The sequence below is a fragment of the Novosphingobium sp. APW14 genome (assembly GCF_032337075.1).
Lineage (GTDB): Bacteria > Pseudomonadota > Alphaproteobacteria > Sphingomonadales > Sphingomonadaceae > Novosphingobium.
The window spans coordinates 393,294-505,090 of record NZ_JAVYAB010000001.1 but is presented as its reverse complement, the minus strand read 5'-3'; the positions used below and the strand labels follow the sequence as shown (position 1 = coordinate 505,090).

The following is a 111,797-nucleotide window of genomic DNA, read 5'->3' as shown; positions in this document are numbered from 1 at the left end:
CTTGGGGATCTGATAATAATCCGGATGGATTTCGCTGAAGGCCAGGAAGCCGTGGCGGTTGCCACCGAAATCGACGAACGCCGCCTGCAGCGACGGTTCGACCCTGGTTACCTTGGCGAGATAGATGTTGCCCTTGATCTGCTTGTGTTCGGCAGATTCAAAGTCGAATTCCTCAATCCGGTTGCCCTTGAGCACCGCCACCCGGGTTTCTTCCTGGTGGCGCGCATCGATTAGCATGCGCATTGTCATTTATAACTCTCCGTGCGCGCCGGGCCTGGTCCGCCCGATAAGGGCCCGAACCGGCATGATCGGCGCGTTCTTGTACGAAACAACTGTTCACACGGGAGCGGATCCCGGCAAAGCGAACAGCAGTATGGGAATAGCCAGGGGCAATAATCCGCCCGGCGGCGTGTTGTGTGTCTGCGGTAACAAGATGGCGCAGTGACATTTCATGCGCCGGTTGTTGCACCGCAACGGCCACAGCCCGGGAGGGCAGGGTTTCGGCAGGCAACGAACCACTTCTCATTTCGGCATCAACCTGTGCATCCGGGCTTGGCCCGGGATTCATGGCAAGAACTGCCCGCGATTGGTTAACAAGCAGTGCCTGGTAGCATTACGAGTGAACCGCGCAGGGTCTCGCGCCGCATTCGCCTAGCACCAAGGATGGCTGGCGGCAAGGGCGGTGGCAGCAACCGTGATTGAGCAACTGGCCCATTGCCCTTGAACTTTACCTTAGTTAGCTAGGCCCCATTATGCGGCGGGGCGCAGTGATCTTTGGCCTATTTATCGGTCCTTTAGCGGTTTTCTCTGCAATGGTGGCGGCTGATCGCACCTTTGGTGCTCCTGGCCGAGGCTGGGGCTATGTCGTCCAGCTCAACTTGCCTGGCGAAGATGCGCGTGCGGGGTTGCCCGTTGTTTTGGGGCCAGAAGATGCCAGCCGCCCATTGGTCGTTATCGATGCCGGGCACGGCGGCAAGGATCCCGGGGCCGGGATCGGCCAGCTTCGAGAGAAGGACCTGGTCCTGCGCCTTGCCCTGGCGCTTCGTGATGAACTGCTGCGTCAAGGCGGGGTTCGTGTGGCCCTGACGCGGGATGATGATCGTTACATTCTTTTGCCGGTCCGCCCCGACATTGCGCGGCGGCTGCAGGCAGATCTGTTCATCTCGATCCACGCTGACAGTACGGAGGTTGGCACCATCGCTCGGGGAGCTACGGTCTATGTCCTTTCCGACCGGGGCAGCAACGAGGCGGCAGAGCGGATAGCAAAGCGCGAAAACGCCGCGGACGAAATCAATGGCATCCGCATCGCCGAGCAAAGTGACAATGTCGGGGCGATCCTGGTTGATCTGTCCCAGCGCGAAATGCAGGCCAAGTCAGAGGCGTTTGGTAGCCTGATCCTGCGCGAGGGGCGGGGGCGGCTGCCATTCCGCGAAGGCACCGTGCAATCGGCCGCCTTTGCCGTGCTCAAGGCGCCGGATGTCCCGTCGGTCCTGTTTGAAAGTGGCTACATCAACAACCCGGACGATGCCGCCCGGATCGCCTCGCCAGAAGGCCGTCGCGCCTTTGCCGAGGCAGTGGCCAGCGCCATTCGCGTTCATTTTGCTCGCGAAAGTGGGCAGGCGACGGCCCTGTAACAGCTTGCCGCTGGCCTATCGCCGCTCCGCCATGCTAGGGGCCAACGCAAGATGAGCGAGCAAACCGAATCCATTCACCTGCGCATTCGGCGCGAAGCCGGAGGACTGCTCACCCGGCTCAAGGAGCATCAGGCCGGCCAGTGGTTCATGGCCAATTGGCAGTCCAGCCGGCGCTTCCGCCAGGTTGGCTACGGGCTTGCCGCGCTGGTGGTGCTTTATATGCTGCTGTGGGTTAGCGTTCTGCGGTCGCTACCGTCGGCAGACCGCTTGCTCAGCTATCAGCCACCGCTGCCGACCATGGTCCGCGGGGTGAACGGTGAAATCGTTTACAGCTATGCGCGTGAGCGGCGGGTTCAGCTACGCTTCGTCGATCTGCCCAAGCCGCTGATTAACGCCTACCTGTCTGCGGAAGACAAGACATTCTGGAGCCATGGCGGCGTGGACATTACCGGTACGCTTGGTGCCGTGATCGATTATGCCAACCCGCTGCGCACCCGCCGGGCGGTGGGTGGTTCCACCATCACGCAGCAGGTCGCCAAGAACATCCTGATTGGGGATGAGTACTCGATTACCCGCAAGTTTAAGGAAATGATCCTGGCGCGCCGGATCGAGGGCGTGCTCGAAAAGGAGCAGATCCTCGAGCTTTATCTCAACGAAATTCCGCTCGGCCGGCAGTCTTTCGGTGTCCAGGCTGCGGCGCGGGCCTATTTCGGCAAGGACGTCGGTGATCTCAAGCTGCACGAGGCTGCCTTCCTCGCGATCCTGCCCAAGGCACCGGAACGCTATGGGCGCGAGAAGTACCAGCAAATGGCGATCAACCGGCGCAATTATGTCCTCGATCAAATGGTCAGCAATGGCTGGGCGACCCCCGCACAGGCGGCAGAGGCCAAGGCCCAACCGCTTGGCCTGATCGCACGGCGGTCGGAAAGTTTCGATCCGTCGGTCGGTTACTTCGTCGAGGACGTCCGCCGCGAACTGATCGACAAGTATGGCGAACAGTCCAAGGATGGCCCAAACAGCATTTATGGCGGCGGCCTCTGGGTCCGGACCTCGCTTGACCCGCAACTCCAGAAGGCAGCGCAGGACGCGCTGCGCACCGGTTTGCTTCGTTATCAGGCCGGGCGGGGCTGGGGCGGCCCGATCGCCAAGATCAAGGTCGATCCGGATGGCTGGCAGACCGAGCTGATCGCCGCCGGCAAGTCGGTAACCTTCCAGAACTGGCGGGTTGGGGTAGTGCTGTCACGCTCGGGCAATCAGGCGACGATTGGCTTTACCGATGGCAGCAAGGCCCCCCTGGTTGCCTTGCCGGATTCGCTGCGTGCGGGCGACGTGATCGCAGCAGCGCCGAACGGCAATGCCTGGGCGGTCAAGAATGTTCCCGCAGTCTCGGGCGGCTTCGTGGCGATTGATCCCAATTCGGGCCGTGTCCTGGCGGTGCAGGGCGGATTTGATGCCGGGTTGGGTAGTTTCAACCGCGCCACCCAGGCGCAGCGCCAGCCTGGTTCGACGATCAAGCCGTTTGTCTACGCCACCGGCCTCGACAACGGCATGACCCCGGCAACTGAAGTGCTGGATGGCCAGTTCTGCGTCTATCAAGGTGCGCAGTTGGGGCAGAAGTGCTTCCGCAACTTTGACATGCGCGGAGCCGGCGGCACGCACACCATGCGCTGGGGGCTGGAGCAATCCCGCAACCTGATGACCGTGCGCATCGCCAACGACGCCGGGATGGACAACGTGTCGCGCCAGATCGACCGGGTAGGGATCGGGAAGTATCCTCCTTACCTGTCGTTTGCATTGGGTGCGGGGGAAACGACGGTCCTCAAGATGGCCAATGCCTATGCCGCGCTGGCCAACAATGGCGTGCAATACACGCCAACGCTGATCGACTTTGTGCAGGATCGCAACGGCAAGGTTATCTGGCGGTCAGACACGCGGCGCTGCGAAAAGTGCCGCATGGCAGAGTGGGATGGCAAGCCGATGCCGCGTCTGGCCAAGCGCGGAAAGCAAGTGATGGATCCGCGCACCGCCTTCCAGGTGATCCACATGCTTGAAGGCGTTGTGACCCGCGGCACGGCCACCGTGCTGCGCGATCTCAACCTCTCGCTGTTCGGCAAGACCGGGACTACGACCGGGCCGACAAACGTCTGGTTCGCGGGTGGCTCGCAGGATATCGTCGGTGCGGTCTACCTTGGCTATGACCAGCCGCGCTCCCTGGGCGGCTATGCCCAGGGCGGTTCGATTGCGGCCCCGATGTTCAAGCAGTTTATCCAGGAAAGCCGCAGCCGCTGGTTTGATCGCCCGTTTGTCGCTCCCGCAAACATCCACTGGGTTAAGATTGATCGCGTCAGCGGTAGCAAAGTCTTTGCTGGAAGCCCCACCGACGATCCCAAGTCATCAATCATCTGGGAAGCGTTCAAGGCTGATAGCGAGGTCCAGCGGACCACCCGTCAGGATGACCTGGCCAAACAGCGCGATGCGTTGATTGCCCAGATCCGACGTGGTTCGCAGGCGCGGTTGACCGAGACTGAAAGCAGTGAACCAGCTGCCCCGCAAATCACCGCCGACAGCGCGGTGACCATTCAATAAAACAGGAGCCGCAGCCATGACCTTTCGTCCGATGTTCGCCGCCGCCGTTGCCGTTTCGCTGGCTACCCCGGCTGCCGCCAATCTGCGCGTCGGCGCCAATGCTCCGGTCTTTGCAACCCAGGGTGCCAAGGGCGGCAAGCCCTTTGCAATCAACCTGCGCGCCGCACTGAGCAAGGGGCCGCTGGTACTCTATTTCTATCCCAAGGCCTTCACCAAGGGCTGCACGCTTGAAGCCAAGGCATTTGCTGACGCCACGCCCGATTTTGCGGCTGCCGGGGCAACGGTGGTGGGGCTGTCGGCGGACGATCTGCCCACCTTGCAGAAGTTTTCGACCGAGGCCTGCCGCGATCAGTTTGCCGTGGCGATTGCTACGCCTGAAATCATCAAGGCCTACAAGGTCAATCTTCGCATTGCTGGCGTTTCGACCGGCCTGACCACCCGCACCAGCTATGTGATTGGCCAGGATGGCAAGGTTCGCTTCGTCCATTCGCAAATGGACTATAAGGATCACGTCCGCCTGACACTTGAAGCGGTGCAAAAGCTGCGCGCCGAGAAGCGTTAAGTCGCCGCGCCTTTACAATCATGAGCCGTTCGCTAAGCGGGCGGCCAACCGGGCCCTGTACCCGAAAATACGGAGTTGAAGTGCCATGCGTGCCGAAGGGCAGGCCCATATCGATCGGATCAACGCCGCGCTGGCCCTGGTCCGCAAGTTCCTGGACTGGGACCGCGCGTTGCGTCGGCTCGATGAACTTAACGCCCGGGTCGAGGATCCCAAGCTTTGGGACAGCCCCAAAGACGCCGAGGCGGTGATGAAGGAACGTCGCCGGCTTGAGGCGGCGATCGGCACGGTCAACGACATCTCGGCGCAAATGGCCGACGCCATCGAATTCGTCGAACTGGGCGAGATGGAGAATGACGAGGCGACCATCCAGGAAGGCCTCGATGCGCTGTGCAGGCTGGCGGATCGCGCCGGCCAGGACAAGGTCCAGGCCTTGCTGGCGGGCGAGGCGGACGCCAACGATACCTACATCGAAATCCATGCGGGTGCTGGCGGCACGGAAAGCCAGGACTGGGCAGAGATGCTCTTCCGGATGTACACCCGTTGGGCCGAAAAGCGCGGATTCAAGGTTGATACGATCGAGTATCAGGCAGGCGAGCAGGCGGGGATCAAAAGCGCGACAATCCTGGTCAAGGGCGAGAATGCCTATGGCTATGCCAAGACCGAAAGCGGGGTTCACCGCCTGGTCCGGATCAGCCCCTATGACAGCTCGGCTCGGCGCCATACCAGCTTCAGCTCGGTCTGGGTCTTCCCGGTGATCGATGACAATTTCAGCATCGAGATCAACCCGGCCGACCTTAAGATCGATACCTATCGTGCCTCGGGTGCGGGCGGTCAGCACGTTAACACGACCGACTCGGCCGTACGCATCACCCACGTCCCCAGCGGGATCATCGTCGCCAGCCAGCAAGATCGCAGCCAGCACAAGAACCGCGAAATCTGTATGGGCATGCTGAAATCGCGCCTCTACGAAGAGGAAATGCGCAAGCGTGAAGAGGCCGCCAGTGCCGAACACTCTGCCAAGAGCGATATTGGCTGGGGCCATCAGATCCGTTCTTACGTTCTCCAGCCGTACCAGATGGTGAAGGACCTGCGCACCGGTGTGACAAGCCCAACCCCGTCCGACGTGCTTGATGGCGATGTGGATCAGTTCATGGCCGCGGCGCTGGCCCAGCGCGTCACCGGTGAAAAGGTTGACGTGGAGGATGACGATTGAGGCTATTTGCGGCCTTGGCTGCGCTGACGCTGCTTTCAGCCTGCGGAGGCGAGAAGGACGCTGACCGCCCAGAGACTTCGCGCGATTTCCCCAAGGCCTGGCGACCGGTTTCCGCCATCGGCAGTAACGAATTCGGCAACGAGGATCAGCGCGACAACCTTGGCGAAGCGGAAGTCGTCATGGACCTTGCGGTGATCAAGGCGGGTATGACCGTGGCCGACATCGGCGCGGGCGAGGGCTATTACACGGTCCGCCTGGCTGAACGGGTCGGGGCCAAGGGGCGCGTTCTGGCGCAAGATATCGATCCTGGCGCAATCCAGCGGCTTGGCCAGCGGGTTGAACGCGAACGCCTGGATAATGTTTCGATCAAGACCGGCGCGCCGGATAATCCAAGGCTTCCGGCCAACAGCTTTGATCGGGTCTTCCTGGTACACATGTACCACGAAGTGACTGAGCCTTATGCCTTCCTTTGGCGATTGCGTCCGGCGCTGCGCCAGGGCGGGCAGGTGATTGTTGTCGACGTTGATCGACCGACCGATCGCCACGGAATTCCGCCAAGCCTGCTGTTCTGTGAATTTCAGGCCGTGGGCTTTCGCCTGGCTGAATTTGTGCGTAGACCGGAACTCAACGGTTACTACGCACGGTTTGAAGCGCTTGGGCCGCGCCCCGAACCGGGGGCAATCAAGCCGTGTAATACGGCGCAGGGAAAGACTGGGAGCTAATGACGTTCAAGGGTTTGAAGCCGATCCTTTATGGTGGTCGTGAAGTTTGGCCGCTGGTTGAGGGCGGCAAGGGGGTCGCTGCAACCAATCACGCAAGCTCGGGCGCCTGGGCTGCCGCCGGCGGGATCGGCACAGTGAGCGCGGTCAACGCCGATAGCTATGACGCTGAAGGCAAGATCATTCCCCAGATCTACGATGCCCTGACCCGCAAGGAACGGCACGAACAGCTTATTCAATATGGCATTTCCGGCGCGGTCGAACAGGTCCGCCGAGCCTACGAAATTTCCAACGGCAAGGGCGCGATCAACATCAACGTCCTGTGGGAAATGGGCGGGGCCCAGCAGATCCTTGAGGGCGTTCTGGAAAAGACCCGCGGCATGGTAACCGGCGTTACCTGCGGTGCGGGGATGCCCTATAAGCTCTCGGAAATCGCGGCCCGCTTTAACGTCAATTACCTGCCCATCGTCAGCTCGGCGCGGGCATTCCGTGCACTTTGGAAGCGGGCCTATCACAAGGTGGCCGAACTGATGGCTGCCGTGGTCTATGAAGATCCCTGGCTGGCGGGAGGGCACAACGGGCTTTCGAATGCCGAAGATCCGCTGAAGCCGGAAGATCCCTATCCGCGCGTCAAGGCGCTGCGCGACACCATGCGCGCGGAAGGTGTGCCGGATTCGGTGCCGATCGTGATGGCCGGCGGGGTCTGGTTCCTGCGTGAGTGGGAGAACTGGATCGACAATCCGGAACTGGGCAGCATCGCCTTTCAGTTCGGCACCCGTCCGCTGCTGACCGAGGAAAGCCCGATCCCGCAGGCATGGAAGGACCATCTGCGCACGCTTGAGCCGGGTGACGTGCTGCTGCACCGTTTCTCGCCGACGGGGTTCTATTCTTCGGCGGTCAAGAACCCGTTCCTGCGTAAGCTTGAGACCCGCAGCGAGCGCCAGATCCCCTATTCGAAGGTTGAGGCGGGCGAACACACCGTCCAGCTCGACGTGGGTGTCCGCGGCAAAAACTTCTGGGTCGCTCCGCGCGATCTGGAACGCGCGCGGGGCTGGGTGGCCGCCGGGTACAGCGAAGGCCTGCGCACGCCGGACGATACCATCGTTTTCGTGGCCCCTGAAGAGCGCAGTGAAATCCAGCAGGACCAGAAGGACTGCATGGGCTGTCTCAGCCACTGCGGATTCTCGTCATGGAAGGATCATGACGATTACACCACCGGCCGCCTCGCCGATCCGCGCAGCTTTTGCATCCAGAAGACCCTGCAAGACATCGCCCACGGCGGCCCGATTGACGACAACCTGATGTTCGCCGGGCACGCCGCCTATCGCTTCAAGCAGGACCCGTTCTATTCAAACAACTTCACCCCCACGGTGAAGCAGCTGGTTGACCGGATCCTGACCGGCGATTGATGATCGGTTGATTGGGCGAGGCGGGTTTCAGGCCCGCCTCGCCAAAGCCTCAGTCCAGTTCCCAGGCGCGCTCGCCATGGCTGGTAATGTCCAGGCCCTCGCGCTCGGCATCCTCGCTCACCCGCATCGGGAAGAACAGGCTGACCATCACGGCAATGACCGCGCTGGCAATGGCAGAGTACAGCGCTACGACGCCGACGCCCACCGCCTGCGCTACCAGCTGGTTCGCCATGCCAAAACCTTCCGCGTAACCGGTGCCGCCAAGGCTGGGTGAAATGAAGACCGCCAGCAGCAGCGAGCCCATGATGCCGCCGACCCCGTGGACGGCGAAAACATCAAGCGAGTCGTCGATCTTGAGCTTTTGCTTCACCAGTTGGATCATAGGATAGCACCCGGCCGCGGCGATCACGCCCAGCAGCATTGCTGCGCCTGGTGAAATATAGCCTGCCGCGGGCGTGACCGTTGCAAGGCCCGCGATCGCGCCAGTCGCAAAGCCGACCGAAGTGGGCTTGCCGACGGTAAAGCGTTCGATCAGCAGCCAGGCCAGCGCAGCGACACTGGCGGCAACGTGCGTGTTGATGATTGCGCTGGCAGCATCGTCGCTGGCAGCAAGGGCCGAGCCACCGTTAAAGCCGAACCAGCCCACCCACAGCAGCGCCGCACCGGCCATCGTCAACGAAGGGCTGTGCGGCAGCATCAGGGTCTTGGGGAAGCCTTGGCGACGGCCCAGCAAGAGCGCGGCAACCAGTGCTGAAACACCGGCGGTGGTATGGACCACGATGCCGCCGGCAAAGTCGAGCGTACCCATCTTGGTCGCCAGCCAGCCTTGGCCCCAAACCCAGTGGGCAACGGGAGCATAAACGATCAGGCTCCACAGCGCGCTGAAGCCGACCACCCAGCCAAACCGCGCGCGATCAACCCAGGCGCCAACCATCAGCGCAGGTGTAATCGCGGCGAAGGTCAGCTGAAACAGCGCAAAGGTTCGCTCCGAAATGCCAAGTTCGCCGTGGAGCAGTTGCCCGGTGCCGATCAGCATCCAGGCATTTCCAGCGCCGATCCAGCCGCTTGTCACGCTGCCAAAGGCCAGAGTGTAACCGACTATAATCCACAAGGTTGAGGCAATCGCGGCAATCGCACCTACCTGAACCAGCACCGAAAGGAAGTTCTTGGCGCGCACCAGGCCGCCATAGAACAGCGTCAGACCGGGCATGGTCATCAGCAGAACCAGCGCCGAAGAGGTCAGGATCCAGGCTGTATCGCCGGTGTCGACCGCGCCGGTCGCGGCGGCTTGCGCCAAGGCGGGACTTGCGCCTGCCAGCATGGCGATGCCGGCCGTCAAACCCAGTTTACTGCGCATTTCGATTCCTCCCCCGCCGATCCCGGTCGATTCCGCGCGGAGGGTTAGAGCAATAATCAATATCTCGGCAAGCGATTGCACTGCCGATTCATTGCGCCAAATCGGGATTTATGCCCAGCCTTGTAACACCTGGTCGGGTGGGCGGTGTCCGTCAGACCAGAACCGGATGTTGGCGATGACCTTTTCACCGGCTAACGAGCGCCCCTCTACCGTGGCGCTGCCAAGATGGGGCAGGGTGATGACATTGGGCTGGGCGATCAAACGCGGATCAACGTTTGGTTCGTGCGCATATACGTCCAAACCGGCGCCGCCGATCTGGCCCGATTGCAGCGCGGCGATCAGCGCCTCCTCATCGATCAGGTCCCCGCGCGCCGTGTTTATGACATAGGCCCCGGGCTTGAGCAGCGCGATCCGTTCGGCATCCAGCAGGTGGTGCGTTTCGGCACTGGCCGGGCAATGCAACGAGATGACGTCAGCCTCGGCCAGCAACTTGTCCAGATCGCTGACGTAGCGTGCACCCAGCATATTCTCGATCGCGCCGGGGAGCGGGCGGCGGTTGTGATAAGTGACGTCCATGCCGAACGCCCTTGCGCGATGCGCCACGGCTTGGCCGATCCGCCCCATGCCAACAATCGCGAGCCGCTTGCCGCCAATTGATCGACCCAGCAGTTGGGTTGGTGTCCACCCGGTCCAGGCGCCATCCCTGACCAGTCGGCTGCCTTCGCCAAGCCGGCGAGGGACCGAAAGGATCAGCATCATCGTCAGGTCAGCCGTATCGTCGGTAAACACGCCAGGCGTATTGGTAACGATGATCTTGCGGGCGCGCGCGGCGGCCAGGTCGATATGCTCGATCCCGGCGCCGAAATTGGCGATGAGTCCAAGCCGGTCGCCGCAATCCTCGATCATGGTTGCGTCAATCCGGTCGGTCACCGTTGGCACCAGTACGTCGGTGTTGCGCATCGCCGAGACCAACTGATCGCGCGTTAGCGGGGCATCTGCCTCGTTGATGGTGAGATCAAACAGTTCCGCCATTCGGGCCTCGACGGCGGGAACCAGCCGGCGAGTAAGGTAGACCCGTGGCTTACCCAAAACCCGACGTGCAAGCGGCGTATCAGAGACGATCGGCATGCACTTGCGCTAAGCCGGTGGATGGCTGTGGGTCAAGCGGCTTGAACCTTGCGGGCGGTCATCGCTATCAGCGAATCATGCTGACCCGACTTTTCATACTGCCTGCCATCGCCGTTTTGGGAATTGCCGCACAGGCTTCGGCGCAGGAAGCCAAGACTCCCTATTGGGCTTCGATCCGCGCCGGAGAAGTAAACATGCGGGTTGGTCCGGCAGAGGACTACCAGATCGCCTGGGTCTACCGGCGTCCCCAGCTTCCGGTTAAGGTATTGCGGTTGAAGGATGGCTGGCGCCTGGTGCAGGATCCGGACGGTGCGAAGGGCTGGATGAACCAACGCTTCCTGACCCGCCAGCGGACCGCGTTCGTGAGCGGCAAGACGCCGGCTGACATGCGCCAGGCTGGCGATGACGGCGCCAGGCTGCTGTGGCGGATTGCGCCGGGCAATGTGGGCTTACTGGGTGATTGCGATGCAGGCTGGTGCCAGTTCGAGCTGGGCAAGCGGAAGGGCTTTGTGCAGCAGTCGCGCCTTTGGGGCGCTGGCGAACCTTAGGATCAGTGGCGGGGAGGGCATGGACCGCTCCCCGCCGGGAACTTCACGGCTTGGCCGGGGTAACCGTGACGGTCATTTTGCCGTCGGTTGAGGTTGCCTTGAACGAACCATCGGCATCTGGAGGAGTAAGGGTGAAGCAGGTTTCACCTTCGTCACCCTCTGGATCGAAGCAATCCATGCCGTTCTTGCCGGTGATGGTGCCCTTTATTTCGGTGCCATCCGGAGCCTTGTCGACATAGGTTCCGTCGGCATTGATAAGGGTCGTTCCAGCCGGACCATTATCATTGGTTACGGTGTAGAGCCCCGGTGGTGTGATCGATTTGCCCGCAACCTCCGCGCTGCTGGCGGCGGTATTTTCGGCCGCTGGCGCTTCTTCGGCCTTGTTGTTGCAAGCGGCCAGGCTGGCCACGGCGGCGATCAGAATAAGCTTTTTCATCGTCATCTCCCCATCGGGATGAAGAGGCTATGCCCGATCGTCGCTGCTGGCAACTCAGTCCACAAGCTCAACCGCAAGGGCGGTTGCTTCACCCCCACCGATGCACAGGCTGGCCACACCCTTGGTCTTGCCATGACGCTTGAGCGCGGCGATCAGCGTCGTCACGATGCGGGCGCCTGACGCGCCAATCGGATGGCCTAGCGCGGTTGCGCCGCCGTGGACGTTGATCTTGTCGTGCGGAATGCCCAGGTCGTGCATCGCGAACATGGCAACGCAGGCAAACGCTTCGTTCACTTCAAACAGGTCGACCTCATCCATTGACCAACCCGCGCGTTCCAGCACCTTGTTGATTGCGCCGACCGGTGCCGTCGTGAAATCCTTTGGCTCCTGGGCATGCGCGGCCAGGGCCACCACCTTGGCAACCGGCTTGGCTCCCTTGGCTTGGGCAATGCTCTGGCGGGTGAGGACCAGCGCAGCGGCACCATCCGAGATCGAGCTGGATGTGGCCGCCGTGATCGTGCCGTCCTTGGCGAAGGCAGGCTTCAGTGTGGGGATCTTGTCCGGGCGGCCCTTGCCGGGTTGCTCATCGGTGTCGACCACGGTTTCGCCCGAACGGCTGACAACAGTTACGGGCACCACTTCGTCGGCAAAGGCACCGCTCGCAATGGCGGCCTGTGCGCGGCGGAGCGACTCGATTGAGTAGGCGTCCTGGGCTTCGCGGGTCAGTTGATAGGCATTCGCCGTATCCTGCGCGAAGGTGCCCATGGCGCGGCCCGCGTCATAGGCGTCCTCAAGCCCGTCAAGAAACATGTGGTCATAGGCCATGTCATGGCCAATCCGGGCGCCTGAGCGATGCTTCTTAAGGATGTAGGGCGCATTGGTCATGCTCTCCATTCCGCCTGCCACGACCAGGTCGATGGTGCCGGCAGCCAAAGCCTCGGCACCCATGATCAAGGTTTGCATGCCCGATCCGCACACCTTGTTGACCGTCGTCGCCTGGACCGATTTGGGCAAACCAGCCTTGATCGTGGCCTGGCGGGCAGGGGCCTGGCCCAGGCCTGCAGGGAGAACGCAGCCCATGTAGACGCGTTCGATCTCTTCTCCCTTTACGCCAGATCGCGCCACTGCCGCCTTGATCGCCGTGGCCCCGAGGTCGGTGGCTGAAACGTCCGCAAGAGCGCCCTGCATTCCACCCATAGGGGTGCGGGCGTATGACAAGATGACGATCGGGTCGGCGGGAGAGAGCTGCGGCATGGCAAGGGCCTTTCGCTGAGTGGAGATGGGCTCCTCTAATGCTGCACTGCGGCAATGGCAATTGTTCGAATGCCCGATGACTTGCCAAGCGCCGCGACTTGCTCGAAAAGAGTGGCAAATAGAAACTGGAGAGCCTGAAATGAGCGCGACTGAATTGACACGGATGGATGCTGTGCTGGCCCGTCAAAAGAAGGCGTTTACCACTGCTCAGCCAGAGGCGCTTTCAGTCCGCCGTGACCGGATGGATCGGGCCATTGCCATGCTGATCGATCATCGGGATGATTTTGCCAAGGCTGTCTCGGCCGATTTCGGGCACCGCAGCATTGAGCAGACCTTGATGACCGACATCCTGCCTTCGGTGAGTGCGCTCAAGCATGCGCGCAAGCATTTTGAAGCCTGGTCCCGCAATGAGAAGCGCAAGGCCATGTTCCCGCTTGGGCTGCTGGGCGCGAAGGCCGAAGTGCGTTGGCAACCCAAAGGTGTGGTTGGTGTTATTGCACCGTGGAACTTCCCTGTCGGTATGGTGATGGTTCCAATGGCTGGGGTACTCGCGGCCGGTAACCGCGCGATGATTAAGCCCAGCGAGTTTACCGAACGGGTTTCAGAGCTGTTTGCCGAAGTGGTGCCGCAGTATTTCGCGGAAGAGGAAATGGCGGTATTTACCGGCGGAGTGGAGGTTGGCACAGCCTTTTCAAAGCTGGCCTTCGATCATTTGATCTTCACCGGGGCCACCAGTGTCGGCAAGCATATCATGCGCGCCGCGGCAGAGAACCTGGTGCCAGTGACCCTGGAACTGGGCGGCAAATCGCCGACCTTCATCGGCCGCAGTGCGAACAAGGCCAAGGCAGCGCAGCGCATCGCCATGGGCAAGATGATGAACGCCGGGCAGATTTGTCTGGCGCCAGATTACCTGCTGGTTGCCAAGGAGCAAGAAGACGAGGTGATCGGCAATGTCGTCAACTCGGTCAGCGCAATGTATCCGACCTTGCTCTCGAACGATGATTACACGTCTGTGGTAAACGGGCGCAATCGTGAGCGGCTCGAGAGCTATCTTGCCGATGCGCGCGAAAAGGGTGCGGAACTGATCGAGGTTAACCCCGGGAACGAAGACTTTGGCGCATCGAATGGCAACAAGATGCCGCTTACAATCGTGCGCAACGTAACCGATGACATGAAAGTCATGCAGGATGAGATTTTCGGTCCGATCCTGCCGGTGATGACCTATTCGGCCATTGACGAAGCGATTGACTATGTGAACGCCCACGATCGCCCGTTGGGCCTTTATTACTTCGGCGAGGACAAGGCTGAGGAAGAAAAGGTCCTTACCCGGACGATCTCGGGCGGCGTCACGGTCAATGATGTCCTGTTCCACAATGCGATGGAAGACCTGCCCTTTGGTGGTGTCGGGCCTTCGGGCATGGGCAACTATCATGGTCTCGACGGGTTCAAGACCTTCAGTCATCCTCGTGCGGTCTACCGCCAGAGCGGGATGGACATTGCCAGCCTGTCTGGTTTCAAGCCGCCATACGGCAAATCAACGCAGGCAACTCTGGCGCGGGAACTGAAGAAGTAGGGCTTTGGCCTGTAAGCCCTGGTCAAAGGGAATAATCGGGTAAATTGCGGGCTTCCCCCACTTGCGCCGGGCGAGTGGGGGGACTAGGGCGCGGGCATTCATCCGCAATGCCGAGTCAGAGCCTTGGTTGACCTGTCGCAATACCTGCCGATCCTGATTTTCCTTGGGATCGCCCTGGCGCTTTCAAGCCTGTTCGTTTTTCTGCCTATGGGTGTTGCCCGCCTCACTGGCGCGCACAACCCGAATGCAGAGAAGCTGAGCGAATATGAGTGTGGTTTCCCGGCCTTTGAGGACCCGCGCAGCCAGTTCGACGTGCGCTTTTATTTGGTCGCGATCCTTTTCATCATCTTTGACCTTGAAGCGGCTTTCCTGTTCCCCTGGGCTGTCAGCCTTGATCTGACGGGCTGGCCGGGCTGGATCACGATGATGGTGTTCCTCGGCGAATTGGCGATTGGCCTGGCCTATGCCTGGAAAATGGGGGCTTTGGATTGGGAATGAGCACGCTCGTGAATGCCCAGGGATTGCCGCTTGGCGCGGCGCAGGCAGGTCAGGCGGCGATCACGCCGCCGGACCAGGCCTTTTTCAACGACCTTAATGCCGAGGTGAATGACAAGGGCTTCCTCGTCACCAGCACCGAGGACCTGTTCCAGTGGGCCCGTACCGGCTCGTTGTGGTGGATGACCTTCGGTCTGGCCTGCTGCGCGGTCGAGATGATCCACGTCAACATGCCGCGCTATGATATGGAGCGCTTTGGCGTTGCCCCGCGCGCATCCCCGCGCCAGTCGGACGTGATGATCGTGGCCGGCACGCTGTGCAACAAGATGGCTCCGGCGCTGCGCAAGGTCTACGACCAGATGTCGGATCCGAAGTACGTGATCTCGATGGGTTCGTGCGCCAATGGTGGCGGCTACTACCACTATTCCTACTCGGTGGTGCGCGGCTGTGACCGGATCGTGCCGGTCGATATCTACATCCCGGGTTGCCCGCCGACTGCCGAAGCGCTGCTGTACGGCGTGATGCAGCTCCAGCGGAAGATCCGCCGCGTGGGGACGATCGAGCGATGAGCGTGCTCCATCCTGCTCCGCGTTTTGCTGGCAGCGACGGCGTGATCGAAGCGGTCAGCGCCACGCTTGGTTCGCGCCTGATCGAAGCACGCGAGGCGACCGGCGAAGTCATCCTGACGGTTGAACGCGCGGCCATTGCCGAGGCGCTGCAACTGCTGCGAGACAATCACGAATACCAGCAGCTGATGGAGATCGCCGGGGTTGACTATCCTGACCGTGCTGAGCGGTTCGAGGTGGTCTACATGCTGCTCTCGCTGACCCGCAACCATCGCCTGTTGGTTAAGGTCAATGCGGCCGAGGACGCACCGGTGCCAACCGTAACCCACCTCTGGCCCGTTGCTGGATGGCTGGAACGCGAAGTGTTCGACCTTTACGGTGTGATCTTCGAAGGCAATGCCGACCTGCGCCGAATCCTGACGGACTATGGCTTTGAAGGCCATCCGTTCCGCAAGGACTTCCCGCTGACGGGTTACGTTGAACTGCGCTATTCGGAAGAAGACAAGCGCGTGGTCTATGAACCGGTGAAGCTGGCGCAGGACCTGCGCAGCTTTGATTTCATGAGCCCGTGGGAAGGCGCCGACTATACCCTGCCGGGCGACGAGAAGGCTGCAACGCCGCCGCCCCCTGCGCCAGCTCCAGCTCCAGCTCCAGCGCCAGCAGCCAAGGCCGCGGACAAGCCGAAAAAGGCAGCTGCGCCCAAGAAGACCGCTGCTCCTAAGGCGTCGGTCAAGAAGGCTGCAACCAAGAAGGTCGCGCCCAAGAAGGGAGACAAGGCATGAGCTTGCAGCTTGAGCAGTCGCCCACCACTGGCGATGATGTCATCACCAATTACACGATCAACTTCGGGCCCCAGCACCCTGCGGCGCACGGCGTGCTGCGTATGGTCATGGAGCTGGACGGCGAAGTGATCGAACGCGTCGATCCGCACGTCGGCCTGCTGCATCGCGGCACCGAAAAGCTGATCGAGCACAAGACCTATCTGCAGGCGCTGCCTTACTTTGACCGGCTCGATTACTGCTCGCCGCTGGGGATGGAGCATTCCTATGTGCTGGCGGTTGAAAAGCTGCTCAACCTGGAAGTGCCGGAACGCGCCCAGTATCTGCGCGTGCTGTTCGCTGAATTGACCCGCATCTGCAACCACATGCTCAACCTGGGCAGCCACGTGATGGATGTCGGCGCAATGACGCCGAACCTGTGGATGTTCGAAATCCGCGAGGATTGCCTCAACTTCTTCGAGCGCGCTTCTGGTGCGCGCATGCACGCCGCCTGGTTCCGCCCGGGCGGGGTCCATCAGGATGTTCCGGAAAAGCTACTGGTCGATATTGGCCAGTGGCTCGACACGCGCCTGCCGGAACTGTTCGAAGACGCGATGAGCCTGGTGGTCGACAACCGCATCTTCAAGCAGCGCAACGTTGATATCGCCACGGTCAGCAAGGAAGACGCGATCAAGTGGGGCTTCTCAGGCCCGATGATCCGCGGCTCGGGCATTGCATGGGATATCCGCAAGGCGCAGCCTTACGATGTGTATGACCGGATGGAATTCGACGTTCCCGTCGGCACCCGCGGCGATTGCTATGACCGGTTCATGGTTCGCGTCGAGGAAGTCCGTCAGTCGGCCCGGATCATGAAGCAGTGCCTGGCGCAGATGCCGTCGGGCCCGGTCGCCAGCACCGATCGCAAGGTCGTTCCGCCCAAGCGCGCCGAGATGAAGGCGTCGATGGAATCGCTGATCCACCACTTCAAGCTTTACACCGAAGGCTTCCACGTTCCGGCCGGCGAAGTCTATGTCGCCACCGAAAGCCCCAAGGGCGAGTTTGGCGTGTACCTGGTCGCCGACGGCAGCAACAAGCCGTACCGCTGCAAGATCCGCCCAACCGCGTTCAGCCACCTTCAGGCGATGGACTTCATGTGCAAGGGCCACATGCTGCCTGACGTGACCGCCATCATCGGCGCGATCGACGTGGTGTTCGGGGAGTGCGACCGGTGACGAAGCTCGCCATCGCTGAGCAGATGATTGCGCATTACAACGCGCAGGATGCCGATGCCTATGTCGCGCTGATGACCGACGATGCCTGCGAAGCGGGCTATCGCGGTGCAGTGGTGCGCGAAGGCAAGGAAGGCGTGCGTTCAGGCCTGAAGGCGATGTTCGCCGAATTTCCCCAGAACCGGGCTGAAATCATCCAGGGCTGGCAGTTGGGCGATACCGCCGTGCTGCATGAAAAAGTCTTCCGCTCGGCCGATGCCGAGCCGTTCGAAGTCATGTCCATCTACTCGTTCGAGGGCGATAAGTGCTCTCGCGTGGAGTTTGTCCGCTAATGGCCGACCGTCATCTCGAACCTGATACCCCGGAACTGCGTGCGCGGTGGGGCAACTTTGCCTGGACCAAGGAGAACGCGGCCAAGGCGAAGGAAATCGTCGCGCGCTATCCCGAAGGGCGGCAGCGCTCGGCGGTGATGCCGCTGCTGGATCTGGCCCAACGCCAGGTCGGTGCCGAAACCAATACCCAGGGCTGGCTGCCGATTCCGGTGATGGAATATGTCGCACAGTACCTCGACATGCCGGTGATCCGCGTGGTTGAGGTTGCGACCTTTTACTTCATGTACAACCTTGTTCCGGTTGGGAAATTCCACGTGCAGGTCTGCGGCACCACGCCGTGCATGCTGCGCGGGTCGGACGCGATCATGGCTGCCTGCAAGCAGCGCGGGATGGAGAAGGGCCACACCACCGAGGACGGCCTGTGGACGCTGACCGAGGTCGAATGCATGGGCAACTGTGCCTCGGCGCCGATGGTCCAGATCAACGACGACAATTATGAAGACCTGACGGCCGAGCGGCTCGATGCCGTGCTCGATGCGCTGGCCGCGGGCAAGACGCCCAAGGCCGGGACTCAGGAGCCGGGCCGCCATACCGTTGAACCGCTCGGTGGGCCGACCAGTCTTAAGGACATGGTCAAGGCCAACCACGATTACCGGAAGGAGTGGTAAGCCGTGTCGCTCCAGGACAAGGACCGCATCTTCACCAATCTCTACGGCTATCAGCCGTGGAACCTGAAGGCCGCGCAGGCGCGCGGTGATTGGGACAATACCAAAAAGATTCTCGCCAAGGGCCGGGATGCGATCATCGAGGAAATCAAGGCCTCGGGTCTGCGCGGTCGCGGCGGTGCGGGCTTCCCGACCGGCCTGAAGTGGTCGTTCATGCCGAAGGAAAGCAAGGACGGCCGTCCCAGCTTCCTGGTCATCAACGCTGACGAATCCGAACCCGGTTCGTGCAAGGACCGCGAAATCATCCGTCACGATCCGCACAAGCTGATCGAGGGCGCGCTGGTTGCAGGTTTCGCGATGGGCGCGCGCGCGGCCTATATCTACATCCGCGGGGAATACATCCGCGAAGCCGAAGTGCTGTTTGCCGCCGTGCAGGAGGCCTATGACGCCGGCCTGATCGGCAAGAACGCCTGCAAGAGCGGCTACGATTTCGACGTCTTCGTCCACCGCGGTGCGGGCGCCTACATCTGCGGCGAAGAAACCGCGATGATCGAAAGCATCGAGGGCAAGAAGGGCCAGCCCCGCCTGAAGCCGCCGTTCCCGGCCGGCGCGGGCCTCTATGGCTGCCCGACCACGGTCAACAACGTGGAATCGATCGCCGTTGCGCCGACGATCATCCGCCGCGGCGCATCGTGGTTCTCCAGCTTTGGGCGTGAGAACAACAAGGGCACCAAGCTGTTCCAGATCAGCGGGCACGTGAACAAGCCCTGCGTGGTCGAGGAAGCGATGAGCATCCCGTTCAGCGAACTGATCGAGAAGCACTGCGGCGGCATAACCGGGGGCAAGGACAACCTGCTGGCGGTGATCCCGGGCGGTTCCTCGGTGCCGCTGGTTCCGGCGGCGCAGATCTGGGACGCGCCGATGGACTTTGACGGGCTGCGCGAACTGGGCTCGGGCCTGGGTACGGCTGCGGTCATCGTCATGGACAAGTCGACCGACATCGTCCGCGCGATCAGCCGCCTGTCCTATTTCTACAAGCATGAAAGCTGCGGGCAGTGCACCCCTTGCCGCGAAGGTACGGGTTGGATGTGGCGCGTGATGGAGCGCCTGCGTACCGGCGATGCCGACGTGGGTGAAATCGACATGCTGTGGGATGTGACTAAGCAGGTTGAAGGCCATACCATTTGTGCTCTGGGTGATGCTGCCGCCTGGCCAATTCAGGGTCTGATCCGTCACTTCCGCCCGGAAATCGAACGCCGGATTGCCGAAAACGTGCGGGAGGCTGCCGAGTGAAGCAGGCTCTGCGCCTTCTTCCCCTGGTCGCGCTGACCAGCGCACCGGTGTCTGCTGCCGAGCCACCGAGCCCGCAGCAGATCCGGGCGTTTCTGGCCGAGTACGGCCAATGCGTGGTCCGGCGCGAGCCCGAATTGGCGCAGAAGTCCGTGCTGAGCGGGGCAAGCTTCAGCCGCGACAGCGCCGAGGGCAAGCGGCTGATGCAGCGTGAATGCATGAATGCCGAATTGCTGCGCAACACGCCTGAAAGTTTTGCCGGTCGGCTGCGGATGCGGTTCGATGAAGACACCTATCGCGGTGTCATCGCCGAAGCCCTGATCACGCGCGACAATCCCAGCCTTGATCCCACGGTGCTGCCGTCGATCGCCGTGCTGACCTATGAAGAGCCACGTCCGCTGCGGACCGTGGACCGTGAAGGCAAGCCTATTCCTGAGGAAGGCCTTGCCCGCCAGCGTGCCGCGATCGCGCGCAAGACCCAGGCCATGCTGATGGGCAAGCTGGGCGAATGCGCCGTCCGCGCGGCACCGGTTCAGTCCCGCACCGTCATGGCCGCGGCAATCGACACCCCGGTGGAGCTGCAGTCGCTCAACGCGCTGGGGCCGGCACTGGGCCAGTGCATCAAGGCCGGCGAAACCGTTGCCCTCGATCGGATCAGCGTGCGCGGCGCGCTAGCCATTGCTTATTACCGCCTGTCCCAGGCGAAGCCTTCCGGAGCGATCCAGTAATGCCCAAGGTAACCGTCGACGGCGTGGAACTAGAGGTCCCGGCAGGGGCCACGGTCCTGCAGGCCTGCGAAATGGCCGGTAAGGAAATTCCGCGCTTTTGCTATCACGAGCGTCTCAGCATCGCCGGCAACTGCCGCATGTGCCTGGTCGAGGTGAAGCCAGGGCCGCCGAAGCCGCAGGCTTCGTGTGCGCTGCCGGCTGCCGAGGGCCAGGAGATCCGCACCGACAGCCCAATGGTCAAGAAGGCGCGGGAAGGGGTGATGGAGTTCCTCCTGATCAACCACCCGCTTGATTGCCCGATCTGTGACCAGGGCGGCGAATGCGACTTGCAGGACCAGTCGGTCGCCTATGGCCGCGGCGCCTCGCGCTATGATGAGAACAAGCGCGCGGTCACCGAAAAGTACATGGGTCCGCTGATCAAGACGGTCATGACCCGTTGCATCCACTGCACGCGCTGCGTGCGCTTCTCGGAAGAGATCGCCGGGGTGGATGAGATCGGCGCGCTCTATCGCGGCGAAGCGATGCAGATCACGACCTATCTGGAAAAGGCCGCGGCGCATGAGCTGTCGGCCAATGTGATTGATCTCTGCCCGGTCGGCGCGCTGACCTCGCGCCCCTATGCCTTCGAAGCGCGGCCATGGGAGCTGAAAAAGACCCTGTCGATCGACGTTTCGGACGCGGTTGGCTCCAACATCCGGCTCGATAGCCGCGGCCGCGAGGTGCTGCGCATCCTGCCGCGCGTCAACGATGACGTGAACGAGGAATGGCTGTCGGACAAGGCGCGCTATCAGGTTGATGGCCTGACCCGCCGCCGGCTCGACCGCCCGTGGATCCGCCGCGATGGCAAGCTGGCCGCCGCGACCTGGGAAGAGGCCTTCGCCGCTGTTGCCAAGGTCAATCCGGGCAAGTCGCTTGCAGTGGTTGCGGGCGACATGGTCGATTGCGAAACGATGTTCGCCGCCAAGGCGCTGGCCGGTGCGCTGGGCAGCAAGCTGCTCGAAGGCCGTCAGACCGGCCTCGATTATGATTGCTCGAACCTAGCCGCGGTGAATTTCAATTCAACCATCGCCGGGATCGAATACGCCGATGCCGTGCTGATCGTTGGCAGCCAGGTTCGCTGGGAAGCGCCGCTGGTCAACACCCGCCTGCGCAAGGCCGCCAAGCGCGGCGCGAAGGTCTTCGTGGTTGGTCCCGAATGGGATGCAACCTACGCGGTCACCAACCTGGGCAATGACCTGGCGGTGCTCGACAAGCTGCCCAAGGACGCCGCCGATGCGTTTAAGAATGCGCAGCGTCCGGCGATCATCCTGGGTGGTGCCGCACTCGGCAAGGGTGCGCTCGGCCCAGCACTGGCGCTGGCCGAAAAGTACAAGCTCGTTCGCGATGGCTGGAACGGCTTCAATGTGCTGCACATGGCCGCTGCGCGCATGGGCGGGCTGATGCTGGGCTATGCCCAGAAGGGCGGCATTGCCGATCTGGTCAAGGCCAAGCCCAAGCTGCTGATCTCGCTTGGCGCGGACGAGGTGGACTACACAAAGTTCGCTGGCTCCATCGTCGTTTACGTCGGCCACCACGGTGACAAGGGCGCCCACGCGGCCGATATCATCCTGCCCGCCGCTGCCTTCAGCGAAAAGGCCGGGACCTATGTCAACACCGAGGGCCGGGTGCAGTATGCCGAGCAGGCCGTCTTCGCCCCGGGCGACGCCCGTGAGGATTGGACGATCCTGCGCGCACTGGCCGATGCCCTGGGCGTCTCGGTCGGTTTTGACAGCTTTGCCGAACTGCGTTCTGCGATGATCAAGGCCGTGCCCGCGCTCGGCAGCGAAGGCCTGGCGGCTTACGGCGCACTGCCCAAGGCCGAAAAGGCCAAGGCGGCAGGCACGATCGACGCCTATCCGATCAAGGATTTCTACCTGACCAACCCGATCGCCCGGGCCAGCGAAACCATGCAGCGCTGCTCGGCCGAACTGCTCCACGGTGAGCACTTCGCGGAGGCTGCGGAATGACTGAGTTCTTCCAATCGCTCGGCATGACTTTCGAATGGGCGTGGTTCACCGCGACCATCGCCGGGATCCTGCTGATCGCCCTGCCGCTGATGCTGGCCGTGGCGATGATCATCTATGTCGACCGCAAGGTCTGGGCCGCCATGGCGCTGCGCCGCGGACCGAACGTGGTTGGGCCATGGGGCCTGCTCCAGTCGTTCGCAGATGGCTTGAAGGTCTTCCTGCAGGAAACGATCGTGCCCTCGGCCGCGAACAAGGGCCTGTTCCTGATCGCGCCGATCATCACCTTTACGGTCGCGCTGCTGGCCTGGGCGGTGATACCGTTCAATTCGGGCGCAGTCCTGGCCGATATCAACGTTGGCCTGCTCTATGTCCTCGCGATCTCGTCGCTCGGGGTTTACGGTGTGGTCATTGCGGGCTGGTCGTCGAACTCGAAGTATCCGTTCTTCTCAGCCATGCGCGCCTCGGCGCAGATGATTTCCTACGAAGTCTCGATCGGTTTCATCCTGATCTGCGTGGTGCTCTGGGCCGGCAGCTTCAACCTGCGCGATATCGTTGAGGCGCAGCGCGCCCACGTCAGCGTGATCAATGGCTTCGTGGCGAACCCGCTGCTGTTCCCGATGTGGGTGATGTTCCTGATCTCTGGCATGGCCGAAACCGCCCGCGCGCCGTTCGACCTGACCGAGGCCGAGAGCGAGTTGGTCGCCGGTTACCAGACCGAATACTCGTCGATGAGCTTCGCGCTCTACTGGCTGGGTGAGTACGCCAACGTCCTGCTGATGTGTGCGCTCAATGCCGTGCTGTTCTTTGGCGGCTACCTGCCACCGCTGGACATTCCGGTGCTCTATCTGGTGCCGGGCTGGCTGTGGCTCTTCGCCAAGATCTTTTTCTTCTTCTTCATCTTCTCCTGGGTCAAGGCCACGGTCCCGCGCTATCGCTATGACCAGTTGATGCGCCTGGGTTGGAAGGTGTTCCTGCCGGTTTCGCTAGGCTTCGTTGTCCTGGTGAGCGGCTACCTGATGCTTACGAGGTACGGCGCATGAGTGTCGCTCAGCTCATCAAGAGCTTCACCCTTTGGGAATTCCTGAAGGCGCATTGGCTGACCCTGAAGTACTTCTTCAGGCCCAAGGCGACCATCAACTATCCCTTCGAGAAGAACCCGCTGAGCCCGCGTTTCCGCGGTGAGCATGCGCTGCGCCGCTATCCCAACGGGGAAGAGCGCTGCATCGCCTGCAAACTGTGCGAGGCCGTTTGCCCGGCGCAGGCGATCACGATCGAGGCCGAACCGCGCGATGATGGCAGCCGCCGTACGACGCGCTACGACATCGACATGACCAAGTGCATCTACTGCGGCTTCTGCCAGGAAGCCTGTCCGGTTGATGCAATCGTCGAGGGGCCGAACTTCGAATACGCGACCGAGACGCGCGAAGAACTGCTTTATGACAAGGCAAAGCTACTGGCGAACGGGGACAAGTGGGAGCGCGCAATTGCCGCTAACCTTGAAGCCGATGCGCCGTATCGTTAGGGGCGCGGCGGCATGATCCAGGTGCTTACCTTCTACCTGTTCGCAGGTATCATGATCGCGGCGGGGGCCTTTACGATCCTTGCCCGCAATCCCGTGCACTCGGTGCTGTGGCTGATCGTCGCGTTCTTCAACGCGGCGGGGCTGATGGTGCTGGCGGGGGCCGAATTCATCGCGATGCTGCTGGTGATCGTCTACGTTGGCGCCGTGGCGGTGCTGTTCCTGTTCGTGGTGATGATGCTCGACATCGATTTCGCCGAACTGCGCGCCGGGTTCATCAAGAACTTCCCGCTGGGGCTGGCTGTGGCCATTGTCCTGCTGGCCGAGATCGTGCTGGGCATGGGTGCTTACCAGGCCGGCTCGCTCAAGCTTGGCACGCCTGATGGCACGGCCGCTGCGGTGGCAGGGGCATCCAACATCAAGTCGATCGGCGCCTTGCTCTATGGCAAGTACCTGTTCCTGTTCGAAGCTGCCGGCATCATTCTGCTGGTGGCCATGGTTGGCGCGATCGTGCTGACCCACCGCCAGCGCGGCGGGGTCCGCGGCCAGAACATCGCGCAGCAGGTTGCGCGCCGTCCTGAAGAGGCCGTGATCAACACGCAGCCGGAAGTGGGCAAGGGGGTCCAGCTCTGATGATCGGCGTTGAACACTATGTAGTCGTCAGTTCGATCCTGTTCGTGCTTGGCGTCCTGGGGATCTTCCTCAACCGCAAGAACGTGATCGTCATCCTGATGGCGATTGAATTGATCCTGCTGTCGGTGAACCTGAACCTCGTGGCCTTCAGCAGCTTCCTGGGCGATCTGACTGGCCAGATCTTTGCCATGTTCGTCTTGACCGTGGCCGCTGGTGAAGCGGCGATCGGCCTCGCGATCCTGGTGATCTATTTCCGCCGCCGCGGCACTATCGCCGTTGACGACGTCAACCGGATGAAGGGGTAAGCATCCGTGGATCCGATCCTCTTCATCGTTTTCCTGCCGCTGCTGGCCGCGCTGATCGCGGGGCTGGGCAACCGCATGATTGGCAATGTGCCGGCCAAGCTGGTGACCACAGCTGGTCTGTTCGCGTCCTGCGCGCTGTCTTGGCCGATTTTCATCGCCTTCTTGGGCGGGCATGCCGAGGCCCACGTGGTGCCTGTGCTGCACTGGGTTCAGTCGGGCAGCCTGAACTTCGACTGGGCGCTGCGGGTGGATTCGCTGACCGCGGTGATGCTGGTGGTGATCACCACCGTCTCGGCGCTCGTCCACCTCTATTCCTGGGGTTACATGGAAGAGGACCCGGATCAGCCGCGGTTTTTCGCCTATCTCAGCCTGTTCACCTTCGCCATGCTGATGCTGGTGACCGCCAACAACCTGGTCCAGATGTTCTTTGGCTGGGAAGGGGTGGGCCTGGCCTCTTACCTGCTGATCGGTTTCTGGTTCCGCAAGCCCAGCGCCAGCGCCGCCGCGATCAAGGCCTTCGTGGTCAACCGCGTGGGTGACCTTGGCTTCATGCTGGGCATCTTCGGCACCTTCCTCGTGTTCAACACGGTTTCGATCCCGGAAATCCTGGTGCGTGCGCCGGGCATGGAAGGCTCAACCATCGGCTTCCTCGGCTATCGCTGGGATACGATGACGATCCTGTGCATCCTGCTGTTCATCGGCGCGATGGGTAAGTCGGCGCAGCTCGGCCTGCACACCTGGTTGCCGGACGCGATGGAAGGGCCGACGCCGGTTTCCGCCCTGATCCACGCCGCGACGATGGTTACCGCGGGCGTCTTCATGGTCTGCCGCCTGTCACCGATGTTCGAAGCCAGCCCGATTGCGCTCGACGTTGTCACCTATGTCGGCGCGGCCACCTGCTTCTTCGCAGCAACCGTTGGCCTGACGCAGTGGGACATCAAGCGGGTAATCGCCTATTCGACCTGCTCGCAGCTGGGCTACATGTTCTTCGCCGCGGGCGTTGGCGCCTATAACGCGGCAATGTTCCACCTGTTCACGCACGCCTTCTTCAAGGCGCTGCTGTTCCTGGGTGCGGGATCGGTGATCCACGCGATGCACCATGAGCAGGACATGCGCTATTACGGCGGTCTGCGTAAGCACATTCCGTTGACCTTCTGGGCGATGATGGCCGGCACGCTGGCGATCACCGGGGTTGGCGTTTACTGGCTGCATGCCGGTTTCGCAGGCTTCCATTCGAAGGACGCGATCCTTGAAGCGGCCTTCGCCAGTGGCAAGGAAGCCGGCCAGTTCGCCTTCTGGGTGGGCGTGACGGCGGCGTTGATGACCAGCTTCTATTCGTGGCGCCTGATCTTCCTGACCTTCTTCGGGAAGCCGCGTTGGGCCGGGTCCGAGCATATCCAGCACGCAGCGCATGATGCCCACCACGGGCATGATGACCATGCCCATGACCACGCGCATCACGATGATGGCACGGCCGGTTACCACCCGCATGAAAGCCCGCTGGCGATGCTGATCCCGCTGGGCGTGCTGACCCTGGGCGCGGTCTTTGCGGGTTGGGTGTTCAGCCACGCCTTCCTGGAAAGCGCCGAGTTCTGGAACGGTTCGCTGTTCTACAATGAGCATCTGATGCACGCGATGCATGAAGTGCCGCTGTGGGTGAAGCTTTCGGCCACGGTGGTCATGCTGCTCGGCCTGTCGGGCGCCTGGTACGCCTATATTCGCAACCCGGAATTCCCGGGCAAGGTCGTCGGCCAGATCGATGTCCTGTACCGCTTCGTATACAACAAGTGGTACTTCGATGAGCTCTACAACTTCCTGTTTGTCCGCCCGGCCTTCTGGCTTGGCGACAAGTTCTGGAAGCTGGGCGATATCGGCTTCATTGACCGCTTCGGTCCCAATGGTGCCGCCTGGACCGTGCAACAGGGCACGCGCTTCGCGCAGAAGGTTCAGTCGGGTTACCTCTATTCCTATGCTCTTGTGATGCTGCTGGGCCTGACGGCGGCGATCACCTGGATGATGGTGCGCTAAGATGGCCGGTTTTCCCATTCTCTCGGTGATGCTGCTGGTGCCTTTGCTGGCAGCGGTGGCCTGTCTGCTGGTTGAAGCCAAGGCGGCGCGGACGATAGCGCTCGTCGCAACCCTGGTAGATTTCGCGCTCGGCGTGGTCCTTTGGGCCAGTTATGACGTTGGCGGGGCGCAGTGGCAGTTCGTTGAGAACGTGCCCCTGTTCGCGGGCTTCTCGTGGGCGCTCGGCATCGATGGCATCGCGCTGATGCTGATCATGCTTTCGGTCTTCCTGATGCCGATCTGCGTGCTCGCCAGCGCCTCGATCGATAAGCGCGTGGGTGAATACATGGCGGCCTTCCTGCTGATGGAAGCCCTCATGATCGGCGTGTTCGCGGCGCAGGATCTTTACCTGTTCTACATCATGTTCGAGGCCGGCCTGATCCCGATGTACCTGATCATTGGCATCTGGGGTGGGCAGGACCGGATTTACGCCAGCTACAAGTTCTTCCTCTATACGCTGCTCGGCTCGGTGCTGATGCTGATCGCCATGCTGTGGATGGTGAATGAGGCCGGGACGACCGACATCCCGACCCTGATGGCCTATGATTTCGATCCCAAGGTCCAGACCTGGCTGTGGCTGGCCTTCTTCGCCAGCTTTGCGGTGAAGATGCCGATGTGGCCGGTTCACACCTGGCTGCCCGATGCGCACGTGCAGGCACCAACTGCCGGTTCGGTGATCCTGGCCGGCGTGCTGCTGAAGATGGGCGGCTATGGCTTCATCCGTTTTTCTCTGCCGATGTTCCCGGAAGCCTCGGCGCAGTTCGCGCCGCTGATCTTTGCCCTCTCGATGATTGCGGTGGTTGTCACCTCGCTGATCGCGCTGGTGCAGCACGATATGAAAAAGCTGATCGCCTACTCCTCGGTCGCCCACATGGCGATCGTCACGATCGGCCTGTTCGCCTTCAACCCGCAGGGTCTCGAAGGCTCCATGATCGTGATGCTCAGCCACGGTCTGGTTTCGGGCGCGCTGTTCCTCTGCGTTGGCGTGATCTACGATCGCCTGCACACGCGTGAGATCAACCGCTATGGCGGGCTCTCGATCAACATGCCCTATTACGCGCTGTTCTTCCTGCTGTTCACCATGGCCTCGATCGGCCTGCCGGGGACGAGCGGCTTCGTCGGTGAGTTCTTGAGCCTGGCGGGCATCTACCAGGTCTCAACCTGGGTGGCGCTTATCTGCACCACCGGGATCATCCTGGGCGCTGCCTATATGCTTTACCTCTACCGCCGCGTCGCCTTTGGTGAGCAGAAGAACGCCGATGCAGCTGCCATGGCAGACTTGAGCAAGCGCGAATGGCTGCTGCTGGCACCCATCGCCGCCGTGGTGCTGTGGATGGGGGTCTATCCCGAAAGCTTCCTGGCGCCGATGCGCGCCGATATTGCAGCGCTTGACGCGCGGATCGCCCGCGCCAAGCCGGAAGGCGATGCGCACTTGACCGCGCCCAAGCCGAAGGCTGCCTCTGCAACCGATGAACATGCCGCGCACGGGGGAGCGCACTGATGGATTTCGTCCAGTCTTTCCGTCTTGCCGCACCTGAAGTTCTCTTCAGCCTGTCTGGCCTGTTGCTGCTCCTAGGTGCCGCTTGGTCCCGCAGTGATGCCGGTGCGCGCATCATTACTTGGCTGGCGGTTGCCGTGCTTGCTGTTGCCGCAGGCCTGACCGCCCCGGCGCTGTTCAGCGGCGCGAAGGGGGCGGGAACGCTTGCTTTTTCGGGCCTGTTTGCAGCCACGGCCTTCGCCGCTTTTGCGAAGCTGCTGATCTTCGCGGCGGCCGGCGCCTCGCTGCTCGTTGCCCCGGCGTTCTTCCAGCGCATCGGCGCCTATCGCCCCGAATATCCGGTGCTGGTGCTGTTCGCCGTGCTGGGCATGTGCCTGATGGTTTCGGCAACCAACCTGCTAACGCTTTACATCGGGCTCGAACTCAATTCGCTCGCAGCCTATGTCTTTGCGGCATTCCTGCGGACCGATGACCGGTCGGCGGAAGCGGGTCTGAAGTACTTCGTACTTGGTTCGCTCGCCTCGGGCATCCTACTGTTCGGCACCAGCCTGACCTATGGTTTTGCCGGCATGATCGATTTCGCCGGGATCGCCGCTGCGCTGGACGGCAAGATCTCGACCGGTGCCATTTTCGGCCTGGTCTTTGTCTTTGCCGGCCTGGCCTTTAAGGTCAGCGCCGTGCCGTTCCACATGTGGACCCCGGACGTCTATGAAGGTGCACCGACCCCGGTCACCACCTTCTTCGCTTCGGCCCCCAAGGTTGCCGCGCTGGCACTGACGGTGATCGTGGCGATGACGGCCTTTGGCAATCAGGCTGCGGCCTGGCAGCCGATCGTGATCTTCGCCGCGCTGGCCTCGATCATCGTCGGTGCGCTCGGCGCCATCGGCCAGACGAACCTGAAGCGGCTGCTGGCCTATTCATCGATCAACAACGTCGGCTTCCTCCTGATCGGTCTTGCTGCGGCAACGCCGAAGGGTATCGCGGCAATGCTGGTCTACCTGGTGATCTACGTCGCGATGACCATCGGCGGCTTTGTGGCGCTCCTGATGTTCAAGGATGCAGACGGTGAACCGGTTGAAGACCTGCGTGATATTGCCGGGCTCTCTCGGCATCGCAAGCTTCTGGCCGCGGGCTTTGCGATGATCATGTTCAGTCTTGCGGGTATTCCGCCGCTGTTCGGTTTCTGGGGCAAGTTTGTGGTGTTCCAGGCTGCGGTTGAAGCTGGCATGGTCCCGCTCGCCGCGATCGGTATTGCCGCCAGCGTGATTGGTGCGTTTTATTACCTTAAGGTCGTCAAGGTCATGTATTTTGACGAACCGGCGATGAAGGTAACCGGCAAGAGCGACTGGGTGCATCAGTCCCTGCTGGCCGTGTGCGCCCTGCTGATCTCGCCGGCCGGCTACCTGCTGACGAAGTGCCTGGATGGCCTGTCGCTTTCGGCCGTAGCAGCGCTCATCACCCCCTGAGCCATCCGTTGATCGAAACCTTCGAGGAACTCGCTTCAACAAGCGGCACGCTGCTTGAGCGTCTCGCTGCGGGCCAGGCGATTGCCGAAGGGAATTGGCTCGTTGCCAGACGCCAGACCAGCGGGCGCGGCCGCCTGGGTCGGGCCTGGTCCGATGGCCTGGGCAATTTCATGGGGTCGACCTTCGTTTCCCATCATTCGGGTGACCCGCCGCTTGGCACACTTGCGCTCGCCATTGGTCTGGCCGTGCGAGAAGCCGTCATCAAATACGTGCCGGCCGGCACGCCAGTCATGCTTAAGTGGCCCAATGACCTGCTGGTCAATGGCGCCAAGCTTTCCGGAATTCTACTGGAAGGTACGCGGGGCGGCGTAGTGGTCGGGATCGGGGTAAACCTGGCCGTGGCGCCGGTCCTGCTGGATCGGCCGACTGCGGCTCTGGCGCAGATCGGCACTTGTCCGGACTGTGACATCTTTGCACAGGAGCTGGCTGCAACCGTGAGTTTGGAGGTGGAGCGCTGGCGCACCTTTGGGCTGGAACCGCTGATCCGCCGCTGGGACGCGGCCGCCCATCCACTCGGCACGCCGCTTAGGGCTGGCGAGGGCGGTGAGACCGCTCTATCCGGCACCTATGCCGGGCTTGCTGCGAACGGGGCGCTGCAACTCCGCTTGGCGGATGGCACTTTGCGTGCCATCCACGCGGGCGAAATCAACCTTTCCAACGGGAGCTAGGCAATGCTGTTGGCGATCGATGTCGGTAACACCAACGTGGTCTTCGCGCTGTTTGAAGGTCGCAGCATCAAGGCGCGCTGGCGCATTGCCACTGACCCGCGCCGGACTGGCGATGAATATGCCGTCTGGCTGATGCAATTGCTGCAAATCGAAGGACTTGACCGGTCCGCGATCAAGCAGATCATCGTTTCAACGGTGGTCCCGCGCGCGCTGCACAATCTGGAAGTACTGGCTGACAAGTATTTCGGGGTGAAGGCTCTCGTGGCTGGTGTCGCGCCGGTCGATTACGGCATGGAAATCGACGTGGACGAGCCGCGCTCGCTGGGTGCGGACCGTGCGGTCAATGCCATCGGCGCTCATGCGAAGTATCAGGGAGACCTGATCGTGGTCGATTTTGGCACGGCGACGACCTTTGACGCGATCGACTTTAACGGCGCCTACAAGGGCGGGATCATCGCCCCCGGGATCAACCTCTCGCTCGATGCGCTGGTTGGCAACACGGCCAAGTTGCCGCGCATCGCGATCCGCAGCCCCGATAGCGACAGCGTGATCGGACGAAACACCGAAGACCAGATGCTGATCGGCGTATTCTGGGGTTATGTCGCCATGATGGAAGGATTGATTGCCCGTATGCGCGCTGAAATTGGACGCCCCGCAAAAGTTATCGCGACTGGCGGCCTTGCCATCCTGTTCGACAAGCACACCGACATCTTTGATGCCGTTGATGCCGACTTGACCCTTGAAGGCATGGCCATCCTGGCCGAGAAGGCCAAGTGAAGCCCGGCAAGGAACTGCTGTTCTGCGCGCTCGGGGGCTCGGGCGAAATCGGCATGAACGTCAACCTTTATGGGGCTGACGGGAAGTGGCTTATGGTTGACCTGGGCATGACCTTTGGCGCCAATGAATATCCCGGCACGGAGCTGGTTTTTGCGGACCTTGAGTTCATCGAGGAACGCAAGAAGGACTTGGTTGGCGTGGTGCTGACCCACGCGCATGAAGACCATATCGGCGCGGTTCCCTATTTCGCGCAGGAACTGGGCGTGCCGCTTTACGCCACTCCGTTCACGGCGCGGCTTGTTGCGGACAAGTTGCAGGAAGCGGGTCTGCTCAAGGAGGTCCAGCTCAAGGTGATCGACCACCTCGAGCCGTTCCAGCTGGGCCCGTTTACCATGCGCTATGTCCCGCTGGCGCATTCGATCGCCGAGGGCAACGCGCTGGTGATCGAAACACCCTATGGGCGAATCTTCCACACCGGTGACTGGAAGCTGGATGACGAACCGCTTGTTGGCACACCGGCAACGGCGGAAGAGCTGCGGGCGATCGGAGACGAAGGCGTGCTCGCGCTGGTTTGCGATTCAACCAACGTGTTCAATCCCAACCCGTCTGGTTCTGAAGGAGAAGTCCGCCGGGCCTTGCTGGAAGAGGTCGCTCGACATCATGGGAAGCGCGTGCTGGTCACGACATTCGCTTCCAACGTGGCAAGACTTCAGACGTTGGGTGAAGTGGCTGAAGCCACCAACCGCCGGCTGTGCGTTGCCGGCCGATCACTCGACCGGATCATCCGGACGGCACAGGCCAGCGGCTATCTCAAGAACCTGCCTGACACGGTGGACTTCGATACCGCAATGAACCTGCCGCGGGGCGAGGTATTGATCGTCGCGACGGGTGGGCAGGGTGAACCCCGTGCGGCCCTGTCGCGCATTGCCGAGGATAGCCACCAGATCGCGCTTGAAGCGGGTGACGTGGTGCTGTTTTCCAGTCGCCAGATTCCCGGGAACGAGATTGCCATTGGCCGCATCCAGAACCGTTTGGCCGGCCGCGACATCACGATGGTGACGGACCGCCAGGTTGAAATCCACGTTTCCGGTCATCCGGGGCGGCCTGAACTGGAAGCGCTGTACGATTGGCTGCGGCCAGAGATTTTGGTCCCGGTTCACGGCGAAGTGCGCCACATGCGCGAACAGGCCCGTGTTGGACGGGCCAAGGGCATACCCAAGGCCGTGGTCCAGCAAAATGGTGATCTCGTCAGGTTGGCCCCGGGCAAGCCTGGCAAAATTTCGGAAGTGCGCGCGGGCCGGCTTGTGCTGGATGGCGATATTCTGGTGCCAGCTGATGGTGAGGCGATTGTCATGCGCCGCCGCCTGGCCGCCAACGGTCTGGTGATCGTGGTGCTTGACGGCAAGGGGCGGGTCCATGTCGAAGGCATCGGCCTGCCGCTGGATGAGGATTATGACGATTTCACTGCCGAGGCGCGCGAAGACGTTGCCGTGGCGCTGACCAAGCTAAAGGGTGGGGCGCGGCATGACCGCGAAGCAATTTCTGAAGCGGCGCGCCTTGCAGCGCGTCGTGCCGCGCAGCGCTGGTCGGGCAAAAAGCCCCAGGTGCGCGTAATCCTGCCGGAGCCATAGGAAATGAAGATAACCTCCATTATCGCGATCTACGCGATGTTCTGGGTGCTAGCCGCGTTTCTGGTCATGCCATTCGGTATCCGCACCCATGAAGAGGCGGGCGAGGCGACCATCAAGGGACAGGCCAACAGCGCGCCGGCCAATTTTCAGCCGCGCAAGATTGCCCGGCGGGCGACGATCCTCTCGCTCCTGATGTTCGGTCTTTATTATGCCAACTACGTCAACGGTTGGCTGGGGCCGCAGGATTTTGATCTGACACTGCTGATTGGCAACAAGCCCGATTTACCCAAGAGCTATTGAGGCAAAGAAAAAGGGCGCGGCACCATCCGGTACCGCGCCCTTTTTTGTGCCGTCAGGCCGAATGATCAGCCAAGGTTGGCGCTGGTCATCGCATAAAGCATCGGCAGCGAGAGCAGCAGATTGGTGCGGCTCGCCATCAGGGCACGCGGGGCCAGCTTGGCCTTTTCCTCGGCGGTCGCTTCAACGATGCCAAGGATGCGCTTCTGCGCCGGCCAGATGATGAACCACACATTGAAGGCCATGATCAGCGCCAGCCACATGCCAAGGCCGATCAGGTTGACATTGCCTTCGCCCGAGAAGGTCATCGCCTGATGGCCATAGCCATTAACGAAAGCGATCACGAGACCGGTCACCACCGTCAGGAGGGCTGCCCAGCGGAAGAAGAAGAACACCTTCGGCGCGATGTAACCGGTAACGCCCTTCTTAAGCTCGTCCGGCACGGTCGGCATGGTCGGAACCTGTACGAAGTTCAGGTAATAGAGCAGGCCGATCCACAGGATGCCGAAGAATACGTGCATCCAGCGGAAGACAGAGTTGACATCAACAGTGGCCGAACCGGCCCAATGGAGCATCACGGCGATTGCCGCGATCAGCCCGACAACCAGCACAAGGTGCAGGTTTCCGAAGAACTTAGCCATTTGCTTCCCCCTAAATTTGAAGCTTGTGGTTGGCCCACACGAATGGTGGGCAGGCGCACAGTATCGCCCGGACAAGCGGCAATGTCACACTGTTTTTGCCCCGTTTCCCCGGTCCTCTGGAGCGGGGGCGGTCATTCGTGGGGGGGATTCTCCAGCACATCGGTCTGTTGGTCCACGGCCAACCCGTGGCGCAACAGCATCGGGATCTGGGCAAATGTGAACAGGAAGGTGGCCGGCAGAAAGATCCAGAGCTTGGCGGCAATCCAGTCTCCGAACGACAGCCAGTGGCGCAGCCCCTCGTTCAGGGCGGCCAGGGCCAGGAAGAACAGGCCCCAATTGCGCGAAAGCTTCATCCAGCCTTCATCACTTAGGCCTTCGAACGCCGCTTCAAGCAGAAGTTTGAGGAGGGCCTTCCCGCGCCACACTCCAATAAGCAGGGTGACGCCGAACAGCAGGTAGATCGCCGTCGGCTTTACCTGGATCCAGATTGGATCGTGCAGCAAGACGGTCAGCCCGCCAAATCCGACAATCAACAGAGTCGAAAGCCAGAGCATTGGCGAAACCTTCCCAAGCTTCCATTTGGAAACCAGCAAGGCGATAACCGCCGCTACCATGAAACTGACGGTCCCCTGAATCACGGCGAGCACCTCGGCAACGCTGTTCCCGCGGTCGGCCGGTGAGAAGTATTTGTAGACCGCAAAGAACACGATCACCGGGCCGTAATCGACGACCAGGTTGAGCCAGCCCGATTTCTGCTTGTTTGCTTCTGTCATTACGCAACCCCGGCAATTACGCGCGCGACCAGGTCCGGATCGAATGGCCGCAGATCATCAAGCCGTTCTCCCACACCAATCGCATGGATTGGCAGGCCAAATTGCTCGGCCGCTGCCACCAGCACGCCGCCGCGGGCAGTGCCATCGAGCTTGGTCATGATCAGGCCGGTCACGCCAGCCACTTCCTTGAACGTTTCAATTTGCTGCAGGGCGTTCTGGCCGTTGGTGGCATCAAGCACCAGCACGACATCGTGCGGAGCTTCGGGGTTGATGCGCCCCAGCACTCTGCGGATCTTGGCCAGCTCGTCCATCAGTTCGCGCTTGTTCTGCAAGCGCCCGGCGGTGTCCACGATCAGGGCATCGATGCCTTGATCGGTCGCAGCCTTGACCGCGTCGAACACGATGGAAGCGGGATCGCCGCCCTCCGGTCCGGTTACGATCGGCACGCCAACCCGGTCCGCCCAGACCTTTAGCTGGCCGATTGCCGCTGCGCGGAAGGTGTCACCCGCCGCCAGCATCACGCCATAGTCCAGTTCCTGGAAATAGTGCGCGAGCTTGGCAATTGTGGTGGTCTTACCCGATCCGTTGACACCGATCACCAGGATCACCTGGGGGCGGGGAAACGCCACGATATCAATCGGCTTGGCGACAGGCCGCAAGATCCTGGCGATTTCTTCGGCCACGGCTTCCTTGATCGACTGTTCATCGGCACCGCGCTCAAACCGTTCCTCGGCGAGCCGCTCGCGGATGCGAGCAGCAACGCGGGGACCAAGATCCGAAAGGATCAGCGCATCCTCGATCTCATCGAGCTGCGCGTCATCCAGCCGTGTCTTGCTGACAATGCCGGAAAGGTTTTCACCCAGGCGTTCGGAAGTCTTGCGCAGACCACCGAAAACCCGCTCGGTCCAGCTCGAGCTCTCGCTCATGCCAGCAGTCCTTCGACGATCCGGGTAGGGGTTACAGTCACGATAGTTCCAGCCTGTGTTCCGGGCGCCAACTGCACCCGCGCGAAATTTGGCGCATGGCCTGTCCCGTCGCGTTCGGCAAGCACCTCTTGCGGTTTGCCCAGCAGGGTTTGCAGCCATGCTGACCGCTGCTCTGACACGGCGTGGCGCAACTCTCCAGCGCGCGCCTTGATCGTAACGTTGTGAACCTGCGGCATCCGCGCGGCCGGTGTCCCTGTGCGCGCAGAATAAGGAAAGACATGGCCGTGAACGATCCCGAGTTCCCGAATGATCGAGAGGTTAGCGGCATGGGCGACCTCGTCCTCGGTCGGAAATCCTGCGATCAGGTCTGCCCCAATCGCTATTTCCGGTCGGCGGCTTTTAAGCTCACCGACCAGGCGGACAGCATCCTGGCGCAAATGGCGACGTTTCATGCGCTTTAGGATCAGGTCATCGCCGTGCTGCAGGGATAGGTGAACATGGGGCATGACCCTTGGCTCCCCCGCCAGCAGCTCAAGGAGGCGGTCATCGATCTCAATCCCGTCGAGGGATGACAGCCTAATGCGCGGCAGAAGGGGGAAATTAGCAAGGATCGCGTCAACAAGCTCGCCCAGGCGAGGGTGCCCCGGAAGATCGTGCCCCCAGGATGTCAGGTCGACTCCGGTCAGAACGATCTCATTGGCGCCGGTGAGCAGGTGTCGTTCCACCTCGCGCAAGGCGGCTTGCACGGTCAGCGACCGGCTTGCCCCGCGGCCTTGCGGGATGATGCAAAAGGTGCAGGCATGATCACAGCCGTTCTGTACCGCGATGAAAGCGCGGGTATGGCTAGGGCGGGGGGTGGCTATTTCCGCTCCAACATTCCACGCACGCGGGGCCAGCTTGGCCTGGTTGGGGATCAGCCCGTCAACCTCCGGCATCCCCGCAAATGTCTGGCGCTCAATTTCGGCGGCGCAACCGGTCACAATCAAGCGGGCGTCAGGGCGATCGCGGCGAGCGCGCCGGATTGCCTGCCGGGTCTGGCGAACGGCTTCGGCCGTAACCGCACAGCTATTGATCACGATCAGGTCCGGTTCACCCGCTAGTATCGCGCGCAGTTCTTCGCTTTCCGACAGGTTGAGCCGGCATCCTAGCGATATCACCTCGGCGGGCATGTCAGGCTCCGAACGCGTCCGGATCGAACGTGCCGCGGAAACTCTCGGCAGCGGGGCCGGTCATGGCAATGCGGTTGTCTGTCCCCCAGCCGATCTGCAGCGACCCGCCAGGCAGTTGGACGGTCACATTGCCCCGATCCACCATTCCGCGGCGCATGGCGGCAATAGCAGTGGCGCAGGCTCCGGTCCCACAGGCCCGGGTTTCGCCTACGCCGCGTTCCCAGACCCGCAGGCGGATTTCGGTGCGGGAAACAATGGTCGCAACATTCACATTGATCCGTGCCGGAAACAGTGGATCGTGCTCGATCAATGGCCCCAGCCGCTGCAGGTCAACGGCATCGGTATCGGCAACAAAGAACACCACGTGAGGGTTGCCCACATTCACGGCACCCGGGTTTTCCAGGTCTTCCCAGCCGACCGGCAGGGCCTGGGTATCGAGTGGATAGGCCAGCGGGATAGCATCCCACTCAAACCTAGGTTCGCCCATGTCGACAGCAATCCCGCACTCGACAGGATCGGTTGCGAGCATGCCGCCCAGCGTTTCAATCAACGCTGGCTTGGCAAGCAGGAGCCCGACCGCGCGGGTTGCATTGCCACAGGCTTCGACTTCGCTGCCATCCGCATTGAAGATCCGCATCCGCACATCCGCATGTTCGGACAGTTCCAGCAGGATCAGCTGATCGCATCCGATCCCGGTCTTGCGATCGGCAAGTGCGGCGGCCAGCCGGTTCGTCATGGCAGGCACGCCGCCTTTGCGCGCGTCAAGCACGATGAAATCGTTACCCAGGCCATGCATCTTGATGAACGGAACGCGCATGGGCTGCGTTTATGCGCTGTGCCGCTGCGCGTCCAGTGTCAGGCGATGCGGCTGCGGCCTTTGGTGGCGTGGCTGCCATGCTCCAACGTCAAATGCAGTTGGCGGAGGCCGGCAAGTGTTACATCGGCGGGTTCGGGATAACCGTAATCGTAGCCCTGCGCCTTCAGTCCTTCAAAATCACCCAGTGCTGTGAGTACTGCTTCGGTTTCAACACCCTCAGCCGTCACCGGCAAACCCAGGCCTTTGCCAAGTGCTACAATCGAGCGCACAATCGCTTGGCTCTCATCGCTGTCTGGCAGGCTGGTCACGAAGCTGCGGTCAATCTTGATCCGATCGAACGGAAGGTTGCGCAATTGCGCGAGGGAGCTGTAGCCGGTTCCGAAATCATCGAGGCTGACCCGAATGCCCTGATTTTTTAGGCTTTTGATCATCGTTCGGACAAGGCCGATGTTCTCGTGCAGATTGCTCTCGGTAATCTCGATTTCGAGCCGGTGTGGCGGAAAATTGGCTTCGACCAGCAATTTGAGCAGCTTCTGCGCGAACCAAGGATCGCGTAACTGTACCGGGGATATATTCACGGCCAGGGTAAGGCTCGGGTCCCATTGGCGGGCATCGCGCAAGGCCTGACGGATCACGGATTCGGAGAGATCTGCGATCGCTCCGATCTCTTCTGCGACAGGAATGAAGATGTCTGGACCCACTCGACCCAGCGTGGGTGAAATCCAGCGCGCCAACATCTCGAAGCCGACAAGTTCACCGGTCGTCAGGTCAATCTGTTTCTCGTAATAGGGAACAAATTCACCACGGGTTATCCCGCGTCGGATGCCAGCCTCAAGCTCGCTTCGAAAGCGCAGTTCGCTCTCCATCGCTGGCATGAACCATGCCACGCGGTTGCGGCCCTGGCGCTTCGCATTGAACATGGCAATATCAGCTTTGTGGAGCAGGGTTTGGACGTCGTTGCCATCTCGATCGCTTCGGGACAGGCCAATCGAAACTGTGGCTTCGATTTCTAGTCCATTCCAGAAGACCGAACGCCCCAGTTGGTCGGTCAGCTGTGCTGCCAGGCGATCAATCTGCTCACATTCCGTTGCGTTCAAGACCATGACGCAAGCAAATTCGTCTCCCCCGATCCGCGCCAGAAGCGATCCAGTGGGAAGAAGCTGCTGCAATCGCTGGGCTGCAGCCTGCAGGATTGCATCACCAGCCTGGTGGCTATGAAGATCATTTACGTGTTTGAAATTGTCGAGATCCAGCATTGCGAAGGCGAGCATTTGACCGCGCGCGCGCGCCGAAAGCAGCAACTCCTCGGTTGCAGTCTGGATACTTCGCCGATTAAGGCAGCCTGTCAGTGAATCGGTTTCGGCCAGTTCCCGCGCTTCTGCCGCAGCTTCGCGATTGACTGCCACTTCGCCACGCAGAGCGCGAAGTCGACGCCAGCCAAACAGGATGAGGGCAATGTTGAGCAGCAGAGCGCTGGTGACGAGTTGGTCTGGTCCGCGGCCATGGCCGAATATGCCGCGCAGAACCTGCGGCAGAACTTGCGTGCCCATCACCGCAAACAATATGATCGCCGTTAACGCCACGCTCTGCGTGACATAGTCACGCTGTATGCGCTCAGTCGTTGAAGCCGCCCCTGCCATGGATCCCTTTGCCCCGAAGTTCGAGCGTAAGGGTCCCAGACTATGCTGAAATTTAGGTTAAGCTTCGTGCATCACTTTTTTAGGCCAATTTCGCGAAGTCGCTGTTGAAGGAATTCATCGGCGGTGATCGGCTCTGGATAGCGGTCCGGATTCTCGGGCGAAACACATTGCGGCAAGGTCTTGATCGGGAAATCGCTGCGCAGATGCAGGAAGAACGGCATTGAATAGCGGCTGTAGGCAGCCCGCTCTGGGTTCGGGTTGCGGACGCGGTGGATTGTGGACGGCAGGTAATGGTTGGTCAGACGCTCCAGCATATCCCCAACATTGATCACCATGGCCCCTTCGGGCGGTGAGGCGCTGATCCATTCCTTGCCCTGGAAAAGCAGTTCCAGACCGGCTTCCTCGGCCCCAAGCAACAGGGTGATCAGGTTGATGTCACCGTGGGCACCGGCTCGGATTGCTTCGCCTTCAAGGTTGGGAATCGGCGGATAGTGCAGCAGCCGCATGACCGAGTTTCCATCGTCGATTCCCGGCTCAAACCAGTTCTCATCCAGCCCAAGATAGAGCGCGATGGCCGATAGGATCGTCGCTCCGGCTTCATCGAACTGGCGGTAAAGCTCAGAGAACACGGCCTTGAATCCCTCCGGGCGGTCTGGCCAGACATTCGGCGGCATCGAGGCGTCGGCCAGCGGGCTGCCTTCGGGCAGATCGCGGCCCACGTGCCAGAATTCTTTCAGGTCGTGGTGCTTGGCATCCTTGGCAATCTCCACCCCAAATGGCGTGTAGCCGCGGGCACCGGAAATCGCCGGATTGTGGTAGCTGCGCTTTTCGTCCTCGGGCAGGGCAAAGAGCGCTTCCGACAGTTTCCAGGCCCGATCGATCAGATCCCGGTCGATGGCGAAATCCTTGACCATGGCAAAGCCGAAGGTCCGGAAGCTCTCCCCGATGGCCTTGGCAAATTCGGCCTTGGGCATGGTCAACGAGAGGACGGGGAGGGAAGTCAGGGACATGGAGTGGACGCTTTCGAGATTCTAAGGCAATGGGCCGCCCCATAAACCCTTTCGCGAGTTCTGGCATGACGAAAATCAAATCATACTGGCTGATGAAATCGGAACCGGATGTCTACAGCTGGGATGACCTGGTCGCAGAGGGTGAGGTGACCTGGGACGGCGTTCGCAATTACACTGCACGCAACAATTTGCGGGCCATGCAGCCGGGTGACCTGATCTTCTTCTATCACTCGAATATTGGTGTGGAGATCGTTGGAATTGCGGAGATAACTGCTTCCAATATTCCTGACCCGACTGATGAGACCGGGCGGTGGTCAGCGGTCAAGCTGAGGGCCGTTCGCAAGCTGAAGCGCGCGGTTACGCTGAAGGAAATAAAGGCGGATCCTGCGCTGGCCGATATGGACCTGCTGACCAAGTTCCGCCTGTCCGTGTCGGCGGTAAAGCCTTCGGAATGGGACTATATCCTTAAGCTGACCGGCGACGCCTAGCTCTTTGCCCTCGCACGCAAACCTGAAACGCTGGCCCCGCCGGCACTGAGCTGCTCAATATCGATTACAAGGTGTAGCAGGCGCAGACCTTTGCGGCTCCTGGCTGCTGCCAGCGCAGCATCGAACTCGGTGTTGGTTTCCACCCGTTCGGCCCATCCGCCATAGGCCCGCGCCAGTGCCGCAAAGTCGGGGTTATGCAGCGTAGTCCCGGAAACACGCTCCGGAAACTCGCGTTCCTGGTGCATTCGGATCGTGCCATAGGCCCCGTTGTCGACCAGAACGACCAACAGGTCGCAGCCATATTGCACGGCCGTGGCCAGTTCCTGTCCATTCATCAGGAAGTCCCCGTCGCCGGCTAAGGCTATCACGGTGCGCTCGGGGAACCGCTTCGCGGCGGCAACGGCCGCGGGAACACCATAGCCCATGGCCCCGGCAGTTGGCGCGAGCTGACTGGGGAAGCCATTGTAGTGCCAATACCGGTGCCACCAGCCCGAGAAGTTCCCGGCACCGTTGCAGATAATCGCATCGTCGGGCAGCTCCCGGCGCATGGTGGCGACAACCTGCCCCATATCTAGCTTGTGGCCGTTGGGCAGGGGGCTCGACCATTCAAGCCACTGCTTGTGCGCCTCAGGTCCGGCATCAAAAGGTACGATATCATCGTCCCAAAGATCGGCTGCCTCGGCGAACTCGGCCATGTCGGCGCAAATCGCGAGGTCGGCGCGATAGACCCGGCCGAGTTCCGCAGGGTCCGGGTGAATGTGGACCAGAACCTGACCGGGATGATCAGGCGTGACCAGCGTGTAGCTGTCTGTCGTCGCTTCGCCGAGCCGCGCGCCAACCACCAGTACCAGGTCGGCAGACTTGATCCGCTCAACCAGCTTCGGATTGGGGCCGTATCCAAGGTTGCCGGCCCAGGCCTGGCTGGAATTGGGGATGGCATCCTGGCGGCGGAAAGCTCCGGCAACGGGCAAGCCGACCCGCTCGGCAAAGCTGGTGAAATGCTCGCGCGCCTTGGTGTGCCAGCCGGCTCCGCCAATGATTGCAACGGGTGCGCAGGCATCTTCGAGCATGCGCATCAAGGTGCCCATTGCATCGGGGCAAATGGCCTGGGCTGGCCGCGCGACGGCGGGGCGGGCAGCCAGTCCGGTTACTTCCTCCAGCAGCATGTCTTCAGGCAGCGCGATAACAACTGGGCCTGGACGCCCGGCAATCGCGGTCGCCCATGCCCGGGCGATGTATTCGGGAATACGACGCGGATCGTCGATCCGCAGGACCAGCTTTGCCAGCGGTGCGAACATGGTGGTGAAGTCGACTTCCTGGAAGCCTTCGCGGTCCTTCATCCCGCGATCGACATCGCCAATAAACAGCAGCATCGGCTGCGAATCCTGGAACGCCACATGCGCGCCAATGCTGGCGTTGGTCGCGCCAGGGCCGCGGGTAACGAAGCACACGCCGGGCTTGCCCGTCATCGCCCCATCAGCGCAGGCCATGAATGCTGCGCCGCCTTCTTGCCGGCAAATGACAGTTTCGATTTGTGGGCTGTCGTGCAGCGCGTCGAGCACGGCTAGAAAGCTCTCACCCGGGACAGTGAAAATCCGGTCGCAACCCTGTTCGATAAGGCAATCGACGAGCAGCCGACCACCGTTGATGCTGGTCTGTTGTGTCATTTTTGCGTTTTAGCCAGTGCGCCCGAAAGGGGCAACGAGACTTCGGCGTTTATCGTCGTATGGAATGCTGTCCCACTTTGGGAAGCCATTGCGCAAGGGCTTAAACGTCGCTGTCATAACGGTGAATCGTTGGTTAAAGTCTCTCTCATGAGACGCGCGCTGGTTCTAACCGACGAGGGGGCTCGCCACCCATTCCTGGCGAGTTTACCTCAGCACATTCGGCGAGGGCCGCTGCCCGACGAACGGCGAAGTGTGTCTCGTCTCAATCAGCAGGACCTAAAGGACTTTTTGCTTGCCTACTGCGCCTGCTTTGTCGCGGTAAGTGCGTTTCTTATATGAGGAGCGCGGCCCGCTCTGCCTGGACAAGCTTCTGGCCCAGCCAAGCAGAGTAAAGGCACATTGCCGCGCCCAGCAGCAGTTGGTCGACCATCGGCAAGCCGGCGGCGCTCATGCCCAGGGCGAGGACTGAACCCAGAACCATCGCGCCGGAGTTGACGATGTTGTTGGCGGCAATGGTCCGTGCGGTTTCCGATTTATCGACGAAGGTGGTCAGGAAGGCGTAGAGCGGCACGACGAACATGCCGCCAGCAACCGAGATACCAAGGAGGCTGAGCATCAGCGGGATCGCCAGCGGTTGTCGCAGGAAACCCGACGTATCCAGCAAGGTGTCACCGCTCGGAGCAGGCCAGGAATGGCAAACCCACCAGAACGCGACGACAAACAGCGCCATTACGATCACTGAAACAGGAGCATAGCGCGCCGAAACCGTGCCGCGCAGCAGCGCGTTCACCGAAACGGAGCCGATCGATACGCCGATCGAAAAGACCACAAGGAACAGGCTGGCCACTTCCTTGCTGGCCGAGATCACGTTCTTGGCAAGTGGTGGGAACTGGATGAACAGGACCGCGCCGATAGCCCAGAAGAAGCTGATTGCCATGATCGCCAGAAAGACCCGTTGGTCCTTCATGGTATGCTTGATGAGCGCGATGGAAGATCGCCACAGATGAAAATCGAGCGGCTGTTCGGGGGTCTGTGGCGGAGCTGGGGGCACATAGCGAGAGGTGATGTAGCCGATGACCGCGGTCAAGACGACGCCCGCTGCCGCCCATTCAACCGGGATCCATCCCGCCAGGATCGTCCCGGCAAGAATGGCGATATAGGTTCCGGCCTCTACCAACCCCGTGCCGGCAAGCACTTCATCTTCATGCAGGTGTTGGGGCAGGATCGCGTACTTGATCGGACCGAAGAAGGTGGAATGAACGCCCATCGCCAGCAATGCCAGCAGCATCAGGCCAATCGTAAAAGTCTGGTTGAGCAAGCCCTGCCAGGCCAGCAACAAGCCTAGGCCACCCACCAACATGATGCCGATTTCCGAAGCCTTCACGACACGAATAATCCGGGCCTTGTCACGCATATCGGCCAGCTGCCCGGCCAGCGCCGAAAGCAGGAAGAATGGCGCGATGAACAGGGCCGAGGCAACGGCGCTGAAAAGACCCTCTGCCGCTTCCGAGTTGTACAGCGTGTAGACAACGAAGAAGACCATCGCATTGCGATAGAGATTGTCGTTGAACGCATTGAACAGCTGGGTGACGAACAGCGGCAGGAATCGGCGGCTGCGGATCAGGTGGGTCGAGGTGGTCATGCGGCCCCTGCGTGGATTGCGCGGTTATCTTGCTCTAGCGGGAGAAACAGTGCGGACAATAGCAGTTGATCCCTTTTGCACTGGCCCGATCCGGGCTAGGCTTGGGCTGCGATGTGGACCCTGCCGAACATTCTGACGCTCTCGCGGATCGCTGCCTTGCCCTTGCTGGCCTTCCTGCTGTGGTGGCCTGAATGGCGCGTCGGCTATGGTCTGGCCTTCGTGCTTTACGTACTGATGGGCATTACCGACTATTTTGACGGCTATTTGGCCCGCACCAGCGGTGCCGTTTCGCGCCTTGGAATCTTTTTGGATCCGATTGCCGACAAGATTATGGTTGCCACGGTGATCCTGACCCTGACGGCGCAGGGTATCCTGCGCGGCCCTTATGTAGGGGATATGCACGTGATTGCCGGCCTGGTGATCCTTGTGCGCGAGATCGCGGTCTCCGGCTTGCGGGAGTTTCTTGGCGGGCTGCAAGTGTCGGTGCCGGTCAGCCGCCTTGCCAAGTGGAAAACGACCTTCCAACTCGTTTGCCTTGGGGCCTTGATTCTGGGTGTTGCTCTGCCGCAATGGACCGTCAACCTCGCGGGGCTGACGATCAACTTTCCGCATACAGTCGGTCTGACAACGCTGTGGGCGGCGGCAGCGCTGACCGTGATTACCGGTTGGGATTATTTGCGGGTGGGCCTCAAGCACATGGATTGAACTAGCCCGCGCGCAGTTCCTCTGCCAGCAGGCGAAACTCCTCACCGCGCGGGCTATTCTTGCGCCAGACCAGCGCGATTTCGCGGTTGGCGGATTCGCTGATCAGTGGCCGGGCAACAACCTGCGTACCGTTCAGAATTCCGGCATCGAGCGCCATTTCCGGCAGCATGGTGAGGCCAAGGCCATTATCGACCATCTGCACGAGGGTGTGCAGCGAAGTGCCGATCATCGTTGCACTTGCGCGCAGTTCAGCCCGGTTGCACGCGGCGAGCGCATGCTCCTTCAGGCAGTGCCCGTCTTCCAGCAGCAGCAGCCGGTTTTCGTCGATAAGGTCGGCCGAGATTTCCGCCGGAGGATCACGCGGGTCGTCCTTTGGAAAGGCGACGTAGAGCGCATCAAGTTCGATAGTCTCTTTTTCCACCTCGCCGGTGGGAAAGGGCAGCGCCAGCAAAACGCAATCGCTGCGTCCGTGGTGCAGACTTTCAAGAGCAGCTTGGCTGGTTTCTTCACGCAGGTAGAGCTTAAGCTGCGGACGCTCGCGGCGCAGGCGCGGCAGCATCCGCGGCAGCAGGAACGGGGCAATTGTCGGGATCACGCTCATCCGCACTTCGCCGGCCAGGGGTTGGCCAGCGCTTTGCACCATGTCGGAAAGTTCTTCGGCTTCCCTTAGAAGCCGGTGGGCTTTCGCCACGACGGCATTGCCCAGAGGGGTGAAGCGCACCGCTCGTTTGGTCCGCTCGACCAGCACAACATCAAGCAGTGTTTCAAGGTCCCGCAGGCCGGCGGATAGCGTTGACTGCGAAACAAAGCACGCATCGGCCGCCCGGCCAAAGTGGCCGTGTTCATGCAACGCGACAAGATACTGCAGCTGTTTGAGTGTCGGAAGGTAAGTGGTCATGACCGCCTACTCTGCCGCAGCCGAGGCGGGTTCGGCATCACTATTGCCACCAATTTCGTCGATATGGGCCATCTTTAGGCGGCCCTTGACCACAGCAAAGGCCAGCCTGCCTTCGACCAGTTCCAGCGCATCGCGGCCGAACTGCTCATACCGCCAGCCTTCGAGCAGTGGCAATTCACGCACACCCGCGGCCAGCAGTTCAAGATCTTCGCTGCGGGCCAGCAGGCGGGCGGCCACGTCAATCTCGCGGCTGCGGATCTTCAGCAACAGCTTGAGCAGGTCGGCAACGAGCGCGCCCTCTTTGCCCAGCGGTGCACCGCGGGACGTACGGGGCGGCAGCTCATCATCACTCAGCGGCTTGGCCGCTTCGAGCGTGGCCATCATCCGCTTGCCGATTTCATTATCCTTCCATCCGGCTGAAAGTCCGCGAACCTTCGCCAAATCGGCCTGTGTCTTGGGCGGGTGACTGGCAATATCGGCCAAGGTTTCATCCCGTGCGATCCGGCCGCGCGGAATGTTTTTGTCCTGCGCTTCGTGTTCGCGCCATGCTGCGAGCGCCTGCAGCCTGCCCAGCATCGCAGGGTTCCGACCAGCCGCCTTGATCCGCAGCCAGGCGATCGAGGGATCGTTGCGGTAGTTCGCTGGGTCGGCGAGCTTCTCCATCTCGATATCCAGCCAGGCTCCGCGCCCGGTCTTGATCAGACGGGCCAGGATCTTAGGGAAGATCTTGGACAAGTGGGTTACGTCGCCGATGGCATATTCGATCTGCCGTTCGGTCAGCGGACGGCGTGACCAGTCGGTAAAGCGCGCACCCTTGTCGATCTGCAGACCCATCCAGCTTTCGACGAGGTTCGAGTAGCCGATCTGCTCACTTTGGCTGATCGCCATCATGGCGATCTGGGTGTCGAAGATCGGGTGCGGCGTTTTTCCGGTCAGATTGTAGATGATTTCCACATCCTGTCCGCCGGCGTGAAAGATCTTCAGGACATGCTCGTTATCCACCAGCAGATCGAGCAGCGGTGATAAATCGAGCCCTTTTGCCAGCGGATCAATCGCCGCCGCTTCCTGTGTATCCGCGATCTGGATCAGGCAGAGTTCGGGCCAATAGGTGTTCTCGCGCATGAATTCGGTGTCGACGCACACGAAGTCTGCCTTAGCGAGCCTTTCGCACAGCGCTGCGAGTTCTGCGCTGTCGGTGATCAGGGGGTGTATCTTCATGCTTCTTTTCTGTAGTTGGGCCCGTGCGAGCCCCCGGCTTGACAAATGTGCGGCCATCGCCTGTTAGCCGCGCCTTCGCCCCTGCATCATTGCAGGCCGATTGGAAAGAGTTTCGATGCATCTTTATCGTTCGCACACCTGTGGCGCGCTCCGCGCCAGCGATGTAGGCCAGACCATCCGCCTGTCGGGCTGGGTCCACCGTAAGCGCGACCATGGCGGCGTGCTGTTCGTTGACCTGCGCGACCATTACGGAATGACCCAAATCGTCGCCGATGCCGACAGCCCGGCGCTGCCGATCCTGGAAGGCCTGCGCGTGGAGTCGGTCGTCACGATCGACGGCGAGGTGAAGGCCCGCTCTGCCAGCACTGTCAACGCGGGATTGCCAACGGGTGAAATCGAGGTCTTCGCCCGCTCGGCGACGGTGCTCAGTCGCGCCGAAGAACTGCCGCTGCCGGTGGCGGGTGAGCAGGAATATCCCGAAGATATCCGCCTGCGTTACCGCTTCCTCGACCTGCGCCGCGAGACGCTGCATGCCAATATCATGACGCGCACCGCGATTATCCGCGAAACGCGCCGTCGGATGGAGGATATCGGCTTCACAGAGTTTTCGACTCCGATCCTGACCGCAAGCAGCCCCGAAGGCGCACGCGACTTCCTGGTGCCGAGCCGCATCCATACCGGCAAGTTCTTTGCGCTGCCGCAGGCGCCGCAGCAGTATAAGCAGCTGCTGATGGTCGCCGGGTTTGATCGGTATTTCCAGATCGCACCGTGCTTCCGCGATGAAGACCCGCGGGCGGACCGCCTGCCGGGCGAGTTCTATCAGCTCGACCTGGAAATGAGCTTCGTCACTCAGGAAGAGGTCTGGGAGACGATGGAGCCGGTCATGGCCGGGATCTTTGAAACCTTCGCCGATGGCAAGTCGGTGACCCCCGCCGGCCAATTCCCGCGCATTCCCTATGCCAAGGCGATGCTGGATTACGGCACGGACAAGCCGGACCTGCGCAACCCGCTGATCATTCGCGACGTCACCAGCGAATTTACCGCTTCGGGCTTTGGCCTGTTCGAGAAAATCGTTGGCACCGGCGGCGTCGTCCGCCTGATTCCGGCGCCGGAAACGGCCGGGCTCAGCCGCAAGTTCTTCGATGACATGAACGAATGGGCCCGCAGCGAAGGCCATGCCGGTCTGGGCTATGCCACCCGCAAGGATGGCGTGTTCGGCGGCCCGATCGCCAAGAACCACGGCGAGGACAAGATGGCCGCGCTGTGGGATCAGCTAGGCCTTGGCCCGAATGATGGCGCCTTCTTCGCCGCCGGCAAGGAAGAGCAGGCCGCCAAACTGGCCGGTGCCGCCCGCAGCCGCGTGGGTGAGCAGCTTGACCTGATCGAGAAAGATGCCTTCCACTTTTGCTGGATTATCGACTTCCCGTTCTACGAATGGAGCGAGGAAGAGAAGAAGCTCGATTTCGCGCACAACCCGTTCTCAATGCCGCAGGGCGGCCTGGAAGCACTGCAGACGCAGGATCCGCTCACCATCAAGGCCTATCAGTACGACATGGTCTGCAATGGTTATGAGCTGGCATCGGGTTCGATCCGCAACCAGCACCCTGACTTGATGGTAAAGGCCTTCGAACTGGTTGGCCTCTCGCAGGCCGATGTCGAGGAACGTTTTGGCGGCATGTACCGCGCCTTCCAGTATGGCGCCCCGCCGCATGGCGGCATGGCAGCCGGGGTCGATCGTATGGTTATGCTGCTGTGCGGCGTGCAGAACCTGCGCGAGATCACACTGTTCCCGATGAACCAGCGCGCGGAAGATCTGCTGATGGGTGCGCCTTCGCCGGCGGAACCAAAGCAGCTGCGCGAGCTTAGTCTGCGCATTGTCGAGCCGCCGAAGGGTTGATCGTCAAGCCAGAGCGGGCCGCATACGTATCGTGGGGATTACGAACCGATGATGCTGTCCAGCCCTCTTGCCAGCCGCCCCGCCGTTCTCTAGGGCAGGGCTCAACACTGTTTTATTTGCCGTTCACGAAGGGGTAAATCCATGAGCGACACCGCTGACCGGGTTAAGAAGATTGTCGTCGAGCACCTCGGCGTCGAAGCTGAAAAGGTGACTGAGGACGCGAGCTTTATCGACGACCTGGGCGCTGACAGCCTCGACATCGTTGAGCTCGTGATGGCGTTCGAAGAAGAATTCGGCGTTGAGATCCCTGATGACGCGGCTGAGAAGATCAGCACCGTCTCGGACGCGATCAAGTACATCGACGAGAACAAGGGCTGATTCAGCCTGCTTTCCGCTTTGGCCCCAAGCCTGTCTAGGGGTTGAACTGCGGGAACCGAGACACGAAATTTGACAGGCTCAGTCCCTCTGCGGGTCTGGGCCTGTCGCATATCCGGAGAAGTGCATGCGCCGCGTAGTGGTTACGGGACTGGGTCTGGTTACTCCCCTTGGGGGCGATGTCGAAACTACGTGGGCAAACCTGCTTGCCAGCAAGTCCGGAGCCGGGCCAATCACGCGGTTCGATGCCAGCGATCAGAAGTGCCAGATCGCCTGTGAGGTAAAGCCGGCCGACCACCCTTGGGGTTTCGATCCGAATAAGCGCGTCGACCACAAGATCCAGCGTCAGGTCGATCCCTTCATCGTCTACGGCCTCGATGCCGCGGGCCAGGCGATCGAAGATGCTGGCCTGACCGAGATGGACGAAGACCTCAAGCTGCGAACCGGTTGCTCGATTGGCGCCGGGATCGGCGGCCTGCCGGGGATCGAGGAAGAGTCGATCGTCCTGCACGAAAAAGGCCCGTCGCGCGTCAGCCCGCACTTTGTCCATGGCCGGATCATCAACCTGATCTCGGGCCAGGTTTCGATCAAGTATGGTCTGATGGGGCCGAACCACGCCGTGGTGACTGCTTGCTCAACCGGTGCGCATTCGATTGGTGACGCCGCCCGGATGATTAAGGATGGCGATGCTGACATCATGCTGGCCGGCGGCGCGGAAGGGACCGTCAATCCGTTGGGGATCGCCGGTTTTGCTCAGGCCCGCGCGCTTAACTGCTCGTTCAACGACCGCCCGGAACAGGCCAGCCGTCCCTATGACAAGGACCGCGATGGCTTTGTGATGGGAGAGGGCGCCGGGATCGTCGTGCTGGAAGAATACGAGCACGCCAAGGCTCGTGGCGCTAAGATCTATGCTGAAGTGGTCGGTTATGGGCTTTCCGGCGATGCCTATCACGTCACGGCGCCGCATCCGGAAGGCAAGGGTGCAGAGCTTTCGATGCGGATGGCGATGCGCAAGGCCGGGTTGCAGCCGGGCGATATCGACTATGTGAACGCCCACGGTACCTCGACCATGGCAGACACGATCGAGCTGTCAGCGGTCAAGCGTGTGCTGGGTGATGATCTTTCGGGCGCTTCGATGAGCTCGACCAAATCGGCCATCGGGCATCTGCTGGGCGGAGCCGGGGCGGTTGAAACGATCTTCTGCATTCTGGCGATTCGCGACCAGGTGGTCCCGCCCACGCTTAACCTCGAAAACCCGGATGAGGGCACCGAGGGCGTTGATCTGGTGCCCAAGGTTGCCCGCAAACGGACGGTCCGGGCCGCGCTCAACAACAGCTTCGGCTTTGGCGGCACGAACGCTTCGGTGATCGTGAAGGCCATCGAAGACTGATGCTGGGGCGGCGGGGCGGCCGGTCGTTGCTTGCAGCGACGCTGCTGGCGCTTGCCGCGCTTGGCTGGCTGGTCGCCGGTTGGTTTAGCGCCGGTCCGCTTGAACGGGCCACGGCCTTCATGGTTCCCGATGGTTCAAGCCTTGGCGGCGTTGCCAGCAAGCTTGAAGCCCAAGGCGCAATCAGCAGTGCCAAAGCCTTCCGGATCCGCGCCCGCATTTTTGGAGCAGGGGCACCGATCAAGGCGGGGGAGTTCATGCTCCCCAAAGGCGCTAGCCCGTCACGCATTCTGTCGATCATCCAGGGTGATGAAATTCTGCGCCGCTTCGTGACCATTCCCGAAGGCATGCCCTCGATCATGGTCTACGAACGGCTCATGGCGAACAGCCAGTTAACCGGTACGATCGAGGTTCCCGCAGAGGGTTCGGTACTGCCCGATACTTACGAGATTGACCGGGGAGAAAGCCGTCAGGCCGTGCTGCGGCGCATGCAGGCCGCGATGCAACGCACCTTGGCTGAGCTTTGGGCCAAACGCAGCCCGGATACCGTTGTGACAACGCCCGCCGCTGCCGTGTCGCTGGCGGCGATTGTCGAAAAGGAAACCGGCAAGTCCAGCGAGCGCGGTGTGGTCGCCGGGCTCTATTCCAATCGGCTGAGGCAGGGGATCATGCTGCAAGCCGATCCCACGATCATTTACCCGATCACCAAGGGCAAGCCGCTAGGCCGCCGGATCCGCCAGAGTGAGATCCAGGCAGTCAACGATTACAACACCTATACCATGATTGGTTTGCCCAAGAGGCCGATCACCAATCCGGGTCGTGCCTCGATCGAGGCAGTGCTCAATCCGGCGCAGACCGATGTGCTCTACATGGTGGCCGATGGCACTGGCGGGCATCTGTTCGCGAAGACGCTGGACGAACACAACGCAAACGTTGAGCGCTGGTTTACGATCCGTAAGGCCCGCGGGGACTTCTGACGAAGCCCCCGCCGGCTTGGCTCAGGGTTCGACGATCTTGAACCCGCCTGGAATGGGTTCGATTGCATTCAGCCAGGCTTCGGCAGCAGCACGGTCACCATCCACCTTGACGCCCATCATCTCGAGCTGGGCCAATGGCATCTTCATAAAGAGCAGACCCAGCAGTGCGCGGCGCGGTCCGGTGATTGTCACGACCGGTTGTGCCACCGGCTTCATCCGGCCAATCATCGTCGTGCGGGTGATTTCAACCCCGGCGATTTCCTGCCGCTCGGGCATCACCAGGTTAATCCCCATCGTCTTCCCACCAAGCTTGCTCGGATCAAAGCGGGTCGAGACTGAATCGAGCAATTCCTGCGTGGGCACAGCCGCAATCATGTCGGCATTCTGTGCGTTTGTCGGCCGGATCTTTACACCCTCACGCAGCTCCTTTGCGCCAGTCAGGAACTGGTTCCGCCAAATCGCGCTCTCCGCCTGATACCCCTGTTGCTCCAGGCTGTCGGCCAGCAACAGGCGAGCGGATTTATTCGCGGAATCAGCAAAAACGATCTGGCTGAGCAAGTCCGACGACCAGCGATAGTCGCCAGCATCGAAGGCCTTGCGCGCTGCCGAGAAGGCCTTCTTGCTACCGCCCATTGCCGCTACCAGGCGCTTGGCGCGGTCAACCGGTGGATGGGCATTCAGGTTGGCCGGGTTGCCATCGTACCAGCCCAGATAGAACTGGTAGACTGCCTTGGAATTGTGGTTGTAGGTCCCGTAATAGCCATGGTTGAACCAATCCTTGGCAATTTCGGGTGGTTGCTTCAGCTCTTCCGCGATCTCGTGCATCGTCTCGCCCTTGTTCATCAGGCGCACGGTCTGGTCATGGAGATAGCGGTAGTTGTCACGGTTAGAGGCGAGGGCACCGGTAACCTCGCTTGTGCCGAAACGCGGCCAGCAGTGGCTTGAGATCAGGGTGTCGCTGCGACCGCCCCAGGTCTGCAAGGCCTCGTCGATGTAGCCCGCCCATAGACGCGTATCACGTACCTTGGCTCCGCGCGGAGTCAGAATGTTGTGCAGCGAGCAGGTGGTCATTTCCGATGATAGGAACGTCCGGGTCGGCGCGATGTAGACGTTGAGTTCGGATGGAGCCTCGCTGCCTGACACGATCTGGAATTCCATCGGCACGCCATCCACAATGCGGGTCTCGCCCGTCTTGTTGATCGTGTCGGTCGGCGTGATCAGGGTGATTTCGGCACCGGAGACCCCGGCACCGATCCCGCTGCCGATTTGCCCCTGCGGGCTAGGCGGCAAGCCAGTCCCGAACTGATAATTGACCCGTCGCCCCATCGCCGCGCCGGCCATGATGTTCTCTGAAACGGTTTCGGTCATGAAATGGGCAGGGGCGATGATTGACACCTTGCCAGCCTTCACATCGGCTTCATCAACCACGCCGCGCACACCGCCGAAGTGATCGCCATGGCTATGGCTATAAACTACTGCGGTAACCGGGCGCTTACCAAGCTTTTCGTTGACGAGGTCAATCGCCGCCCGCGCCGTCTCGCGGCCGGTCAGCGGATCGATGACGATCCAACCTGTCGCGCCGCGAACCACAGTCATGTTCGAAATATCGAAGCCGCGCACCTGCCAGACGCCGTCAGCGACCTGAAACAGGCCATGCTGGCGCAGAATGCCAATATGGCGCCACAGCGACGGATTGACCGTGTCGGGTGATGCTCCCGCCACGAAATCATAAGCGGCTAGGTTCCAAACCGGCCTGCCATCTGCGGCCTTGATCAGCGGATCGGTCCGCGTTCCCAGAAAACCCTGCCGGGCGAAGGTGGCGTCGCGGTCATCGTCAATGGGCAAAGCGGCGGCGACAGCGCGTTGGGCCGCAAGTGTTGCCGGAGTTGCCGGCTTGGGCGCTTCTGGCGCCGGGGCCTGGGCCAGCAACAGCGGAGCAAGGGCGAGCAGGGCAGTGCCGGCAAGTTGGCGATGGCGCGATGCAGTCATAAAATAATCCTCCCGGATGCAGCCTGTAATTCGTGCGCGATTCGGGCAAGCGCGTTTGACTGATCGCCTGCGGCGATCACTCAAACCAGAAGTCCGCGTTAGTCAGATTACTGGCACGGGCGTATCTGCCCATCACCCCAAGGGTACTGGGACGGCTTGGCGGCGTTCCGGTGCAGGGGCGGCAGGCATACCCCACCCCTCCCAGCCTGCCGCCCCTCAGGGTATAAGGCACAAATGGCCTTCGAACCGTTCATTGTTACAGCGGAGTTGCCAGCGGATTTGTTTCGCTGGGCCAACGACTTGCGCAAGCGGCACTTTCCGCCCGAACGGAATCACCTGGCCGCTCATGTCACGCTGTTTCACGCGCTTGCGCCATCGCTGCGCGATGAACTTCCGGCCGTGCTCAGCCGAGTAGCGGCTGAGTATAGGCCACCCAGGGCGGAGCTGACTGGGCTGATGAACCTGGGAATGGGGACTGCTCTGGCGCTGGACAGTCCGGAAATGCTGTCCCGTCGTGCAGAGATCGCTGAACTTTTCCACGGAATGCTTACCGTGCAGGACCAGCACAAGCCGCGATTGCACATCACCGTGCAAAACAAGGTCACGCCCGAGGCGGCAAAGGCGCTGCAAGCCGAACTGGCACACACGATCTTGCCCCGGCAATTTACCTTTACTGGCCTTGGCTTGCACCGATACTGCAACCCCCACTGGCAAGTGGTGGGGTTTTGGCCGTTCCGCGGCAAAGTGAGTGGTTGACGAGCGCAGCGCCGCACCCTAAGTGGCCCGCCTGCCGGGGCGCCTTGTGGTGCCAATGCCTGTTCGGGGCGGAGTAGCTCAGCCGGTTAGAGCAGCGGAATCATAATCCGCGTGTCGGGGGTTCGAGTCCCTCCTCCGCTACCATTCAAGTTATTTATCGCTCTGTTTTCAAAGGATAAAATGACTTTTCTGGAAAATCGAAACCACATTTGTTCCCACATTTTGTGCGAGCCGGAATGGGCTGTTATGCCCCTCGCTGGGACCGTTTCGCGGTCCCCTCAGACGTTGTTGCTGTTCTACTTTCTTGGGTATTTGGACGAATCTTGACAGTGCATCGCACTGGCTGCTGCGAGGATGCGGCGGTCTTCCGGCAAGCGTCAATGGCCTCGCGGTTGTCGCGCCGGATGTCAGCGGCCTGCACCAGTGCATTCCAGGCCTCGGGGCTGTCGCTCTGCATCAGCCGCGCACCTGCATCCCATCGTGTGGATTCTCCAACCATCCGCGCCGCCAAGCGCTCTGGCCAGTGCCAGCCTTCCGGCATCGTTCGGGCTAAGGTGCCGGGAAGGAAAGACCATAGCAGTATTCCGGCGAGCAACGCTCCGCCTGCCACCTGGTAGAGTTGCAGCCGCTGCTCTGCGGCGGTGCGCGCTTGGGCCGTGACGCTCCGCATTTCCTGGGCAGCGTGGTTCAAGTCGCTCCGGGCCTGGCTGATCCTTTCATGGTCGCTGCGCCGTGCTGATTCTGCTGCTGCGGCGATCCGCTGGCCAATGCTGTCAGGCGTTATCTGCATCGCGGGATGGCTCGCCATGCCCTTCAGGCTCTCGCCCATCGCCCCTATCCGCTTGGCCATGTCGGTCAAGGTCGCGCCGTAGTCGGGAATGACGATGTCCGCGCGCTCGGCGGCCAGGTGCTGGACCGCCCGGCGCATGAGAGCCAGTTCTCCTTCAAGGCGGGCAAATGCCTCGGCGGCGGGATCGCCTGCGGCCTCCGGAACGGGCGCGTCGGGATCGGGTTCCGGCTCAAGGTCCAGGGTCGGTTCCACGTCATCCGTATCGGTATCCATCGAATTTCTCCTACAGGCCCATGCCGATTGACCGGCTCCGCTCCATCGAGATGGAGGCGGCAAGGTCGCGGGCCAGATCGCGACCGAGTTCTGTCTTGATGCCAAGCTCGCGGGTGCGGCTGCGCAGCAGGGATTCAACCTGCGCGTCGCGCTCCAGGCCCTTCGCCATGTCCGTCATGCGGCCCGTGAGCCTCTGCGCGCCCTTGCTGTCGCCATCGCGCTGCATGGCCTGGCGCGCCTGCGCAAGCCGCTGCCAGTCGCTGACAAAGCGGTCGGCGCGCTGCGCGGGATCAATACGGATTTCGGCCTCAAGCTGCATGGCGCGGATTGCACCCTGGCTGCGACCATCGGCGGCTTCACGGGCCAGCGAGGGCTGGCGTTGCAAGGCGCTGGCGAGGTCGGCTGTGCCATGGGGCCGGATCGCGTCGAGCGCCTTTGCAGCCTTCTCCAGCGCGTCGCGCTGGTGCGGCAGGACCGGCAATCCCTGTTCGCGCATTTGCCCTATGTCGGCGGCGGCACGGGCATAGCGTTCGACAGCTCGGCGCTGATCGGACAGGCCAGCCTGATCGGTTGGCACGGTTTCGAGCTTTGGGACCTGCGGGCGGAATCCGGCGAAGATGGATTTCGCCCGCTCCGGCAACTGACGGGCGATTTCGACGATACGTTCACGGAAGGTGATGCCGCGCCGTTCGGCAAATTGCTGCTCGGGCTTGTAGTCGCTCGCCATGTCCTTGCCGCGCTCGCGGCTCAGAGTGCGCACTAGCTTTGACTGATCGGCGAAGTCATCGCGCCCATAGTGCAGGGCCACGCCGTCGCGGTGGCGCGACAGGCCGACATAGGCCCCGTGGCTGTCCAAGCCGGGGGTGGCCAGAACATGCGCGCGGTCGACCGTCATGCCCTGCGCCTTATGGATCGTCGCGGCGTACCCGTGATCGATATGCGCATAATCCTTGGTGTCGAAGGCGACGCTGCGGCCATCGTCGGTGCGCACGGCCATGCGCTGCGGCGTCACCTGCTCAATGGTGCCCAGTGTGCCGTTCTTGACGCCCAGGCCCCGCTCATTGCGCAGGAACATGATACGGTCGCCGCTGGCGAACTGGCGCTCGCCGCGCTCGGCTTGGATGGTCACATCGATACCCAGTTCGCCACTGTCGCGCAGCTTTCCGCGCGCCGCGTCATTGAGTTCGCGCACCTCATCGTTGGTATGGGTGAGAATGATGCGTGTATCGCCGGGGCTGGCCTGCCGGTTACGATCCCAGCGCTCGATCAGCTCGTCACGCGCTGCCTCCCGCGTCTCGGCGGCGTGCACCATGCCGCGTTCGCCATAGGCCTGAATGGAAAGTCCGGTGCGCCCTGTCGCAAGGTGCCGGGTGGCGTCCTGCTGCCAGCCTTCGTGCTGGCGGCGCACTTCGCTGATTTCGACGCCGCCATGCCGCTCGTGGATCGCACGGAAGGCGGCTCCAGCTTCGATGGCCTGCAACTGCTGCGGGTCGCCAACCAATACGACTTTCGCGCCTGCATCGGCGGCATGGGAGAGGACGCGCTCCATCTGGCGCGTGCCGACCATACCAGCCTCATCAATAACCAGCACATCGCGCGACGTGAGCAATTCGCGGCCCTGGCTCCACTGATGCTCAAGGCTGGCAATGGTGCGCGAGGCGATGCCCGAACCGTGCTCCAACCCCTCGGCGGCAATACCGGACAGCGCCGCGCCTTGCACGGTATAGCCCGCATTCTCCCATGCCTCGCGCGCCACGCCCAGCATCGCGCTCTTGCCGGTCCCGGCATAGCCGACGACAACGCTCAAGCCGCGCTCATCAGTCACATGCTCGAACGCCGCGCGCTGCTCGCCGGAAAGCACAAGGCCGCGCTCCGCCCCGTGCGCCAGCGCTCCTTCCCGGCCTGCGCCTTCGAGCTGATGTTGTTCACGTTGCGCCAGCAGTGCCGATGCATGTCCAAGGCGCTGTTCGGTGTCGATCATCTGCCGCGAGGTGAACCGCTCTTCGCCGCGTCCGTCCTTGCCCAGCGCGATCAGGTCGGACGAACCGCGAACCGCCCTCATGGCCAGATCGAACTGCTCCTTGCTGTCGCTGTGCCGATGCACGAACATAGCAAGGTCGCGGTTGGTGAAGGTGGCCTGGCTGTGCATGATCGCGTCAAGCGCGACAGCGGGATTGGCGATAATCCGCTCGCCGTTGCGTAGCGCGACGGCGCGATGTTCCTCGATCCGCTCGGCCTCCAGCCCGCGCACGCCCATGCGCGATGCGGCGGGACCGATCTTGTCCTGCGGCTCCAGCGCGATACCCTGCGCCTCCAGGCTGCGGTGATCGATGCGGGCGTCGATGTCGAGTTCGGCCAGCCGCTCATTGACATGTTCGGCCCAACGCTCGCGCCACTGCTCGACCAGTTCGGCCTTGTTCCAATCACGCACCTTCGCGCCAAACCCGTCGCCGTCCACTTCGCGCATGGTCAGCATGACATGGGCGTGGGGCTTGGGCTGGCCGTCTGCGCCAATATCCCAATGGACATTGAGGTCGGCGATCATGCCCTTTGCAACGAACTCGGCTTCGACAAATTCGCGGGCCAGCTCGATGCCCTGTCCCTTGGTCAGCTCGCGCGGAATGGCGAACTCTACTTCGCGGGCAAGCTGCGCGTCCTTGCGCTTCTCGGCGGTCTCGACCGCGTTCCAGAGCTTTTCGCGGTCGGCAAATTCCTCCGGCGCGCCTTCCGGCAGCAGCACTTCGGAATGGACGACGCCGTCCTTGTTGGTGAAGTCGTGGTCACGGTCGAGCCGTTCGTCGTGCAGCCGCTCGGCCCCGCGATAGGCCGCTGCCGCCACGGCGCTGCGCCCGCTCGACCGGCTGATGACTTTGACGGAGAGATGGAAGATCGCCATGACGGCAATCCATCTACGCCATGAGCGCCACGTCGGCACGACGTATAAGCGCGCCCTCCCATGATAAAATCCTGCTCGGGACTATTCAGTATCAGACCGTCTCGACGACTCTACAGCATTGAGAGAGCATCGATATTATCATCAGCGCATCACCTCTCAATGGAGAACTTCGATGCGCAAACCCCGTGACCTTGATTCGGAACTAAAGGCGCTCGCCGACAAGGCGAAGCAACTGAAGGAACGCCGCGTGCAGCAGCTCGGCGAACTGGTGATCGCCACCGGGGCAGACACGACCGATGCGGAAACCCTGGCCGGTGCGCTGCTCGTCATTGCGGAAACCAGCGATGCCCAAAAGAAGGAGGCGTGGCGCAAGCGCGGCGCGGCCCTCTTTCAGAGCAAGGCGCGCAAGCGTGGCAATGGAACTCAAGTCCAGCTGGATGGCACTCTCCCGCTTGACGGCGGCGCGGCATCGGCTTGAGGCCCGAAAGGCACGAACCGACATGCGCGAATGGCAGGTCAAACGCCGCGAACGCACACGGCAACTGATCGAACTGGGCGGCCTGGTCGTGAAGGCTGGACTGGTCGAACTCGCCGACGATGATCGCGCCACGCTCTACGGCGCGTTCCTCACGGTTGCGGCCAAGCTGCGCGGCGAGGAACGCGAACAAGCGCTGGTGCTGTGGAAGCGCAAGGGCAAACGGGCGTTTGAAGCAGAAAGCGAGGCAGGTAGTAGGTAAGCAGGTTTGGATTGAAGCGGGTAGAATGGCTGCAGTGTTAAAAGGTGCTCCAGAAGAACGGCTTACACTACAATTCCTCGAGATTGCCCGACATCGTTGCCAGCAACGTCTTGATCGCCGCAAACTCTCTATCGGAAATTCCCGACAACAGGCGGGCGTAGATCGCATCGGCCTCAAGCCTGAGCGAAGGAAGTATCTCGATTGCCCGAGGCAGCAGATGCAGTGTCCAGACCCGGCGATTGCCCTCGATTGAGCGTCGCTCGACATATTCGGCCTTTTCCAGCTGATCGATCACATGACCCACGCTGGCGCGTTCCAGATCAAGGCATTTGGCGAGTTCGGTCTGGGTAAGTCCCGGTGACCGAAAGATATAGGCAAGCGCGCGCCATTGGGTGCGGGACAGGCCGAATTTTGCCGTAGAGGCATCGAACAGCCTGCGCAGTTTACGCGGCACTTCCTCGACGAGAAACACGATCTCGTCGTTCTCGGTCATGTAGCTGTCCTGGTCGATTTCCTGTTGCATCGGGCAAGCGCCTTACCCGCCGAGCGTTCAATTGAAAAGACTTTACTGTAAGACATCTTACAGTAAGAAGGTTTCATGCATAGTGAATCGATCAAGCTGGAAGGGAAGGCAGGCCATGCCATCGCCGCCAGCATCGAAGGGGCGCGGGATGGAATGCCGGTTATTCTCGCGCACGGCGGCGGGCAAACCCGACGGGCCTGGAAGAAGATTTCGACGCTACTTGCTGGTCGCGGCTTTCATGCCATCGCAATCGACCTGCGCGGACATGGCGACAGCGAATGGGCCAGGGACGGGGCCTATGACATTGCCGACTTCGCGAGCGACCTCGTTGCTATCGCCGCCCGGTTGGCGCGCAAGCCAGCACTGATCGGCGCATCGCTGGGGGGACTCGCCGGGATCGTCGCCGAAGGGCAACTCGCACCCGGCAGTTTCGCTTCGCTGACACTCGTCGATATTACGCCGCAAATGGAGGCAACGGGCGTTGCGCGCGTTGTAGGCTTCATGGCGGCCCATGCGCGCGAAGGCTTCGCTTCGCCCGATGAGGCTGCGCGCGTGATCTCGGAATACTTGCCGCATCGCCCCAGCCGCAAGGCATCGGCAGGGCTGGCCCACTATCTGCGCCAGAAGCCCGACGGGCGGTATTATTGGCATTGGGATCCTGCGTTCATCGACGGGGTCATGCGCCGTCACGCGCAAGACGGCGCGTTGGGCGATCACGGACGGAGCGAACTCAGCAGTGCCGCGATGAATCTCGCGCTTCCGGTGCATCTGGTCAGGGGCGGTTCGAGCGATCTGGTCTCGCCGGAAGCCGTTGAGCATTTCCGGAAACTGGTCCCGCACGCTGCCTTCAGCGACATTGCCGATGCCACCCACATGGTCGTGGGCGACCAGAACGACGTATTTGGAGCGGCGATTGCCGACTTCCTGATCCGCACTCACGATAAGGGCGATGCAACATGACCGCCCGCTCCAACAGGCCGGAACTCGCGGAACTCCGCAAGATGCTCCACATCGCGCCGTTTCACCGCTGGCTCGGCCTCGATATTGTCGATCTGACCGGGCGGGAACTGATCCTCGAAATGCCCTGGCGGGATGAAATCGTCTCCAACCCGATGATCGGGTCGGCGCATGGCGGTATCTTGTCGGCATTGATCGACCTGACTGGTCTCTACACCGTCAACGCGCTGGGCGGCACGGCGCGGGCGACCGCCGACCTTCGCGTCGATTTTCACCGTCCTGCAACCTCCGGGCCGCTGCGTGCGATTGGTAGTGTCGTCAAACTGGGCAAGCAGTTGAGCGTCGCGGAAACCCGGATCGAGGATTCGGCCCACAGGCTGCTGGCTAGCGGCAGGGGGGCCTATGTCGGTTGACCCCCGTTTCCCTACCATCGGAATCGTGCTTGCGCTGTCGGCCTGTGTTGGGGTTCCCGATGCCGGTGTCAGGCCGGTCATGCGGACCCCCGAGTCCATCGAGGCGACCCAGACCCTCGCCGCGCGCGGCAGCATTGGCTGGCCGCCTGACCAGTGGTGGCGGCTTGTTGGCGATCCGCAGCTCACCCAGTTGATCGAGGAAGGCCTTGCCAACTCGCCGCAGACCGCGATTGCCATGGCTAGGATAAGACGGGCGGACGCAGAGGCTCAGCGCGTCGGCGCAGCCCGGCTCCCGACCGTCGGCGGCGAGGCGGAAGGTGGCTTGCGCCGCCAAAGCGGCAACAACGGCATACCCGCGCAGTTCCTTCCCGATGGCTGGGCGGATTACGGCCAGGCCTCGCTGTCGTTCGATTTCGACCTTGATCTATGGGGTCGCAACCGAGCGGCCTATGCCGCCGCGACCTCGGGAGCTCGTGCGGCGGTGGTCGATGCCGCGCAGGCGCGGCTTGTCCTTTCGGTTGCGATCACCGCCGCTTATGCCGAACTGGGCAGGCACTACCGTGAACGCGACAACGCCGAGGCCGTGCTGGTCAATCGCCGCGCGGCGTTGGCGCTGGTTGCCGAGCGCGAACGCAACGGCCTCGACAACCGCATAGGCCTGCGCCGCGCCGAAGCGGAACTGGCGAGCGCCGAGCAGGACATGGCGGCGGTCGATGAAAGCATCGCCCTGCGCCGAAACCAGTTGGCCGCGCTAGTGGGGGCCGGACCGGATCGGGGCCGGACGATCACGTCAGCACCGCTATTCCCATCGACACCGCTTGGTATTCCGGCCGGGTTGACCACGGACCTGCTTGGCAGGCGTCCGGACATTGTCGCGGCGCGCGAACGGGTCGAAGCGGCTGAAAGCCGCATCAAGGTGGCGCGCGCCGGATTCTTTCCTTCGGTAAATCTCAGGGCGCTGATCGGCTTGCAAGCTCTTGGGATTGGCAACCTCGTCGATTCCGGATCTTTGTTCGGATCGGCTGGCCCGGCGATCAGCCTGCCAATCTTTCAGGGCGGCGCGCTCAGGGCGCAATATGGCCGCGCCGGAGCGGATTATGAGGAGGCAGTCGCCAGCTATAACCAGACCGTGATTTCCGCCTTTCAGCAGGTTGCCGACGCAGTAACGCAGCGCGAGGCGGCGGACAAACGGCTGGCGGCAGCACGCACTGCCCTGGCCGCGAGCGAAGATGCCCTTGCGCTGGTCAACAATCGCTACACGGCTGGCTTGGCCAGCCGACTCGACGTGCTCGCCAGCGAGCGGGCGGTTCACGATCTCCGGCTCGCCGTGATCGGTCTCGAAACCTACGAGCGGGGCGCAACTCTGGCTCTGATCCGGGCCCTCGGCGGCGGATTTGCAGCAGACACTCAAACTTCACCGGAACCGATAACCCAATGACCGCTGCCGCGCCCGAAACCCCTGCCGTCGATCCGGCCCTGTCCCAGTCCCGCAAGGCGTCGCGCAAGCGATGGCTCACGCGGCTTGCAGTGGCCTTGGCGGTGATCGGACTGGCCTGGGGGGTCTGGTATCTGCTGGTCGCCCGGAATTTCGTGTCCACCGAAAATGCCTACGTCAATGCGCAAATGGCGCAGGTCACGCCGCTGGTTGCAGGCTCGGCGACCGAGGTTCTGGTGCGCGACACCCAGCAGGTGAAGGCCGGACAAGTGCTGGTGCGACTCGATCAGGCCGACGCGCGGATCGCGCTGGCCCAGGCGGAAGCGGATATGGCCGCAGCGCGGCGGCGCTTCCGTCAGACCGTTGCCAACAGCTCCGCCTTGGCGGCGCAAGTGGACACCTCCGGTGCCGGAGTAACCCAGGCTCAGGCGCAATATCGCACGGCGCAGGCTGAACACGAAAAGGCCCGGATCGATCTGCAGCGCCGAGAGAATGTGGCAGCTAGCGGGGCGGTATCCGGTGAAGAGTTGACGCAGGCCCGCAGGACCTATGCCACGACCCTGGCCGCGCTCGATGTAGCGCGCGGGGCGATCAACCAGGCCAGCTCGTCAAAGCGCGCCGCGCAAGGGCAACTGGCCGCGAACGCCGCGCTGGTGAGCGGATTAAGCGAGAATAGCGATCCTGCCGTATTGGCCGCCATGGCGCGGCGCGATGCCGCGCAACTCAATCTCGACCGCACGGAAATCCGCGCGCCCATCGACGGTGTCGTCAGCAAGCTGCAAGTCCAGATCGGGCAACGGCTCAATCCCGGACAGATCATCATGACAATTGTGCCGCTGGCTAGTGTCTATGTTGAGGCCAACTTCAAGGAGAGCCAGTTGCAGCGTGTGCGGATCGGCATGCCCGTCAAGCTCACCGCCGACCTCTACGGATCGAACGCAACCTATCGCGGCAAGGTGGTCGGCTTTGCGGGCGGCACTGGTTCTTCGATGGCCGTTATCCCGGCTCAGAATGCGACCGGCAACTGGATCAAGGTCGTCCAACGCTTGCCCGTTCGCATCGAACTCGATCCAGCCGACCTCAAACGGCATCCGCTGCGGGTCGGCCTGTCGATGGAAGTCGAAATTGACGTTTCGGGCGACTGACAGCCATGAGCGGCACCGCAAAGACTGCGACGGGCATCCCACCTTCGCTTCGGCTGATCGCCGGGCTTACCCTGGCGTTTGCGAACTTCATGGTGATTCTCGATCTGACGATCGCCAATGTTTCGATCCCCCATATTGCAGGCAGCCTCGGCATCACGCTCGAACAAGGCGCGTGGGTTATCACCTCCTATGCGATTGCCGAAGCGATTTGCGTGCCGTTGACGGCGTGGATTGCGTTCAGGTTTGGCTCGGTTCGCACCTTTCTGTTCAGCATGATGGGTTTCGGTTTCTTTTCGCTCCTCTGCGGGCTGTCAGTCTCAATCGAAATGCTGGTGATGTGCCGCATCGGACAGGGCATTTTCGGGGCCTTTCTGATGCCTATGTCGCAAACCCTGCTGCTGCGCGTATTCCCGCCCGAGCAGCAAAACATCGGCATGGGCATGTGGGCAATGACGCTGCTGCTTGGGCCTGCACTCGGCCCGATCATCGGGGGCTGGCTGACCGATAACTGGTCCTGGCACTGGATATTCCTGATCAACGTGCCAGTTGCCCTGCTTTCCATCATCGGCGGGGCCGTCCTGCTCCGCCCGATTGAAACCGAACGCCGCGTCTTGCCAATCGATTATGTTGGCCTTGTTCTGCTGGTTATTTGGGTCGGCTGCTTGCAGGTCATCCTCGATATTGGCCGCAACCATGACTGGTTCGGTGACCCGCTGATCGTCGTGCTGGCTATAACGTCGGCTGTCGCATTCCTGATTTTTGTCGTCTGGGAACTCACCGAAGACCATCCCGTGGTCGATCTGCGCATTCTGCGGCATCGGGGGCTGAGTGTCAGCCTCGTAGTCCTCTCAATCAGTTTCGGCGCCTATTTCGCGGGCTTTGTGATTGTTCCGCAGTGGCAACAGGCATGGCTGGGCTTCACCGCGACGCAGGCAGGCTATTCGTCTTCATTCTCGGCGATCGCGGGTCTCCTGACAGCACCGCTTGTCGTGATGCTGATGCCGCGGCTCGATCCCCGCTTGCTGGTTTCGGGAGGCATCGTTTGGCTGGCCGTGATGGGGCTCTTGCGGACATTCTGGGCCACCGACAGCGATTTCTGGACACTCAGCATACCCCAATTCGTTCAAGGGCTGGGCATGACTTTCCTGATGTTGCCGATCATCAACCTGACGTTGAGTACCGTGGACGAGCATGAAGTCGCATCAGCCGCAGGCTTGCAAAGTTTCATGCGTACCATTGCGACGGCATTCGCGACTTCGGTTTCGCTGACCTATTGGGGCGACACCCAGCGCGCGGCACGCAACGATATAGCGGGCGTTCTGCAACCGGACGCTGAAGGCGGCGCAATTGCCGGACTGGGCTTCTCACCCGAGGGTGCGCGCCAAATGCTGAGCAACATGGTCGAGGTAGAGGCCACGACCCTGTCTGTGCTGCACGTCTTCTGGACGACATCCGCAATTCTGCTGATCGCTGCGGCACTCATCTGGCTAGCGCCCCGGCCCAAGCGGAGCGGCGGCGTGTCGATGGGGCATTGAACGCGCCTGTTGGGGGAAGTGACGGAACGGGCGTGGTTCACCGCATCCAGCCAAGAATAGCGTCCGCCTGCCCACGGGAATCGTGCGGTGAACTCCTCCAAGTCCACCATCTCGACAGGATCATTGGTGTCGAGTCCTGGAAGTGAAGGGAAGCGTGACGGGCGGGAGATGAACCAACCGAAGCAGTTAACGGCGAGTGCGGCGGAGCTTTCGGGACTCTCAAGTTTGACTGACCCTACTTCGTTTCTGCCAGCAGCGCCAAATCGATCCAAGACATGTTCGACTGGAACACTGGGAAGAAACCCTGTCAAACTCAACGCGGATTCGTTGCCATCATCCGCTTTTAGACCGCGACTATGCAAAGTTCTTACGTCCTCAATCAGTCACCTGGCTCAACCGCTGTCTGGAGACCTCGGCCACGTGCTTCGACTGCTGCCTGAGCCAGGAAATCCTCGATGGCGGCAACGGAGTGCTGACGACATAGGTTGAGGGCTTCGACTTCCGTGAGGCAGTCGATCCCGTAGCCGAATTGGCTTTTCCAGAGGTCGTCAAGTGCTTGGCCATGATGCTCCCATAACACAATTCGGGTTGCGGGCTGCAATGAAATTATGCGCGCGTCCCGGCTCTCGGTCAGGGTCGTGATCGCGATGACCTCTCCGCCGCGCGCCTCGACGTAACCGCGCAGGTTGGCGAGAGTGCCGCCAAGGCCGACGTGATCGTCAACAAGCACATAGTTTGCACCCGGCTGGACCTGCCCTTCGAACGTCGCCGGGGTAACCAGCCGCTGAAATGCCGGGGCACGGGTATGGCCGACTTTGTTTGTCTGGACGATTTCACCGGCGATGACGGGGGTTCCAAGTTCGCTGCCCAACACCTGCGCCATCGCATCGGGGATCGCGTTGAAGCCCGTCAACTCGTCGGCCACGACCGGCAGGAGCAGAGTAGGCCGATTGCCGATGATCTCGTGAAGACTCACTATTCCATCTGGCGACAGTAGATCGGATGCCAGCATGAGAGCCGCCTCGGCATCCCCCGCCTTTGCGGCGGCGTAACCCGGATGGTTATCACGTGTGCGGACATCTGTGTGGATCACTACATCGGGGAAATCGGGTGGCCAGGGCAATCGGGTTGGCAATGGGTTGCTCATCTCGTGAACATGCCCACAGGCGGGTTGAAAAGCCAGAACCCGATAGCGCGCACCAAGTTGAACCGGCAATTTGCGCGATTCGCGCGCAAAATCCACCGATGCCGACGCAGATTTGCGGCGATGACGGCGCAAATGCCCGACGATGAAGCGCATTACCGCAAAACTCTTGTTTGAACTGCTTTCCGCGCCCTCGCTTTTCTCGCCGCGCCTTTCCGTCTCATGCTTTCTATTGCCTTGTCATGGCGTCCTTTTCCCAATCCATCCGACTGCGCCCTGCGCTACGATGTACCGGAAATGTTCTTGCCTTCGCGAAGCAGGCCGCCAATCCTTGGTCTCGGGAGGTTTCATCAACTGCCAACTTATGGAAGCAAGTCCCATGTCGAATGCCGAAAAGATCATCCGCCTCAAGACCGTTCTCGACCGCACCGGCCTTTCCCGCTCCACGCTCTATCGCAAGATCGCCGAGGGGACATTTCCGCCCCAGGTCAGGATCAGCATCCACGGTGCGGGTTGGCATGAATCGGCAGTGAGCGGCTGGATCGCCGATCCTGCTGCCTACCGCCACAGTCAGAGGGAGAGCCGGGTGTCATGAACGCGCTCCCTGATCCAATATGCGTCCGGGTCAACGATGCCGCCCGCATGATCGGTGTGGGCCGGACCAAACTCTACGAACTAATTGCCAGTGGCGAAGTGCAGGCCGTCAAACTTGGCAAGTCCACCCGAATTACCACTGCGAGCTTGCATGAGCTAATCAGGCAGCAACGCGATCCTCTGTAGGCTCTGCCGCCGCATCGGCTGGCGTTGCCTCGGCGCGGGGCGGGCTATCCAGATAGTCCGCCCACAGCTTCATCAAGCCGCGCCGCTTCTCGAAAAAGTCAGTTCGGCGATAGGCAGCTTCAACTTTGTCGGGCAGTTTGTGGGCCAAAGCCTTGTCTGCCACCTCCTTGGGATATTCGGTGCATTCCGACGACCAGTCGGTAAAGGCGGAGCGGAAGCCGTGAACCGTCACGCCGCTTATGCCGTCATCGCGCAAAAGCTTCGTCATCGTCATGTCGCTGATCGGCTTCTTTCCATCCTTGGAAAAGACGAGGCCGATATCGCTGGCGCGCTCGTCCCATCGCCTGCGGAGCAATGCGACCGTGGGTGCGGACAACGGCACGACATGAGTTTCGCGGGCCTTCATACGCTCGCCGGGTATAGTCCAGACCGCGTTGTCCAGGTCGAACTCTGTCCAGACTGCAAGCCGGGTTTCGTTCGATCGGACAGCGTTGTAGATCGTGAAGCGCAAGGCGTCGCGCCCGATCGTCGGCGCAGCGTTCGCCAATTTCCGCATGAGGGCAGGGACTTCAGCATAGGGCATGGCCTCCATGTGGCCGCGCTTGTCGTTCTGGCGCGGTAGCCCCTTGCGAACGGATCGCAGTGAAACTTCCTCCGGCACCCAGCCTTTGACGTGGGCGAAATCCAACACCACGCCGATGCGCTGCAACATGCGCCTCGCCGTTTCGGGAACCTCCAGCCAGATAGGGGAGAGCGCCTCGGCAACGCAGGCGCTATCGACCTGATCGACTTGCTTCCCTCCGATCCGGGGAAAGACATGCCGCTCAAAGCCAGACAGCCAACGCGCGTGATGGCCCTCCTTCCAACCGTCGCCAAGTGTTTCATGGCAGCTCCGGGTTGCGACCTCGAAGGTCGGGATGACCTTCCGTGCCTTGCGGCGCTCGGCAACAGGATCGAAGCCTTCGCGCACTTGCCTGCGCAACATGGAGGCGGCCTCACGCGCTTCGGCTAGCGAAACGTCCAGTGCTGAACCCAGCCCATAGTCGCGGCGCTGCCCATTCAACTGCATTCGCAGCATCCAAGTCCGCGCACCGCTTGGCTTCACCAGCAGGCAAAGGCCACGGCCATCGACGTGGCGACCGGGCTTGGCATTCTTTACTTTCAGGATCGTCAGCGGCATCAGGTTCGAGTCCCTGTTAGGGAATCACACCCCCGAAAAGGCGGCATTTTGTTCCCACAATCGTTCCCACATTTCGGCGGGAATTCAGGCAATTCGAAGCGACCGACCGCGAATACGTTACAAGATAAATCGCTGATTTTACAGTGGACTTAAGGACGTTCTGAAATCGCCTGAGACGAAAGTTATAGCGCCTCCTCCGCTACCAACATCCCCACACCCAGATTGGCACTTCAGGTCACGCTTTCAGGCGTGCGGCGTGCCATGCAACATGATCGGCTATGAAGGTCGATATGAAGTAGTAGGAGTGGTCGTACCCCGGCTGCATTCGGATCGTGGCCGGGATGCCCGCCTTGCGGCAGGCCATCACCAACAGTCCGGTCTTGAGCTGCTCGTGCAGGAAGTTGTCGGCATCACCTTGGTCGACAAGCAGGTCAGGCAGCCGCGCGCCATCCTCAATCAGGGCGCAGGCGTCGTATTCGCGCCAAGTGGCCTTATCGCCACCCAGATAGCCCCGCAGCGCCTTTTCCCCCCAGGGGCAATGGAGCGGGCTGACGATTGGCGCAAAAGCGCTGACAGAGCGAAAGCGATCCGGATTGCGCAGGCCGATGGTCAGTGCGCCGTGTCCACCCATCGAATGGCCCGTGATACCCTGTCGGGTCATGTCGGCGGGGAAGTGTGCGGCGATCAGCGCAGGCAGCTCTTGTTCGATATAGCTGCGCATCTGGAAATTGGTCGCCCAAGGCATTTCCGTTGCATCAACGTAAAAGCCGGCTCCCTTGCCGAAATCATAGGCTTCATCGTCAGGCACGCCATCACCGCGCGGGCTGGTGTCAGGCGCAATGAAGATCACGCCATGCTCGGCGCAGGCCGCCCGGTATTCACCCTTTTCGGTGACATTGGCGTGGGTGCAGGTCAGTCCGGACAGGTACCATAGGACCGGAAGCTTCGCGCCGGGCGCATGGTCGGGCACAAAGACCGAGAAGGTCATTGGTGTACCGGTGCGTGCCGACTGGTGCGTATAGACGCCCTGCGTGCCGCCGTGGCCGCGGTTGGTTGTGACGGTTTCCATCATTTTACCCGGTGGAACCCGCACAGCTTGTTGCCCGATGGGTCGCGTAGGTAAGCGAGGTAGAGTACGCGGCCATCGGGGACATGGCGCTCACCGGGCGGATCTTCGATCGCCGTTCCGCCATGCGCCAGGCCAGCGGCATGCCAGGCATCGACCTGCGCCGGAGTGGCCGCCAGAAAACCGAGCGTGTGCCCATTGCCGCCGTTGGTTGGCTGTCCGTTCAATGGCTTGGTGATCAGGAGCCGCCCACCCGCGTGATTGTAGATCAGCCGCCCACGGACATCGATCTCGCCGGGAGGGGCACCTAATGCCCCGAGCGTGGCGTCATAGAATTGCTTGGTAACCCCGATATCATCGGCACCGATGGTGACGTGGCTGAACATCAGAACACCACGACCGAGCGGATCGACTTGCCGGCATGCATCAGGTCAAACGCAGTGTTGATCTCTTCCAGCCCCATGACGTGGGTAATCATCGGATCGATTTCGATCTTGCCCTGCATGTACATGTCGACGATCTTGGGCACGTCAGTCCGGCCCTTTGCCCCGCCGAAGGCCGTGCCGCGCCAATTGCGACCGGTGACCAGCTGGAACGGGCGAGTGGCGATTTCCTTGCCTGCCTCAGCCACGCCGATGATGATCGAGGTGCCCCAGCCACGGTGGCAGGCCTCCAGCGCCATGCGCATCACATCGGTGTTCCCGGTGGCATCGAAGGTGTAATCAGCGCCACCATCAGTCATTGCGACAATCTTGGTGACAACGTCCTCGCGGCTCATGCCGCTTGAGTTGAGAAATTCGGTCATGCCAAAGCGGCGCCCCCATTCCTCGCGGTCCGGGTTGATATCCACGCCGATGATCTTGTTCGCGCCAGCCAGACGAGCGCCCTGGATGACGTTGAGGCCAATCCCCCCCAAACCGAAGACCACGACATTGTCCCCGACCTGAACCTTGGCCGTGTTGATCACGGCGCCAACTCCGGTTGTAACGCCGCAGCCGATATAGCAGCTGGACTGGAACGGTGCGTCTTCGCGGATCTTGGCTACTGCGATTTCAGGCAGAACCGTGAAGTTGGAAAAGGTACTGCAGCCCATGTAATGGTAGATGGTCTGCCCCTTGTAGGAAAACCGGCTCGTACCATCGGGCATCAGACCCTGGCCCTGGGTCGCGCGGATCGCGGTGCAGAGGTTGGTCTTGCCCGAGAGGCAGGATTTGCACTGGCGACATTCGGGAGTGTAGAGCGGGATTACGTGGTCCCCCGGCTTGACCGAGGTGACACCAGCGCCAATTTCACGCACGATTCCGGCACCTTCGTGGCCAAGGATTGAGGGGAAGATGCCCTCGCTGTCCAATCCGTCGAGCGTATAGGCATCGGTGTGGCAAACGCCGGTCGCCATGATTTCAACCAGCACTTCGCCCGCCTTGGGGCCTTCGAGATCCAGCTCGACAATTTCGAGCGGCTGCTTCGGAGCAAAGGCAACGGCGGCGCGGGTCTTCATGGATATTCCCTCTCTCAAAATGTGTGTCCGGCGGCCGGGGGGCGAGTCGGACGGTCTGCTTGTGGCGCGGACATTGCAGGTTGTGAAGCGGCGGGCGCTAACCGTCCCAGGCCGCGATCGTGGTGCGATGCAGTTCGCGGCGATACCCTTCATAGCCGCCGGTCGCCTTGTGGAGGACCGAACGGTTATCCCACATCACCAGCATCCCCGGTTCCCACTTCTGTGCGAAGACAAACCGATCATCGCCTTGCCAGGCCTGCAATTCCATCAGCAGGGCGATGGCTTGATCCTGCGCCATGCCCTCGATGCCGATGATGTAGCCCAGCGTCGAATAGAAGCCGCGTCGCCCGGTTTCGGGATGGACCGGGACCAGCGGATGGGTCTGGGTGGCAAACGCAGCCTCGCTTGGCCGGATGTCCATGCTGCGCCCCTTGTCCTTCGCGCCATAGGTTCCATCGGGCGCATAGGGCAGCTTGGCAGAATGGATGGCAATCAGATCGGCATAGCGGGCTTGCTGGGCAGGGGAGAGGGCCTCCCACGCAAGGTGCTGGTTCGCGAAGAGAGTATCCCCGCCAACGGGCGGGACTTCCATCGCATTCAGGCAGGTGCCCGAAGGCGGACGGGCCTGAAAAGACCAGTCCGCGTGCCAGTTCTCGGCAAACAGCGGGGTTTGCTCATGCGCCTCGCGGCGAATCGCGGCGATGTGCTGGCGCCCGGCGATCGGTGCAAAGAACGGATCCTCTCCGAACTGGCCGAACGACAGCGTAAAGCGCTCCAGTTCGTCATCGTTCAGGAACTGGTCGGGAAAGGACAGGACGTGATGTTCCAGCCAGGCCGACCGGATCGCTGCAACCGTTGCGCTATCGAGCGGAGCCTTCAGGTCGATCCCGGTGATGCGTGCTCCGCACGCCCCGCCAGAGGGATCGACCTGCACGCCCATCAGTGCACAGTGCCGCCGTCCGGCGCTTCGGGTTCGGCAGCGGCATCGGCAGCTTCCGCACCTTCGCCGTCATCGCTGCCATCATCCGCCAGGCGCACTGCCGAAACGACGTGCTCCTGGTCGGCCACGTTGAACAGCCGTACCCCGGCTGACCCACGCCCGATCACGCGCAGACTATCAAGCGGCAGGCGGATCAGCTTGGCCTGATCGGTCACCATCATCAGCTGGTCGGCCTGGCTTGCCGGGAAGCTGGCAACTACCGGCCCGTTGCGGGCGATGTTGTCGATATTGGTGATCCCTTGGCCGCCACGGCCAGTCCGCCGATATTCGTAGGCCGAGCTGAGCTTGCCATAACCATTGGCACAGACGGTCAGGATGAACTGTTCGCGCGCCTGCAATTCGGCATAGCGATCTGACGACATCGCAGGTTCGCCTTCCTTCTCACCCTTCCACGGCGCGAACTTGACGTATTCTTCGCGCTCTTCGCTGGCCGTGCCAACGCGGTGGAGGATCGAGAGGCTGATCACCTCGTCGTCACCCTTCAGCAGCATGCCGCGCACGCCGGTCGAGGTGCGGCTCGTGAACTCGCGCACTTCGTCACCGGCAAACCGAATGGCCTTGCCCTGGCGGGTTGCGAGCAGCACGTCGTCGCTGGCTTCGAGCAAGGCCACGCCGATCAGGCGATCTTCCGAGCCTTCCTCAAACCGCATCGCAAACTTGCCGTTCGAGGGAATATTGGCAAAGGCATCCATCGCGTTGCGGCGGACGTTACCCTTGGCCGTGGCGAAGACCACCGAGAGCTTGCCCCATTCTGCCTCGTCCTCGGGCAGCGGCAGCACGGTCTGGATCGTTTCATCCTTGTCGAGCGCCGGCAGCAGGTTGACGATTGGGCGGCCCTTGGTCGCCGGTCCACCCTCGGGCAGGCGCCATACCTTGAGGCGATAGACCTTTCCTGCGGTGGAGAAGAACAACACCGGATTATGGGTGCTGGTCACGAACATGTTGGTGACGACGTCCTCGTCCTTGGTCGCCATGCCAGCGCGGCCCTTGCCGCCCCGGTTCTGCGCACGGAAGGTCGAGAGCGGAGTACGCTTGATGTAGCCATCCATGGTCACTGTCACGACCATTTCATCGCGCTCGATCAGGTCTTCATCGTCGATTCCGTCGGCAGCGGCGGTAATCTCGGACACGCGCGGCGTGGCATAAGCCTCGCGGATCAGGACCAGTTCGTCCTTCATCACGCCATAGAGCTTCACCCGGTCCGCCAGGATCGAGAGATATTCCTCGATCGCCAGGGCCAGTTCCTTAAGCTCGTCACCGATCTCGTCCCGGCCCAGCGCAGTCAGGCGATGCAGCCGCAGGTCAAGGATTGCCTTCACCTGAACTTCGGACAGGCGATAGGTGCCGCCTTCCTGTTCGGCGCTCGGCTCAATCGCCTCGACCAGCTTGATGTAGGGGGCGATATCGCCAATCGGCCATTCGCGCGTCAGCAATGCTTCGCGCGCCGATGCCGGATTGGGCGACCCACGAATGATCCGCACCACTTCATCAAGATTGGTAACGGCAACCACCAGACCAAGCAGGATGTGGGCCCGGTCACGTGCTTTGTTCAGTTCGAACTTGGTGCGGCGGGTGATCACTTCCTCGCGGAAGGTAATGAAGCTGCTGATGATATCGCGCAGCGTCAGCACTTCGGGCCGGCCGCCGCGGATTGCCAGCATGTTTGCCGGGAACGAGCTTTGTGCCGGGGTGTTGCGCCAAAGCTGGTTCAGAACAACCTCGGGGGTGGCATCGCGCTTCAGATCGATCACCACGCGCACGCCCAGACGGCTCGATTCGTCACGGATGTCAGAGATGCCTTCGATCCGCTTGTCCTTGGCGGCTTCGGCAATCTTTTCGACCAAACCGTTCTTGCCGACCTGGTAGGGAATCGAGGTCAGCACGATCGAGCGACGATCACCGCGGCCTTCTTCAACCTCATGCCGCGCGCGCATGATCACCGAACCACGCCCGGTCAGATAGGCGGAGCGCGCGCCGGCCGTGCCAAGGATCAGCGGGGCAGTGGGGAAGTCCGGCCCCGGAATAATCTGGATCAGCTCTTCCGAGGTAATCGCCGGGTTTTCGATATAGGCTAGGCAGCCATCGATCACTTCACCCAGGTTATGCGGCGGAATATTGGTGGCCATGCCCACCGCGATCCCGCCGGCACCATTGACCAGCAGGTTGGGGAAACGGGCTGGCAGGACGGTCGGCTCTTGGCGCGAACCGTCATAGTTGTCGGCGAAATCGACGGTATCCTTGTCAAGATCATCCAGCAGCGAATTGGCGACCTTGGCCAGGCGCGCTTCAGTATAGCGCATCGAAGCCGGCGGATCGGGGTCCATAGAGCCGAAGTTGCCCTGGCCATCGATCAGCGGCAGGCGCATCGACCAGTCCTGGGTCATGCGCGCCAGGGCATCGTAGATCGCGCTGTCGCCGTGCGGGTGATAGTTACCCATCACGTCACCAACGATCTTGGCACTTTTGCGATAGGGCCGACCGGCGACAAAGCCGCCTTCCTGGCTGGCAAACAGAATGCGGCGGTGAACCGGCTTAAGGCCGTCACGCACGTCGGGAAGGGCGCGGCTCACGATCACGCTCATCGCGTAATCGAGATAGCTGGTCTTCATCTCATCGACGATGTCGACGCGCTGAAATTCGCCCTCCGGACCAGTGGGTTCGGTGCCTTCGAATTCGGGAATGTCTTGGTTGTCGCTCACGCGGAATATCGGCCGATTGTTGGCGGGAAAGTCGTACTGAGCCGACTAGGCCATAGCCGCCAGAAAGACCACCGCATCCGCCCCGCCTTCGCAATTTTTCCACACTCATGGCTGCTCGACGGAATGAACACTACCAGTTGCATTCAACGCGCGTTCACTGCCCGGCTGTTAGGTGGCTGCAACAGTTGCCAAGCTGGCCTTTTGACGCCAGTAGCAGGCACGATGGAAGTTGCGTCCGAGATTATGCTCGGGCGGTACGAGGAGTGAAGTAAACGATGCGTGGCACCCACTATTTGACCCGCCCGGCCTATGCCCTTGCGATGGCATTGGTTTCGTTCGCCGCCGTTGGCGTGGTCGCCACCCCGGCTCAGGCCCAGAAGAAGGATGACAAGAAGGCTGCGGCCAAGGCTCTACAGCCGACCAAGGCTTTCATCCCGGCCTACACCGAACTCAAGACGATGCTCGATGCGGCAGCCAAGCGCCCCGATGTTATCGCTGCCAAGGCGAAGGTCTCTGAAACCGAGCGCGCCTATCGCTCGGCTCGTGGCCGGGCGGCGCAGGATGCGGCCCGCGGTCAATACGATGCCTCCGTCGCGGCCCTTGGCGGACTGCTGACCGCCGAAAAGGCCAAGGTGGATGAGCTGTTCACCAAGACCGGCAATGACGCAGACAAGTTCTTCGCCGGACAGCTGACTTTCACTTACGGAGGCCTGGCGGTTGACAAGGCGATGCAGCGCCGCGGCCTGGTCTCGATGATCGAAAGCGGCAATGTTCCGGCCACGGAAGTGGGCAAGTACAATTATTACGCTGCCGGCTTTGCCTTTGACATGAAGGACTTTGCCGCTGCCGAAGCCTCACTCAAGGCCGCGATCGCCGCTGGCTACAACGGCAATGACGTGAAGGGCCTGCTGGCCGAGGCGCAGAACTCTGCCGGACGCCCGGCCGATGCACTGGCCACGATCAAGGACCTTGTCGAGACTTCGGTCGCCGCCGGCCAGGTGCCTGCTGCGGACGTGCTCGAACGCGCAGTGCTGATTTCGTACCAGAGCAAGAGCCCCGATGCCGCGGAATGGGCCATCCGTCGCGCCGAATTCTATCCCACCCAGCTTGGCTGGGTCGCTGCCGGCCAGATTCTGCGTGAGCGTGGCAACTTTGGCCCTGCAGATTCGCTCGATATCTCGCGCGCGTTGGACAAGGCCGGTGCCCTGAACACCAGCAGCCAGTCGGTGCAGCGCGAATACATTGAATATATGCAGTCTGCTGTTGGCAAGGTTGGCGTGCTTTATCCGGGTGAAGTCATCAAGGTCGCCAACCAGGGGATCAAGGCAACGGCACTGCAGGCGACTGACCCGTTCGTGCGTGATGCTCTGGCGGAAGCCAACCGCCGCCTTGCTGCGGACAAGGCCTCGCTGGCTGGCCTGGAACGCGATGCTCGTGCTTCTGCTGCCACCGTGAAGACCGTGCTGATCGGTGCTGATACACTGCTCAGCTATGATCAGGATGCGAAGGCTGCCGAATTGTACCAGATCGCGCTGGGTAAGCCCGGTGTCGATCTGGCCGGCGCCAATCTGCGCCTTGGCATTGCGCTGATCAAGCAGGGTAAGATGGCTGAAGCCGAAGCGGCACTTGCCAAGGTTGATGGTCCGCGCAAGGGCATTGCTCAGCTGTGGACTCTGATCGCGAAGGGCAAGACGATCCCCGCCGCCTGATCGATACTATCGCAATATAGGAAAGGGGCGGCGGGAAACTGCCGCCCTTTTCTGTGGGTGTCAGGCGGGTGAGAACTCGTCGGTAGCTTCGTCAAGCACGTGCAACACGCCGTCGCTGATTGCAAAGAATACGCCCCGCAGCTTCAGGGTGCCTTGGCGTTCCTTGGCCAGAATCTGGGGGAAGGTCCGCAGGTTGGATAGGCTAACCTTCACCCCGGCCATTTCCATGGCGCGTTCGGCTTCCGGCCCTTCTGTGCCGTGGTGAAGCGCAACCATCTGGCGTGCATCGTCCAGTAGCCCGATCCAGTCTGCCACGAAGCCGCCTTCGCCGCGCGGGGCTCCGTGCAGTTCCTTGCTGAGCGCGGCCTTGCAGCCACCGCACATGCCGTGCCCCATCACCACGATCTGTTTCACCTGCAGCTTCTGCACGGCAAATTCGAGCGCTGCGGAAACGCCATGGAGACCGGGTGCCGTTTCAAACGGTGGAACCAGCGCTGCAACATTGCGCACGACGAAGATCTCGCCAGGGTCAACATCGAACACCTGTGCCGGGTCCACGCGGCTATCGGAACAGGCAATTACAAGCAGCTTGGGCGACTGACCTTCTTGGGCCAGACGATCATACCGCTCCTTCTGGTCCCGATAAGCCCCCAGGCGGAAGCGGTGGTAGCCGTTCAAAAGGGCGGCAAACTCTGGCATCAGAAACGCTCCCCGCGGATTACTTCGACATCCCACATCGTCAGCAGCAGGCCGTGGCTTGAAAGCATAGGTGTCAACGCTTCGACCAAGGTTTCGGCCTTTTCCGCTGAGGATATGGCCAGGACGAGCGATTTGTCAGTGCCCATTACCCGTTCTTCGCGCCAACGACCGTCGCGGCCGCTGCCCGAGGTGACTGGCAGCACAGACCAGCCGGTGATCCCGGCCTTGTCGATGGCCTCGGTCACCCGGCGGACCAATGGGCTATCGACCAGGACCTCGATACGTTTGCGGATAACGGTTTCGATCATGGCTTACCTTAGCTTGCGCCGAGCCAGCGCGACATTTCGCCAAACAGGCTGATCCCGATCAGGATGTTGAAGGGAAAAGTGATCGACAAGGACATGGTCAAGTAAATCCCCGGGTCGGCCTGCGGCAACGCCAGTCGCATCGCGGCCGGCACAGCGATGTAACTGGCACTGGCACACAGCACGCCCATTGCCGCGGCAGTAGCCGTATCAAGGTCAATCAGGTTCCCGACCACCACACCCAACGTCCCGTTCACAACGGGGAAGGCAATCGCAAGCATGGCCAGCCGTAGGTTAAGCGCGCGGGCATCGATCAAGCGCCGCGCAGCAATCAGGCCCATATCCAGCAGGAACAGGCAGAGCACGCCCTTGAAACCGCTTTCAAACAAGGGCTGCACTTCGGCATAGCCCTTTGGTCCAGCTATCAGACCGATGGCAAAGCTGCCCAAAAGGAGTACCACCGAAGCGTTCAGGAAGACCTCGCGCAGAAGTTCACCCTTGGATTGACCATCACTGGTCGTTCCGCGCCGGGCCAGCATCAGCCCTGACAGGATTGCCGGTGTTTCCATCACCGCCAGAACCGCCACCATGAAACCGGCGACAACTAAACCGCTTGCACCAAGCAGTTCGTTTGCAGTGACGAAAGTCACCACACTGACCGAGCCATAGTGCGCAGCAACGGCACCCGCATTGATCTGGTCGAGCCGACCGAAACTGCGGAGGGCGGCATAGGCCAAGATCGGGATGGCAAAGCTTAGCGCCAGCCCGGCCAAGAGCGCCGAGGCCACCTCTGCATTCACGCCCGACTTCGCAACGGCCACGCCGCCTTTCAGGCCAATCGCCGCCATCAGATAGAGCGACATACCCTTGGCAATGGCTTCGGGAATGGCCAGATCTGAACGCAGCGCGGACGCCAGTAAGCCAAGCAGGAAAAACAGGATCACCGGCGAGGCGAACGGGGCAAATGCGGCAACTTCCATCAGCGCAGGGCGCTAGCGCCATTGGCAAGCGGAGGCAAGGAGACTAGAGGGCGGGACATGAACGACCTGGCGAACCCTCCCAAGCCCGAACGTCAGCGCAAACCGGATTGGATCCGGGTCAAGGCGCCTACCAGCCGTGGTTACGGCGAGACCCGCCAACTGATGCGCGATCTCAACCTCAATACGGTTTGCGAGGAAGCCGCTTGCCCCAATATCGGGGAGTGCTGGACCAAGAAGCACGCAACGGTGATGATCCTGGGCGATGTCTGCACCCGGGCCTGCGCTTTCTGCAACGTCAAGACCGGCATGCCGCGCGCGGTTGATCCGCTGGAGCCCGAACACGTTGCCACGGCCGCTGCCAAGATGGGGCTCGAGCATATCGTCATTACCTCGGTTGACCGGGATGACCTGCCGGATGGCGGCGCGGGGCAGTTCGTCAAGGTGATCGAAGCCCTGCGCCGCAACACGCCAGCCACCACGATCGAGATCCTCACGCCCGACTTTCGGGGCAAGATGCAAGCTGCGGTGGAGGCGATCGTCGCCGCCGGGCCAGACGTCTACAATCATAACCTTGAAACCGTGCCGCGGCTTTACCCGACGATCCGCCCGGGTGCGCGTTATTACGCATCGTTGCGGTTGCTGGAGGAAGTGAAACGCCACAATCCGCTGATCTTCACCAAGAGCGGGATCATGCTGGGGCTGGGGGAAGAGCGGCTTGAAGTCCACCAGGTGATGGACGACATGCGCAGTGCCGGGATCGATTTCCTGACGATGGGCCAGTACCTTCAGCCCACGCCCAAGCATGCCAAGGTGATCGACTTTGTTACCCCGCAGGCCTTTGATGCCTATGGCGCGATTGCCCGCGCCAAGGGCTTCCTGCAGGTCGCCGCCAGCCCGCTGACCCGTTCCAGCTATCACGCCGGCGATGATTTTAAGGCGATGCGCGCCGCGCGCGAGGCGCAGCTGGCCAAGGCCGCAGCGCGCGGCTGATGCCGGGCATCCGCGAAGTCCGCCGGCTGCCATGGTCGGCCGAACAGATGTACGATCTGGTGGCCGACGTTGCCCGCTATGGGGAGTTTCTGCCCTGGGTGGTTGCCACGCGCGTGCGTTCGGACAGCGAGACCGAGATGATTGCCGACATGCTGGTGGGCTTCAACGCGCTGCGTGAGAAGTTCACGTCACGGGTGTTGAAGCAGCGGCCCGAGCGGATCGAAGTGATCTACGTCGACGGGCCGATGCGCGATCTTGATAATGTCTGGCAGTTTCGACCGCTGGAAGGCGGTGGCTGCGAGATCGAATTTATGGTCAGCTTCACCTTTCGTAACGCCATGTTCGAACGGTTGGCCGGACAATATTTCGACCGGGCCTTTCGCAAGATGGTCGGCGCGTTCGAAACGCGGGCCGAGGCCCTTTATGGCAGCAACAACTCCAGCGCGACCAGTGCCGCCTGATGACGAACTGTTGAACGGCTTGAACCATCCAGCATTCGCTCTTCGGCCAGCGACTCTTCCTCATCCTGACCGCGGATCGCGCGGGCAAAGACCACGGTGCCAACTGGCTTTTGCGGGGAACCGCCATCCGGTCCGGCGATCCCGCTGATCGCGACAGCCACGTCGGCTCCGCTGCGCTTCAGCGCGCCCTGGGCCATGGCCCAGGCACAGGCGATGGATACCGCGCCAAACGTGTCGATGATGTCGGGATTGACGCCGAGCAGTTCCTGCTTGGCCTCATTGGAGTAGGTCACGAAGCCGCGATCAAGCACCGCTGAAGAGCCAGCGATCTCGGTCAGGGCTGCGGCAACCAGGCCGCCGGTGCAGCTTTCAGCCAATGCCACGGTACGGCCGGCAGCGATATTGCCTGCGATCACGCGCGCGGCGAGTTCGGCCAGATCTTCGGGGAGCAGGTGGTCCATCATTAAGCCTTGCAGATCGCCAACTTACCCAGACGCGCCTGGCCGGCCCGGGCGCCAAGTCCAGCAGCAAGGCCAATCACTTCTGCTGTGCTTTCGGCCGGGAGCGGGGAAAGCAGCATCACCAAGCGGTCTACCGCCGAGCAGCGTTCAGTTGGCAATTGCTGCCCGACCATCGATGTTACCGCCCCCTCAACAAACGGCTTCAGGCTCTCATCCGGCATGTTCTTGAGCAGGCCAATAGCCTGCGGGTCCATCCCGCCGCCAAGCTTGAAGAAGGCTGCCTTGGCAAGTGGCCAGGCCCGATCGCGCCCGGCGGCATAGCGCTTTGCCAGGGTTTCGGACTGGCTGCGCAGGAATGCATCGCTGGGTAGGACGGGCGTGCAGCGTTGGGCGGCGCCGCGGATTACCCCGGGCAGGGCAAAGGTGGATACGGCCGCAAACTCCTGCGCTGTGAGGCACGGCTGCTCCGCCGCGGCGGCCATGGCTGGCGCGGGCAGGGCCAATGCAATTGCCAAGGCGATAGTCCGATTTGCGGCGGGCATCTTAAGCATCTCCATCAGTCGCGCAGCAGCGTGGCTACCGCCTGTGCGGCGATCCCCTCAGACCGGCCGGTAAAGCCCAGCCGTTCGGTGGTTGTTGCCTTTACGCTGATCGCACCCAGATCGGTAGCGAGGATTTCTGCTAGGCGTAAGCGCATGGCCTCGCGGTGCGGGCCGATCTTGGGGGCCTCACATACAATCGTCAGGTCGATGTTACCGATGCGATAACCCGACGCAGCGGCCAAGGTTGCCGCATGAGCCAGAAAGCGGTCTGATGAGGCCCCTTTCCACTGGGGGTCGCTGGGCGGGAAATGGCTACCAATGTCTCCTTGGCCAATTGCGCCAAGGATTGCATCAACCAGCGCGTGGATCGCCACATCGGCATCGCTGTGCCCGGCCAGTCCGTGGCTGTGATCGATTTTCACCCCGCAAAGCCACAGTTCCTCGCCGGGACTGAGCCGATGGACATCGTAACCCGTTCCAACACGCAGCGGAGGAAGCGTGGCTTCAAAATCGCTGGCGAAAGTCAGCTTATGCAAGCGTTCGTCTCCTTCGACCAGGGCAACGGCCAGTCCCGCGGCACGAGCGACCTGGGCGTCGTCGCCGGGTTCATCCGATCCGTTCCAGTTCCGGTGCGCAGCCCAGATATCGCGGTATCGGAAAGCCTGCGGAGTCTGTACGCGCCGCAGCAGTTCGCGGCGGGCAGGCTGCGCCATCAGGCCACCCTCAGCTTCGGTCAGGCTATCGACTACCGGCAAGACCGGAATGGCGCCGGGATGGTTCGCCAGCGCATCAACCAAACGATCGAACACAGCCCGAGGAAGGATCGGCCGCGCGGCATCATGAACCAGGACAAGGTCTGGAGCGCCCGCTTCGAGTGCAGCAAGCCCGAGGCGTACCGAATCCCGCCGCGTCGTTCCACCGGTCACCAGCACGATCCCCGGAATGCCGGCGAGGCATTCCGCGGCAAGCCTATCGGTGCCATCAGGAATGGCGACGACGATCGGAGTTACTCCTGCTGCCGCCAGCGCTTCAGCCGAATGGCGAACTACAGGCTTGCCGCGCCACCTGGCGAACTGCTTGGGCAGGGGCTGTCCCGCGCGCAACCCTTGCCCGGCCGCGACGATGACGGCAGCGATGCTTGGGATGAGGGGGGCTGAATTGCTCATTGCCTGGGCGCCGGTAAAGACTTGCCGTGTTTCCGGCAATTCCCTATGTGCTGCCCAAATTTTAGGCAGAGTGCAATGACCCTCCCGGTTCCTCCCTCTCTAAACCCGATCCAGGTTGGGCCGCAGCGCATCGATTGCCCGGTTATTCTGGCGCCGATGACCGGCGTAACCGACCTGCCGTTCCGCCGCCTGGTTCGGCGCTACGGCTCGGGCCTCAACGTTACGGAGATGATCGCCAGCCCGGCCGCGATCCGCGAAACGCGGGTTTCGGTGCAAAAGGCCATGTGGGATCAGATCGAAGAGCCGGTATCGATGCAGCTGGTTGGCTGTGATCCGGTTCAGATGGGTGAGGCGGCCAAGCTGGTCGAAGATCGCGGCGCGGCGATTATTGACATCAACATGGGTTGCCCGGTGCGCAAGGTGGTTAACGGCGATGCCGGATCGGCGCTGATGCGTGATGTGCCGCTTGCCGCCAAGCTGATTGAAGCGACGGTAAAGGCTGTCTCGGTCCCGGTAACGGTCAAGATGCGGATGGGCTGGTGCCATGACAGCCTGAATGCCCCGGAACTGGCGAAGATTGCCGAAGACCTTGGGGCCAAGATGATCACGGTTCATGGCCGGACCCGCAACCAGATGTACAAGGGCGATGCTGACTGGGGCTTTGTCCGCCAGGTCAAGGAAGCGGTTTCGATCCCGGTCATCGTCAATGGCGATATCTGCGGGATTGAAGATGCGGCCCAGGCGCTTGAACAGTCTGCTGCGGATGGGGTGATGATCGGGCGCGGCGCTTATGGCAAGCCGTGGTTGCTGGGGCAGATCATGCATTGGCTGCGCCATGGTGTGCAGGCTGCCGATCCATCGATCGACGAGCAATTGTCTGTAGTTTTAGAGCATTACGATGCAATGTTAAGCCATTATGGTAGGGATACCGGTGTGAAGATGGCCCGCAAGCATCTCAGCTGGTATACCAAGGGCCTGCATGGCTCTGCCGAATTCCGCAACCGGATCAACTTTGTGGACGATGCCGATGAGGTGATCCGCAGCCTGCGTGAATTCTACGCTCCCTTTATCTCGCGCTTGGCGGCCTGATCATGGCGGATGCCGCGCGTCAGTTGGCCTCTTTGCCGCTGGCCGTGGTCCTGCTAGCGCCCGGTCAGCGCATTGCCGCCGCCAATCCGGCGGCGGAGCAGCTTCTGGGACAAAGCGCCCGCCGTCTGCTTGAGCGCGATCTGGGCGAGGTCATCCGGTTCGAAGAGCCACGCTTGGCAGAACGCATGGCCGAGAGTGAAGCGCAGATTTCAGCAAGGGCAACGCCGGTGCTGGTTCCCGGGCAAGGCACGCGCCGCCTCGACATCACTGCTGCACCAGTCATCGATCAGCCTGGGTGGCAGGTTCTGACGTTGCAGGATGGCGCGGGGGCCGAGGCGCTGCGCGGCGAGGGCAGCGAAGATACTGTGCTGCGCGCGCCCGAAATCCTGGCGCACGAGATCAAGAACCCGCTTGCGGGAATACGCGGTGCCGCGCAGCTGCTTGGCCGCAAGGTCAAAGGCAGCGATCACGCGCTGACCGGCCTGATCGCGGACGAGGTGGACCGGATCGCCAAGCTGATTGACCAGATGCAAACCCTTTCGCGCCGCACGCCGCCGCAGGTGGAGCCATGCAACCTGCATGAGGCTGTCCGGCGCGCGCGCGCCGTTATTGAAGCCGGGGGCAAGGCGCCGGTGGTGATCGAGGAGTTTGATCCGTCGCTGCCGCCCGTCCTGGCCAATGCCGATGCGCTGGTCCAAGTGCTGATCAACCTGATCGCCAATGCGGCTGAAGCCTGCTCGACCGTATCCGCGCCAAGGATTGCGGTTCGGACGCGCTTCGCCAGCGGCCTGCAACTCCACCGAACGCCCGAGGGCGCTCCAGTCCGTCTGCCGATTGAATTGCGGGTCAGCGACAATGGCCCCGGGGTCGATCCGGCGATGGCCGATCACCTGTTTGAACCCTTCGTGACAACCAAGAAGAGTGGCCAAGGATTGGGCTTGGCGCTCGTGCGGCGGATGGTGCGTGATATGAACGGCCGGATCAGCCACGATCGTGAGGAAGCGACAGGGCTGACGCACTTCCGGGTGCACCTGCAAGTCGCGCCCAAGGCCTTGGCCCATCACAAGACAAAGGAAGACGTGGCATGAGCGTGCTGCTGGTCGAGGACGACACCTCCATCGCGATCGTCATTACTGCCGCGCTTGAGGCCGAGGGGTTTGAGGTTGTTCGCTGCGATTCGATCGCCGAGCGGGATCGCCTGCTTGAACAGCGCCGATTTGCCGCGTTGGTGACCGACGTGATGCTGACCGACGGGGATGGGATTGCCACGATTGACCGGGTCCGTGCGGCCGATCCGGATTTGCCCATCATCATCCTCTCTGCCCAGAACACCCTTGATACGGCGGTGCGCGCTACGGACACCGGGGCATTTGAATACTTCCCCAAGCCGTTCGACATCGATGAGCTCGCCCGTACCGTCCGCCAGGCCGTGGGCAACAGCGCCAACCGGATCGACATTGAAGGGGAAGGTGCGCCCGCTGGCTTGCCGCTGGTGGGCCGCAGCGCAGCGATGCAGGCGGTCTACCGGATGATTACTCGGGTCTTGCGCAATGATCTGACCGTACTCGTGCTGGGGGAAAGCGGTACCGGCAAGGAATTGGTTGCTGAAGCCATCCACCAGCTAGGCCAGCGGCGCGATGGCCCCTTTGTTGCGGTCAACACCGCGGCCATCCCGAGCGAGCTGATTGAAAGCGAACTATTCGGGCATGAGAAGGGCGCCTTCACCGGTGCGGTTGCCCGCCATGTCGGCAAGTTTGAGCAGGCAAATGGCGGCACGCTGTTTCTCGATGAAATTGGCGACATGCCGATGCAGGCGCAGACCCGGCTGCTGCGGGCGCTGCAGTCTGGCTCGGTGCGACGTGTGGGCGGCCGTGACGAGATCAAGGTTGATGTCCGGATCGTCGCGGCCACCAACCGCGATCTGCAACCGATGATTGCCGCCGGAACGTTCCGTGAAGATCTTTACTACCGATTGAACGTCGTGCCCATTACCCTGCCACCGCTGCGCGACCGGGCCGATGATATCCCGGCGCTCGCCAGGCACTTCCTTGCGCTGGCAGCGCAGGAAGGGCTGCCGCGTCGACAATTGTCAGACGATGCGGCTGCAGTGCTGGCGCAGCAAGCCTGGCGTGGCAATGTCAGGGAGCTGCGTAACTTCATCTATCGACTGGCGCTGCTTGCGCGCGAGGACGTGGTGGATCCCGGAACGCTTGGGCCGCTGCTTGCCGCCGCCCCGCAATCGGATGGGCCGGTGCAAGATGCGGGGCTGGATCACGCTGTTCAAGCCTGGCTCGGCCAGAACAAGCCGTTGGCAGGAACGGTTTATGACGCGGCCCTTGCAGCTTTTGAGCGTCCGCTGTTTGAAACCGTGCTTCGCGAGACACACGGCAACCAGCTCCGCGCCGCACAAGTGTTGGGGATAAACCGCAACACACTCCGCAAACGCCTAGGAGAACTGGGGATCGCGCCCGCTGAACTTGTCCGGTAAGGTGCCCTTGCTTTTTAGCAACAGTGGTGTTGTAACCGCGCAACGATGACGCCCCGCGTCCCTTCTTCACGCAATAGCGGCTGGTCCCGTTGGCGGCGGCGTTTTCAGATTGCGGCCCGTCGAGCGAACGCCTTTGCCCTGATGGAATTTATCGCGGTGGTTGCGTTCCTGGTCATGACCGGGATCACCTGGTTCGTGATCAGCGCTCAGTCGAAATCCGATGACCTGCTTCCGACCGACTTGACGGCGACGCTGCTGGTGGGAACACTGATCCCGGCCCTGGCAATCTTGGTTCTGCTCGGACGGCGCCTAGCCTTGCAGCGCGCGCGAGAAGTGGCTGGCGGCACGGGGCAGCTTCACGTTCGCCTGGTCTTCCTGTTTTCGCTGATTTCGGCGATCCCGACGCTGCTGGTTGCGATCTTCGCCTCGTTCCTATTCCAATCGGCGGTGGAGTTCTGGTTCTCTGACAAATCACGCGGTCTGCTTGAAAACTCGAACAAGCTGGCGCTCGGGTTCTATGAGCAGACCGAAAACGACATGAAGTATTCGTCGCTGGCCATGGCGGCCGACTTGCGCGATTTCCTGAGCAAGCAGAGCCCCGTCAGCCCCGAGTTTATCAGCTATTACCAGTTCCAGATCACCAACCGGAACATCAATGAATCCACGATCCTGCAAAAGCTCCCCGATGGATCGCTGAGCCGCGCCGCCTTTGCCCGCGGTGACAATCCGCTCAACGAACAGGTCTCCGAAGGCGTGGTCCGGCAACTGGATAGCGGCGCGGACATTGTCGTCGATACCAAGCCCGACAAGATCGAGGCGCTGACCCCAATCGATCGCCGCACCGGGATCTATCTTTACACCGCCCGCAAGTCTGACTTGCTCAGCCTGTCACAGGGACAACGCGCACAAAGCATTGTGCGTGACTATGCGGAACTGACCAAAAGGACGCGGGTGCTGCAGCTGCAGTCGATCATCGCGCTGTTCGTGGCATCGCTGGCTTTGGTGGGTCTGTCGGTCTGGTTTGCACTGCGCTTCGCCGACAGGCAGGTCAAACCGCTTTATGATCTGGTGGCCGCGGCGCGCGAGGTTGGGGCAGGCAATTTCTCTATGCGGATTGATGGCCGGACCGGAGCCGATGAGATCGGCCTGCTCAACCGCGCCTTCAACCGCATGACCCAGCAGCTTGATCGCCAAACGCAGGCACTTGTTGGCGCCAATCAGCAGCTGGATGAGCGCCGTGCTTTCATCGAGGCGGTGCTCGATTCGGTCACCGCAGGTGTCGTCTCAACCACGACTGGTGGTGAGGTTCGATTGATTAACGGGGCCGCGATGAAGCTGCTGCTTACCCAGGGGGCAGAATCGCCGGTCGGGCTGCCGCTGAGCCAGCTAGTTCCCCCGATTGCCGAGCTGCTGGAAAACGGCAAGCACAGCGGAATTGTGCAGTTCGCCAAAGGTTCTGAGCTTCTAACTCTGGCTGTTAAGGCGAGCGAGAACCCAACTGGATTTGTGGTAACCTTCGAGGATATCACCCGCCAGTTGTTGGACCAGCGTCAGGCAGCATGGTCCGATGTGGCACGCCGAATTGCGCACGAGATCAAGAACCCGCTGACCCCAATCCAGCTGGCGACGGAGCGCCTTAAGCGGCGCTACCGCAAGCTGGTGACGGCCGATGTCGAACTGTTTGATGAATTGACCAGCACTATCATTCGTCAGGTGGGCGACCTGCGGAAGATGGTCGACGAGTTCTCCTCGTTCGCCCGCTTGCCCAAACCGGTGTTCCGCGGCGAAGATCCGGTTGATCTCGCGCGCCAGGCCATCTTCCTGCAGGAAGTGGCGCGACCAGAGATCAACTTCTCCTTTTCCGCGAGCCGCGGCATCGGGATTATCGCCTGTGACAGGCACCAGTTCGGGCAGGCTATGACCAATGTGCTGAAGAACGCGACGGAGGCTGTCGAAGCTCTCCAGAAGACTGCCGATGCCGATTATCGGGGCCGGGTCAGCCTGGCATTGGCAATGGTTGATGAGGAGCTGGTGGCCACAGTCACTGATAACGGCATCGGTCTGCCGCAGGATCGGGAGCGGATCATGGAGCCGTATGTGACGACCCGCGAAAAGGGCACCGGTCTTGGGCTCGCGATCGTCAAAAAGATCGTCGAAGAGCATGGTGGGGATATGACGTTCGGACATGCCGAAGGGCAGGGCACCGTGGTGACCTTGCGGTTTGCGCGCGATCCGCTTGGCCGCGGGCGCACTGGCGAAGCAGCAGAATGAGAGCAGGAACAAGATAGGCAATGGCACTCGATATTCTGATCGTTGACGACGAACGCGACATTCGCGACCTGGTCGCCGGGGTGTTGGCTGATGAAGGTTATGAATGTCGCACCGCGGGTGACAGCGTAACCGCGCTCGACATGATCGACCAGAGGCGGCCCAGCCTGGTCTTGCTCGACGTCTGGCTTCACGGCAGCCCGATGGACGGGCTGGAAGTGCTTGATGCGATCAAGACCCGCGAACCCGAGCTGCCGGTCATCATCTTTTCGGGTCACGGGAACATCGATACCGCTGTCTCGGCAATTGGTCGCGGGGCGATGGATTTCATCGAAAAGCCGTTCGAGGCTGAGCGTCTGTTGCTGTTGGTAGCCCGGGCGACCGAGACAGAGCGCCTCCGTCGTGAGAATGCACGCCTGCGGGAAGGGTTTGTCACGGCTGATGAGTTTACTGGCAATTCCAGTGCAATTAACCAGGTTCGGGCAACCCTAAAGCGCGTTGCAAACACCGGCAGCCGCTTGCTCATCTCGGGGCCCGCCGGTGCAGGCAAGGAAGTCGCGGCGCGACTGCTCCATTCGTGGAGTTCGCGTTCAGACCACGCTTTTGTAACCGTAAATTCAGCGCGTATTACGCCTGAGCGTTTTGAGCAGGAACTGTTTGGCGAAGAGTCGGGCGGCAAGTTGATCCGAGCTGGCCTGCTTGAGTTGGCAGATGGTGGCACGCTGTACCTTGATGAGGTGGCCGACATGCCGCTGTCGACCCAAGCGCGGATCCTGCGCGTTTTGACTGAGCAAAGCTTTGTAAGGGTTGGAGGCCACCGGCAGATCCGCGTTGATGTGCGGGTGGTATCATCAACCGCACGCGATCTTGAGCGGGAGATTTCGGAAAAGCGGTTCCGCGAAGATCTGTTCTATCGATTGAACGTGGTGCCCGTTGCCATCCCTTCACTGGCCGAGCGTCGCGACGATATTCCGACCCTCGTCGATCACTTCTTCGCGCGGTTCGCCGCTGATCAGGGGGTGTCACCGCCCGGCGTCAGCAGTGAAGCAATGGCCGCTCTCCAAAGCTACGAATGGCCGGGCAACGTGCGCCAGCTCCGCAACCTGGTTGAACGGACGATTATTCTGACACCACGCGAAAAGCTTGAGCGGATCGAAGCGGACATGCTACCCGCTGAGTTGCTCGGTGGGCGGATGAATGGCGACAGCGGCATTTCGGCATTGATGGGTGTTCCACTCAGGGAAGCGCGTGAGAATTTCGAGCGCGAATACCTGCGCGTGCAAATTCGGCGCTTCTCCGGGAACATCTCGCGCACGGCGGCCTTTATCGGGATGGAGCGCTCGGCTTTGCACCGCAAGCTCAAACTGCTGGGCATGGTTGATCGCCGCGAAGACGAATGTGAAGAGGAAATTGTTGAATAAGCCTGCGCGGATTGTCCATTGCGGCATGACCGAAGCCGGGATAGTCTGCCGCCCGTGACTACCGGTTGCCCTCGGGCAGCCAGACTGCGGACCGCCAGCAAGGTGGCCGCCAAGAACGAAGGAGACCGCAATGACCTCTCGCACGCTTAGCGCTCGTCCGCGCCCGCCCAAGGCAGAACCGGAAACGCCGGTCGCGCCCGTTCAGACCCCGGTAAAGGGGCAGAACCTTCAGGATCAGTTTCTGAATCTGCTGCGCAAGAACAAGATCCCGGTCACCATGTTCCTGGTGAAAGGCGTGAAGCTGCAAGGCATTGTCACCTGGTTCGATAACTTTTCGATCCTGCTGCGCCGTGATGGCCAGTCGCAACTGGTATACAAGCATGCTGTTTCCACCATCATGCCCAGCCAGCCGATCGACGCGAACCAGTTCGGCAGCGCCGGGGAGGGGGGCAAGAAGACGCGCCTGCTGCAGGATGTGTTCCTTTCCAGCCTGCGCAAGGAAGCAGTCCAGGTTACCATGTTCCTGGTCAATGGCGTGATGCTGCAGGGCCGCGTTGCGGCTTATGATCTGTTCTGCATGCTGCTGGAACGCGAAGGCTATGTGCAGTTGGCCTACAAGCATGCGGTTTCGACCATCCAACCCGTCACCCCGGTTGACCTGACCGGCGAGTGGGACGGCGAAGAGGATGACGACACCTGAGCTTTCTTGACGACAATCGTGAGGACGTAGCCCGCGGTGCACGGGCCGTGGTTGTGTGTCCGACCTTCCGGGCCCGCGGTGGCGCCTCCGATCCCGAAGCGCGGCTTGAGGAAGCCAAGGGGCTCGCCCTGGCGATCGGCCTGGTGGTGGTTGAGGCCGACACGGTGCCCATCCGCGAGGCGCGGGCCGGCACGTTGTTCGGCGATGGGCAGATTCAGAACATAGCCGCAACCTGCGAGATGGAGCAGGCCGAGCTGGTGATCGTCGATGGCGCGCTGACCGCGATCCAGCAGCGCAACCTGGAAGACAAGCTTAAGCGCAAGGTGATCGACCGGACCGGCCTGATCCTTGAAATCTTTGGGGAGCGGGCAGCCACGGCTGAAGGCCGGTTGCAGGTTGAGCTGGCCCACCTTGATTACCAGGCCGGCCGATTGGTCCGGTCATGGACCCATCTTGAGCGGCAGCGCGGTGGATTTGGTTTTTTGGGCGGCCCAGGCGAAACCCAGATCGAAGCAGACCGGCGGATGATCCGCGACCGGATGGCCCGCTTGCGCCGCGAGCTGGAGCAGGTACGCCGCACCCGCGGACTCCATCGCAGCCGACGGGAGAAGGCTCCGTGGCCCGTGATCGCGCTGGTCGGCTATACCAATGCTGGCAAGTCGACGCTGTTCAACCGCCTGACCGGGGCAGGGGTCATGGCCGAAGACCTGCTCTTCGCCACGCTCGATCCCACGATGCGGCGGATCCGCTTACCCGGCGTGGACAAGGCGATCCTTTCGGACACGGTAGGTTTCATTTCCGACCTGCCGACCCAGCTGGTTGCCGCCTTCCGCGCTACGCTGGAAGAGGTGACGGCGGCGGACGTTATCGTGCATGTGCGCGATATCTCCAATCCAGACAGCCTGGCGCAAAAGCGGCAGGTGCTGGAAGTGCTCGAGGAACTTGGGCTGATCGAAGGGGAAGGGGCCACACCCACGGTCCCGATCGTTGAGGCCTGGAACAAGTGGGATTTGCTCCCGCCGGAACGGGCTGACGAGCTTGCCGCCCAGATTTCTGCGCACCCGGATGAAGTTATCGTGCCGATTTCCGCGATCACCGGCCAGGGTTGCGAGCAGTTGCTGTCTGACGTTTCGAAACTGCTGACATCTGGCGCCCGGCCGCATGAATTCGTCGTACCGGTTAGTGACGGCCAGCGCCTTGCCTGGCTGCACGCCCATGGTGAAGTGGTCGCTGATCAAGACGGCGGCGAGGATGAGCGCGGCCCGTTGCGGCGTTTGACAGTGCGGCTTGAGCCGCGCGAACTAGGCCGGTTTGTTCGCCTCTGACGCCTTGACGTCACGCCAGAGTTCTTCCTGCTGGTCGAGCGTAAGCTGCGCGAAATCAACGTTCCGATAGCGAGCCAGCCGTTCCATTCCGCGATAACGTCGTTCGAATTTGGCGTTGGCGGCGCGCAAGGCGTCCTCGGCAGAGACGCCATAGGCGCGAACAAGATTGACGGCAGCAAAGAGCAGGTCGCCAGCCTCTTCGATCCGTTCATTTTCTGTTCCCGCGGCGGCCAGTTCGCCCATTTCCTCGTGAAGCTTGTCGGTTGGTCCTTCATGATCAGGCCAGTCGAATCCCTGGCGCGCGGCGCGTTTCTGAAGCTTTTCAGCACGCAGCAAGGCCGGCAGCGCCACGGCAACCCCGTCCATCGCGCTGGTTGCGCCCTTGGCCGCGCGCTCCTCGGCCTTCAAGCTTTCCCAGCGTTCCTCGCGAGACTGGCCGTCGTCATCAGCATCGCCAAAGATGTGTGGGTGGCGGGCTTCCATCTTGATGCAAATTGTTTCGGCAACGGCGTGAAAATCGAAGTGACCGGCTTCCTCGGCCATTCGGGCATGGAAGACCACCTGCAGGAGCAGGTCGCCCAGTTCTTCCTTGAGCGCCGACAGGTCGTTGCGCTCGATCGCATCGGCGACCTCATAGGCTTCCTCTAGCGTGTACGGGGCGATCGTCGCGTAGGTCTGCGCAAGATCCCATTCGCAACCGCTGTGCGGGTCGCGGAGACGGGCCATGATGGCGAGGAGGCGATCGATTGGAGGCATTTCGTACTCGAACAGAAAGGATGATAATATATATTATGTTAAATCAAGCGCTGCCTTAGAGGGCCGAGAGGCTGACTATCCAGGTAACTATGGCGATAACAATCACCCAGATCACCGCCATCTTCGCCGCTCCGTTAAACGACAGCCCCGCGGATCGAAGATTTCGCGACACAAGAAACAAACTGGCCAGCAGCACGGCTACCACCGCAATCTGCTCGGCCGAAATCACAGCACAACCTCAAGCCCATCGTAGCCAACGGCAACGTGCGGCGGGACTTCGGCCGACAAGGACTTGTAATCCATCGATTTATCCAGGTGCGTCAAAACTGCCTGCCTGGCCCGGCTGGCCTCGATCAGCTCTAACGCCATACTCAGGCAAGCATGGGTCGGATGCGGTTCCCGACGGAGGCAATCAACCACCAGCAGGTCAACCCCGCTGAACAAATCAACCATCTCCCGATTTATTGCGCTAAAATCAGTGGCATAACCAATTGTCTTGCAGTCATTTTCGAACCGTAAAGCGGTCGATTGCGCGGGTCCATGCGGCATCTGGCAATGAGCAACGGCAAAGCCTGCGCAGATCCGCAGGCGTTCAAGAGTGTCGAGTTCAACAATCGTGTGATAGCCGTACTGTCCGGCGAATACATAGTCGAACCGCTGACGCAGCCGTCGCACGGTTTCTCCCACGGCATAACCCGGTATCGGACCAGCACGACCATAGCGGAGCGGTCGCAAATCATCGATCCCGTGGGTATGGTCGGCATGGTCATGAGTCCAGAACACGGCATCGATCCGGTCGATCCCATGGGCCAGGAACTGCGCTCGTAAATCAGTCGAAGTATCAACCAGAATGCGTTGACCTGAAACACTTTCAACGATGATCGATGCACGCGTGCGGCGGTTGCGCGGCTCACTGGGATCACACAGGCCCCAATCGTTACCGATCCGCGGCACTCCGGTTGACGTGCCGGAGCCTAGCATCAGCAACTTCACAACGCGGCCTTGCTGAACAGCCGGCTGAAATTGAGCGTCGTCGTCTCGGCTAGGTCTTCGGGCGTTACGCCGCGCAGGCCGGCCACGAATCTGGCCGTATCCGCCACGAATGCCGGTTCGCACACCTTGCCGCGATGGGGCACCGGCGCAAGGAACGGCGCATCGGTCTCTACCAGCAAGCGATCAGTCGGGATTGTTGCTGCAATCTCCTGCAAATCCTTGGCATTTTTGAAGGTGACGATCCCGGACAGCGAAATCGTCAGGCCAAGATCGAGCACGATTTGCGCGAAATCGGCCGATGCCGTGAAGCAATGGATCAGCGCCGGGAAAGCGCCCTGTTCCATCTCATCGCGCAGGATTGCCGCCGTATCGTCTTCAGCGTCACGGGTGTGAATGATGATCGGCAATCCGGTGGCGCGGCTAACGGCAATGTGCCGCCTGAACAGCGCCTGTTGCGCCGCGCGGTCGGAATGATCGTAATAGTAATCGAGTCCCGTTTCACCAATCGCGATCACCCGGGGATGCTCCGCCGCGGCCAGCAGTGCAGCCTCGCCCAGATCGGCATGGGCATCGGCTTCATGCGGGTGAATGCCCACGCTAGCCCAAACATCGGCCTCACGCTCGGCCGTGGCGATGACCTGATCCCATTCGCGCTGACGGGTCGAGATCGAGAGGAAGCCCCCTACCCCGGCTTGCCGCGCGCGATCCAGCACGCCTGCCTGATCTTCGACCAGCCCCTTGTATTCAAGGTGGCAGTGCGAATCGATCAGCATCATTCGGCCGCCTCGTCAGCCGGCAGTTCAAGCCGCGGGAATACACCAACAGGCTGCTCCAGCGTGAACCCGCTGCCCAGCAATTCGTCCAGCCAGTTCGTGGTTCCAAGCGCTGCAAAGTCGCGCGCCACGGCCGGAATCCCCATCTGATCAAGAAGGCGATCGGCCGATGCCGGAACCACCGGGCGAATGGCAATGGCTAGGCTGCGGACTGCGCTGAACAGGGTCATCAGAACCACGCGCATCCGTTCCGGATCGGTTTTGCGGAGCGTCCAGGGCGCCTGTTCATCAACGTACTGGTTGCAGGCGAAGACCGCCTTCATCCACGCTTCGATCGCGCCAGACAGGTCCAGCGCGCCGAACGCAGCGGGAAACTCGTCCGCGCAAGTCGCCTGAACCGTCGCTAGCAAGGCCGCATCCGCCTCGGCAGATTCGAATGCCGATAGTTTTCCATCCAGGTTCTTGAAGATCATCGACAACGATCGCTGCGCCAGGTTGCCGAAACTGTTGGCCAGTTCGGCATTGCAGCGGGTGACAATGGCCTCGGCGGAATAGGAACCGTCCTGGCCGAAGCTGACTTCGCGCAACAGGAAATAGCGCAGCTGATCGACCCCAAAGCGCTCCGCCAGTTCCAGCGGATCGACCACGTTGCCGAGCGATTTAGACATCTTCTCACCGCGGTGCAGCAGGAAACCGTGTCCGAACACCGCCTTGGGCGCAGGCAGGCCCGCACTCTTGAGGAAGGCCGGCCAGTATACCGTGTGGAAGCGGACAATGTCCTTGCCGATCAGGTGCAGGTTTGCCGGCCAGAACCGGGCAAAATCGCCCTCCCGATCCGGGAAGCCGATCCCGGTCAGGTAGGTGGTTAGCGCATCGACCCAGACGTACATCACGTGGCCCGGGCTGCCCGGTACCGGGACACCCCAGTCAAAGCTGGTGCGCGATACCGACAGATCGCGCAATTCATTGCCCTTCAGGAACGCCAGAACTTCATTCCGGCGGCTCTCTGGCTCAAGGAAACCGGGCGTTTCGTTAAGTTCGATCAGGTAATCGCGATACTTTGATAGGCGGAAGAACCAGCTTTCCTCCACTGTCCACTCCACTGGCGTGCCCTGCGGGGAAAGACGCTGCCCCCCTTCCCCGTCCTTGAGTTCGCTTTCGTCATAGAAGGCTTCATCCCGGACCGAGTACCAGCCCTCATAGCGGTCGAGGTAAAGATCACCCGCCGCTTCCATGGCCTGCCAGACCGCGATCGAGGCGGCCTTGTGCTGCTCTTCCGTGGTGCGTCGGAACGCATCATAGCTGATATCAAGAGCAGCGCACATTTCACGGAAATAATTCGACATTTCCGTGGCGAACTCAAGCGCATCCCGCCCCAGCTTGCGCGCTGTCTGGTCCATTTTGAGGCCGTGCTCATCGGTGCCGGTAACCAGGCGCACATCGCGGCCCATGGCCCGCTGGAACCGCGCAATGGCATCGGCCGCGATGGCTTCATAGGCGTGGCCGATATGCGGGCGGCCATTGGGATAAGCGATAGCGGTGGTGATATAGAATGGTTCGGCCATGGCCGGTTGCAGTCTTTCTGGCTGAGTTACGTGGCCTCTCTAGGCATCGCGGCGGAGGCCAGCAACCCGCCAATTTCCATGGCAGCGAGGCCGGGATCGAAGTTATAGGTCGGGAGCTGCCCGGCAAAGCGCACCAGTTCGGCGTGGGCTGCGATAATCCGCGCCTGGTGGGCCCGCGGTGCGCCAGCCAGATCAGCGGCCACGACCGCGCGAGCCAGCTCAACCACAGCCTGCATCCGCTCACGGTCCGGGCGAGCACCGATCTCCGCGGCAAGGATGCCGCGCAGCGGGAAATCATCGTCGCCGCGCGTCAGGATGGCCTGCATCGCCTTTAGAATCGCACCCAGATCTTGATCGAGAAATTCAAGCGCGACCCCAGGCGCGCCTTGCGCAGCGGCAACGGCGGCTTCCCGAGCCGCTGGATCTGCCTCGGGCGCGGCCGCACGCAGCACTGAGTCTACTTCGGCATCGGCGAGTGGGGCAAAGCGCAACATCCGGCAACGCGACCGGATCGTTGGCAACAGCCGACCAGGGCGGTGTGCGACCAGCAGGAAATAGGTGCCAACCGGCGGCTCCTCGAGGCTCTTGAGCAAGGCATTAACGGCGCCCTTCTCCAGATCGTCAGCCGGATCGATAATAACAGCGCGCCTTTGACCCAGCGTCGGGCGGGTGGTCAGCCGATGCTGAACACTGCGTATCTCGTCGATCGGGATCGAACGCTTGCGCCGGATATCTTCCTGCCCATCGGCCCGCTTCTTTTCTTCATCCTTGTTCTCGGGTGGGTGCTCGGGGATCAGGATGTCCGGATGATGGTTTACTGGCGGCTGCGGCACGCCAGGCTCTGCGACCAGTTCGGCAGCGGCGGCCCTGGCAAAGAGACCTTTCCCGGTTCCGCGCGGTCCGGCCAAGATCCAGGCATGGTGCATCCGGTCGGAACCAAGGGCTGCGCGCCACTCGGCCCAGGCTGCATCGTGGCCAAAAAGCTTCATGGCAGCAGCGGCCCCAGCGCTGAAAGGATCGCCGCGTGAACTGCCCGTGCGGGGCCATCGCCGTCAATCCGCGCAAAGCGGTGGGGCTCTGCATCAGCGAAACGTCGAAAAGCCGCAACGACGGCGGCGTGGTAATCGGCATGACGGCCGCCAATCCGGTCCGCCTGATCACCATCGCGCAGGGCCAGGCGCTGCGCGACAATGGCCGGGGTTACTTCGATCAGCAGGGTCAGGTCGGGCAACAAGCCGCCGCTGCCGATCCGATGGAGATCGAGCACTTCAGCGTCAGACAGCCCGCCGCCGCCACCCTGGTAGGCCCGACTGGAATCAACAAACCGATCGCAGATTACCCATTCCCCGCGCTCAAGCGCCGGAACAATCAACCGCTCGACATGGTCGGAACGCGCGGCAGCGAAAAGTAGCGCTTCCGCGCGGGGATGCCATCCCTCCCCCTCGGTGCCCAACAGCAGCCCACGGATGGCTTCGGCACCGGGCGTGCCGCCCGGCTCACGGGTGATGACACACGTCTGGCCGATTTTCTGCAAAGCCTCGGCCAGCAGGCGAGCCTGGGTGCTCTTTCCGGCACCCTCTCCGCCTTCAAGGGCAATAAACTTTCCGCGTTTCATGGGATCAGCCCTAGCAGGCCATTTGCCATCCTGTCGAACGGTCCGGCCCGCGTTACCCGCTGTCTTGTGGCCAGCGGAACGTCATGCGCAGGTTGGTCGCCAACCTTCACCTCGAGACCGGCGACAATCTGCCCGGCCTCAAGCGGTGCCATCAAAGGCCCATTGTAGACGATTCTGGTCGATATCTTTCCCTTAGCCCCCCTTGGCACGGCAACTTGCCAGCTGCGTAAAGCAACCAGCTCAACCGCCCGCTGCGCACCATTCTGGACCTGCGCGGTGCCAATCACCTGTCCGGCTGAAACCAGGGGGCGGCTCTGCCAGGCCGAATATCCCCATTCTGCCAGCGCACGGGCGGTTGCTGCCCTTGCAGCCTCACTCGGCGCACCGCCAACCAGCAATACAAGCCTCCGCCCGTTGCGCTCCACCGCGCCAAGGAAGTTGTATCCGGCTTCGCGCGTATGTCCGGTCTTTATCCCGTCAGCACCGTCGAACTGGCCGGCAAATGGGCTGCGGCTTGCCAATGTTGTTCCGCGCCAAGCCATTGCTGGGTGTCCAAAGTAGCGGCGGTAAAGGTCGGGATGCTCTTCGATCAGGGCCCGGGCAAGGCGGATCATGTCGCGCGCGGTCACCATGGTTTTGCCGCCGTCCGGCCAACCGCTGGGACTGCCAAAGGTGCTTGCATCCATGCCAAGCGCCCTGGCCCGAAGGTTCATCAGCCGAATCCATTCAGCACGATGGCCTGCCGCGAAGCGAGCCAGAACCTCGGTGGCGTCGTTCGCAGATACCGTGACCATCCCCTCGATCAGTCGGTCGACGCTGATCCGCTCTCCGGCCCGTAGCGACAAGGTTGTGCCCTTGCCCGACCATTGGCGGGCAAGGCCAGGATCCACAATCACGATGGTTTGGGGATCAAGCCGCCCGGCCTTAATTAGATCGAATGCGACCAGCGCGCTCATCGCCTTGGTCATCGATGCCGGGCGAAACGGCTTGTCCGGATGGCGCGCGTAAAGGGTTTGCCCGGCGGAAAGATCGACCAGCAGGGCGACGGGGACGCGCTCCAGCCCAGCCGGCACAAGCGATTGGCCCGCACGTGCCGGCAGTGCCAAGGTGGCGAGAGCCACTGCGATTGCTGTCAGCCTGCTCGGCAAACGGTCCTCGGGAGGCTTGGCCTCCTGATCATCACTCAGTCGGCGCGCTGGATTCTCGCATCGGTATAACCGGCGTCCCGTGCCTTCGCCAGCGCAGCCTCGGCCGCCCGTGCCCCCGCCAGGCCGGTAAAGCGTACCCGCCATAGCCCGCCACCGGCCACAACTTGCGCTCCCAGCGAACGGGCCACGGCAATGGCACGCTCCCGAACCGAAAATGCGCCCACTTGCACGAACCAGCCCGTGTTAGTCGGTGCATCGACTGCGCGTTCCTGCTCAGCGGGCGGTGCCGCCTCCGCCGGGCGCATCGGCGGGCGCATCGGCGGGCGTGTGGTCACTGGCCGCGCAGCCTGCGCAGCGGCGGCACGATCCGGGTTCGGCATGGGACCGGGACGCGAGACCTGCGCGCCCGCGCCCTGTAGCTCAAGCCGGCGCAGCAAGACGTTGCGCAGCGAGGGCGGCGTTTCCATTCGCAGCGGCGCGGGGCGGCCGGACCGCAGCGCGGCCCGTTCCGGCTCTGGCGGATTGACCCGGCGAACGCGCACAGCGGCTCCAGCCTGGCCAAGGATACCCAGCTGTTCGGCCGCGCCGGGTGAAAGCTCGGTCAAGAGTTCGCCCGTCATCGGCCCGCGGCGCTCGAGCCGAACCAGGATGGTCCGGCCCGTTTCCAGCGCGGTAATCTCAACATAGCTCGGCAGCGGAAGCGTGCGGTGGCTGGCGGTTATCTGGTTGCCGCCATCAGTCGTTGTCGCGGCCCAGCCAACCACGTCATAATTCAACGTATCGGCAGGAGTATAGGTGACACCATCGACCATGAAAGGCTTGCCGAGTACCATCGGGTAATCGGCCTGCGGACCATTGCCATAATAGGGCTCGGCCCGCTCCTTCCCCAAGGCCGGCGCACCGGCCGCGAGAAGCAAGGGCAATGCCGCAAGCGGCAGGTTTCGGTTAACGGGCAATCTCATCTGCAAGCAACCCCACGGATAAAGCGTAGTAGTTCGAGCAGTTATAATGCAGGATAATCCGATAATTACCGGTTAAGAGAAATGCACCTTGACCTGGACCGTCAGGTTCAAACAGGGTTGCCATCGTTTGATCGGCAATCGAGCCAAGCGGCACAACACCTAGATTGCGCCACTCGGAAACTGTCTTCCAGACCGAATGCCGGGCATAGACCCGCGGGCAAGCCGGCGAAACGAGCCGGGTGCCAAGGCCGCTGCGATCGAAGCCTTGGGTCAGCGATGCCTTGACCCCCCATGGTTCACCAGCGCGCCATCCGGCATCGCGGAAATAGTTCGCGATCGAGGCGAAGGTATCGGCGCGGTCGTTCCAGATATCCGCATCACCATCACCGTCGCCATCGCGGGCAACGCGCAGATACACCGAAGGCAGAAACTGTGGATTGCCAAAGGCTCCGGCCCAGCTGCCCAGCATGCGGGCGCGCGCCACGCCGCGGTCAACCATCTTCATCAGGGCAATCAGCTCACCCTCGAACAGATCGCGCCGGCGCCCTTCATAAGCCAGGGTCGCCAGCGAACGCGCGAGGTCAAAATCTCCCTTGATCCTTCCGTAGAAGGTTTCCTTCCCCCAAATCGCGATGATCAACTTGGCGGGGACGCCATACTGCGCCTCAATTTGGCCAACCAGCCCGGCGTTGTCCGCAAGGGCATCGCGCCCGCCTTTGATTCGTGCCGCACCGATATGCCGATTGTAATAGCTCCAGAACGGCGGCGGCGTACCAGGGCTTGAGCCTGGCTGCGCCCGATCCAGCGCGACAACGCGGGGGTTGAAGGTCAACCCACCCAGCACGCTGTCGATAGCCATCTGGCTGATGCCCTGCCCGCGCGCCTTGGCTGCAACCAGCTGTAGGTAAGACTGGAAACGATCGGGCTGGACAGGCGAAGAAGCGTCAGAAGAAAGAACCGCCTGGCTCGCTCCACCCGCGTCGACCTGCAAAACAGACGGCATGGAGAATGCCGCGGCCGCCGCACCCAACGGAAAAGCAATCCAAATTCGATGCAGCAAGCTCATTTGCTGGACCTTGGCACAGCTCCGACGATTCGGAAAATCCATCGGGCGTGACAATCCTGCACTTTGTCGCTAGCGGGCTTCGTACTGGTATGGACAGGTGGCCGAGTGGTTTAAGGCAGCGGTCTTGAAAACCGCCGTGGGTGCAAGCTCACCGTGGGTTCGAATCCCACCCTGTCCGCCAGGACTAAAACAGCCGCCCACCCAGTGGGACGGACTGATCCGGGGCAAACAACACTACCGCCCCATGCGCATCAGGAAAGCCCAGCGTCAGCACGTCGGACATGAACTTGCCGATCTGGCGCGGCGGAAAGTTGACCACCGCCGCAACCAGTCGGCCGGGCAGGCCCTCAACCGCGTAATGCTCGGTAATCTGCGCCGATGAGCGCTTGATGCCGATTACCGGACCGAAGTCGATCGTCAGCTTGTAGGCCGGCTTGCGCGCTTCGGGGAATGGCTCCGCGGCAACGATCCGGCCGACACGGATATCGACCTTGAGGAAATCCTCAAAGTCAATCGGATCCGCGACCGGAGCGTCGAGCGAATGGTTGAGGTGCATCGGCGCCTAGATGTGCAGCGCCCGCCCGTAAGCGGCCAGCACGCTTTCATGCATCATTTCACTGAGCGTCGGGTGCGGGAAGACCGTGGCCATCAATTCAGCCTCGGTCGTCTCAAGCGTCTTGCCCACGACATAGCCCTGGATCAGTTCGGTCACTTCCGCGCCGACCATGTGCGCCCCCAGCAGTTCACCGGTCTTGGCATCGAACACGGTCTTGATGAAGCCTTCCGGTTCACCCAGCGCGATGGCCTTGCCGTTGCCGATGAAGGGAAATGTTCCGGCCTTTACGGCATAGCCAGCCTCTTTCGCCTTGGCTTCGGTCAGGCCGACCGAGGCGACCTGCGGATGGCAATAGGTGCAGCCCGGGATATTGCGGCGGTCCATCGCATGCGGGTGGACCTCCTTGTTGCCCAGTTCCTTGGCGATGCTTTCGGCGGCGATCACGCCTTCATGACTGGCCTTGTGCGCCAGCCACGGACCCGGCGTAACGTCGCCGATCGCCCAGAGGCCCTTCACATTGGTGCGGCCATAATCGTCAATAGCGATGATCCCGCGTTCGGCCTTTACGCCCAGCGATTCCAGCCCGATGTTCTCGGTATTGGGAACGATGCCGACGGCGACGATCACATGGCTGAAATCGCTGGTGACGACCTTTCCGTCCTTGCCCTTGATCGCGGCTTTTACGCCTGAAGCAGACACGTCGATCTTTTCAACCCCGGCGCCGGTCATGATCGTCATGCCCTGCTTCACCAATGCCTTTTCAAGGAAAGCCGATACGTCCGCATCCTCGACCGGCACGATCCGGTCCATCATCTCCACAACAGTAACCTGGCTTCCCATGTCATTGTAGAAGCTGGCAAACTCGATCCCGATCGCGCCCGAGCCGATCACCAGTAGCTTGCTGGGCAGTTCATGAGGAACCATCGCGTGGCGATAGGTCCAGACCCGCTTGCCGTCCGCGGGAGCAAACGGCAGGTCGCGCGCGCGCGCTCCGGTGGCGACGATGATATGCTTGGCGGTCAGGGTTTCGGCCCCCTTCTCGCCGGTCACTTCCAGCTTGCCCGCGCCTTTCAGCACGCCGGTGCCCATATGCACCGCGATCTTGTTCTTCTTCATCAGGTGCGTGACGCCCTGGTTGAGCTGCTTGGCCACACCCCGGCTGCGCTTGACCACCGCATCCAGGTCCGCACGGATATTGTCCGCTGCCAGGCCATAGGCCGCCGCGTGCTTCATGTTGTGCAGCACCTCTGCTGAACGCAGCAGCGCTTTGGTGGGGATGCAGCCCCAGTTGAGGCAGATACCGCCAAGGTTTTCCCGCTCAACGATGGCGGTCTTCAGTCCCAGCTGGGCGCAACGGATTGCCGCAACATAGCCACCCGGACCAGAGCCCAGGACGATAACGTCATAGAGTTCAGACATGGGATTCTCCGGGGGGATCAGGCCAGCAGGCCAAGCGGCAGCTCAACCAGCTGCTTGAAGGCCTGCATCAGCGCAGCGCCATCGGCACCATCGATAGCGCGGTGATCAAAGCTACCGGTGGCGGACATGACCGTGGCCACCGACAGCGCGCCATCGACCACATATGGCCGCTGCTCCCCCGCGCCGACCGCCAGGATCATCGCCTGCGGCGGGTTGATCACGGCATCGAACTGCTTGATCCCGAACATACCCAGGTTCGAAAGGCTGGCCGTGCCACCCTGATACTCGTGCGGCTGCAGCTTCCCTTCGCGGGCCTTGGCGGCCAGCGCCGACATTTCCTTCGAAATCTGCGAAACGCTCTTCGCACCAGCATCGACAATGATCGGCGTGATCAGGCCCGAAGGAGCAGCAACTGCCACCGAGATATCCGAACGCGTGAACTTGCGCAGTTCATCGCCAGCAAAGCTGACGTTGCACTTGGGCACAATCTCCAGCGCCTTGGCCAGCGCCTTGATCATCAGATCGTTGACCGAAAGCTTCACGCCCTGCGGCTCAAGCGCCTTGTTCAATTCACCACGCAGCTTGAGCAGCGCATCAAGTCGGACATCGACCGTGAGGTAGATATGCGGAATGGTCTGCTTTGCCTCGGTCAGGCGGCGGGCAATGGTCTTGCGGACATTGTTGAGCTTTTCGGCCTCGTAAGGGATGCCGAAATCGGGCGCGGGCGCTGCGGCGGCCGCCGGCGCAGCAACCGCCGGTGCCGGAGTAGCTGCGCCGCCTTTGGCACCTTCAACGTCTGCCTTGACGATCCGGCCATTCGGCCCGGAACCGGCTACCTTGCCCAGGTCAACGCCCAGCTGTGAAGCGATGCGCTTGGCCAGCGGCGAGGCGACCACGCGGTCACCATCGGCTGCCTTCGCTGCCGCGGCCATAGGTGCGGGCGAAGCTGCAACTGCCGGAGCAGAAGCAAGAGCTGGCGCAGCCTCGGCCTTGGGTGCCGGCGCCGCTGCCTTTGGAGCCGACGTGGCGGCATCTTCATCATCGCTGGCCAGGGTCGCGATCACGGCGCCGACCTTGACCCCTTCGGAACCCTCGGGAACCGTGATGGCCACAATGGTGCCTTCATCCACGGCTTCGAATTCCATCGTCGCCTTGTCGGTTTCAATCTCGGCCATGATATCGCCGGATGAAACCTTGTCGCCAACCTTCACCAGCCATTTGGCAAGGGTGCCCTCCTCCATGGTCGGGGAAAGGGCGGGCATCTTGATCTCGATCGGCATCGCTCGGTTAAGTCCTGCTGGGGAGTGGAATTGCCCTTACGTCTCTGGCCAAAAGTATGTCCAAGGGCAAGGTTCCTTTGCGGAATACGATTGTGGCGGATATGATGCCGATCGAAAGGGCATACCGATGCGCGTCTATCTGGTCATCATGGACGAAACCGACGAAGCTGGCGTTGCGCTTCGCTTTGCTGCGCATCGCGCCGCGCGTACCGGTGGCGCCGTGCACTTGCTCGCGCTTGTCCCACGTCAGCCATTCGTGGCTTTCGGCGGCATTCAGGCCACGATTGAGGAAGAAGCCCGGGTTCGGGCGGAAGCCTTGGTTACCAGCGCAGCCGGAGCGGTGATGACGGACAGCACCAATCCGCCGACCATTTCCGTCCGCCAGGGCGAAGGTGTGCAGGTGATCCGCGATTACCTGGCCGATCACCCGGAAGTTTCGGCACTGGTACTGGGAGCTGCCGCCAATGGCGGGCCAGGCCCGCTGGTAAGCCACTTTGTCGGGATAGCCGGCCAGCTCCCCTGCCCGGTCTATGTCATTCCCGGTAGCATGGGTGACGCCGATCTCGAACGCCTGGGCTAAGCGGCGCCCTAACGCTTTTTGCCGCGCCCTTGGTGGCGAATGTTGGCAGGACGGCCGCGCTTGCCGGCGAGATGCTGCCCACGCTTCTTGAGGGGCATTTGCATTGGACGTCCGCGGGGCTCAATCCGCGAACCGACATGATCCTCAGGCTCAAACTTCAGCGCCCCGGTCAGGGGATTGGCCTCGGCCAACCGCAACCGCAAACGATCCCCCATGGCAAAACGGGTATGACCGCTATCACCTACCAGAACCTTGGCCCGCTCATCGAAATGGAAACGCTCATCACCCAGGGTTGAGACGGGGACCAGGCCATCCCCACCCAAGCTGATAATCGTGGCGAACAGGCCAAACTTCTGCACCCCGGTAACGCGGCATTCGAACACCTCACCGACGCGGGCGGACAGCCAGGCGGCAACATAGCGGTCAATGGTTTCGCGCTCCGCTTCCATCGCCCGGCGTTCAGCCCCACTGATCGCGTCGCTGATCCGCGACAGATCGCTGCGATCCCGATCTGACAAGCCCGAACGAGGCGGAATCCCGCTCTTTGGCTCAGGCTGTTCAAGCGCGAAGCCATCCACCAGCGCCCGGTGCACTAGAAGGTCCGCATAGCGGCGGATCGGCGAAGTGAAGTGTGCGTAGGAACCGAGCGCCAGGCCAAAGTGTCCAGCGTTGCGCGGACCATAATAGGCCTGCGTCTGGCTGCGCAGCACGGCCTCCATGGTCAGCGCCTTTTCCGCCTCATCGGCCACATCCTTGAGCATGCGATTGAACAGGCCGGGGGTGATCACCTGACCAAGGGTGAACTTGCGATCAAAGGTCGCCAGATAGTCTTTGAGCGCAACCAGCTTTTCGCGGTTTGGCGGTTCGTGGATGCGGTAGACGATCGGCGCGACTTTGCTTTCCAGGGCCTTGGCCGCCGCGACGTTTGCCGCGATCATGAAGTCTTCGACCACGCGGTGCGCATCAAGCCGCTCGCGCAGGGCAATCTCGGTAATCCGGCCGGCTTCATCCAGCTTTACCCGGCGTTCCGGCAGGTCAAGATCAAGCGGATCACGGTCAGTCCGCGCCCGTTCCAGGGCGCGCCAGGCATCCCACAGATTGACCAGATGCTGCGCAGCATCGCCCTCGTCGATCCGGCGTTGCGCCTCTTCATAGGCGATCACTTCATCGATGCGGACCAATGCGCGGGTAAATCGCCAGTCGGTAACCTTGCCATTGGCGGCGATGGTCAGGTGGCAAGCCATGGCCGCCCGGTCCTGCCCAGCCCGCAGTGAGCAGACATCGGCGCTCAGCACTTCGGGCAGCATCGGCACGACGCGGTCGGGGAAATAGACCGAATTGCCGCGTTCGCGCGCGGCGCGATCAAGCGATCCACCGGGGCGGACGTAGAAGCTGACATCGGCAATCGCGACCAGCGCGCGGAAGCCACCCTGGCCGTCCGGTTCAGCCCAGATCGCATCGTCATGATCGCGCGCATCGCTGGGATCGATCGCAACGATTGGCAGGTGGCGCAGGTCCTCGCGGTGGTCACTGCTCAGCGGTAGTTTCGCCGCGGCCTGCGCCTCTTCAATTGCCTCGGGCGAGAAGGCGTAAGGAATACCATGCTTGTGGATCGCGATCAGGCTGAAGGCCTTGGGTGCCAAGGGATCACCCAGCACGTCGGTAACCTTGACGCCGGACCGCGGACTGCGCCCCGCCGGCTCTGCAAGCACAAGCTGCCCGGCCTCGGCCCCGCCCAAGTCGGCAATCGGCTGCGAATGGCGTTCACGCTTATCAACGGGCGCCAGCCAGCCCTTCCCCGCGCCATCAATCTCCACCACGCCCATCACCTGTTCGGTACGGGCGGGCAGCTTCTTCATGGGATGGGCGATCCAGCCCGTTGCGGTTTCCTCGGTCCGGGCCAGGACTCGATCCCCGACGCGCAGCGCCTGCTGCTTGCGCTGCTCGATCAGGCGCAGGCGCGGGGGCGGAACGTTTTCTTCCGGCTGCCAGCTATCCGGCACGGCCAGGGCTTCGCCATCATCGGTCCCGACCACGCGCAGGACGGTAACCTTCGCCACCCCACCCATCCGGTGGAAGGCGGTGCGATTGCCGTCGATCAGGCCTTCTTCGGCCATGTCCTTGAGCAAGGCCTTAAGCTGGATCTTCTCCTGCCCCTTCAAGCCGAAGGCACGAGCGATCTCCCGCTTGCCGGCGGGGTCTTCGCTATTGGCGATGAAATCCAGTATCTGCTGGCGGCTCGGCAGGCCGGGCTGGGGCTTGGGGCGTTTCACCAAGTCAATAAGCCCGGGCGACGTAGATGCGTTCCACCGCCGGCTGGCCGGTGAATACGCAGGCCCCGCTGACGGGATCGCCCTGCATCGGGGTGTTGCGGATGGTCAGCTTGAGCGCCTTGAGCTTTGCCACGACCTCGTCCAGCGCCGCGCCGCTCGGGCGGGACCACAGCACTTCACACCAACCCGGATAACGCTTGTCGGCGCTGAAGAAGGCTTCAAGACCGGAAAGATCGGTCACCCCGCGATGGATCTGCTCGTCACGCCGCGCTGTCGCCTCGACATGGAGCGAGCGCTGGATATCCTCCAGCTCACCTGCCGCTGCTGCGACGAATTCCTCACGCGACTGGCCGATGAAATTGACCTTGCCATCCTCGCGGTAGAGCCGGTCACGGCGCACGGCAGACACCTGCCCGCCAGCGGCATCGCGGCCACCGATTTCCAGGATCAGTGGCACCCCTTTCTTGACCCAGCCCCAACGCTTGGCCGTGGCCTTGCCAGCGCGCTTGTCGAGCAGGACGCGGATCGGCTCACCCAGCGCCCACTGGCTGGCCAGCGCGGCGCGCAGCTCTTCGCAATAGGCCAGCAGGGCCGCATCGCCATCGTCTTCACGCAGCATCGGCAGGATCACAATTTGGTGCGGAGCAATCCGCGGCGGGACACGAAGCCCATCGTCATCGCCGTGCGTCATGATCACGCCGCCGATCAGGCGGGTCGAAACACCCCACGAAGTGGTGTGGCACAGTTGTTGCCCACCTTCCTTGTCCTGATAGCGGATATTTGCGGCCTCGGCGAAACCGGTGCCCAGATAGTGCGAGGTGCCCGCCTGGAGCGCTTTGCCATCCTGCATCATGGCTTCGATCGAATAGGTCGCGACCGCGCCGGGGAACCGCTCGTTTTCTGGTTTTTCACCCGCGACCACCGGCATGGCGAGATCGTCTTCAGCATGGGCGCGGTACATTTCGAGCGCGCGCAAGGTCTCCGTCATCGCGTCATCGCGGTCAGCGTGAGCCGTGTGACCTTCCTGCCAGAGGAATTCGCTGGTGCGCAGGAACATGCGGGTGCGCATTTCCCAGCGCACAACATTGGCCCACTGGTTGGTCAGCAGCGGCAGATCGCGCCACGACTGGACCCAGCGGCTCATCGCCTGGCCGATCACTGTTTCCGAGGTCGGCCGCACAATAAGCGGTTCTTCCAGCTTGGCCTCGGGATCGGGCACCAGGCCGCCCTTGCCGTCCTGGATCAGGCGGTGGTGCGTGACCACGGCCATTTCCTTGGCAAAGCCATCGACGTGTTCCGCTTCCTTGGCGAAATAGGACAGCGGGATGAACAGCGGGAAGTAGCAGTTCTGCACTCCGGCGGCCTTGATCCGGGCATCCATCAGGTGCTGGATCCGCTCCCAGATGCCATAACCCCATGGCTTGATTACCATGCAGCCGCGGACGCCGCTTTCCTCGGCCATCTCTGCTTCAGAGATGACTTCCTGATACCATTGGGCGAAATCGTCGGCGCGGGTGACGGAAAGAGCGTGCTTCATGGCCGCGCGCGATAGCGGAGCACCCTCGCCCCGGCAAGCGTGGTGACAGAGTGCTGGCGCTTACTTGCCGAGTTCGTCGAGCTTCTTCTGCATCGCTGCCATCTGCGCGCGCAACTGGGCGATCTCATCGTCCTTGCTTTCACCGCCAGCAGGCTTGCTGTCATTAAGGCCCGGCACGAAGGCCGATGCCGCCGCCTTGAACATTTCAAGATTGCGCTGGGCTAGCTTGGCCAGCGGATTGTTACCCAGGCTCGCCTCAAAAGCCTCACGCAGCTTGGCCTGGTTGGAGCGGAAGTTTTCCATCGAGGCTTCAAGGTAATGCGGCACCAGGCTCTGCATTGAATTGCCGTACATGCCGATCAGCTGGCGCAGGAAGTTTACCGGCAGCATCTGTTCGCCGCTGGCGCTTTCTTCCTCCATGATAATCTGGGTCAGGATCTGGTGGGTGATGTCTGCCCCGGTTTTGGCATCCAGGACCTTGAAATCCAAGCCTTCGCGGGTCATCTTCGCAAGGTGCTCAAGCGTGATGTAGCTTGATGACTGCGTGTTATAGAGCCGCCGATTGGCGTACTTCTTGATAATCACGGTATCGCCTTTGGCCTGGGCCATGAGGTCCCCCTTACCTGTGCAGTTGCAGCACTGTTAGCACTCGCAGCAAAGCAATTGCAACATGAAGTCATGCTGCGCAGCAAAATCGACTATCGGCCAAACCGGCGGCCCAGCAGGGTAAGCAGTTCGTATTGCGAAAGCCCGCTTGTCACGGCGGCTTCTGGCAAGCTGTAATCAACTGCCAGCCAATCCCCTTCGCGCAGGTCCGGCGCTGCAGACAGGTCCACCACCGTCATGTCCATCGAAACCCGGCCAATCACGGGCACCGGGCGACCGGAGGAGCGCAGCATCCCCTTATCCGACCAGGCCCGCAGATAGCCATCGGCATAGCCCAGGCTGATAACGCCAATGCGCATCGGCTGCGCCGCAACGAAGGTGGCGTTATAGCCAACGCTCTCACCGGCGACGATCTCCCGCACTTGCAGCAATGCCGCCTCAGGCGTGACGACTTGCTGGATCTCAGAGGCCAGCGCAGCGCACGGAATGCCTCCGTAAAGCGCCAGACCGGGACGCGTCAGATCGCCATGATAAGCGGCACCAAGCGCAATTCCCGCGCTATTGGCCAGGCTGGCGCGCTTATGCTGCACCATCCCGCGCGCAGCATTCCACCGCTGTTGCTGCGCAGCATTCAGCGGTGAATCCTCATCCGCAGAGGCAAGGTGCGAGTGGACCACGTCAATATTCAAATCGGCAATTACGGGCTCAGCCAGATCAGCAAGCGCCAATCCGATCCGGTTGATCCCGGTGTCGATCATCACGTCACAGGCGCCGCCGCCTGCCGCTGTCCAAAGCCGCGCCTGGTGCAGCGAATTGATCATCGGCCGAACCCCTGCCGACCGGGCAAAAGCAGCATCCGCCGCCGTCACGGGGCCATGGAGCACAGCAATGGCGGCTGCAGGTACATGTGCCAGCAAGGCGGGCACTTCCTGCCAATGCGCAACGAAGAAATCCTCGCACCCCGCCCGGTGCAGCACGGGAGCAACACCAGCTACACCCAGGCCATAGGCATCCGCCTTGACCGCAGCCCCAGCTTTCGCTTGACCCGATAGCCGATCCAGCGCCCGCCAATTGGCGGCGAGCGCATCGCGATCAATCGACAGGCGCAGCGAAGCTGGCGGCAGGTCAGCCAGCATCGTCAGCAAAGTCGCGCGGCTTGCCATCGGGCAGGCCCCACCAGGCAACCAGCATCGCCATCAGCACCACGCCCCAGGTGTACCAGAGCCCCGAATAGGGATCACCGGTTCGGGCCACGATGAAGCTGGCAATAAAGGGCAGGAATCCGCCGAAATAGCCGGTGCCGATGTGATAGGGGATCGACATCGAACTGTAGCGAACCTTGGGCGGAAACATTTCGGCCAGCAGCGCCGCGACCGGGCCGTAGGTTGCAGCCGACAGCGCCATCAGAACCAGCAATGCGCCAATGATCAGCACCGAGTTTACAAGGCTTGGCTTGTGCTTTTCAAAGTTGAAGACGGTTTTGCCGGCGCGCGCTTCGATCTCTGCTTTGCGGGCCTTGGCATCATCCCAGTTCAGACCCTCGAGCGAAGCAACCTTATCGCCGCCAATGACGAGCTCCAGTTGATCGCCACGTTCTAGCGTATAGGCCACCCCAGCTCCGGCAAAATCACCCATAAGCTTGCCGCACTGCGTCTCCTGCTTCGGAAGGAACGGGTGATACTTGCAGTCTGAGCCACGAATCGTCCATTCGATGGCGGCGTGCTGGGCGGGGTTCTTGGCGACCGTGCCGATGAACCAAAACGTCGGAAACAGCAGAAGCAGCGTAAGCGCATAGCCGATCACGATGGGCTTCTTGCGCCCGATCCTGTCCGAAAGACTCCCAAAGTAGAGATAAAACCCCATCCCGATCAGGGCGGCAATGCCGACGATAATCTCCGCCGTGGTGCTTTCGACATGCATGGCGTTCTGGAGGAACGAGAGGCCCGAGAACATCGCGGTATACCAGATCACCGTCAGGCCAGCGGCAATGCCGAACAGCGCGATGAAAATCCGCTTCTTGTTGCCGGGATAGGTGAAGCTTTCAACGAACGGATTACCCGAGGTTTCGCCGGCTTCCTTCATCGCCTGGAACACCGGGCTTTCCGAAAGCTTGAAGCGCATCCACAGTGAAACCGCCAGCAATAGCAGGCTGAGCAGGAACGGCACGCGCCAGCCCCAGGCATTCCAGGTGGCGTCGCTCATCAACACTTTACAACCGAGCACAACGATCAGGCTGAGCACAAAGCCGCCGACCACGCTCGCTTGAATGTAACTGGTGAAGTAACCGCGCCGCTTGAACGGCGAATGTTCGGCAACATAGATCGCGGCTCCGCCGTATTCACCGCCTAATGCCAGGCCTTGCAGAATGCGCAGCACAATGACGATCGCCGGGGCCCATAGTCCGATATCTGCCGCTGCCGGGATCAGGCCGACGCCGGCGGTTGCGATCCCCATCAGGGTGACCGTGACCAGGAAGGTATACTTGCGCCCCAGCTTGTCACCGAGGTAACCGAACAGCACCGCACCCAGCGGGCGGAAGCCAAAGCCAACGGCGAACACCAGCCAGAACAGCAGCATTTCCAACGTGGCATTGCCGGTTGGGAAGAACGTCTTCGATAGAATCGCGCCGAGCGCACCATAGATGAAGAAGTCATACCACTCGAACACCGTGCCTGCCGATGATGCTGCGATCACCAGGCGCATGTCAGAAGCTGAAGGTTCGTGATGAACGGGCTGCGTAGCCATGGCTTCCCCTGTCCTATTTAGTCTCGTTGACCAGTCCTCTAGCCGGGGTTTGATCCGCTGGAAAGCGCCGCTAGCGCTGCTTCCCACGCCAGCGTGATTGCCCCATGCCGCGCGGGATAGTCTCTTGCCGCAGCAATCGTCGATAAACCCGGCCAATCTGGCAGGTCACCGCCATCCTTCAACCAGTGCCGAATTGCTTCCAGCCCGTCACGGACGCCGTCCATAATCCGCCCCGGCGCGGACAGCGCGAACAGGGCGGCGCTGGCCTGTCCGATGGCACAGGCCTGGGTGTTCAGGCCAATCCGGGCGATCTGCCCGTCCCCGTTCACAGCCAGAGAAATGCCAACCATGCTGCCGCAGGTGGCCGATCTTGCGGTGCCGGCAAGCGGTAGATCCGGATCATGCGGCCACTGGCTGAGCCTAGTGGCCAGCGCGAGGACTTCGCGTGTGTAAAGTTTGACACTGCTGGTCAAGGATCAGGGTTTGCCCTGATCAAGCCGGCTTGCCTCGGCCTCGACCGCTGCCTTACGGCGCTCCGCAATCATCTTGACCAAAGCTTCGCTGCTCGCATTGATGAATGGATAGCTGCGCGATTGGGTGATCCAATCTGGCCTTCCGCCAATGCCCCAGACGGTATCATAGCCAAGCACCAGGACCGCAAAGGCGAGAACGGTAATCACCATGCCCTTCATCGCGCCGAACCCGAACCCGAGCAGCCTGTCGATTGGCCCCAGGACCGAATCCCTACTTGCTTCACCCATGCGGTTCGCAACGAGTTTCACGATGCAATAGGGCACCAACAGCAACAGCGCGAAGGCCAACACGGTCGCACCCGATCCACTGCCAACGTGCGGTTCGAGCCAC

The 111,797-nt window shown here is 61.7% G+C and carries 108 protein-coding genes and 2 tRNA genes (2 of these 110 cut by a window edge); 57 read left to right on the top strand and 53 right to left on the bottom strand.

Annotated elements, in window-relative coordinates; translation table 11 throughout:
• Nucleotides 1-249, bottom strand: the 5' end (the start) of a protein-coding gene (locus RQP55_RS02550) for a ribonuclease E/G (RefSeq protein WP_315608600.1). 2,391 nt of this gene lie to the left of the window's left edge; 249 of the gene's 2,640 nt are visible here — the first part of the coding sequence; its start codon is at nt 247-249; its stop codon lies off the left edge, out of view.
• A gap of 563 nt (nt 250-812) precedes the next feature.
• Here RQP55_RS02550 and RQP55_RS02545 point away from each other — a divergent pair.
• The 6 genes from RQP55_RS02545 (at nt 813) to RQP55_RS02520 (ending at nt 8,123) form a co-directional block, all read left to right on the top strand.
• On the top strand, nt 813-1,634 hold the full coding sequence (locus tag RQP55_RS02545) for an N-acetylmuramoyl-L-alanine amidase (RefSeq protein WP_410000252.1): 822 nt from the start codon (nt 813-815) through the stop codon (nt 1,632-1,634).
• A 51-nt stretch (nt 1,635-1,685) separates the two neighbouring features.
• Complete coding sequence (locus RQP55_RS02540) at nt 1,686-4,220, top strand: penicillin-binding protein 1A (protein WP_410000251.1); 2,535 nt, start codon at nt 1,686-1,688, stop codon at nt 4,218-4,220.
• 16 nt (nt 4,221-4,236) lie between these two features.
• Nucleotides 4,237-4,782: a peroxiredoxin gene (locus RQP55_RS02535; RefSeq protein WP_315608598.1), complete on the top strand. Its 546-nt coding sequence runs from the start codon at nt 4,237-4,239 to the stop codon at nt 4,780-4,782.
• Between the two features lie 85 nt (nt 4,783-4,867).
• Complete coding sequence (prfB, locus tag RQP55_RS02530) at nt 4,868-5,995, top strand: peptide chain release factor 2 (protein WP_315608597.1); 1,128 nt, start codon at nt 4,868-4,870, stop codon at nt 5,993-5,995.
• Nucleotides 5,992-6,717, top strand: a complete 726-nt coding sequence (locus tag RQP55_RS02525; protein WP_315608596.1) for a class I SAM-dependent methyltransferase — start codon at nt 5,992-5,994, stop codon at nt 6,715-6,717. Before prfB ends, RQP55_RS02525 begins: the two co-directional genes overlap by 4 nt.
• Entirely contained in the window at nt 6,717-8,123 is a 1,407-nt protein-coding gene (locus tag RQP55_RS02520) for an NAD(P)H-dependent flavin oxidoreductase (protein ID WP_315608595.1), read from the top strand. Before RQP55_RS02525 ends, RQP55_RS02520 begins: the two co-directional genes overlap by 1 nt.
• Nucleotides 8,124-8,172: 49 nt before the next feature.
• On the opposite strand, the gene RQP55_RS02515 is transcribed toward RQP55_RS02520, so the two are convergent.
• A complete protein-coding gene (locus RQP55_RS02515; RefSeq protein WP_410000250.1) occupies nt 8,173-9,480 on the bottom strand; it encodes an ammonium transporter in 1,308 nt (435 codons plus the stop codon).
• Nucleotides 9,481-9,588: 108 nt separating this feature from the next.
• Nucleotides 9,589-10,608: a D-glycerate dehydrogenase gene (locus RQP55_RS02510; RefSeq protein WP_315608594.1), complete on the bottom strand. Its 1,020-nt coding sequence runs from the start codon at nt 10,606-10,608 to the stop codon at nt 9,589-9,591.
• A 77-nt stretch (nt 10,609-10,685) separates the two neighbouring features.
• On the opposite strand from RQP55_RS02510, the gene RQP55_RS02505 reads away from it, so the two are divergent.
• The gene (locus RQP55_RS02505; RefSeq protein ID WP_315608593.1) at nt 10,686-11,156 is read left to right on the top strand and encodes an SH3 domain-containing protein; all 471 of its coding nucleotides are present in this window, start codon (nt 10,686-10,688) and stop codon (nt 11,154-11,156) included.
• 43 nt (nt 11,157-11,199) lie between these two features.
• Here RQP55_RS02505 and RQP55_RS02500 read toward each other — a convergent pair whose 3' ends face one another.
• Together RQP55_RS02500 and RQP55_RS02495 are read right to left on the bottom strand one after the other, a co-directional pair.
• A complete protein-coding gene (locus RQP55_RS02500; protein WP_315608592.1) occupies nt 11,200-11,592 on the bottom strand; it encodes a hypothetical protein in 393 nt (130 codons plus the stop codon).
• 54 nt (nt 11,593-11,646) lie between these two features.
• On the bottom strand, nt 11,647-12,846 hold the full coding sequence (locus RQP55_RS02495) for an acetyl-CoA C-acyltransferase (RefSeq protein WP_315608591.1): 1,200 nt from the start codon (nt 12,844-12,846) through the stop codon (nt 11,647-11,649).
• 139 nt (nt 12,847-12,985) lie between these two features.
• Here RQP55_RS02495 and RQP55_RS02490 point away from each other — a divergent pair, with 139 nt between their 5' ends.
• The 21 genes from RQP55_RS02490 (at nt 12,986) to RQP55_RS02390 (ending at nt 33,412) form a co-directional block, all read left to right on the top strand.
• Nucleotides 12,986-14,419 carry a coniferyl aldehyde dehydrogenase gene (locus tag RQP55_RS02490; protein ID WP_315608590.1) on the top strand — a complete coding sequence of 478 codons (1,434 nt, stop codon included), beginning with the start codon at nt 12,986-12,988 and terminating at the stop codon, nt 14,417-14,419.
• A 123-nt stretch (nt 14,420-14,542) separates the two neighbouring features.
• A complete protein-coding gene (gene ndhC, locus RQP55_RS02485; protein ID WP_315608589.1) occupies nt 14,543-14,917 on the top strand; it encodes an NADH-quinone oxidoreductase subunit A in 375 nt (124 codons plus the stop codon).
• Complete coding sequence (locus RQP55_RS02480) at nt 14,914-15,483, top strand: NADH-quinone oxidoreductase subunit B family protein (RefSeq protein WP_315608588.1); 570 nt, start codon at nt 14,914-14,916, stop codon at nt 15,481-15,483. The genes ndhC and RQP55_RS02480 overlap by 4 nt, the downstream gene beginning before the upstream one ends.
• Nucleotides 15,480-16,262: an NADH-quinone oxidoreductase subunit C gene (locus tag RQP55_RS02475; RefSeq protein WP_315608587.1), complete on the top strand. Its 783-nt coding sequence runs from the start codon at nt 15,480-15,482 to the stop codon at nt 16,260-16,262. The genes RQP55_RS02480 and RQP55_RS02475 overlap by 4 nt, the downstream gene beginning before the upstream one ends.
• Nucleotides 16,259-17,470 carry an NADH-quinone oxidoreductase subunit D gene (locus tag RQP55_RS02470; RefSeq protein ID WP_315608586.1) on the top strand — a complete coding sequence of 404 codons (1,212 nt, stop codon included), beginning with the start codon at nt 16,259-16,261 and terminating at the stop codon, nt 17,468-17,470. Before RQP55_RS02475 ends, RQP55_RS02470 begins: the two co-directional genes overlap by 4 nt.
• Nucleotides 17,471-17,493: 23 nt before the next feature.
• Complete coding sequence (locus RQP55_RS02465; RefSeq protein ID WP_315608628.1) at nt 17,494-17,799, top strand: nuclear transport factor 2 family protein; 306 nt, start codon at nt 17,494-17,496, stop codon at nt 17,797-17,799.
• A complete protein-coding gene (locus tag RQP55_RS02460; protein WP_315608585.1) occupies nt 17,799-18,467 on the top strand; it encodes an NAD(P)H-dependent oxidoreductase subunit E in 669 nt (222 codons plus the stop codon). Before RQP55_RS02465 ends, RQP55_RS02460 begins: the two co-directional genes overlap by 1 nt.
• 3 nt (nt 18,468-18,470) lie before the next feature.
• Nucleotides 18,471-19,757, top strand: coding sequence for an NADH-quinone oxidoreductase subunit NuoF (nuoF, locus tag RQP55_RS02455; protein WP_315608584.1), 1,287 nt, complete (start codon nt 18,471-18,473; stop codon nt 19,755-19,757).
• A complete protein-coding gene (locus RQP55_RS02450) occupies nt 19,754-20,482 on the top strand; it encodes a hypothetical protein (RefSeq protein ID WP_315608583.1) in 729 nt (242 codons plus the stop codon). The genes nuoF and RQP55_RS02450 overlap by 4 nt, the downstream gene beginning before the upstream one ends.
• On the top strand, nt 20,482-22,488 hold the full coding sequence (gene nuoG, locus RQP55_RS02445; protein ID WP_315608582.1) for an NADH-quinone oxidoreductase subunit NuoG: 2,007 nt from the start codon (nt 20,482-20,484) through the stop codon (nt 22,486-22,488). The genes RQP55_RS02450 and nuoG overlap by 1 nt, the downstream gene beginning before the upstream one ends.
• Nucleotides 22,485-23,528: an NADH-quinone oxidoreductase subunit NuoH gene (gene nuoH, locus RQP55_RS02440; protein WP_315608581.1), complete on the top strand. Its 1,044-nt coding sequence runs from the start codon at nt 22,485-22,487 to the stop codon at nt 23,526-23,528. Before nuoG ends, nuoH begins: the two co-directional genes overlap by 4 nt.
• Nucleotides 23,525-24,010: an NADH-quinone oxidoreductase subunit NuoI gene (nuoI, locus tag RQP55_RS02435; protein ID WP_315608580.1), complete on the top strand. Its 486-nt coding sequence runs from the start codon at nt 23,525-23,527 to the stop codon at nt 24,008-24,010. Before nuoH ends, nuoI begins: the two co-directional genes overlap by 4 nt.
• 12 nt (nt 24,011-24,022) lie before the next feature.
• Nucleotides 24,023-24,640 carry an NADH-quinone oxidoreductase subunit J gene (locus tag RQP55_RS02430; protein ID WP_315608579.1) on the top strand — a complete coding sequence of 206 codons (618 nt, stop codon included), beginning with the start codon at nt 24,023-24,025 and terminating at the stop codon, nt 24,638-24,640.
• Nucleotides 24,640-24,945: an NADH-quinone oxidoreductase subunit NuoK gene (gene nuoK / locus RQP55_RS02425; protein ID WP_315608578.1), complete on the top strand. Its 306-nt coding sequence runs from the start codon at nt 24,640-24,642 to the stop codon at nt 24,943-24,945. Before RQP55_RS02430 ends, nuoK begins: the two co-directional genes overlap by 1 nt.
• 6 nt (nt 24,946-24,951) lie before the next feature.
• The gene (gene nuoL, locus RQP55_RS02420) at nt 24,952-26,973 is read left to right on the top strand and encodes an NADH-quinone oxidoreductase subunit L (RefSeq protein ID WP_315608577.1); all 2,022 of its coding nucleotides are present in this window, start codon (nt 24,952-24,954) and stop codon (nt 26,971-26,973) included.
• A gap of 1 nt (nt 26,974) precedes the next feature.
• Nucleotides 26,975-28,513 carry an NADH-quinone oxidoreductase subunit M gene (locus tag RQP55_RS02415; protein ID WP_315608576.1) on the top strand — a complete coding sequence of 513 codons (1,539 nt, stop codon included), beginning with the start codon at nt 26,975-26,977 and terminating at the stop codon, nt 28,511-28,513.
• On the top strand, nt 28,513-29,976 hold the full coding sequence (gene nuoN / locus RQP55_RS02410; RefSeq protein ID WP_315608575.1) for an NADH-quinone oxidoreductase subunit NuoN: 1,464 nt from the start codon (nt 28,513-28,515) through the stop codon (nt 29,974-29,976). The genes RQP55_RS02415 and nuoN overlap by 1 nt, the downstream gene beginning before the upstream one ends.
• 8 nt (nt 29,977-29,984) lie before the next feature.
• Complete coding sequence (locus tag RQP55_RS02405; protein ID WP_315608574.1) at nt 29,985-30,704, top strand: biotin--[acetyl-CoA-carboxylase] ligase; 720 nt, start codon at nt 29,985-29,987, stop codon at nt 30,702-30,704.
• Nucleotides 30,705-30,707: 3 nt separating this feature from the next.
• Complete coding sequence (locus RQP55_RS02400; RefSeq protein WP_315608573.1) at nt 30,708-31,481, top strand: type III pantothenate kinase; 774 nt, start codon at nt 30,708-30,710, stop codon at nt 31,479-31,481.
• The gene (locus RQP55_RS02395; protein WP_315608572.1) at nt 31,478-33,112 is read left to right on the top strand and encodes a ribonuclease J; all 1,635 of its coding nucleotides are present in this window, start codon (nt 31,478-31,480) and stop codon (nt 33,110-33,112) included. Before RQP55_RS02400 ends, RQP55_RS02395 begins: the two co-directional genes overlap by 4 nt.
• Nucleotides 33,113-33,115: 3 nt before the next feature.
• Nucleotides 33,116-33,412 carry a DUF1467 family protein gene (locus RQP55_RS02390; protein WP_315608571.1) on the top strand — a complete coding sequence of 99 codons (297 nt, stop codon included), beginning with the start codon at nt 33,116-33,118 and terminating at the stop codon, nt 33,410-33,412.
• A 65-nt stretch (nt 33,413-33,477) separates the two neighbouring features.
• Here RQP55_RS02390 and RQP55_RS02385 read toward each other — a convergent pair whose 3' ends face one another.
• The 7 genes from RQP55_RS02385 to RQP55_RS02355 form a co-directional block, all read right to left on the bottom strand.
• Nucleotides 33,478-34,050: a urate hydroxylase PuuD gene (locus RQP55_RS02385; RefSeq protein ID WP_315608570.1), complete on the bottom strand. Its 573-nt coding sequence runs from the start codon at nt 34,048-34,050 to the stop codon at nt 33,478-33,480.
• 131 nt (nt 34,051-34,181) lie between these two features.
• The gene (locus RQP55_RS02380; protein ID WP_315608569.1) at nt 34,182-34,823 is read right to left on the bottom strand and encodes an inner membrane-spanning protein YciB; all 642 of its coding nucleotides are present in this window, start codon (nt 34,821-34,823) and stop codon (nt 34,182-34,184) included.
• Nucleotides 34,823-35,749: a signal recognition particle-docking protein FtsY gene (gene ftsY, locus RQP55_RS02375; RefSeq protein WP_315608568.1), complete on the bottom strand. Its 927-nt coding sequence runs from the start codon at nt 35,747-35,749 to the stop codon at nt 34,823-34,825. Before ftsY ends, RQP55_RS02380 begins: the two co-directional genes overlap by 1 nt.
• A complete protein-coding gene (locus RQP55_RS02370) occupies nt 35,746-36,918 on the bottom strand; it encodes a MiaB/RimO family radical SAM methylthiotransferase (RefSeq protein ID WP_315608567.1) in 1,173 nt (390 codons plus the stop codon). Before RQP55_RS02370 ends, ftsY begins: the two co-directional genes overlap by 4 nt.
• 1 nt (nt 36,919) lies before the next feature.
• A complete protein-coding gene (gene dapF, locus RQP55_RS02365; RefSeq protein ID WP_315608566.1) occupies nt 36,920-37,735 on the bottom strand; it encodes a diaminopimelate epimerase in 816 nt (271 codons plus the stop codon).
• Between the two features lie 38 nt (nt 37,736-37,773).
• A complete protein-coding gene (locus RQP55_RS02360; RefSeq protein ID WP_315608565.1) occupies nt 37,774-39,375 on the bottom strand; it encodes a putative bifunctional diguanylate cyclase/phosphodiesterase in 1,602 nt (533 codons plus the stop codon).
• A gap of 71 nt (nt 39,376-39,446) precedes the next feature.
• Nucleotides 39,447-40,385, bottom strand: coding sequence for an isopenicillin N synthase family dioxygenase (locus RQP55_RS02355; RefSeq protein ID WP_315608564.1), 939 nt, complete (start codon nt 40,383-40,385; stop codon nt 39,447-39,449).
• Nucleotides 40,386-40,450: 65 nt separating this feature from the next.
• Here RQP55_RS02355 and RQP55_RS02350 point away from each other — a divergent pair, with 65 nt between their 5' ends.
• Nucleotides 40,451-40,873 (top strand): EVE domain-containing protein, encoded by a 423-nt coding sequence (locus RQP55_RS02350; protein WP_315608563.1) that lies wholly within the window; start codon nt 40,451-40,453, stop codon nt 40,871-40,873.
• On the opposite strand, the gene RQP55_RS02345 is transcribed toward RQP55_RS02350, so the two are convergent.
• The gene (locus RQP55_RS02345; RefSeq protein WP_315608562.1) at nt 40,870-42,540 is read right to left on the bottom strand and encodes a thiamine pyrophosphate-binding protein; all 1,671 of its coding nucleotides are present in this window, start codon (nt 42,538-42,540) and stop codon (nt 40,870-40,872) included. The two genes, RQP55_RS02350 and RQP55_RS02345, sit on opposite strands and share 4 nt — an antisense overlap.
• Nucleotides 42,541-42,871: 331 nt before the next feature.
• A complete protein-coding gene (locus tag RQP55_RS02340; RefSeq protein ID WP_315608561.1) occupies nt 42,872-44,182 on the bottom strand; it encodes an MFS transporter in 1,311 nt (436 codons plus the stop codon).
• Nucleotides 44,183-44,293: 111 nt separating this feature from the next.
• Between RQP55_RS02340 and pgsA the strand changes: the two genes are divergently transcribed.
• The gene (gene pgsA, locus RQP55_RS02335; RefSeq protein WP_315608560.1) at nt 44,294-44,887 is read left to right on the top strand and encodes a CDP-diacylglycerol--glycerol-3-phosphate 3-phosphatidyltransferase; all 594 of its coding nucleotides are present in this window, start codon (nt 44,294-44,296) and stop codon (nt 44,885-44,887) included.
• A gap of 1 nt (nt 44,888) precedes the next feature.
• On the opposite strand, the gene RQP55_RS02330 is transcribed toward pgsA, so the two are convergent.
• On the bottom strand, nt 44,889-45,785 hold the full coding sequence (locus tag RQP55_RS02330; RefSeq protein WP_315608559.1) for a hydrogen peroxide-inducible genes activator: 897 nt from the start codon (nt 45,783-45,785) through the stop codon (nt 44,889-44,891).
• 6 nt (nt 45,786-45,791) lie between these two features.
• The gene (rnd, locus tag RQP55_RS02325; protein ID WP_315608558.1) at nt 45,792-47,003 is read right to left on the bottom strand and encodes a ribonuclease D; all 1,212 of its coding nucleotides are present in this window, start codon (nt 47,001-47,003) and stop codon (nt 45,792-45,794) included.
• A 115-nt stretch (nt 47,004-47,118) separates the two neighbouring features.
• Here rnd and aspS point away from each other — a divergent pair, with 115 nt between their 5' ends.
• From aspS to mltG, 4 genes are all read left to right on the top strand, one after another.
• Entirely contained in the window at nt 47,119-48,900 is a 1,782-nt protein-coding gene (gene aspS / locus RQP55_RS02320; protein WP_315608557.1) for an aspartate--tRNA ligase, read from the top strand.
• Nucleotides 48,901-49,041: 141 nt separating this feature from the next.
• Complete coding sequence (locus RQP55_RS02315) at nt 49,042-49,278, top strand: acyl carrier protein (protein ID WP_147091056.1); 237 nt, start codon at nt 49,042-49,044, stop codon at nt 49,276-49,278.
• A 124-nt stretch (nt 49,279-49,402) separates the two neighbouring features.
• Nucleotides 49,403-50,665: a beta-ketoacyl-ACP synthase II gene (fabF, locus tag RQP55_RS02310; protein WP_315608556.1), complete on the top strand. Its 1,263-nt coding sequence runs from the start codon at nt 49,403-49,405 to the stop codon at nt 50,663-50,665.
• Nucleotides 50,665-51,639, top strand: a complete 975-nt coding sequence (gene mltG / locus RQP55_RS02305; RefSeq protein ID WP_315608555.1) for an endolytic transglycosylase MltG — start codon at nt 50,665-50,667, stop codon at nt 51,637-51,639. Before fabF ends, mltG begins: the two co-directional genes overlap by 1 nt.
• Before the next feature lie 21 nt (nt 51,640-51,660).
• On the opposite strand, the gene RQP55_RS02300 is transcribed toward mltG, so the two are convergent.
• Nucleotides 51,661-53,628 (bottom strand): alkyl/aryl-sulfatase, encoded by a 1,968-nt coding sequence (locus RQP55_RS02300; protein WP_315608554.1) that lies wholly within the window; start codon nt 53,626-53,628, stop codon nt 51,661-51,663.
• 234 nt (nt 53,629-53,862) lie between these two features.
• Here RQP55_RS02300 and RQP55_RS02295 point away from each other — a divergent pair, with 234 nt between their 5' ends.
• Together RQP55_RS02295 and RQP55_RS02290 are read left to right on the top strand one after the other, a co-directional pair.
• On the top strand, nt 53,863-54,384 hold the full coding sequence (locus RQP55_RS02295) for a 2'-5' RNA ligase family protein (RefSeq protein WP_315608553.1): 522 nt from the start codon (nt 53,863-53,865) through the stop codon (nt 54,382-54,384).
• Nucleotides 54,385-54,451: 67 nt separating this feature from the next.
• Nucleotides 54,452-54,528, top strand: a tRNA-Met gene (locus RQP55_RS02290).
• Between the two features lie 100 nt (nt 54,529-54,628).
• Here RQP55_RS02290 and RQP55_RS02285 read toward each other — a convergent pair.
• Nucleotides 54,629-55,447: a DUF6118 family protein gene (locus RQP55_RS02285; protein ID WP_315608552.1), complete on the bottom strand. Its 819-nt coding sequence runs from the start codon at nt 55,445-55,447 to the stop codon at nt 54,629-54,631.
• 10 nt (nt 55,448-55,457) lie between these two features.
• The gene (gene traA, locus RQP55_RS02280) at nt 55,458-58,343 is read right to left on the bottom strand and encodes a Ti-type conjugative transfer relaxase TraA (RefSeq protein ID WP_315608551.1); all 2,886 of its coding nucleotides are present in this window, start codon (nt 58,341-58,343) and stop codon (nt 55,458-55,460) included.
• 172 nt (nt 58,344-58,515) lie between these two features.
• Between traA and RQP55_RS02275 the strand changes: the two genes are divergently transcribed.
• Together RQP55_RS02275 and RQP55_RS02270 are read left to right on the top strand one after the other, a co-directional pair.
• A complete protein-coding gene (locus RQP55_RS02275; protein WP_315608550.1) occupies nt 58,516-58,821 on the top strand; it encodes a conjugal transfer protein TraD in 306 nt (101 codons plus the stop codon).
• A 22-nt stretch (nt 58,822-58,843) separates the two neighbouring features.
• Nucleotides 58,844-59,080, top strand: coding sequence for a conjugal transfer protein TraD (locus tag RQP55_RS02270; RefSeq protein ID WP_315608549.1), 237 nt, complete (start codon nt 58,844-58,846; stop codon nt 59,078-59,080).
• A gap of 67 nt (nt 59,081-59,147) precedes the next feature.
• Here RQP55_RS02270 and RQP55_RS02265 read toward each other — a convergent pair whose 3' ends face one another.
• On the bottom strand, nt 59,148-59,603 hold the full coding sequence (locus tag RQP55_RS02265) for a MarR family transcriptional regulator (protein WP_315608548.1): 456 nt from the start codon (nt 59,601-59,603) through the stop codon (nt 59,148-59,150).
• A 75-nt stretch (nt 59,604-59,678) separates the two neighbouring features.
• On the opposite strand from RQP55_RS02265, the gene RQP55_RS02260 reads away from it, so the two are divergent.
• From RQP55_RS02260 to RQP55_RS02240, 5 genes are read left to right on the top strand one after another with little or no spacing between them, the layout of a single operon-like run.
• Nucleotides 59,679-60,563: an alpha/beta hydrolase gene (locus tag RQP55_RS02260; RefSeq protein ID WP_315608547.1), complete on the top strand. Its 885-nt coding sequence runs from the start codon at nt 59,679-59,681 to the stop codon at nt 60,561-60,563.
• Nucleotides 60,560-60,973 carry a hotdog fold thioesterase gene (locus RQP55_RS02255; protein ID WP_315608546.1) on the top strand — a complete coding sequence of 138 codons (414 nt, stop codon included), beginning with the start codon at nt 60,560-60,562 and terminating at the stop codon, nt 60,971-60,973. Before RQP55_RS02260 ends, RQP55_RS02255 begins: the two co-directional genes overlap by 4 nt.
• Nucleotides 60,963-62,411 carry an efflux transporter outer membrane subunit gene (locus RQP55_RS02250; protein ID WP_315608545.1) on the top strand — a complete coding sequence of 483 codons (1,449 nt, stop codon included), beginning with the start codon at nt 60,963-60,965 and terminating at the stop codon, nt 62,409-62,411. The genes RQP55_RS02255 and RQP55_RS02250 overlap by 11 nt, the downstream gene beginning before the upstream one ends.
• Nucleotides 62,408-63,553: an EmrA/EmrK family multidrug efflux transporter periplasmic adaptor subunit gene (locus tag RQP55_RS02245; RefSeq protein ID WP_315608544.1), complete on the top strand. Its 1,146-nt coding sequence runs from the start codon at nt 62,408-62,410 to the stop codon at nt 63,551-63,553. Before RQP55_RS02250 ends, RQP55_RS02245 begins: the two co-directional genes overlap by 4 nt.
• A 5-nt stretch (nt 63,554-63,558) precedes the next feature.
• On the top strand, nt 63,559-65,088 hold the full coding sequence (locus tag RQP55_RS02240) for a DHA2 family efflux MFS transporter permease subunit (RefSeq protein WP_315608543.1): 1,530 nt from the start codon (nt 63,559-63,561) through the stop codon (nt 65,086-65,088).
• 379 nt (nt 65,089-65,467) lie between these two features.
• On the opposite strand, the gene RQP55_RS02235 is transcribed toward RQP55_RS02240, so the two are convergent.
• Nucleotides 65,468-66,388, bottom strand: coding sequence for a hypothetical protein (locus RQP55_RS02235; RefSeq protein WP_315608542.1), 921 nt, complete (start codon nt 66,386-66,388; stop codon nt 65,468-65,470).
• Nucleotides 66,389-66,611: 223 nt separating this feature from the next.
• Between RQP55_RS02235 and RQP55_RS02230 the strand changes: the two genes are divergently transcribed.
• On the top strand, nt 66,612-66,827 hold the full coding sequence (locus tag RQP55_RS02230; protein ID WP_141462108.1) for a helix-turn-helix transcriptional regulator: 216 nt from the start codon (nt 66,612-66,614) through the stop codon (nt 66,825-66,827).
• A complete protein-coding gene (locus RQP55_RS02225; protein ID WP_141462110.1) occupies nt 66,824-67,012 on the top strand; it encodes a helix-turn-helix domain-containing protein in 189 nt (62 codons plus the stop codon). The genes RQP55_RS02230 and RQP55_RS02225 overlap by 4 nt, the downstream gene beginning before the upstream one ends.
• Here the strand turns inward: RQP55_RS02225 and RQP55_RS02220 are convergent.
• The 6 genes from RQP55_RS02220 to gyrA all read right to left on the bottom strand — a co-directional run bounded on the left by RQP55_RS02220 (nt 66,987) and on the right by gyrA (nt 74,365).
• A complete protein-coding gene (locus tag RQP55_RS02220; protein WP_315608541.1) occupies nt 66,987-68,192 on the bottom strand; it encodes a tyrosine-type recombinase/integrase in 1,206 nt (401 codons plus the stop codon). The two genes, RQP55_RS02225 and RQP55_RS02220, sit on opposite strands and share 26 nt — an antisense overlap.
• Nucleotides 68,193-68,427: 235 nt before the next feature.
• The gene (fghA, locus tag RQP55_RS02215) at nt 68,428-69,261 is read right to left on the bottom strand and encodes an S-formylglutathione hydrolase (RefSeq protein WP_315608540.1); all 834 of its coding nucleotides are present in this window, start codon (nt 69,259-69,261) and stop codon (nt 68,428-68,430) included.
• The gene (locus RQP55_RS02210; RefSeq protein ID WP_315608539.1) at nt 69,261-69,644 is read right to left on the bottom strand and encodes a VOC family protein; all 384 of its coding nucleotides are present in this window, start codon (nt 69,642-69,644) and stop codon (nt 69,261-69,263) included. Before RQP55_RS02210 ends, fghA begins: the two co-directional genes overlap by 1 nt.
• Nucleotides 69,644-70,756, bottom strand: a complete 1,113-nt coding sequence (locus RQP55_RS02205; RefSeq protein WP_315608538.1) for an S-(hydroxymethyl)glutathione dehydrogenase/class III alcohol dehydrogenase — start codon at nt 70,754-70,756, stop codon at nt 69,644-69,646. Before RQP55_RS02205 ends, RQP55_RS02210 begins: the two co-directional genes overlap by 1 nt.
• Nucleotides 70,757-70,853: 97 nt before the next feature.
• A complete protein-coding gene (locus RQP55_RS02200; protein ID WP_315608537.1) occupies nt 70,854-71,696 on the bottom strand; it encodes a TauD/TfdA family dioxygenase in 843 nt (280 codons plus the stop codon).
• Nucleotides 71,696-74,365: a DNA gyrase subunit A gene (gyrA, locus tag RQP55_RS02195; RefSeq protein ID WP_410000254.1), complete on the bottom strand. Its 2,670-nt coding sequence runs from the start codon at nt 74,363-74,365 to the stop codon at nt 71,696-71,698. The genes RQP55_RS02200 and gyrA overlap by 1 nt, the downstream gene beginning before the upstream one ends.
• A gap of 365 nt (nt 74,366-74,730) precedes the next feature.
• Here gyrA and RQP55_RS02190 point away from each other — a divergent pair, with 365 nt between their 5' ends.
• Entirely contained in the window at nt 74,731-76,164 is a 1,434-nt protein-coding gene (locus tag RQP55_RS02190; protein WP_315608536.1) for a hypothetical protein, read from the top strand.
• 60 nt (nt 76,165-76,224) lie between these two features.
• Here RQP55_RS02190 and RQP55_RS02185 read toward each other — a convergent pair whose 3' ends face one another.
• Genes RQP55_RS02185 through RQP55_RS02175 form a run of 3 tightly spaced genes read right to left on the bottom strand, consistent with a single transcriptional unit; the run spans nt 76,225 to nt 78,148 of the window.
• Nucleotides 76,225-76,863, bottom strand: a complete 639-nt coding sequence (locus RQP55_RS02185) for a carbonic anhydrase (protein WP_315608535.1) — start codon at nt 76,861-76,863, stop codon at nt 76,225-76,227.
• Nucleotides 76,863-77,171, bottom strand: a complete 309-nt coding sequence (locus tag RQP55_RS02180) for a DUF190 domain-containing protein (protein WP_315608534.1) — start codon at nt 77,169-77,171, stop codon at nt 76,863-76,865. Before RQP55_RS02180 ends, RQP55_RS02185 begins: the two co-directional genes overlap by 1 nt.
• Before the next feature lie 8 nt (nt 77,172-77,179).
• A complete protein-coding gene (locus tag RQP55_RS02175) occupies nt 77,180-78,148 on the bottom strand; it encodes a sodium-dependent bicarbonate transport family permease (RefSeq protein WP_315608533.1) in 969 nt (322 codons plus the stop codon).
• A gap of 57 nt (nt 78,149-78,205) precedes the next feature.
• Between RQP55_RS02175 and lipA the strand changes: the two genes are divergently transcribed.
• Both lipA and RQP55_RS02165 read left to right on the top strand, forming a co-directional pair.
• A complete protein-coding gene (gene lipA, locus RQP55_RS02170) occupies nt 78,206-79,138 on the top strand; it encodes a lipoyl synthase (RefSeq protein WP_315608532.1) in 933 nt (310 codons plus the stop codon).
• Nucleotides 79,138-79,599 carry a type II toxin-antitoxin system RatA family toxin gene (locus RQP55_RS02165; protein ID WP_315608531.1) on the top strand — a complete coding sequence of 154 codons (462 nt, stop codon included), beginning with the start codon at nt 79,138-79,140 and terminating at the stop codon, nt 79,597-79,599. Before lipA ends, RQP55_RS02165 begins: the two co-directional genes overlap by 1 nt.
• On the opposite strand, the gene RQP55_RS02160 is transcribed toward RQP55_RS02165, so the two are convergent.
• From RQP55_RS02160 to RQP55_RS02150, 3 genes are read right to left on the bottom strand one after another with little or no spacing between them, the layout of a single operon-like run.
• Complete coding sequence (locus RQP55_RS02160; RefSeq protein WP_410000249.1) at nt 79,560-80,060, bottom strand: CinA family protein; 501 nt, start codon at nt 80,058-80,060, stop codon at nt 79,560-79,562. The genes RQP55_RS02165 and RQP55_RS02160 overlap by 40 nt on opposite strands.
• 2 nt (nt 80,061-80,062) lie before the next feature.
• Nucleotides 80,063-80,602, bottom strand: a complete 540-nt coding sequence (locus RQP55_RS02155) for a hypothetical protein (protein ID WP_315608529.1) — start codon at nt 80,600-80,602, stop codon at nt 80,063-80,065.
• 14 nt (nt 80,603-80,616) lie between these two features.
• Complete coding sequence (locus RQP55_RS02150; protein WP_315608528.1) at nt 80,617-81,768, bottom strand: bifunctional 2-C-methyl-D-erythritol 4-phosphate cytidylyltransferase/2-C-methyl-D-erythritol 2,4-cyclodiphosphate synthase; 1,152 nt, start codon at nt 81,766-81,768, stop codon at nt 80,617-80,619.
• A gap of 75 nt (nt 81,769-81,843) precedes the next feature.
• Here RQP55_RS02150 and dusB point away from each other — a divergent pair, with 75 nt between their 5' ends.
• From dusB to hflX, 7 genes are all read left to right on the top strand, one after another.
• Nucleotides 81,844-82,857, top strand: coding sequence for a tRNA dihydrouridine synthase DusB (gene dusB / locus RQP55_RS02145; protein ID WP_315608527.1), 1,014 nt, complete (start codon nt 81,844-81,846; stop codon nt 82,855-82,857).
• A 2-nt stretch (nt 82,858-82,859) separates the two neighbouring features.
• Entirely contained in the window at nt 82,860-83,945 is a 1,086-nt protein-coding gene (locus RQP55_RS02140) for a two-component system sensor histidine kinase NtrB (RefSeq protein ID WP_315608526.1), read from the top strand.
• Nucleotides 83,942-85,345 carry a sigma-54 dependent transcriptional regulator gene (locus RQP55_RS02135; protein WP_315608525.1) on the top strand — a complete coding sequence of 468 codons (1,404 nt, stop codon included), beginning with the start codon at nt 83,942-83,944 and terminating at the stop codon, nt 85,343-85,345. The genes RQP55_RS02140 and RQP55_RS02135 overlap by 4 nt, the downstream gene beginning before the upstream one ends.
• 141 nt (nt 85,346-85,486) lie before the next feature.
• Nucleotides 85,487-87,616, top strand: coding sequence for an ATP-binding protein (locus tag RQP55_RS02130; RefSeq protein ID WP_315608524.1), 2,130 nt, complete (start codon nt 85,487-85,489; stop codon nt 87,614-87,616).
• A gap of 20 nt (nt 87,617-87,636) precedes the next feature.
• Nucleotides 87,637-89,034 (top strand): sigma-54 dependent transcriptional regulator, encoded by a 1,398-nt coding sequence (locus RQP55_RS02125; RefSeq protein ID WP_315608523.1) that lies wholly within the window; start codon nt 87,637-87,639, stop codon nt 89,032-89,034.
• Nucleotides 89,035-89,164: 130 nt separating this feature from the next.
• Nucleotides 89,165-89,734 carry an RNA chaperone Hfq gene (gene hfq, locus RQP55_RS02120; protein ID WP_315608522.1) on the top strand — a complete coding sequence of 190 codons (570 nt, stop codon included), beginning with the start codon at nt 89,165-89,167 and terminating at the stop codon, nt 89,732-89,734.
• Nucleotides 89,735-89,781: 47 nt separating this feature from the next.
• Nucleotides 89,782-91,059, top strand: a complete 1,278-nt coding sequence (gene hflX, locus RQP55_RS02115; protein ID WP_315608521.1) for a GTPase HflX — start codon at nt 89,782-89,784, stop codon at nt 91,057-91,059.
• On the opposite strand, the gene mazG is transcribed toward hflX, so the two are convergent.
• The 10 genes from mazG to RQP55_RS02065 all read right to left on the bottom strand — a co-directional run bounded on the left by mazG (nt 91,036) and on the right by RQP55_RS02065 (nt 99,874).
• Nucleotides 91,036-91,815: a nucleoside triphosphate pyrophosphohydrolase gene (mazG, locus tag RQP55_RS02110; protein ID WP_315608520.1), complete on the bottom strand. Its 780-nt coding sequence runs from the start codon at nt 91,813-91,815 to the stop codon at nt 91,036-91,038. The genes hflX and mazG overlap by 24 nt on opposite strands.
• Before the next feature lie 55 nt (nt 91,816-91,870).
• Nucleotides 91,871-92,044: a hypothetical protein gene (locus tag RQP55_RS02105; protein WP_315608519.1), complete on the bottom strand. Its 174-nt coding sequence runs from the start codon at nt 92,042-92,044 to the stop codon at nt 91,871-91,873.
• Nucleotides 92,041-92,808 carry an MBL fold metallo-hydrolase gene (locus RQP55_RS02100; protein WP_315608518.1) on the bottom strand — a complete coding sequence of 256 codons (768 nt, stop codon included), beginning with the start codon at nt 92,806-92,808 and terminating at the stop codon, nt 92,041-92,043. The genes RQP55_RS02105 and RQP55_RS02100 overlap by 4 nt, the downstream gene beginning before the upstream one ends.
• Nucleotides 92,805-93,581, bottom strand: a complete 777-nt coding sequence (locus RQP55_RS02095; RefSeq protein WP_315608517.1) for a TatD family hydrolase — start codon at nt 93,579-93,581, stop codon at nt 92,805-92,807. The genes RQP55_RS02100 and RQP55_RS02095 overlap by 4 nt, the downstream gene beginning before the upstream one ends.
• On the bottom strand, nt 93,581-95,146 hold the full coding sequence (gene metG, locus RQP55_RS02090) for a methionine--tRNA ligase (protein WP_315608516.1): 1,566 nt from the start codon (nt 95,144-95,146) through the stop codon (nt 93,581-93,583). Before metG ends, RQP55_RS02095 begins: the two co-directional genes overlap by 1 nt.
• A gap of 26 nt (nt 95,147-95,172) precedes the next feature.
• Nucleotides 95,173-96,135, bottom strand: coding sequence for an AAA family ATPase (locus RQP55_RS02085; RefSeq protein WP_315608515.1), 963 nt, complete (start codon nt 96,133-96,135; stop codon nt 95,173-95,175).
• Nucleotides 96,132-96,761, bottom strand: coding sequence for a dTMP kinase (tmk, locus tag RQP55_RS02080; protein WP_315608514.1), 630 nt, complete (start codon nt 96,759-96,761; stop codon nt 96,132-96,134). The genes RQP55_RS02085 and tmk overlap by 4 nt, the downstream gene beginning before the upstream one ends.
• Complete coding sequence (locus RQP55_RS02075) at nt 96,758-97,882, bottom strand: D-alanyl-D-alanine carboxypeptidase family protein (protein WP_315608513.1); 1,125 nt, start codon at nt 97,880-97,882, stop codon at nt 96,758-96,760. Before RQP55_RS02075 ends, tmk begins: the two co-directional genes overlap by 4 nt.
• Nucleotides 97,883-97,944: 62 nt before the next feature.
• The gene (locus tag RQP55_RS02070; protein ID WP_315608512.1) at nt 97,945-98,871 is read right to left on the bottom strand and encodes a septal ring lytic transglycosylase RlpA family protein; all 927 of its coding nucleotides are present in this window, start codon (nt 98,869-98,871) and stop codon (nt 97,945-97,947) included.
• Nucleotides 98,855-99,874, bottom strand: coding sequence for a lytic murein transglycosylase (locus RQP55_RS02065; RefSeq protein WP_315608511.1), 1,020 nt, complete (start codon nt 99,872-99,874; stop codon nt 98,855-98,857). The genes RQP55_RS02070 and RQP55_RS02065 overlap by 17 nt, the downstream gene beginning before the upstream one ends.
• A gap of 154 nt (nt 99,875-100,028) precedes the next feature.
• Between RQP55_RS02065 and RQP55_RS02060 the strand changes: the two genes are divergently transcribed.
• Nucleotides 100,029-100,118, top strand: a tRNA-Ser gene (locus RQP55_RS02060).
• Between the two features lie 3 nt (nt 100,119-100,121).
• Here RQP55_RS02060 and RQP55_RS02055 read toward each other — a convergent pair.
• Genes RQP55_RS02055 through RQP55_RS02045 form a run of 3 tightly spaced genes read right to left on the bottom strand, consistent with a single transcriptional unit; the run spans nt 100,122 to nt 103,192 of the window.
• Entirely contained in the window at nt 100,122-100,493 is a 372-nt protein-coding gene (locus tag RQP55_RS02055; RefSeq protein ID WP_315608510.1) for a tRNA-binding protein, read from the bottom strand.
• 6 nt (nt 100,494-100,499) lie between these two features.
• Entirely contained in the window at nt 100,500-101,912 is a 1,413-nt protein-coding gene (gene lpdA / locus RQP55_RS02050; protein WP_315608509.1) for a dihydrolipoyl dehydrogenase, read from the bottom strand.
• Nucleotides 101,913-101,929: 17 nt separating this feature from the next.
• The gene (locus RQP55_RS02045; protein WP_315608508.1) at nt 101,930-103,192 is read right to left on the bottom strand and encodes a pyruvate dehydrogenase complex dihydrolipoamide acetyltransferase; all 1,263 of its coding nucleotides are present in this window, start codon (nt 103,190-103,192) and stop codon (nt 101,930-101,932) included.
• Nucleotides 103,193-103,319: 127 nt separating this feature from the next.
• Between RQP55_RS02045 and RQP55_RS02040 the strand changes: the two genes are divergently transcribed.
• Nucleotides 103,320-103,772, top strand: coding sequence for a universal stress protein (locus RQP55_RS02040; protein WP_315608507.1), 453 nt, complete (start codon nt 103,320-103,322; stop codon nt 103,770-103,772).
• 8 nt (nt 103,773-103,780) lie between these two features.
• Here RQP55_RS02040 and RQP55_RS02035 read toward each other — a convergent pair whose 3' ends face one another.
• The 7 genes from RQP55_RS02035 to RQP55_RS02005 all read right to left on the bottom strand — a co-directional run.
• Nucleotides 103,781-106,045 carry a ribonuclease R family protein gene (locus RQP55_RS02035; protein ID WP_410000248.1) on the bottom strand — a complete coding sequence of 755 codons (2,265 nt, stop codon included), beginning with the start codon at nt 106,043-106,045 and terminating at the stop codon, nt 103,781-103,783.
• A gap of 4 nt (nt 106,046-106,049) precedes the next feature.
• On the bottom strand, nt 106,050-107,582 hold the full coding sequence (locus RQP55_RS02030; RefSeq protein ID WP_315608505.1) for an aminoacyl--tRNA ligase-related protein: 1,533 nt from the start codon (nt 107,580-107,582) through the stop codon (nt 106,050-106,052).
• Nucleotides 107,583-107,642: 60 nt separating this feature from the next.
• Nucleotides 107,643-108,191 carry a polyhydroxyalkanoate synthesis repressor PhaR gene (gene phaR, locus RQP55_RS02025; RefSeq protein WP_315608504.1) on the bottom strand — a complete coding sequence of 183 codons (549 nt, stop codon included), beginning with the start codon at nt 108,189-108,191 and terminating at the stop codon, nt 107,643-107,645.
• Nucleotides 108,192-108,280: 89 nt separating this feature from the next.
• Complete coding sequence (gene alr, locus RQP55_RS02020) at nt 108,281-109,351, bottom strand: alanine racemase (protein ID WP_315608503.1); 1,071 nt, start codon at nt 109,349-109,351, stop codon at nt 108,281-108,283.
• Nucleotides 109,314-110,933 carry an MFS transporter gene (locus tag RQP55_RS02015; RefSeq protein ID WP_315608502.1) on the bottom strand — a complete coding sequence of 540 codons (1,620 nt, stop codon included), beginning with the start codon at nt 110,931-110,933 and terminating at the stop codon, nt 109,314-109,316. The genes alr and RQP55_RS02015 overlap by 38 nt, the downstream gene beginning before the upstream one ends.
• A gap of 38 nt (nt 110,934-110,971) precedes the next feature.
• A complete protein-coding gene (locus tag RQP55_RS02010; RefSeq protein ID WP_315608501.1) occupies nt 110,972-111,283 on the bottom strand; it encodes an iron-sulfur cluster assembly scaffold protein in 312 nt (103 codons plus the stop codon).
• Between the two features lie 126 nt (nt 111,284-111,409).
• Nucleotides 111,410-111,797 carry the 3' portion of a CvpA family protein gene (locus RQP55_RS02005; protein ID WP_315608500.1) on the bottom strand. 149 nt of this gene lie beyond the right edge of the window, so the window shows 388 of its 537 coding nt (coding positions 150-537); its start codon lies off the right edge, out of view; its stop codon occupies nt 111,410-111,412.

What these genes read in the sequence shown, in the direction of transcription:
- dusB (WP_315608527.1), top strand. Translation starts at nt 81,844, where the DNA reads ATGACCCTCCCGGTTCCTCCCTCTCTAAACCCGATCCAGGTTGGGCCG.
- RQP55_RS02370 (WP_315608567.1), bottom strand. Translation starts at nt 36,918, where the DNA reads ATGCCCGCCGAGGTGATATCGCTAGGATGCCGGCTCAACCTGTCGGAA.
- rnd (WP_315608558.1), bottom strand. Translation starts at nt 47,003, where the DNA reads ATGAAGATACACCCCCTGATCACCGACAGCGCAGAACTCGCAGCGCTG.
- ftsY (WP_315608568.1), bottom strand. Translation starts at nt 35,749, where the DNA reads ATGAGCGAGAGCTCGAGCTGGACCGAGCGGGTTTTCGGTGGTCTGCGC.
- RQP55_RS02385 (WP_315608570.1), bottom strand. Translation starts at nt 34,050, where the DNA reads ATGGCTAAGTTCTTCGGAAACCTGCACCTTGTGCTGGTTGTCGGGCTG.
- nuoH (WP_315608581.1), top strand. Translation starts at nt 22,485, where the DNA reads ATGACTGAGTTCTTCCAATCGCTCGGCATGACTTTCGAATGGGCGTGG.
- nuoN (WP_315608575.1), top strand. Translation starts at nt 28,513, where the DNA reads ATGGATTTCGTCCAGTCTTTCCGTCTTGCCGCACCTGAAGTTCTCTTC.
- RQP55_RS02345 (WP_315608562.1), bottom strand. Translation starts at nt 42,540, where the DNA reads ATGACACAACAGACCAGCATCAACGGTGGTCGGCTGCTCGTCGATTGC.
- RQP55_RS02155 (WP_315608529.1), bottom strand. Translation starts at nt 80,602, where the DNA reads ATGCCCGCCGCAAATCGGACTATCGCCTTGGCAATTGCATTGGCCCTG.
- RQP55_RS02380 (WP_315608569.1), bottom strand. Translation starts at nt 34,823, where the DNA reads ATGACAGAAGCAAACAAGCAGAAATCGGGCTGGCTCAACCTGGTCGTC.
- RQP55_RS02135 (WP_315608525.1), top strand. Translation starts at nt 83,942, where the DNA reads ATGAGCGTGCTGCTGGTCGAGGACGACACCTCCATCGCGATCGTCATT.
- RQP55_RS02355 (WP_315608564.1), bottom strand. Translation starts at nt 40,385, where the DNA reads ATGTCCCTGACTTCCCTCCCCGTCCTCTCGTTGACCATGCCCAAGGCC.
- tmk (WP_315608514.1), bottom strand. Translation starts at nt 96,761, where the DNA reads ATGAAACGCGGAAAGTTTATTGCCCTTGAAGGCGGAGAGGGTGCCGGA.
- RQP55_RS02495 (WP_315608591.1), bottom strand. Translation starts at nt 12,846, where the DNA reads ATGCCGCAGCTCTCTCCCGCCGACCCGATCGTCATCTTGTCATACGCC.
- alr (WP_315608503.1), bottom strand. Translation starts at nt 109,351, where the DNA reads ATGGCAAGCCGCGCGACTTTGCTGACGATGCTGGCTGACCTGCCGCCA.
- phaR (WP_315608504.1), bottom strand. Translation starts at nt 108,191, where the DNA reads ATGGCCCAGGCCAAAGGCGATACCGTGATTATCAAGAAGTACGCCAAT.
- RQP55_RS02475 (WP_315608587.1), top strand. Translation starts at nt 15,480, where the DNA reads ATGAGCGTGCTCCATCCTGCTCCGCGTTTTGCTGGCAGCGACGGCGTG.
- RQP55_RS02245 (WP_315608544.1), top strand. Translation starts at nt 62,408, where the DNA reads ATGACCGCTGCCGCGCCCGAAACCCCTGCCGTCGATCCGGCCCTGTCC.
- RQP55_RS02400 (WP_315608573.1), top strand. Translation starts at nt 30,708, where the DNA reads ATGCTGTTGGCGATCGATGTCGGTAACACCAACGTGGTCTTCGCGCTG.
- RQP55_RS02150 (WP_315608528.1), bottom strand. Translation starts at nt 81,768, where the DNA reads ATGAGCAATTCAGCCCCCCTCATCCCAAGCATCGCTGCCGTCATCGTC.
- RQP55_RS02350 (WP_315608563.1), top strand. Translation starts at nt 40,451, where the DNA reads ATGACGAAAATCAAATCATACTGGCTGATGAAATCGGAACCGGATGTC.
- RQP55_RS02180 (WP_315608534.1), bottom strand. Translation starts at nt 77,171, where the DNA reads ATGATCGAAACCGTTATCCGCAAACGTATCGAGGTCCTGGTCGATAGC.
- RQP55_RS02505 (WP_315608593.1), top strand. Translation starts at nt 10,686, where the DNA reads ATGCTGACCCGACTTTTCATACTGCCTGCCATCGCCGTTTTGGGAATT.
- pgsA (WP_315608560.1), top strand. Translation starts at nt 44,294, where the DNA reads ATGTGGACCCTGCCGAACATTCTGACGCTCTCGCGGATCGCTGCCTTG.
- fghA (WP_315608540.1), bottom strand. Translation starts at nt 69,261, where the DNA reads ATGGAAACCGTCACAACCAACCGCGGCCACGGCGGCACGCAGGGCGTC.
- hfq (WP_315608522.1), top strand. Translation starts at nt 89,165, where the DNA reads ATGACCTCTCGCACGCTTAGCGCTCGTCCGCGCCCGCCCAAGGCAGAA.
- RQP55_RS02165 (WP_315608531.1), top strand. Translation starts at nt 79,138, where the DNA reads ATGCCGGGCATCCGCGAAGTCCGCCGGCTGCCATGGTCGGCCGAACAG.
- RQP55_RS02330 (WP_315608559.1), bottom strand. Translation starts at nt 45,785, where the DNA reads ATGACCACTTACCTTCCGACACTCAAACAGCTGCAGTATCTTGTCGCG.
- nuoK (WP_315608578.1), top strand. Translation starts at nt 24,640, where the DNA reads ATGATCGGCGTTGAACACTATGTAGTCGTCAGTTCGATCCTGTTCGTG.
- aspS (WP_315608557.1), top strand. Translation starts at nt 47,119, where the DNA reads ATGCATCTTTATCGTTCGCACACCTGTGGCGCGCTCCGCGCCAGCGAT.
- RQP55_RS02175 (WP_315608533.1), bottom strand. Translation starts at nt 78,148, where the DNA reads ATGGAAGTTGCCGCATTTGCCCCGTTCGCCTCGCCGGTGATCCTGTTT.
- RQP55_RS02430 (WP_315608579.1), top strand. Translation starts at nt 24,023, where the DNA reads ATGATCCAGGTGCTTACCTTCTACCTGTTCGCAGGTATCATGATCGCG.
- RQP55_RS02510 (WP_315608594.1), bottom strand. Translation starts at nt 10,608, where the DNA reads ATGCCGATCGTCTCTGATACGCCGCTTGCACGTCGGGTTTTGGGTAAG.
- RQP55_RS02515 (WP_410000250.1), bottom strand. Translation starts at nt 9,480, where the DNA reads ATGCGCAGTAAACTGGGTTTGACGGCCGGCATCGCCATGCTGGCAGGC.
- mltG (WP_315608555.1), top strand. Translation starts at nt 50,665, where the DNA reads ATGCTGGGGCGGCGGGGCGGCCGGTCGTTGCTTGCAGCGACGCTGCTG.
- RQP55_RS02480 (WP_315608588.1), top strand. Translation starts at nt 14,914, where the DNA reads ATGAGCACGCTCGTGAATGCCCAGGGATTGCCGCTTGGCGCGGCGCAG.
- RQP55_RS02240 (WP_315608543.1), top strand. Translation starts at nt 63,559, where the DNA reads ATGAGCGGCACCGCAAAGACTGCGACGGGCATCCCACCTTCGCTTCGG.
- RQP55_RS02130 (WP_315608524.1), top strand. Translation starts at nt 85,487, where the DNA reads ATGGAATTTATCGCGGTGGTTGCGTTCCTGGTCATGACCGGGATCACC.
- RQP55_RS02520 (WP_315608595.1), top strand. Translation starts at nt 6,717, where the DNA reads ATGACGTTCAAGGGTTTGAAGCCGATCCTTTATGGTGGTCGTGAAGTT.
- RQP55_RS02470 (WP_315608586.1), top strand. Translation starts at nt 16,259, where the DNA reads ATGAGCTTGCAGCTTGAGCAGTCGCCCACCACTGGCGATGATGTCATC.
- dapF (WP_315608566.1), bottom strand. Translation starts at nt 37,735, where the DNA reads ATGCGCGTTCCGTTCATCAAGATGCATGGCCTGGGTAACGATTTCATC.
- RQP55_RS02390 (WP_315608571.1), top strand. Translation starts at nt 33,116, where the DNA reads ATGAAGATAACCTCCATTATCGCGATCTACGCGATGTTCTGGGTGCTA.
- RQP55_RS02500 (WP_315608592.1), bottom strand. Translation starts at nt 11,592, where the DNA reads ATGAAAAAGCTTATTCTGATCGCCGCCGTGGCCAGCCTGGCCGCTTGC.
- RQP55_RS02250 (WP_315608545.1), top strand. Translation starts at nt 60,963, where the DNA reads ATGTCGGTTGACCCCCGTTTCCCTACCATCGGAATCGTGCTTGCGCTG.
- RQP55_RS02015 (WP_315608502.1), bottom strand. Translation starts at nt 110,933, where the DNA reads ATGGCTACGCAGCCCGTTCATCACGAACCTTCAGCTTCTGACATGCGC.
- RQP55_RS02055 (WP_315608510.1), bottom strand. Translation starts at nt 100,493, where the DNA reads ATGCACCTCAACCATTCGCTCGACGCTCCGGTCGCGGATCCGATTGAC.
- RQP55_RS02125 (WP_315608523.1), top strand. Translation starts at nt 87,637, where the DNA reads ATGGCACTCGATATTCTGATCGTTGACGACGAACGCGACATTCGCGAC.
- lpdA (WP_315608509.1), bottom strand. Translation starts at nt 101,912, where the DNA reads ATGTCTGAACTCTATGACGTTATCGTCCTGGGCTCTGGTCCGGGTGGC.
- RQP55_RS02185 (WP_315608535.1), bottom strand. Translation starts at nt 76,863, where the DNA reads ATGCCAGAGTTTGCCGCCCTTTTGAACGGCTACCACCGCTTCCGCCTG.
- RQP55_RS02285 (WP_315608552.1), bottom strand. Translation starts at nt 55,447, where the DNA reads ATGGATACCGATACGGATGACGTGGAACCGACCCTGGACCTTGAGCCG.
- RQP55_RS02160 (WP_410000249.1), bottom strand. Translation starts at nt 80,060, where the DNA reads ATGGACCACCTGCTCCCCGAAGATCTGGCCGAACTCGCCGCGCGCGTG.
- prfB (WP_315608597.1), top strand. Translation starts at nt 4,868, where the DNA reads ATGCGTGCCGAAGGGCAGGCCCATATCGATCGGATCAACGCCGCGCTG.
- RQP55_RS02045 (WP_315608508.1), bottom strand. Translation starts at nt 103,192, where the DNA reads ATGCCGATCGAGATCAAGATGCCCGCCCTTTCCCCGACCATGGAGGAG.
- RQP55_RS02415 (WP_315608576.1), top strand. Translation starts at nt 26,975, where the DNA reads ATGGCCGGTTTTCCCATTCTCTCGGTGATGCTGCTGGTGCCTTTGCTG.
- RQP55_RS02140 (WP_315608526.1), top strand. Translation starts at nt 82,860, where the DNA reads ATGGCGGATGCCGCGCGTCAGTTGGCCTCTTTGCCGCTGGCCGTGGTC.
- RQP55_RS02465 (WP_315608628.1), top strand. Translation starts at nt 17,494, where the DNA reads ATGATTGCGCATTACAACGCGCAGGATGCCGATGCCTATGTCGCGCTG.
- RQP55_RS02260 (WP_315608547.1), top strand. Translation starts at nt 59,679, where the DNA reads ATGCATAGTGAATCGATCAAGCTGGAAGGGAAGGCAGGCCATGCCATC.
- RQP55_RS02300 (WP_315608554.1), bottom strand. Translation starts at nt 53,628, where the DNA reads ATGACTGCATCGCGCCATCGCCAACTTGCCGGCACTGCCCTGCTCGCC.
- RQP55_RS02460 (WP_315608585.1), top strand. Translation starts at nt 17,799, where the DNA reads ATGGCCGACCGTCATCTCGAACCTGATACCCCGGAACTGCGTGCGCGG.
- RQP55_RS02030 (WP_315608505.1), bottom strand. Translation starts at nt 107,582, where the DNA reads ATGAAGCACGCTCTTTCCGTCACCCGCGCCGACGATTTCGCCCAATGG.
- RQP55_RS02535 (WP_315608598.1), top strand. Translation starts at nt 4,237, where the DNA reads ATGACCTTTCGTCCGATGTTCGCCGCCGCCGTTGCCGTTTCGCTGGCT.
- mazG (WP_315608520.1), bottom strand. Translation starts at nt 91,815, where the DNA reads ATGCCTCCAATCGATCGCCTCCTCGCCATCATGGCCCGTCTCCGCGAC.
- RQP55_RS02315 (WP_147091056.1), top strand. Translation starts at nt 49,042, where the DNA reads ATGAGCGACACCGCTGACCGGGTTAAGAAGATTGTCGTCGAGCACCTC.
- RQP55_RS02490 (WP_315608590.1), top strand. Translation starts at nt 12,986, where the DNA reads ATGAGCGCGACTGAATTGACACGGATGGATGCTGTGCTGGCCCGTCAA.
- RQP55_RS02340 (WP_315608561.1), bottom strand. Translation starts at nt 44,182, where the DNA reads ATGACCACCTCGACCCACCTGATCCGCAGCCGCCGATTCCTGCCGCTG.
- RQP55_RS02095 (WP_315608517.1), bottom strand. Translation starts at nt 93,581, where the DNA reads ATGCTGATCGATTCGCACTGCCACCTTGAATACAAGGGGCTGGTCGAA.
- RQP55_RS02255 (WP_315608546.1), top strand. Translation starts at nt 60,560, where the DNA reads ATGACCGCCCGCTCCAACAGGCCGGAACTCGCGGAACTCCGCAAGATG.
- RQP55_RS02010 (WP_315608501.1), bottom strand. Translation starts at nt 111,283, where the DNA reads ATGGTTGGCATTTCTCTGGCTGTGAACGGGGACGGGCAGATCGCCCGG.
- RQP55_RS02210 (WP_315608539.1), bottom strand. Translation starts at nt 69,644, where the DNA reads ATGTTCAGCCACGTCACCATCGGTGCCGATGATATCGGGGTTACCAAG.
- RQP55_RS02085 (WP_315608515.1), bottom strand. Translation starts at nt 96,135, where the DNA reads ATGAAGCTTTTTGGCCACGATGCAGCCTGGGCCGAGTGGCGCGCAGCC.
- RQP55_RS02540 (WP_410000251.1), top strand. Translation starts at nt 1,686, where the DNA reads ATGAGCGAGCAAACCGAATCCATTCACCTGCGCATTCGGCGCGAAGCC.
- RQP55_RS02040 (WP_315608507.1), top strand. Translation starts at nt 103,320, where the DNA reads ATGCGCGTCTATCTGGTCATCATGGACGAAACCGACGAAGCTGGCGTT.
- gyrA (WP_410000254.1), bottom strand. Translation starts at nt 74,365, where the DNA reads ATGAAGACCAGCTATCTCGATTACGCGATGAGCGTGATCGTGAGCCGC.
- RQP55_RS02235 (WP_315608542.1), bottom strand. Translation starts at nt 66,388, where the DNA reads ATGCGCTTCATCGTCGGGCATTTGCGCCGTCATCGCCGCAAATCTGCG.
- RQP55_RS02200 (WP_315608537.1), bottom strand. Translation starts at nt 71,696, where the DNA reads ATGGGCGTGCAGGTCGATCCCTCTGGCGGGGCGTGCGGAGCACGCATC.
- lipA (WP_315608532.1), top strand. Translation starts at nt 78,206, where the DNA reads ATGAACGACCTGGCGAACCCTCCCAAGCCCGAACGTCAGCGCAAACCG.
- RQP55_RS02225 (WP_141462110.1), top strand. Translation starts at nt 66,824, where the DNA reads ATGAACGCGCTCCCTGATCCAATATGCGTCCGGGTCAACGATGCCGCC.
- RQP55_RS02275 (WP_315608550.1), top strand. Translation starts at nt 58,516, where the DNA reads ATGCGCAAACCCCGTGACCTTGATTCGGAACTAAAGGCGCTCGCCGAC.
- RQP55_RS02265 (WP_315608548.1), bottom strand. Translation starts at nt 59,603, where the DNA reads ATGCAACAGGAAATCGACCAGGACAGCTACATGACCGAGAACGACGAG.
- RQP55_RS02190 (WP_315608536.1), top strand. Translation starts at nt 74,731, where the DNA reads ATGCGTGGCACCCACTATTTGACCCGCCCGGCCTATGCCCTTGCGATG.
- RQP55_RS02270 (WP_315608549.1), top strand. Translation starts at nt 58,844, where the DNA reads ATGCGCGAATGGCAGGTCAAACGCCGCGAACGCACACGGCAACTGATC.
- RQP55_RS02065 (WP_315608511.1), bottom strand. Translation starts at nt 99,874, where the DNA reads ATGCCGTCTGTTTTGCAGGTCGACGCGGGTGGAGCGAGCCAGGCGGTT.
- nuoI (WP_315608580.1), top strand. Translation starts at nt 23,525, where the DNA reads ATGAGTGTCGCTCAGCTCATCAAGAGCTTCACCCTTTGGGAATTCCTG.
- RQP55_RS02230 (WP_141462108.1), top strand. Translation starts at nt 66,612, where the DNA reads ATGTCGAATGCCGAAAAGATCATCCGCCTCAAGACCGTTCTCGACCGC.
- metG (WP_315608516.1), bottom strand. Translation starts at nt 95,146, where the DNA reads ATGGCCGAACCATTCTATATCACCACCGCTATCGCTTATCCCAATGGC.
- RQP55_RS02545 (WP_410000252.1), top strand. Translation starts at nt 813, where the DNA reads ATGGTGGCGGCTGATCGCACCTTTGGTGCTCCTGGCCGAGGCTGGGGC.
- fabF (WP_315608556.1), top strand. Translation starts at nt 49,403, where the DNA reads ATGCGCCGCGTAGTGGTTACGGGACTGGGTCTGGTTACTCCCCTTGGG.
- RQP55_RS02070 (WP_315608512.1), bottom strand. Translation starts at nt 98,871, where the DNA reads ATGAGATTGCCCGTTAACCGAAACCTGCCGCTTGCGGCATTGCCCTTG.
- RQP55_RS02220 (WP_315608541.1), bottom strand. Translation starts at nt 68,192, where the DNA reads ATGCCGCTGACGATCCTGAAAGTAAAGAATGCCAAGCCCGGTCGCCAC.
- nuoG (WP_315608582.1), top strand. Translation starts at nt 20,482, where the DNA reads ATGCCCAAGGTAACCGTCGACGGCGTGGAACTAGAGGTCCCGGCAGGG.
- RQP55_RS02205 (WP_315608538.1), bottom strand. Translation starts at nt 70,756, where the DNA reads ATGAAGACCCGCGCCGCCGTTGCCTTTGCTCCGAAGCAGCCGCTCGAA.
- RQP55_RS02295 (WP_315608553.1), top strand. Translation starts at nt 53,863, where the DNA reads ATGGCCTTCGAACCGTTCATTGTTACAGCGGAGTTGCCAGCGGATTTG.
- traA (WP_315608551.1), bottom strand. Translation starts at nt 58,343, where the DNA reads ATGGCGATCTTCCATCTCTCCGTCAAAGTCATCAGCCGGTCGAGCGGG.
- RQP55_RS02360 (WP_315608565.1), bottom strand. Translation starts at nt 39,375, where the DNA reads ATGGCAGGGGCGGCTTCAACGACTGAGCGCATACAGCGTGACTATGTC.